114 protein-coding genes, 4 pseudogenes and 1 riboswitch are annotated in these 112932 nt (G+C 42.1%); of the genes and pseudogenes, 70 read left to right on the plus strand and 48 right to left on the minus strand.

The genetic code is table 11. The features are described 5' to 3' along the window. The first annotated feature begins 217 nt into the window (after positions 1-217). Positions 218-856 carry a rhomboid family intramembrane serine protease gene (locus ELQ35_RS06055; RefSeq protein WP_126863943.1) on the plus strand — a complete coding sequence of 213 codons (639 nt, stop codon included), beginning with the start codon at positions 218-220 and terminating at the stop codon, positions 854-856. 72 nt (positions 857-928) lie between these two features. Here ELQ35_RS06055 and metC read toward each other — a convergent pair whose 3' ends face one another. Further along, entirely contained in the window at positions 929-2104 is a 1176-nt protein-coding gene (metC, locus tag ELQ35_RS06060) for a cystathionine beta-lyase (RefSeq protein ID WP_126863944.1), read from the minus strand. Beyond that, positions 2101-3213 (minus strand): methionine biosynthesis PLP-dependent protein, encoded by a 1113-nt coding sequence (locus ELQ35_RS06065; protein ID WP_126863945.1) that lies wholly within the window; start codon positions 3211-3213, stop codon positions 2101-2103. Before ELQ35_RS06065 ends, metC begins: the two co-directional genes overlap by 4 nt. 86 nt (positions 3214-3299) lie before the next feature. Continuing rightward, a riboswitch (SAM riboswitch) is annotated at positions 3300-3417 on the minus strand. A gap of 315 nt (positions 3418-3732) precedes the next feature. On the opposite strand from ELQ35_RS06065, the gene ELQ35_RS06070 reads away from it, so the two are divergent. Beyond that, the gene (locus ELQ35_RS06070; RefSeq protein ID WP_370873389.1) at positions 3733-3849 is read left to right on the plus strand and encodes a DUF2292 domain-containing protein; all 117 of its coding nucleotides are present in this window, start codon (positions 3733-3735) and stop codon (positions 3847-3849) included. A 76-nt stretch (positions 3850-3925) separates the two neighbouring features. Here the strand turns inward: ELQ35_RS06070 and ELQ35_RS06075 are convergent, their stop codons facing one another. After that, a complete protein-coding gene (locus tag ELQ35_RS06075; RefSeq protein WP_126863946.1) occupies positions 3926-4495 on the minus strand; it encodes a nitroreductase family protein in 570 nt (189 codons plus the stop codon). Positions 4496-4742: 247 nt separating this feature from the next. On the opposite strand from ELQ35_RS06075, the gene pxpB reads away from it, so the two are divergent. From pxpB to ELQ35_RS06090, 3 genes are read left to right on the plus strand one after another with little or no spacing between them, the layout of a single operon-like run. After that, positions 4743-5456: a 5-oxoprolinase subunit PxpB gene (gene pxpB / locus ELQ35_RS06080; RefSeq protein ID WP_126863947.1), complete on the plus strand. Its 714-nt coding sequence runs from the start codon at positions 4743-4745 to the stop codon at positions 5454-5456. Continuing rightward, entirely contained in the window at positions 5453-6454 is a 1002-nt protein-coding gene (locus tag ELQ35_RS06085) for a 5-oxoprolinase subunit C family protein (RefSeq protein WP_126864614.1), read from the plus strand. Before pxpB ends, ELQ35_RS06085 begins: the two co-directional genes overlap by 4 nt. A gap of 13 nt (positions 6455-6467) precedes the next feature. Further along, positions 6468-7238 carry a LamB/YcsF family protein gene (locus tag ELQ35_RS06090; protein ID WP_126863948.1) on the plus strand — a complete coding sequence of 257 codons (771 nt, stop codon included), beginning with the start codon at positions 6468-6470 and terminating at the stop codon, positions 7236-7238. A 77-nt stretch (positions 7239-7315) separates the two neighbouring features. Here ELQ35_RS06090 and ELQ35_RS06095 read toward each other — a convergent pair whose 3' ends face one another. After that, positions 7316-7570: a sigma-G-dependent sporulation-specific acid-soluble spore protein CsgA gene (locus ELQ35_RS06095; protein ID WP_126863949.1), complete on the minus strand. Its 255-nt coding sequence runs from the start codon at positions 7568-7570 to the stop codon at positions 7316-7318. Between the two features lie 144 nt (positions 7571-7714). Between ELQ35_RS06095 and ELQ35_RS06100 the strand changes: the two genes are divergently transcribed. From ELQ35_RS06100 to ELQ35_RS06130, 7 genes are all read left to right on the plus strand, one after another. Further along, positions 7715-8350, plus strand: a complete 636-nt coding sequence (locus tag ELQ35_RS06100; protein ID WP_126863950.1) for a spore coat protein — start codon at positions 7715-7717, stop codon at positions 8348-8350. A gap of 203 nt (positions 8351-8553) precedes the next feature. After that, a complete protein-coding gene (fumC, locus tag ELQ35_RS06105) occupies positions 8554-9939 on the plus strand; it encodes a class II fumarate hydratase (RefSeq protein WP_126863951.1) in 1386 nt (461 codons plus the stop codon). 61 nt (positions 9940-10000) lie between these two features. Further along, positions 10001-10243, plus strand: coding sequence for a hypothetical protein (locus ELQ35_RS06110; RefSeq protein ID WP_126863952.1), 243 nt, complete (start codon positions 10001-10003; stop codon positions 10241-10243). 52 nt (positions 10244-10295) lie between these two features. After that, entirely contained in the window at positions 10296-10886 is a 591-nt protein-coding gene (locus ELQ35_RS06115; RefSeq protein ID WP_126863953.1) for a YiiX/YebB-like N1pC/P60 family cysteine hydrolase, read from the plus strand. A 119-nt stretch (positions 10887-11005) separates the two neighbouring features. Continuing rightward, positions 11006-11755 carry an SDR family oxidoreductase gene (locus ELQ35_RS06120; RefSeq protein ID WP_126863954.1) on the plus strand — a complete coding sequence of 250 codons (750 nt, stop codon included), beginning with the start codon at positions 11006-11008 and terminating at the stop codon, positions 11753-11755. A 414-nt stretch (positions 11756-12169) separates the two neighbouring features. Continuing rightward, on the plus strand, positions 12170-12916 hold the full coding sequence (locus ELQ35_RS06125; RefSeq protein WP_126863955.1) for a class I SAM-dependent methyltransferase: 747 nt from the start codon (positions 12170-12172) through the stop codon (positions 12914-12916). Between the two features lie 177 nt (positions 12917-13093). Then, positions 13094-13834, plus strand: a complete 741-nt coding sequence (locus ELQ35_RS06130) for an SDR family oxidoreductase (protein ID WP_281278109.1) — start codon at positions 13094-13096, stop codon at positions 13832-13834. Between the two features lie 125 nt (positions 13835-13959). On the opposite strand, the gene ELQ35_RS06135 is transcribed toward ELQ35_RS06130, so the two are convergent. Together ELQ35_RS06135 and ELQ35_RS06140 are read right to left on the minus strand one after the other, a co-directional pair. Continuing rightward, entirely contained in the window at positions 13960-15066 is a 1107-nt protein-coding gene (locus ELQ35_RS06135) for an ABC transporter ATP-binding protein (protein WP_126863956.1), read from the minus strand. A gap of 122 nt (positions 15067-15188) precedes the next feature. Further along, the gene (locus tag ELQ35_RS06140) at positions 15189-16082 is read right to left on the minus strand and encodes a PucR family transcriptional regulator (protein WP_126863957.1); all 894 of its coding nucleotides are present in this window, start codon (positions 16080-16082) and stop codon (positions 15189-15191) included. Positions 16083-16243: 161 nt separating this feature from the next. Here ELQ35_RS06140 and ELQ35_RS06145 point away from each other — a divergent pair, with 161 nt between their 5' ends. Beyond that, the gene (locus ELQ35_RS06145) at positions 16244-16366 is read left to right on the plus strand and encodes a lipid II flippase family protein (protein WP_246026005.1); all 123 of its coding nucleotides are present in this window, start codon (positions 16244-16246) and stop codon (positions 16364-16366) included. Between the two features lie 79 nt (positions 16367-16445). Here the strand turns inward: ELQ35_RS06145 and ELQ35_RS06150 are convergent, their stop codons facing one another. The 6 genes from ELQ35_RS06150 to ELQ35_RS06175 form a co-directional block, all read right to left on the minus strand. Next, the gene (locus tag ELQ35_RS06150; protein ID WP_126863958.1) at positions 16446-16634 is read right to left on the minus strand and encodes a hypothetical protein; all 189 of its coding nucleotides are present in this window, start codon (positions 16632-16634) and stop codon (positions 16446-16448) included. A 56-nt stretch (positions 16635-16690) separates the two neighbouring features. Then, positions 16691-16900 (minus strand): YheE family protein, encoded by a 210-nt coding sequence (locus ELQ35_RS06155; RefSeq protein ID WP_126863959.1) that lies wholly within the window; start codon positions 16898-16900, stop codon positions 16691-16693. An 85-nt stretch (positions 16901-16985) separates the two neighbouring features. Further along, a complete protein-coding gene (locus ELQ35_RS06160; protein ID WP_126863960.1) occupies positions 16986-18185 on the minus strand; it encodes a YheC/YheD family endospore coat-associated protein in 1200 nt (399 codons plus the stop codon). After that, positions 18182-19549, minus strand: a complete 1368-nt coding sequence (locus ELQ35_RS06165; RefSeq protein WP_126863961.1) for a YheC/YheD family endospore coat-associated protein — start codon at positions 19547-19549, stop codon at positions 18182-18184. Before ELQ35_RS06165 ends, ELQ35_RS06160 begins: the two co-directional genes overlap by 4 nt. Before the next feature lie 4 nt (positions 19550-19553). Further along, the gene (locus tag ELQ35_RS06170) at positions 19554-20624 is read right to left on the minus strand and encodes a YheC/YheD family endospore coat-associated protein (protein WP_126863962.1); all 1071 of its coding nucleotides are present in this window, start codon (positions 20622-20624) and stop codon (positions 19554-19556) included. Positions 20625-20650: 26 nt separating this feature from the next. Next, positions 20651-22027, minus strand: coding sequence for a YheC/YheD family endospore coat-associated protein (locus ELQ35_RS06175; protein ID WP_185861684.1), 1377 nt, complete (start codon positions 22025-22027; stop codon positions 20651-20653). A gap of 326 nt (positions 22028-22353) precedes the next feature. Here ELQ35_RS06175 and ELQ35_RS06180 point away from each other — a divergent pair, with 326 nt between their 5' ends. Then, positions 22354-22710: a YlbF/YmcA family competence regulator gene (locus tag ELQ35_RS06180; protein ID WP_126863964.1), complete on the plus strand. Its 357-nt coding sequence runs from the start codon at positions 22354-22356 to the stop codon at positions 22708-22710. Positions 22711-22958: 248 nt separating this feature from the next. Next, entirely contained in the window at positions 22959-23825 is an 867-nt protein-coding gene (locus ELQ35_RS06185; RefSeq protein ID WP_126863965.1) for an HAD family hydrolase, read from the plus strand. Positions 23826-23987: 162 nt separating this feature from the next. Here ELQ35_RS06185 and ELQ35_RS06190 read toward each other — a convergent pair whose 3' ends face one another. After that, positions 23988-24449 (minus strand): DinB family protein, encoded by a 462-nt coding sequence (locus ELQ35_RS06190; protein ID WP_126863966.1) that lies wholly within the window; start codon positions 24447-24449, stop codon positions 23988-23990. 76 nt (positions 24450-24525) lie between these two features. After that, positions 24526-25386 (minus strand): dimethylarginine dimethylaminohydrolase family protein, encoded by an 861-nt coding sequence (locus tag ELQ35_RS06195; RefSeq protein ID WP_126863967.1) that lies wholly within the window; start codon positions 25384-25386, stop codon positions 24526-24528. A gap of 216 nt (positions 25387-25602) precedes the next feature. Between ELQ35_RS06195 and ELQ35_RS06200 the strand changes: the two genes are divergently transcribed. Both ELQ35_RS06200 and ELQ35_RS06205 read left to right on the plus strand, forming a co-directional pair. After that, positions 25603-27219 carry a long-chain fatty acid--CoA ligase gene (locus tag ELQ35_RS06200; RefSeq protein ID WP_126863968.1) on the plus strand — a complete coding sequence of 539 codons (1617 nt, stop codon included), beginning with the start codon at positions 25603-25605 and terminating at the stop codon, positions 27217-27219. Between the two features lie 203 nt (positions 27220-27422). Then, on the plus strand, positions 27423-28223 hold the full coding sequence (locus ELQ35_RS06205) for an enoyl-CoA hydratase (RefSeq protein ID WP_370873388.1): 801 nt from the start codon (positions 27423-27425) through the stop codon (positions 28221-28223). A 203-nt stretch (positions 28224-28426) separates the two neighbouring features. Here ELQ35_RS06205 and ELQ35_RS06210 read toward each other — a convergent pair whose 3' ends face one another. Then, positions 28427-28615, minus strand: a complete 189-nt coding sequence (locus tag ELQ35_RS06210) for a YhzD family protein (RefSeq protein WP_126863970.1) — start codon at positions 28613-28615, stop codon at positions 28427-28429. Positions 28616-28834: 219 nt separating this feature from the next. Between ELQ35_RS06210 and ELQ35_RS06215 the strand changes: the two genes are divergently transcribed. The 6 genes from ELQ35_RS06215 (at position 28835) to ELQ35_RS06240 (ending at position 36835) form a co-directional block, all read left to right on the plus strand. Further along, on the plus strand, positions 28835-29734 hold the full coding sequence (locus ELQ35_RS06215; protein ID WP_126863971.1) for an ABC transporter ATP-binding protein: 900 nt from the start codon (positions 28835-28837) through the stop codon (positions 29732-29734). Continuing rightward, positions 29727-30974: an ABC transporter permease gene (locus ELQ35_RS06220; RefSeq protein ID WP_126863972.1), complete on the plus strand. Its 1248-nt coding sequence runs from the start codon at positions 29727-29729 to the stop codon at positions 30972-30974. The genes ELQ35_RS06215 and ELQ35_RS06220 overlap by 8 nt, the downstream gene beginning before the upstream one ends. A 289-nt stretch (positions 30975-31263) precedes the next feature. Continuing rightward, on the plus strand, positions 31264-32484 hold the full coding sequence (locus ELQ35_RS06225) for a metallophosphoesterase family protein (RefSeq protein ID WP_126863973.1): 1221 nt from the start codon (positions 31264-31266) through the stop codon (positions 32482-32484). A gap of 21 nt (positions 32485-32505) precedes the next feature. Then, positions 32506-35508: an ATP-binding protein gene (locus ELQ35_RS06230; protein ID WP_126863974.1), complete on the plus strand. Its 3003-nt coding sequence runs from the start codon at positions 32506-32508 to the stop codon at positions 35506-35508. 102 nt (positions 35509-35610) lie between these two features. After that, entirely contained in the window at positions 35611-36549 is a 939-nt protein-coding gene (gene yhaM, locus ELQ35_RS06235) for a 3'-5' exoribonuclease YhaM (RefSeq protein WP_126863975.1), read from the plus strand. A gap of 103 nt (positions 36550-36652) precedes the next feature. After that, on the plus strand, positions 36653-36835 hold the full coding sequence (locus ELQ35_RS06240) for a sporulation YhaL family protein (protein ID WP_126863976.1): 183 nt from the start codon (positions 36653-36655) through the stop codon (positions 36833-36835). A 76-nt stretch (positions 36836-36911) separates the two neighbouring features. Here ELQ35_RS06240 and ELQ35_RS06245 read toward each other — a convergent pair whose 3' ends face one another. After that, a complete protein-coding gene (locus ELQ35_RS06245; protein WP_126863977.1) occupies positions 36912-37796 on the minus strand; it encodes a peptidylprolyl isomerase in 885 nt (294 codons plus the stop codon). Positions 37797-37993: 197 nt separating this feature from the next. Here ELQ35_RS06245 and ELQ35_RS06250 point away from each other — a divergent pair, with 197 nt between their 5' ends. Both ELQ35_RS06250 and ELQ35_RS06255 read left to right on the plus strand, forming a co-directional pair. Continuing rightward, positions 37994-38077 (plus strand): YjcZ family sporulation protein, encoded by an 84-nt coding sequence (locus tag ELQ35_RS06250; protein ID WP_126864615.1) that lies wholly within the window; start codon positions 37994-37996, stop codon positions 38075-38077. Positions 38078-38261: 184 nt separating this feature from the next. After that, the gene (locus tag ELQ35_RS06255; protein ID WP_126863978.1) at positions 38262-38354 is read left to right on the plus strand and encodes a YjcZ family sporulation protein; all 93 of its coding nucleotides are present in this window, start codon (positions 38262-38264) and stop codon (positions 38352-38354) included. Positions 38355-38434: 80 nt separating this feature from the next. Here the strand turns inward: ELQ35_RS06255 and ELQ35_RS23035 are convergent, their stop codons facing one another. The 6 genes and pseudogenes from ELQ35_RS23035 to ELQ35_RS06285 form a co-directional block, all read right to left on the minus strand. After that, entirely contained in the window at positions 38435-38614 is a 180-nt protein-coding gene (locus ELQ35_RS23035; protein ID WP_307364095.1) for a hypothetical protein, read from the minus strand. Between the two features lie 635 nt (positions 38615-39249). After that, positions 39250-39620 (minus strand): annotated as a pseudogene (locus tag ELQ35_RS06265) (VOC family protein). Between the two features lie 204 nt (positions 39621-39824). Beyond that, the gene (locus tag ELQ35_RS06270) at positions 39825-40442 is read right to left on the minus strand and encodes a LysE/ArgO family amino acid transporter (protein WP_126863980.1); all 618 of its coding nucleotides are present in this window, start codon (positions 40440-40442) and stop codon (positions 39825-39827) included. Positions 40443-40466: 24 nt separating this feature from the next. Then, positions 40467-41003: pseudogene (locus tag ELQ35_RS06275) on the minus strand (fatty acid desaturase); the annotation flags it as partial. Positions 41004-41249: 246 nt separating this feature from the next. Continuing rightward, positions 41250-41828, minus strand: a complete 579-nt coding sequence (locus ELQ35_RS06280) for an HTH-type transcriptional regulator Hpr (protein ID WP_126863982.1) — start codon at positions 41826-41828, stop codon at positions 41250-41252. Positions 41829-42067: 239 nt separating this feature from the next. Beyond that, positions 42068-42454, minus strand: coding sequence for a YtxH domain-containing protein (locus ELQ35_RS06285; protein ID WP_126863983.1), 387 nt, complete (start codon positions 42452-42454; stop codon positions 42068-42070). Between the two features lie 340 nt (positions 42455-42794). On the opposite strand from ELQ35_RS06285, the gene yhzF reads away from it, so the two are divergent. Then, positions 42795-42974, plus strand: coding sequence for a membrane protein YhzF (gene yhzF / locus ELQ35_RS06290; protein ID WP_484237547.1), 180 nt, complete (start codon positions 42795-42797; stop codon positions 42972-42974). Between the two features lie 44 nt (positions 42975-43018). On the opposite strand, the gene ELQ35_RS06295 is transcribed toward yhzF, so the two are convergent. The 3 genes from ELQ35_RS06295 to ELQ35_RS06305 form a co-directional block, all read right to left on the minus strand. After that, entirely contained in the window at positions 43019-43537 is a 519-nt protein-coding gene (locus ELQ35_RS06295; protein WP_126863985.1) for a tryptophan transporter, read from the minus strand. 145 nt (positions 43538-43682) lie between these two features. Next, positions 43683-44789, minus strand: a complete 1107-nt coding sequence (gene serC / locus ELQ35_RS06300; RefSeq protein WP_126863986.1) for a 3-phosphoserine/phosphohydroxythreonine transaminase — start codon at positions 44787-44789, stop codon at positions 43683-43685. Positions 44790-44982: 193 nt separating this feature from the next. Next, positions 44983-45405 carry an HIT family protein gene (locus ELQ35_RS06305; protein ID WP_126863987.1) on the minus strand — a complete coding sequence of 141 codons (423 nt, stop codon included), beginning with the start codon at positions 45403-45405 and terminating at the stop codon, positions 44983-44985. Positions 45406-46005: 600 nt separating this feature from the next. On the opposite strand from ELQ35_RS06305, the gene ELQ35_RS06310 reads away from it, so the two are divergent. After that, positions 46006-46746, plus strand: coding sequence for an ABC transporter ATP-binding protein (locus tag ELQ35_RS06310; RefSeq protein WP_126863988.1), 741 nt, complete (start codon positions 46006-46008; stop codon positions 46744-46746). Continuing rightward, a complete protein-coding gene (locus ELQ35_RS06315; protein WP_126863989.1) occupies positions 46739-47947 on the plus strand; it encodes an ABC transporter permease in 1209 nt (402 codons plus the stop codon). Before ELQ35_RS06310 ends, ELQ35_RS06315 begins: the two co-directional genes overlap by 8 nt. Before the next feature lie 160 nt (positions 47948-48107). Here ELQ35_RS06315 and ELQ35_RS06320 read toward each other — a convergent pair whose 3' ends face one another. The 3 genes from ELQ35_RS06320 to ELQ35_RS06330 all read right to left on the minus strand — a co-directional run bounded on the left by ELQ35_RS06320 (position 48108) and on the right by ELQ35_RS06330 (position 51606). Continuing rightward, entirely contained in the window at positions 48108-49334 is a 1227-nt protein-coding gene (locus ELQ35_RS06320) for a M20 family metallopeptidase (RefSeq protein ID WP_126863990.1), read from the minus strand. Between the two features lie 201 nt (positions 49335-49535). Continuing rightward, positions 49536-50930, minus strand: coding sequence for a hypothetical protein (locus ELQ35_RS06325; RefSeq protein WP_126863991.1), 1395 nt, complete (start codon positions 50928-50930; stop codon positions 49536-49538). 169 nt (positions 50931-51099) lie between these two features. Continuing rightward, complete coding sequence (locus ELQ35_RS06330; RefSeq protein ID WP_126863992.1) at positions 51100-51606, minus strand: antibiotic biosynthesis monooxygenase family protein; 507 nt, start codon at positions 51604-51606, stop codon at positions 51100-51102. Positions 51607-51833: 227 nt separating this feature from the next. On the opposite strand from ELQ35_RS06330, the gene hemE reads away from it, so the two are divergent. From hemE to ELQ35_RS06350, 4 genes are all read left to right on the plus strand, one after another. Next, the gene (hemE, locus tag ELQ35_RS06335; protein ID WP_126863993.1) at positions 51834-52874 is read left to right on the plus strand and encodes a uroporphyrinogen decarboxylase; all 1041 of its coding nucleotides are present in this window, start codon (positions 51834-51836) and stop codon (positions 52872-52874) included. A gap of 96 nt (positions 52875-52970) precedes the next feature. Beyond that, entirely contained in the window at positions 52971-53903 is a 933-nt protein-coding gene (gene hemH / locus ELQ35_RS06340) for a ferrochelatase (protein WP_126863994.1), read from the plus strand. A 59-nt stretch (positions 53904-53962) separates the two neighbouring features. Further along, positions 53963-55414 carry a protoporphyrinogen oxidase gene (gene hemY / locus ELQ35_RS06345; RefSeq protein WP_126863995.1) on the plus strand — a complete coding sequence of 484 codons (1452 nt, stop codon included), beginning with the start codon at positions 53963-53965 and terminating at the stop codon, positions 55412-55414. Positions 55415-55776: 362 nt separating this feature from the next. Next, complete coding sequence (locus ELQ35_RS06350) at positions 55777-56172, plus strand: acyl-CoA thioesterase (RefSeq protein ID WP_126863996.1); 396 nt, start codon at positions 55777-55779, stop codon at positions 56170-56172. 69 nt (positions 56173-56241) lie between these two features. On the opposite strand, the gene ELQ35_RS23040 is transcribed toward ELQ35_RS06350, so the two are convergent. Both ELQ35_RS23040 and yhfH read right to left on the minus strand, forming a co-directional pair. Beyond that, positions 56242-56691, minus strand: coding sequence for a hypothetical protein (locus ELQ35_RS23040; RefSeq protein WP_246026006.1), 450 nt, complete (start codon positions 56689-56691; stop codon positions 56242-56244). A 302-nt stretch (positions 56692-56993) separates the two neighbouring features. Continuing rightward, complete coding sequence (gene yhfH / locus ELQ35_RS06360) at positions 56994-57128, minus strand: protein YhfH (protein WP_126863997.1); 135 nt, start codon at positions 57126-57128, stop codon at positions 56994-56996. A gap of 200 nt (positions 57129-57328) precedes the next feature. Here yhfH and ELQ35_RS06365 point away from each other — a divergent pair, with 200 nt between their 5' ends. From ELQ35_RS06365 to ELQ35_RS06380, 4 genes are all read left to right on the plus strand, one after another. After that, positions 57329-58063, plus strand: coding sequence for an MBL fold metallo-hydrolase (locus ELQ35_RS06365; RefSeq protein ID WP_126863998.1), 735 nt, complete (start codon positions 57329-57331; stop codon positions 58061-58063). Positions 58064-58113: 50 nt separating this feature from the next. Then, the gene (gene lplA / locus ELQ35_RS06370) at positions 58114-59103 is read left to right on the plus strand and encodes a lipoate--protein ligase (RefSeq protein ID WP_126863999.1); all 990 of its coding nucleotides are present in this window, start codon (positions 58114-58116) and stop codon (positions 59101-59103) included. A 121-nt stretch (positions 59104-59224) separates the two neighbouring features. Continuing rightward, positions 59225-60748, plus strand: a complete 1524-nt coding sequence (locus ELQ35_RS06375; protein WP_126864000.1) for a LysM peptidoglycan-binding domain-containing protein — start codon at positions 59225-59227, stop codon at positions 60746-60748. A gap of 409 nt (positions 60749-61157) precedes the next feature. Then, complete coding sequence (locus ELQ35_RS06380) at positions 61158-62708, plus strand: fatty acid--CoA ligase family protein (protein ID WP_126864001.1); 1551 nt, start codon at positions 61158-61160, stop codon at positions 62706-62708. Between the two features lie 130 nt (positions 62709-62838). Here ELQ35_RS06380 and ELQ35_RS06385 read toward each other — a convergent pair whose 3' ends face one another. After that, positions 62839-63027: a hypothetical protein gene (locus ELQ35_RS06385; protein ID WP_126864002.1), complete on the minus strand. Its 189-nt coding sequence runs from the start codon at positions 63025-63027 to the stop codon at positions 62839-62841. A gap of 169 nt (positions 63028-63196) precedes the next feature. Between ELQ35_RS06385 and ELQ35_RS06390 the strand changes: the two genes are divergently transcribed. From ELQ35_RS06390 to ELQ35_RS06415, 6 genes are all read left to right on the plus strand, one after another. Beyond that, positions 63197-63973 carry an enoyl-CoA hydratase-related protein gene (locus ELQ35_RS06390; protein WP_126864003.1) on the plus strand — a complete coding sequence of 259 codons (777 nt, stop codon included), beginning with the start codon at positions 63197-63199 and terminating at the stop codon, positions 63971-63973. 138 nt (positions 63974-64111) lie between these two features. Continuing rightward, positions 64112-64660 carry an HD domain-containing protein gene (locus ELQ35_RS06395; RefSeq protein ID WP_126864004.1) on the plus strand — a complete coding sequence of 183 codons (549 nt, stop codon included), beginning with the start codon at positions 64112-64114 and terminating at the stop codon, positions 64658-64660. 168 nt (positions 64661-64828) lie between these two features. Beyond that, positions 64829-65560 carry an AzlC family ABC transporter permease gene (locus ELQ35_RS06400; protein WP_126864617.1) on the plus strand — a complete coding sequence of 244 codons (732 nt, stop codon included), beginning with the start codon at positions 64829-64831 and terminating at the stop codon, positions 65558-65560. After that, positions 65553-65864, plus strand: a complete 312-nt coding sequence (locus tag ELQ35_RS06405; protein WP_126864005.1) for an AzlD domain-containing protein — start codon at positions 65553-65555, stop codon at positions 65862-65864. Before ELQ35_RS06400 ends, ELQ35_RS06405 begins: the two co-directional genes overlap by 8 nt. Before the next feature lie 233 nt (positions 65865-66097). Further along, positions 66098-67375: a M48 family metallopeptidase gene (locus tag ELQ35_RS06410; RefSeq protein WP_126864006.1), complete on the plus strand. Its 1278-nt coding sequence runs from the start codon at positions 66098-66100 to the stop codon at positions 67373-67375. A 72-nt stretch (positions 67376-67447) separates the two neighbouring features. Next, a complete protein-coding gene (locus ELQ35_RS06415; RefSeq protein WP_126864007.1) occupies positions 67448-68257 on the plus strand; it encodes a YitT family protein in 810 nt (269 codons plus the stop codon). Positions 68258-68362: 105 nt separating this feature from the next. Here ELQ35_RS06415 and ELQ35_RS06420 read toward each other — a convergent pair whose 3' ends face one another. After that, a complete protein-coding gene (locus ELQ35_RS06420; protein ID WP_246026007.1) occupies positions 68363-68599 on the minus strand; it encodes an IDEAL domain-containing protein in 237 nt (78 codons plus the stop codon). Positions 68600-68842: 243 nt separating this feature from the next. Here ELQ35_RS06420 and ELQ35_RS06425 point away from each other — a divergent pair, with 243 nt between their 5' ends. The 6 genes and pseudogenes from ELQ35_RS06425 to ELQ35_RS23045 all read left to right on the plus strand — a co-directional run. Then, positions 68843-69427, plus strand: coding sequence for a competence protein ComK (locus tag ELQ35_RS06425; protein WP_126864008.1), 585 nt, complete (start codon positions 68843-68845; stop codon positions 69425-69427). Positions 69428-69735: 308 nt separating this feature from the next. Further along, positions 69736-70347 (plus strand): TVP38/TMEM64 family protein, encoded by a 612-nt coding sequence (locus tag ELQ35_RS06430; protein ID WP_126864009.1) that lies wholly within the window; start codon positions 69736-69738, stop codon positions 70345-70347. Between the two features lie 45 nt (positions 70348-70392). Then, positions 70393-70956: a signal peptidase I gene (gene lepB, locus ELQ35_RS06435; protein ID WP_126864010.1), complete on the plus strand. Its 564-nt coding sequence runs from the start codon at positions 70393-70395 to the stop codon at positions 70954-70956. 425 nt (positions 70957-71381) lie between these two features. Next, positions 71382-74864 carry a helicase-exonuclease AddAB subunit AddB gene (gene addB, locus ELQ35_RS06440; protein ID WP_126864011.1) on the plus strand — a complete coding sequence of 1161 codons (3483 nt, stop codon included), beginning with the start codon at positions 71382-71384 and terminating at the stop codon, positions 74862-74864. Continuing rightward, positions 74861-78643 carry a helicase-exonuclease AddAB subunit AddA gene (addA, locus tag ELQ35_RS06445; protein ID WP_126864012.1) on the plus strand — a complete coding sequence of 1261 codons (3783 nt, stop codon included), beginning with the start codon at positions 74861-74863 and terminating at the stop codon, positions 78641-78643. Before addB ends, addA begins: the two co-directional genes overlap by 4 nt. 120 nt (positions 78644-78763) lie before the next feature. Next, positions 78764-78841: pseudogene (locus ELQ35_RS23045) on the plus strand (transposase); the annotation flags it as partial. Positions 78842-78965: 124 nt separating this feature from the next. Here ELQ35_RS23045 and ELQ35_RS06455 read toward each other — a convergent pair. From ELQ35_RS06455 to ELQ35_RS06480, 6 genes are all read right to left on the minus strand, one after another. Beyond that, the gene (locus tag ELQ35_RS06455; protein ID WP_126864013.1) at positions 78966-79184 is read right to left on the minus strand and encodes a spore germination protein; all 219 of its coding nucleotides are present in this window, start codon (positions 79182-79184) and stop codon (positions 78966-78968) included. A 69-nt stretch (positions 79185-79253) separates the two neighbouring features. Next, a complete protein-coding gene (locus ELQ35_RS06460; protein WP_126864014.1) occupies positions 79254-79670 on the minus strand; it encodes a spore germination protein GerPE in 417 nt (138 codons plus the stop codon). Between the two features lie 3 nt (positions 79671-79673). Continuing rightward, on the minus strand, positions 79674-79853 hold the full coding sequence (locus ELQ35_RS06465; RefSeq protein WP_126864015.1) for a spore gernimation protein GerPD: 180 nt from the start codon (positions 79851-79853) through the stop codon (positions 79674-79676). Continuing rightward, on the minus strand, positions 79843-80454 hold the full coding sequence (gene gerPC, locus ELQ35_RS06470) for a spore germination protein GerPC (RefSeq protein WP_126864016.1): 612 nt from the start codon (positions 80452-80454) through the stop codon (positions 79843-79845). Before gerPC ends, ELQ35_RS06465 begins: the two co-directional genes overlap by 11 nt. A 104-nt stretch (positions 80455-80558) precedes the next feature. Then, positions 80559-80765 (minus strand): spore germination protein GerPB, encoded by a 207-nt coding sequence (locus ELQ35_RS06475; RefSeq protein WP_126864017.1) that lies wholly within the window; start codon positions 80763-80765, stop codon positions 80559-80561. A 38-nt stretch (positions 80766-80803) separates the two neighbouring features. Further along, entirely contained in the window at positions 80804-81025 is a 222-nt protein-coding gene (locus ELQ35_RS06480) for a spore germination protein (RefSeq protein WP_126864018.1), read from the minus strand. A gap of 202 nt (positions 81026-81227) precedes the next feature. Between ELQ35_RS06480 and ELQ35_RS06485 the strand changes: the two genes are divergently transcribed. The 4 genes from ELQ35_RS06485 to ELQ35_RS06500 all read left to right on the plus strand — a co-directional run bounded on the left by ELQ35_RS06485 (position 81228) and on the right by ELQ35_RS06500 (position 85618). Continuing rightward, positions 81228-82820, plus strand: a complete 1593-nt coding sequence (locus tag ELQ35_RS06485; RefSeq protein ID WP_126864019.1) for a long-chain-fatty-acid--CoA ligase — start codon at positions 81228-81230, stop codon at positions 82818-82820. A gap of 178 nt (positions 82821-82998) precedes the next feature. Next, positions 82999-84171, plus strand: a complete 1173-nt coding sequence (locus tag ELQ35_RS06490) for a DUF418 domain-containing protein (protein ID WP_126864020.1) — start codon at positions 82999-83001, stop codon at positions 84169-84171. Positions 84172-84288: 117 nt separating this feature from the next. Continuing rightward, a complete protein-coding gene (locus ELQ35_RS06495) occupies positions 84289-85194 on the plus strand; it encodes a fumarylacetoacetate hydrolase family protein (protein WP_126864021.1) in 906 nt (301 codons plus the stop codon). Between the two features lie 79 nt (positions 85195-85273). Next, the gene (locus ELQ35_RS06500) at positions 85274-85618 is read left to right on the plus strand and encodes a YisL family protein (RefSeq protein WP_126864022.1); all 345 of its coding nucleotides are present in this window, start codon (positions 85274-85276) and stop codon (positions 85616-85618) included. Between the two features lie 87 nt (positions 85619-85705). Here ELQ35_RS06500 and ELQ35_RS06505 read toward each other — a convergent pair whose 3' ends face one another. Further along, positions 85706-86278, minus strand: a complete 573-nt coding sequence (locus tag ELQ35_RS06505; RefSeq protein WP_126864023.1) for a DUF2777 domain-containing protein — start codon at positions 86276-86278, stop codon at positions 85706-85708. A gap of 219 nt (positions 86279-86497) precedes the next feature. Between ELQ35_RS06505 and asnB the strand changes: the two genes are divergently transcribed. From asnB to ELQ35_RS06520, 3 genes are all read left to right on the plus strand, one after another. Next, positions 86498-88351: an asparagine synthase (glutamine-hydrolyzing) gene (gene asnB, locus ELQ35_RS06510; protein WP_126864024.1), complete on the plus strand. Its 1854-nt coding sequence runs from the start codon at positions 86498-86500 to the stop codon at positions 88349-88351. 153 nt (positions 88352-88504) lie between these two features. After that, positions 88505-89779 (plus strand): extracellular solute-binding protein, encoded by a 1275-nt coding sequence (locus ELQ35_RS06515; RefSeq protein ID WP_126864025.1) that lies wholly within the window; start codon positions 88505-88507, stop codon positions 89777-89779. 145 nt (positions 89780-89924) lie between these two features. Further along, positions 89925-91463 carry an alpha-amylase family glycosyl hydrolase gene (locus tag ELQ35_RS06520; protein ID WP_126864026.1) on the plus strand — a complete coding sequence of 513 codons (1539 nt, stop codon included), beginning with the start codon at positions 89925-89927 and terminating at the stop codon, positions 91461-91463. A 206-nt stretch (positions 91464-91669) separates the two neighbouring features. Here ELQ35_RS06520 and rsgA read toward each other — a convergent pair. From rsgA to ELQ35_RS06545, 5 genes and pseudogenes are all read right to left on the minus strand, one after another. Next, positions 91670-92286, minus strand: a pseudogene (gene rsgA, locus ELQ35_RS06525) (GTPase RsgA); the annotation flags it as partial. A 26-nt stretch (positions 92287-92312) separates the two neighbouring features. Next, complete coding sequence (locus ELQ35_RS06530) at positions 92313-93182, minus strand: SDR family oxidoreductase (RefSeq protein WP_126864027.1); 870 nt, start codon at positions 93180-93182, stop codon at positions 92313-92315. Positions 93183-93471: 289 nt separating this feature from the next. Next, on the minus strand, positions 93472-93963 hold the full coding sequence (locus ELQ35_RS06535; RefSeq protein ID WP_126864028.1) for a YajQ family cyclic di-GMP-binding protein: 492 nt from the start codon (positions 93961-93963) through the stop codon (positions 93472-93474). 93 nt (positions 93964-94056) lie between these two features. Next, a complete protein-coding gene (locus tag ELQ35_RS06540; RefSeq protein WP_126864029.1) occupies positions 94057-94188 on the minus strand; it encodes a DUF3941 domain-containing protein in 132 nt (43 codons plus the stop codon). A gap of 65 nt (positions 94189-94253) precedes the next feature. Further along, positions 94254-95120 carry a DegV family protein gene (locus tag ELQ35_RS06545; protein WP_126864030.1) on the minus strand — a complete coding sequence of 289 codons (867 nt, stop codon included), beginning with the start codon at positions 95118-95120 and terminating at the stop codon, positions 94254-94256. Positions 95121-95360: 240 nt separating this feature from the next. On the opposite strand from ELQ35_RS06545, the gene ELQ35_RS06550 reads away from it, so the two are divergent. Then, a complete protein-coding gene (locus tag ELQ35_RS06550; protein WP_126864031.1) occupies positions 95361-96203 on the plus strand; it encodes a YitT family protein in 843 nt (280 codons plus the stop codon). 133 nt (positions 96204-96336) lie between these two features. Then, positions 96337-96720, plus strand: a complete 384-nt coding sequence (locus ELQ35_RS06555; protein ID WP_126864032.1) for a con-10 family general stress protein — start codon at positions 96337-96339, stop codon at positions 96718-96720. A gap of 97 nt (positions 96721-96817) precedes the next feature. Here ELQ35_RS06555 and ELQ35_RS06560 read toward each other — a convergent pair whose 3' ends face one another. The 3 genes from ELQ35_RS06560 to ELQ35_RS06565 form a co-directional block, all read right to left on the minus strand. After that, a complete protein-coding gene (locus ELQ35_RS06560) occupies positions 96818-97021 on the minus strand; it encodes a DUF3813 domain-containing protein (RefSeq protein ID WP_126864033.1) in 204 nt (67 codons plus the stop codon). Next, positions 97021-97173, minus strand: coding sequence for a hypothetical protein (locus ELQ35_RS22530; RefSeq protein ID WP_185861685.1), 153 nt, complete (start codon positions 97171-97173; stop codon positions 97021-97023). Before ELQ35_RS22530 ends, ELQ35_RS06560 begins: the two co-directional genes overlap by 1 nt. 114 nt (positions 97174-97287) lie before the next feature. Then, a complete protein-coding gene (locus ELQ35_RS06565) occupies positions 97288-98106 on the minus strand; it encodes a Cof-type HAD-IIB family hydrolase (protein WP_126864034.1) in 819 nt (272 codons plus the stop codon). Positions 98107-98279: 173 nt separating this feature from the next. Between ELQ35_RS06565 and ELQ35_RS06570 the strand changes: the two genes are divergently transcribed. The 11 genes from ELQ35_RS06570 (at position 98280) to ELQ35_RS06620 (ending at position 110690) form a co-directional block, all read left to right on the plus strand. Then, complete coding sequence (locus ELQ35_RS06570) at positions 98280-99068, plus strand: prolyl oligopeptidase family serine peptidase (RefSeq protein ID WP_126864035.1); 789 nt, start codon at positions 98280-98282, stop codon at positions 99066-99068. 62 nt (positions 99069-99130) lie between these two features. Further along, positions 99131-99439: a metal-sulfur cluster assembly factor gene (locus ELQ35_RS06575; protein ID WP_126864036.1), complete on the plus strand. Its 309-nt coding sequence runs from the start codon at positions 99131-99133 to the stop codon at positions 99437-99439. 274 nt (positions 99440-99713) lie between these two features. Beyond that, positions 99714-100730 carry a GTP 3',8-cyclase MoaA gene (moaA, locus tag ELQ35_RS06580; RefSeq protein ID WP_126864037.1) on the plus strand — a complete coding sequence of 339 codons (1017 nt, stop codon included), beginning with the start codon at positions 99714-99716 and terminating at the stop codon, positions 100728-100730. A gap of 252 nt (positions 100731-100982) precedes the next feature. Further along, positions 100983-102017 (plus strand): N-acetyl-gamma-glutamyl-phosphate reductase, encoded by a 1035-nt coding sequence (gene argC / locus ELQ35_RS06585; protein ID WP_126864038.1) that lies wholly within the window; start codon positions 100983-100985, stop codon positions 102015-102017. Between the two features lie 18 nt (positions 102018-102035). Next, positions 102036-103268 carry a bifunctional ornithine acetyltransferase/N-acetylglutamate synthase gene (gene argJ, locus ELQ35_RS06590; RefSeq protein ID WP_126864039.1) on the plus strand — a complete coding sequence of 411 codons (1233 nt, stop codon included), beginning with the start codon at positions 102036-102038 and terminating at the stop codon, positions 103266-103268. 12 nt (positions 103269-103280) lie between these two features. Then, positions 103281-104054, plus strand: coding sequence for an acetylglutamate kinase (gene argB / locus ELQ35_RS06595; RefSeq protein WP_126864040.1), 774 nt, complete (start codon positions 103281-103283; stop codon positions 104052-104054). After that, positions 104051-105211, plus strand: a complete 1161-nt coding sequence (locus ELQ35_RS06600; RefSeq protein ID WP_126864041.1) for an acetylornithine transaminase — start codon at positions 104051-104053, stop codon at positions 105209-105211. Before argB ends, ELQ35_RS06600 begins: the two co-directional genes overlap by 4 nt. A 71-nt stretch (positions 105212-105282) precedes the next feature. Further along, positions 105283-106365, plus strand: a complete 1083-nt coding sequence (locus tag ELQ35_RS06605; RefSeq protein WP_126864042.1) for a carbamoyl phosphate synthase small subunit — start codon at positions 105283-105285, stop codon at positions 106363-106365. Further along, on the plus strand, positions 106358-109477 hold the full coding sequence (locus tag ELQ35_RS06610) for a carbamoyl-phosphate synthase (glutamine-hydrolyzing) large subunit (protein ID WP_126864043.1): 3120 nt from the start codon (positions 106358-106360) through the stop codon (positions 109475-109477). Before ELQ35_RS06605 ends, ELQ35_RS06610 begins: the two co-directional genes overlap by 8 nt. Beyond that, positions 109474-110430, plus strand: coding sequence for an ornithine carbamoyltransferase (gene argF, locus ELQ35_RS06615; RefSeq protein WP_126864044.1), 957 nt, complete (start codon positions 109474-109476; stop codon positions 110428-110430). The genes ELQ35_RS06610 and argF overlap by 4 nt, the downstream gene beginning before the upstream one ends. 80 nt (positions 110431-110510) lie before the next feature. Then, positions 110511-110690 (plus strand): YjzC family protein, encoded by a 180-nt coding sequence (locus ELQ35_RS06620; RefSeq protein ID WP_126864045.1) that lies wholly within the window; start codon positions 110511-110513, stop codon positions 110688-110690. A gap of 163 nt (positions 110691-110853) precedes the next feature. Here ELQ35_RS06620 and ELQ35_RS06625 read toward each other — a convergent pair whose 3' ends face one another. Next, complete coding sequence (locus ELQ35_RS06625; protein ID WP_126864046.1) at positions 110854-111042, minus strand: YjzD family protein; 189 nt, start codon at positions 111040-111042, stop codon at positions 110854-110856. Positions 111043-111295: 253 nt separating this feature from the next. Between ELQ35_RS06625 and ELQ35_RS06630 the strand changes: the two genes are divergently transcribed. Both ELQ35_RS06630 and ELQ35_RS06635 read left to right on the plus strand, forming a co-directional pair. Next, entirely contained in the window at positions 111296-112021 is a 726-nt protein-coding gene (locus tag ELQ35_RS06630; protein ID WP_126864047.1) for a hydrolase, read from the plus strand. Between the two features lie 72 nt (positions 112022-112093). Continuing rightward, positions 112094-112912 (plus strand): hypothetical protein, encoded by an 819-nt coding sequence (locus ELQ35_RS06635; protein ID WP_126864048.1) that lies wholly within the window; start codon positions 112094-112096, stop codon positions 112910-112912. The last annotated feature ends 20 nt before the right edge of the window (positions 112913-112932 follow it).

The raw sequence follows: 112932 nt of genomic DNA on the forward strand, positions 1-112932 counted from the left end.
TTAAACAAATACTATTTAGCGAGGAAGCCTTTTTCTTTTGCTCGTTTTATTAAGGTTATTAATATCTATTTAAGCAAACTTTATTTCAAAGCTACAATAAAAGAATAAGAGAAATCATACTTAAAGAACAAGAGTCCCAGGTTTAACATCAAGCAAAAGAGGAAAAAATGACCAATAGCGAGCAATTACTTAAAATATAAGAGGAGGGTGGCATTCCATGCTATTTGTGAGGAGAGAAACCTTCAGAGAATTCTTGTCTTTATATCCAATCACAAGCTTGATTGTTTTTCTAAACACCATCATGATGATTGTGACAATCCTGTTTGGGTGGTTTTCGAATGATGAATGGATTTATAGTTGGGGAGGATTAACCAAGGAGAGTGTAATCGATGGCGAACTCTATCGGCTGTTGACCTATTCTTTCTTGCACAGCGGTATGATGCATTTTCTGTCAAATATGGTATTTACAATCATTGCTGCACCGGCTATAGAAAAATTGATCGGTAAAATGAAATTCATTACACTGTTTTTCTTTTCCATATTCATGGCTGCACTTGCGGTCATTCTGATTCCAACTGCCCCTTACTATCTTAATGTCGGAGAATCTGGTTTTGGTTATAGCTTATTTGGTTTTTACTTTTACCTTGTGCTTTTTAAAAAGAACGTCATTGATAAGGAATCAAGTAAAACGATCATGGTGTTCATAGCGGTTAGCTGGATTACGACCCTTATCATTCCTAATATTAGCATCTCTGCACATATAGGCGGGTTTATCGCCGGTTGGTTATATGCTTTCTTTATCAACAAATCCCTGACACGCTTAAAGGCTATGAATAGTAATTCCTATTATCGCTGATGACGAAGGCACTTTTTTATTTGATTAATGAGAAAACCGCTTTAGACAAAGCGGTTTTCTTTTCAAGTGTGATTATAGCTGTACCTTAACTCTGCTTTTTTCAAGTGCTTGGGCAAAGTCATTGATCAAGTCATCCGGATTTTCCAGGCCGGCTGATAGACGGAGCAGACCGCCGCTGATTCCACGTTTTTCTCTCTCGTCTGCCGGCATGGCGGCGTGTGACATTTTTGCTGGATAGGATAAAATCGACTCCACGGCACCGAGGCTGACAGCGAAGACAGGCAGTTGTGCATTCGCAACAAACGAATTCAGTACCGTTTCGCTTTCCAGTTCAAAGGAAAGGACAGCACCTGCCCCGCGTGCTTGCTCCTGTTGGATGCTGTATTCAGGATGATCTTCCAGGCCTGGATAATGCACGGCTTTTACAAGAGGATGGGTTTGCAGATATTCCGCCATCTTTTGGGCCGATTTCATGGAATGCTCCATTCTGACATGCAAGGTTTTCAGGCCGCGCATTACAAGCCAGGCATCCTGGACCCCAAGCACAGCGCCGAAAGAATTCTGTAAAGTGTAAAGCCGTTCGCCAAGCTCCGGATCCTTCACGACAGCAAGGCCGGCGACTACATCACTATGGCCAGATAGAAACTTTGTAGCACTGTGAAGGACGATATCCGCTCCAAGGTTCAACGGTTTTTGCAGGGCAGGTGTCAGAAAGGTGTTGTCCACATAGGTTAAAGCACCGATTTCCTTTGCTATTGAGCAGACGGCTTTAATGTCGGTCACTTTGAGCAGTGGATTGGAAGGAGTCTCCATATATATGGCCTTCGTATTCGGGCGGATTGCAGCCCTTATACTGTCAAGATCAGTCATATCAACAAAGGTATGCTCGATTCCAAACCGGCTTAGCACACTTGTGACCATCCGGTACGTTCCGCCGTATACATCCTCTGTAATGATGATATGATCCCCGGAAGAAAGCAGCAGGAACGCGGTCGAAATCGCCGCCATTCCTGAGGAGAAAGCAAAGCCTCTTGTACCCTCCTCTAATTCAGCAATGATGTCCTCAAGCGCCTCCCGGGTCGGATTGGCGCTACGGCTGTAATCGTACTTGCCGAATTGTTCCGGATTGGCCTGGTGGAACGTTGAAGCATGCTGAATCGGAACACTTACTGCTCCATTGGAACTGTCAAACTTATGCTGATTATGCAAAAGAAGTGTTTCAAACGATAAATCTTTATTTTCACTCATACTCTTGCCTCCTTATTCAGGGCTGCCAATGCATGTCCTAAGTCTTCAATTAAATCTTCTCCATCCTCAATCCCTACAGAAAAGCGTAATAGACGGTTGCAGACACCGTTGGCAGTCCTAATCTCCTCAGGAATGTCAGCATGTGTCTGAGTTGCCGGATAGGTGATGAAGCTTTCGGTTCCGCCAAGGCTTTCAGCAAAAGTGATCAATGACAGCTTCTGTAAAAACGGATTGACCCATGCTTCTTCTTGTAACCGAAAGGACACCATTCCTCCGTTGCCGGGATAAAGTACATCCGTAATACATTCTTGATCTTGCAGATAATCGACAACTTTTTTTGCGTTTTTTTCATGCCTTTCCATGCGAAGGGAGAGGGTTTTCATGCCGCGCATCAGCAACCATGAATCGAACGGGCTGAGAACGGCCCCGGCACCGTTATGGTAGAGGGCGATCGATTCGCATAATTCAGTGCCTTTTGCGACTATCAACCCTGCGAGCACATCATTATGGCCGCCTAAATATTTTGTGGCGCTGTGAATTACGATATCTGCGCCAAGCTTGATCGGCTGTTGCAGGATCGGGGTATAAAACGTATTATCGACGATCAAAAGCACATCATGTTTCCTGGCGATTTCCGCCACGGCTGCAATATCAGTTTGTTCCATCAGGGGATTAGTCGGGGTTTCGATAAAAATCGCCTTCGTTTGCGGGGTGATGCCATCCTCGATTTCCTCCAGACTGCTTGTGTTTACGTATCGACAGCCTAATCCCCACTTTTTAAATCCCTGCTCTAACAAACGATAGGTTCCGCCGTATAAATCTTTCGAGATGATCCATTCATCACCTGATTGAAATAAGGAAAGTACAGTAAAGATGGCTGCCATGCCTGAACTGCAGGCAAAGCCCTGTTCACCCTCTTCAAGATCGGCAATTGCCTGCTCGAGGAGCTGGCGCGTCGGATTGCCGGTCCTTACATAATCGAATCCTGAGGATTGGCCAATGCCTTCGTGGCGGTAGGCTGTGGAAAAATAAACAGGGGGGTTCACGGTCCCTGTTGCTGAGTCGCTTCGGTTCCCGATTTGTGCTAAAAATGTGTCAATTTTATACATGGCTCACTGCTCCTTTAGCTATGATAGAAATAAAAAAAGCCTTCAAATAAGAAGAAGACTTTTAAAATACATGTATGAAGTCGTTCTTCCTATCTTTCAAGTTCAAAAATAACTTGATGGACTTAGCACCTTTCCAATGCCGATAACACATTGAAGGTTGCTGAGGCGTCTTAGGGCCATTCCCTCGACCTCTCAGGATAAGAAATATAGAATATTCAGCTTTCTATGAATTTACTATATAATCACACCAGTGTCAACAGCGAACCTCTCTCTACATATTTCGATGAAGCGTCTTTTAAAAAACTATCTTTACAAAAATGAGGAGATGAATTATTCTGTATATTAATTCTGACTAAATCAATGGAAAAACTTTATTGATCAGTGTAAGACGATTGAGTCGCTATGAAGAGTGGCCGAGAGGCGGACTGTTGATGTCAGGTACAACTTGCAAAGGCAGGCGCTTACGCTTTTCAAAAAAAGGGGGATGCTAATTTGGCGGAAATCGGTCAGATAGCAAAAATTGCCGATCAGCTTCAGGAAATGCTGGATTCCATTAAATTTGGTTCGATCACACTCGTTATCCAGGACGGCAAGATCATTCAAGTCGAAAAGCATGAAAAGGTAAGAATTAAATAGAGCAAACGGCGGTCCGCAAAAGATAAAATTCTTTCGGACCGCCGTTTGCATTTACACATGGATGGATGGATTTACTTCAATCTATCCAGGTTGTCAGCTCTTTGAAATTTGTTTTCTTCACTTTCGGGGCCTCCATATTAGCGTAGCCAATGTAAACAAAAGCGACTATTTCACCAGCTTCAGATAGGCCGAAAAAGTTCTTCACTTTTTCATGATAACAAATGTCACCTGTACGCCAGATTGCCCCTAACCCTAGTGAATGCGAGGCTAATAGCATATTTTGAATAGCACTATTGACAGCAGCATATTCCTCTTTTTTAATCACATTCTTTCTTTCGCTTGGTTCTACACCTACCGCAATGATAACGGGTGCCCTAAGCGGATTCTTTTTTGCTTTTTCGATCTTCTTTTGATTGTCCTCTGAGTTGGGATCTTCAAATTTAGCTGCAGTGATTTCTTCAAAAACATTCCCGAGCTTATTCCTGCCTTCACCGGTCAGTACAAAAAATCTCCAGGGTTCGGTTCGAAAATGATTTGGTGCATAAGTGCCTGCTTCTAAAATTTGCTCGATTAATTCCTGCGGTACTGGATCCGGTTTCACGAGCCCAATGCTTCTTCTTGTTTTTATTCCCTCAACGATTTCCATAAGATCACCCTTTTTTTAAAAAATTGAGCAGGTTTTGCATAACCTACATTTAATCCTTGTGAAAATATTGGTTCCTCTGTTCTGCCAACCTCTCCATAAAAAGAGATGGCTAAAGGTATCGTATCCTTCTCCGCAATTATCGTCAATTATTGCTTGTACTTATTTGCCTCCTGCAGATCCAACTGTATTATAATGGGGAATAATAAGTCGGAAGTTTCAAATTTTTCATCTAAACGGGGGTGTAAGAATGAGTTGCGATATGTACCCATTAGGGGATCATGCAGTCTTGATCGAACTCGGGGAAGGAATAAACAAGGAAACTCAAGCATGCGTTCAAGTAATCGCTGCTTTTTTGGAAGGACATCCCCCCATTTGGATGATCGAATATATACCCGCTTTTACAACGATAACTGTTTTTTACGATCCTGTAAGAGTACTGCAAAGTAACCAAAAAGCCATTTCCCCATATGATTATGTCTGTGCATTTCTTGCGGGATTGTTATCAGGACTGGTTACAGGTACCCCATCGGAATCCCGGGTAGTTGACATCCCCGTATGCTATGGAGGAAAGTTCGGTCCTGATTTAGAACATGTGGCAATGATCAATGGATTAACAATGGAAGAAGTAGTTCGCATCCATTCATCCGGCGGCTATTTGGTTTATATGATTGGATTTGCCCCGGGATTCCCTTATGTTGGTGGGATGTCTGAAAGAATTGCAGCTCCAAGAAGAGAATCGCCCCGCTTAAAAATCCCTGCAAGAACCGTCGGAATCGCAGGAAAACAAACAGGGATTTATCCCATCGAAACACCTGGAGGCTGGCAATTAATTGGCCGGACGCCTTTGGAGTTATTTCGTCCTGGGGATGAATCACCAAGTCTATTAAGAGCGGGAGACAGGATTCAATTTATACCGATCAGCGAGAAGGAGTACATCGAATGGGAGCAAGACAAACGATGATGACTATCACCAAGCCCGGCATGCTTACGACGATTCAAGATTTAGGAAGGAACGGCTATCAAAAATATGGTGTGATTACGAGCGGTGTCATGGATCCGTCTGCAAGTCGCATCGCCAATATCTTAGTAGGAAATCAAGAAAAAGAAGCTACCTTAGAAATCACTTTGCTTGGCCCTGTGATTGAATTCAGTGAAAATGCACTTATATCGATTTGCGGTGGGGACTTATCACCTTCTATTGATGGGAGGACGGCTCGATTATGGCGACCGCTTCTTGTTAAAAAAGGCAGCCGGCTCCAATTTGGTCAATGCAAGTCTGGATGCCGATGTTATCTTGCGGTTGCAGGCGGTTTTTCAGTACGGAGCGTGATGGGAAGTAAATCAACGTATTTGAGGGCGGGAATTGGAGGGGTTAACGGCAGGGCACTTAAATCGGGGGATAGAATTCCAATTGATACCCCCAGAGAGCTATCAACCAGACTTATTCAACATTTGGACAGAGGCAAAACTAACCGAACTTTTGTTGAAAGTGATTGGTCAGTGGTTTCATCTTTGTATCATACCAATGAAAAAGATGGCATTGTCCATGTTATCAAGGGGCGGCAATTCAATCTATTCTCAATAGAAAGCCAGAAACTACTCTTCACAGAGCCATTTGAAGTGACATCCCAATCAGACCGGATGGGTTATCGCTTAAAAGGACCAACTCTTGCCCTGGAAAAACCAAAAGAAATGATTTCAGAAGCTGTTGATTTTGGTACGATTCAGGTCCCATCGGAAGGAAACCCCATTGTCCTGTTAGCTGACAGGCAAACGACAGGCGGGTATCCAAAAATCGGGCAAATTGCAACAGTCGATTTGTCTTTATTAGCCCAGACAAAACCGGGTGATTCGCTTCGTTTTATCGAAATAACACATGCGGAGGCCGAGCATCTCTATCTTAAAAAAGAAAGCAATATACAGCTATTAAAAAATGGCGTTTTACTTAAATGCAGATAAGGGGCGGTAACCAGTGCATTTTGTGGACATTAATTGTGATATGGGGGAAAGCTTTGGAGCTTATCAGCTGGGCAGGGATGAAGAAATCCTTGATTTTGTCACCTCCGCAAATATTGCCTGTGGTTTTCATGCAGGTGATGCAGCGACAATGCGAAAAACGGTTACATTAGCGCTTGAAAAAAAAGTGGGAATCGGAGCTCACCCTGGGCTTCAAGATTTAGCCGGCTTTGGCAGAAGAAACATGCAAATATCAGCACAAGAGGCTTATGACCTTGTTATCTACCAAATTGGAGCTCTGTATGGTTTTGTCAAATCAGAAGGCGGTAAGCTTCAGCATGTCAAGCCGCACGGTGCCCTTTATAACATGGCTGCTAAAAGTGCACCTTTATCTGAAGCAATTGCTGAAGCCATTTATAAGGTGGACCCTGAATTGATTCTCTTCGGTTTGGCTGGAGGAGAACTAGTCAAAGCAGGAAAGAAAATCGGGCTTCGTTCTGCCAATGAAGTATTTGCGGACCGCACCTATCAAAAAAATGGTTCATTGACACCGAGACAAGAGGTTGATGCGCTTATCATAAATAATGAAACTGCAGTCAGCCAGGTTATCACGATGGTGAAGGAAGGAAAAGTAACTTCCCTGCAAGGAGCCGATGTATTGATTCAGGCAGACACTGTTTGCATTCATGGTGATGGAGAACATGCGCTTGATTTTGTGAAGTATATTTCTTCCGCTTTAAAAGATGCAGACATTACAATCGCTAAAATTAATGAGTTTTTAGATTGAAAACTTAAAGATAGAAAAGGCATATAGAAATTTTGAAGTCAGTTATAAGGAAGGAGTCCCGAGGGACTCCTTCAAAATTATATCGTCAATAATTCATAAACTTCATTCAGCTGCCGGACTCTTTCATAATCTTGTTCTTGATTCGAGTAGTCAATTGCTTCTGTTAATATCTTGTCGAGGTAATCCATCTCTTCGGCAGTTAAATTTCTAACAAACAAACCCTCAGTAGAATAATGTTTATTCGAAATTTTATCGTATAACTTTTTCCCAATTGCTTCATTGTCCGTATGAGCTGAAAGGATTTCCAGTAAATATCCTAAAGGCTGATTCATTTGCAGTCCCCTTCACCATTTTTTAAGCCCGGATTTATTATGTCCTTTAAAATATTTCTAAAACTCTTGCGATTACGTGCATAAATCTTGGTCTAAAAAGGATAATAAATGAGAATGCATTGAAACAAATAGGAGGGAAAATGAATGGAAAATCAACAAGGGCAAATGCACGAAAATATGCACACAGGTAATGTACCACCGCAGATGAATCACGGAGCGCATGAAATGCTTGATGTCCATGAAGTACTCAGCGGTTCGATAGGCGCAATGAATCAATATACATTAGGGCGGCAGTTTGTAAAGGATCCCGAGCTGCTTGACATCCTTGACAGACAATATAACTTCATGAAAGAAGAGTACAACATAACATTAGAGTGCTTTCAAACAGGGCAAAACCCTTCAAAACCAACACAAAGCTATAAAATGAAACAAGGCAACGACTTTGTTTATGGATTAACTCCTACCCAACCGAGTAAACCAATCCAGTCTCCAACAGAAATGAATGATCAAACAGTGTCCGGCTGTATGCTTGGGGCTGCAAAATCGAACGCGTCCATGAAAACGATGGCGGCTTTGGAAGTAACAAATCCGGTTGTCCGCCGTGTCTTGGCTGATTCTGTGCCAAACTGCATTGAAATGGCATATGAGATTTCTGTATATCAAAACAAACATCACTATTATCAGGTTCCTCAATTTGCCGAGCAGGATATGCAGCAAATGATGAATTGTTATGCACCGGCTCAGGGAATGCAAATGCCGAATAACGGTATGAGTCATTAATGCAAAGATAATGTTATCATCCTTAAAGCCAATTTTCTTGAAACAGAGAAAATTGGCTTTTTTGCGAGTGTATTGCCAATTACAAAATCATCATCTGATAATGCCCCAATGAAATTGAAAAATTATTTTTTTTGGATTGGCGAATAATGTTAGTAAAATGTTCAATAGGGAAAATATAATAAAAAAGGAGGAGAGACCAACCAATGAAATACAGAATCGAGAAAGATACAATGGGCGAAGTTCAGGTACCCTATGATAAATATTGGGGCGCCCAGACTGAAAGAAGCCGAATGAATTTCAAAATCGGAAAGGAAAAAATGCCGATCGAGCTGATCAGCGCGTTCGCCCATGTAAAACAGGCAGCGGCAAGGGTGAACAGCGAGTTGGGCAGCCTTCCGGAAATAAAAGTGAAAGCTATTGAAAAAATAACCGCTGAAATCCTTGAGGGAACCCTGGATGAGCATTTCCCGCTTGTTGTCTGGCAGACCGGGAGCGGAACCCAGAGCAATATGAATGTTAATGAAGTGATTGCGAACAAAGGAAACGAATGGCTGAAGGAACAGGGAAGCGAGGAGATACTGCATCCGAATGATGATGTGAATAAAGCGCAGAGCTCGAATGACTCATTTCCGACTGCGATGCATGTCGCAGCGTATATTGCCGTTTCGGAAACATTACAGCCTGCAATCAAAGCGCTGCGTGAGACATTTGCCGAGAAAGAAAAACAATTTGCGGATCTGGTGAAAATCGGGCGTACACACCTCCAGGATGCCACACCGTTAACGCTCGGGCAGGAAATCAGCGGCTGGAAGGCGATGCTTGCAAAAAGCCAGATTATGATCGAAGAAAGCAGCAAGCATTTATTGAATCTGGCCATCGGTGGTACAGCTGTGGGTACTGGGATTAACGCCCATAAGGAATTTGGCGAGAGAGCTGCGAAAGAAATCAGCCGTTCAACAGGCCATGACTTTGAGGCTTCGGATAATACATTCCATGCGCTGACAAGCCATGATGAAATCGTCCACGTGCATGGAGCACTGAAGGCACTCGCTGCCGATTTAATGAAGATCGCCAATGATGTTAGATGGCTGGCAAGCGGACCTCGAAGCGGGATCGGTGAAATAACCATCCCGGCAAATGAACCGGGAAGCAGTATCATGCCAGGTAAAGTGAATCCGACCCAAAGTGAAGCCTTAACCATGATTGCTGCACAGGTTTTTGGCAATGATGCTACCATTGCTTTCGCAGCAAGCCAGGGAAACTTTGAACTTAATGTATTTAAGCCAGTAATCATTTACAATTTCCTGCAATCCGCCAAAATACTCAGTGAAGGAATACAATCGTTCAATGAAAATTGTGCTAAAGGCATTGAAGCGAATGAAGAGAAAATTACAGAAAATGTTCAGCGTTCGTTAATGCTGGTAACAGCATTGAATCCTCATATTGGCTATGAAAAGGCAGCAGAAATTGCAAAATTAGCGTTTAAAGAAGACGCTACATTGAAGGAAACAGCCGTAAAACTTGGATATTTGAATGAACAACAGTTTGATGAATGGGTAAACCCGCAAAATATGGTAAATAAAAAGTAATCGTTTTTCCTCCTGAATTTATTGAGATGGTACACAACAAAAATGTGTAAGGATGGATGCTATGACTTTATGTCCACTTTGCAACGGGCTACACAACATCCACATAACATGCCCGAACTGCAACAATGAAATGGAAGACACCGGAAAAGTGATGGATTATTACGATGATTACAGCCCGTACGAAGACACTAATACTTTAAAGAAGGTTGATGGATTCCCTAATTCTTTGAAAAATGGCGGGTGTCCCCATTTATTGCGCTGTCCATCGTGTGGCCATGATGAAGTGGTGCTTATTAAGGAATGATAAAAATTTCTAATTTTGCTTCATGCTGTCTATTAATTAGGAGGGATAATATATGGGAACCGATAAATTTAACGGAATAGGCCGAATTCCTTTTGAGGATGCAAAAACAGAAATTTTGGAAGGGGACATGCTTTTTTGCAGTGGTAACTATCTGGTTAGTGAGCTGATAAAAAAAGCTTCCGGTTCTCTATTCAGCCATGTAGCTTTGTTATTTTATTGGAATGGGCATGTATTTGTTTTAGAAAGCGTAGAAGACGACGGAGTCAGGGCTGTCCCTCTTTCTCATTACCTTTATAATTATGAAAACAGCAAGGGCAAATATGACGGTGAAGTCTATATTGCCCGACACGAAGGAATTGCGAGCCCTGCTTTTGAGAAGGAGAAATTAAAGAGCATGTTTGGAAAGGCCATAGGATTGCTTAATCGCAACTATGATAAGGAAGAGATAGCCAGGATTGTCGCGCGGATAGGGTTAGGTATCGGGAAACATCAGGACGATGAAGCGTATACATGCTCCGAATTCATTGATGAATGCTTTAAGGAAATAGACATAAAACTTTCACGAGACCCGGGGGGATTTATCTATCCTGAACATATTGCTGCAGACCCAGATGTCAAACCATTATTTGAAATCTCTGGTTAAGGCTCGGAAAGATAATTTGTATTTTTTTATTATCTTTTGATTTAAAGATACATGTAAAGGGTAAATGATAATTTGTGGTAAATTAGCAGACGACATATTTGCAAAGGAGAAAAATTAAAATGAAATCATTAGAAGGAAAAGTAGCCATTGTTACAGGGGCAAGCAGTGGAATCGGTGAGGCTATCGCTTCAGATTTAGCTGGCAAAGGGGCTAATCTTGTGCTTGTAGCACGAAGAGAAGAACGATTAAAGGAATTGGCCGATAAAATTGGCGGAAGTTCATCTCAAAAGGTAGTAGTTGTACAAGGGGATGTGACGAAAAAAGAAGATCTGGAAACAGCGGTTCAAAAAGCAAAAGAGGAATTTGGCAAAGTAGACTTTTTAATTAATAATGCAGGCGTCATGCTTCTGTCTTTCTTGAAAAATGACAAAATCGAGGAATGGGAGCAAATGGTCGATGTGAATATCAAAGGAGTTCTTTTTGGCATCCATGCCGTCCTTCCCGAGATGCTGAAGCAGGGAAGCGGCCATATTGTTAACGTTTCTTCTGTGGCAGGCCATGAAGTATTCCCATCAAGTACTGTTTATAGCGCAACCAAATATGCCGTCCGTGCATTATCAATAGGGTTGGAAAAAGAATTGTCCAAAACAGGAGTAAGGGTGACAAATATTTCACCGGGTGCCGTTTCAACAGAGCTTACAGAGCATATATCAGATAAAGAAGTCTTGCAAATGTTCGAAAGCAGTGGAAGTACGACAGGTTTTCTCCAGGCAAACGACATTGCGCATGCTGTAACATATGCAGTATCCCAACCAGATTATGTGAATGTAAATGAAATGATTGTAAGACCTATGCAGAAAAAAGAATAATATTGAACTACCCCCACTTACCGGCTTTGCCGCTTGAAGTGGGGGATTCCACCCTGATTTCCTTTGGGTTGCAAGGTTTAGAACCCCATTCAACTAGCGAGGTCAGTAATCCAGCTCAAAAGAAGTAATTCCTTATGGAATGACCCATCTATACCCTAAACATGCTAGAAAAGTAGTTCTTCATCATTTGTTCCGGAATAACCATGAACACCTTGTTATGCATCCGACCTCTTAGAATCTCCATCTGTTCTGGCAAAGACAGTGAAAGACCGGCAAGGTGTTCTTTTATTTGATTGGAGTCATGTTCTACAAAACTGGAGGTGAAGTTATGGTAAGAAAGAAGATAGATAGCCTCCTAAATCGACGTGTTTTAATTTTAGGAGGCTATTTTAGAATATAGGAGATGTATATCTGATGAAACAAAACAAATATGATGATTCAAATTTCTTTTCTGCATATAAACAATTGCCACGTTCAATCAAAGGACTTGAAGGTGCGGGAGAATGGCATGTATTCAAATCATTAATACCAGAATTACGAAATAAAAATGTGCTTGATTTAGGATGCGGTTTCGGTTGGCATTGTCGATTTGCTCGTGAACAACAAGCAGTTTCAGTAGTAGGTGTAGATATATCTGAAAAAATGCTTCGACAGGCTCGTGAACAAACAGATGATCCTGCCATTTCATATTTACAAATGCCAATTGAAGACATCGAGTTTTCAAACTCACAATTTGATGTGGTTATCAGTTCGTTGTCTTTCCACTACATTAAATCATTTGAAGTCATTTGCAAAAAGGTGCATGATTGTCTAAAGCTAGGAGGTACTTTCATTTTTTCAGTTGAACATCCCATATTTACTGCTCGAAATGAACAAGATTGGTATCTTGATGATCAAGGAAATCGTTTGCATTGGCCAGTAGATAATTATCAGTCAGAGGGAGTACGTGAAACTACATTCTTAATAGAAAATGTTATTAAATATCATCGTACAATCTCAACATACATAAATGACTTAATTGGGGCTGGATTTAACTTAAAAGCCATTAAGGAACCCATGCCTTCAGATGAAATGTTGAAGAATGATTCACTGATGAAAGATGAGAAACGAAGACCTATGTTCTTGATTATTTCAGTAGAAAAAGAAAGTGCTTCAAACTGACAGAGATATAATGAATTCTTTAATAGACAAATTCGGCTTTATTTGATGATTGAATAGTTTGCACTTAAATAATTATACTATAATGAGAAATTAGTTAATGAACAGTTGTTTATTAAAATTACCTTGAAAACGCATTCGATAAAATTGGAGGAATATGAAATGAGACTTTAAAATAATGTGGCAGTAGTTACTGGAGCAGCGTCAGGAATGGGGAAAGCAATTGCTACTCTTTATGCGAAAGAAGGAGCTAAGGTAGTAGTTTCTGATATTAATGTAGATGCAGCTAATTCAACAGTAGAAGAAATCAAATCAAATGGCGGGGAAGCAATTGCTGTAATGGCAAATGTTGCACATGAGGAAGATATTCAGAATTTAATCGATACGGCTGTCAATACGTATGGCACTTTAGATATCTTAGTAAACAACGCTGGAGTTATGGATAATTTTGAGCCTGCTGGTGATATAGAAGATGGTAATTGGGAGCGAATCTTTGCTATAAATACAACGAGCGTTATGCGTGCTACACGTAAAGCATTACCAATCTTCCTGGAAAAACAAAAAGGAGTAATTATTAATGTTGCTTCAGCTGGAGGATTAAATGGAGCTCGTGCAGGTGCAACTTACACAGCTTCTAAGCACGCAGTTGTTGGTTTCACAAAAAATACAGGTTTTATGTATGCTCAAAATGGTATTCGTTGTAATGCAATTGCCCCTGGTGGGGTTGAGACGAATATTAGTTCTACTATGACAAACATTATTGCATTCGGTATAGGACGCACACAATCAGGAATGGGTCATAACCCACGTACGGGTAAGCCAGAAGAAATTGCAAAAGTTGCCCTGTTCTTGGCTTCAGATGAAGCAAGCTTTGTTAACGGAACAGTCATTACAGCAGATGCTGGTTGGACTGCATATTAAATTAACGACCAAATTTCTTTATAAAGAAATAAATTTAATGCTGCTGAAAATGTAAATTTATCACCGAAGTCTTACCGTAAATGTATTTGAAAAAAAGCAACAGCCCAAGACTGTTGCTTTCTAACTTATTCAGCAGGACGAACCCTCAATTCAGTTTCATTGTCAAAGAAGTGGGCTTTATCCATATCCAGTGCAAGCTGGATTGTTTCGCCAGGCTTTACGATTGTTTTTGCATCGACGCGTGCGATGAATTCCTGTCCGCCTATGGATGAGTAGAGCATGAATTCAGCGCCCATCAATTCAGCTACTTCAATATGGGCATCGAATTTTGTATCAGCTGAAGATTCGACGAAACCAGGTTCATCATGAAAATCTTCCGGACGAATGCCCAGGATCACTTCTTTGCCAACATAGCCTTGCTCACTAAGCATCTTCATTTTTCCTTCAGGAACGGCAATCGATTGTTGGCCGATCTTCACCGTGCCATTTTCAAGTGTCCCTGTCAGGAAGTTCATTGCCGGTGAGCCGATAAAGCCGCCGACGAAAACATTGTCAGGCTTCTCATAAACATCCTTTGGGGCACCGACCTGCTGGATGATCCCATCCTTCATGACAACAAGGCGTGTCGCCATCGTCATGGCTTCAGTCTGGTCGTGTGTTACATAGATGGTAGTAGTGTTTAAGCGTTTATGGAGCTTGGCAATTTCCGCACGCATTTGCACACGCAGTTTGGCATCAAGGTTGGATAAAGGTTCGTCCATTAAGAATACCTTTGCGTCACGAACGATCGCGCGGCCCAATGCAACCCGCTGGCGCTGTCCACCGGAAAGAGCTTTAGGTTTACGATCAAGATACGCTTCCAGGCCAAGGATTTTGGCAGCATCCTGGACACGGCGTTTGATTTCGTCTTTCGGCATTTTTCTAAGCTTAAGGCCAAATGCCATATTGTCATATACAGACATATGCGGATAAAGTGCGTAGTTTTGGAATACCATTGCGATATCGCGATCTTTCGGAGGGACATCATTTACGCGCCTGCCATCAATGTAGAAATCCCCATCAGAAATCTCTTCAAGTCCGGCAATCATCCGCAATGTCGTTGATTTTCCGCACCCGGAAGGACCGACGAAAACGACGAACTCTTTATCTTCAATTTTAAGGTTAAAATCTTCAACAGCCGTTACTTTGTTATCGTAAACTTTAAAAATGTGGTCTAACATCAGCTCTGCCATTTCTGAAAACCCCCGCTCAATAGGTTAATGTCTTATAAACCTATTTTATAAAAGAAGCCTCTTGAAAGGTATGTACATAGTGCACAAAAGTGAACGGTTGTCCTGTGCAGATTGCAAAAAAGCTAGTTATTCATAAGGATGGCGAGGTAAGTTGTAAAGCAATGCTGGAAAGAGCGGATGTCAAGCCCGGTTTTTTCGATGAATTTATCAATTCTATACTGCAGGCTGTTTCGATGGATAAATAGGCGCTTGGCTGCGAGGCTTGCATTCGAGCTGCACTCAATGTACATCTTCACTGAACTGATTAATTCATCATCATCTTTCGTATCTCGAAGTAATTGCTCGATGTACCAGCCTGAATCACTTTTTTCAAGTCCGGCCATTACAGCATGTGGGAACACCATCGGTAAATTGGCTGCTTTCATGTTGGAAAGATGCTCTTTTGATAGCTTAAAACCTTTTTGTTCCATAAGAAAATGATCTAGAATCTTATTATTTACTGAATGAAAACCACCCATGAAGGTCCTGATTTTTAAATAAAAGTCACTTTCCAGCGTGTTAAGAACGGCTGAAAAGCCATTTATATCGTAATTTTCACTATTTTCTCCCTCGATTAAGACACCTGACAGATCATTTTCCCAAATAATAAGTGCTCCGCCATCCATAAAGGCTAAAAATGCTTCTTCAAAATCCAGGTAGGAATGATCATTATTAGAAACCGTAAACTGTGTATACCTGACAGCATCCCAACTGGTCAGCGGCAGGATGCTGCTGTTTTTATACAGAAAATCACTCCACTGTTTCTTCGGTAGATTTGCATTTCGTTCAGTAACATCCATTGTCTTGAATGGGAAAAGAAGCCGCAGCAAGCCAACTTCTTCTTTTGACATATCTGATTTAGGAATGCCAAGCTGGTCTCCAGTTTCATCCTGAAACCATTCGTATCGTTCAGGTTCGCTGCATGAGCTGAAGTCTTTGATGGCACCTGGAAATTTCAGTTTTAATTTTTCAATCATTGTCTATTCCTTCTTACTTGAATATTTATCTTTTATGTGATCCTTGCCAATATTTTTATTGTATAGGTAAACCCAAATAATGTACATTTAATACAACCAAATATTAGCAAAGTAAGGGCTATGCACAAAGGAAACGTTCCGTATGGATAGGCGAGCTTATTTTGTTAACCACCGTCATACACAAAATTGATACCCTCACATATTCAGTAAGGCTGAATTCGGTGAAAAGCGGCAAATTTGCGCTGTCATTTCGTTATTCTGTTAGTAGCATTACTAAGCGATGAGTTTCAGTTGCCCTGTTCCTAATAAAGGCGGCGCGGATTCTAACATCTGAATCCGCGCCGGGCCGTTGCATATCATATATTACTCATTTTCCTGAGGTGGCGCTTCATCCGCGAATTCGTGTGCTTCCTCAATGTTTAGCCGGTCATTGGCTGCCTGATAGACATTACCGCCAGCCATTCCTTCATTTATGATCCGGTCAACATCAAGGAAGACCGAATCTTTGCCTTCATATACGGTATCCTTTAAAAACTTGTCTTTTTCTTTCATGAAATTTCCCTCCTTGCTTATTGCTTTTCTTAGTGTAAACAAGAAAGGGGAAATTATCATTCATACACATGATACAGCATTAACTCATGAATCATGCTTTTCACGCTTGTTTCATCATCGGCCTCTGGATGGATTCCAGTCCACTCAATTTCACCGTTTTTATGATAAATTGCCTGGAAAGACTGTTTTTTAAAGTAAAAAGAGATCCTCCATCCCGGCAGATTTCTGTCTTCAAATAATGGTTTCCATTGAAAGTGTGTGATCAAATCAAATACCCCCATTCACTCTATATCAGTAAGTATAAAGGAAAAGGGATCCTCTTTGAAAATGAAACATCCGAAAGCGAGGCTGTTACATATGCTTAGCCGGCATTGCTAACTCGATAAACAGGTTTTTTAAGTTCTGCCTTCTTTGTCTTTCAATAATTTCTTCGTCAAATTGCATCGGTTTTGAATTGATTTCAAATAAGTGGAGCATGCCGTTTTCATCTTCACCGAGGTCGATTGAAAATTCACCAAACAAACCAAATGTGTTTGATAATACAAGTCCGCTTTTTTCGGCAATCTTGTTTAATAAATCGTCCATTTCTTCAGTTTGGACTGTTTCATAGGGGATTAGTTTGCCGCCCCTTGGAATATGGGTGGTAATTTCCTGGTTCTGGGACATTCTGACGGCCTTCCCGCTTAATCTATAGCCTCCTTTTTTAAAGTGTACAAGAAGGCGGTAATCATAGCGATGTCCATCGATTTTTTTAGGAACGATCGCTTTTTGGATAATGTATCTATTACGGAGGAGCTTTTTTGATTCCTGTTCCCAAAAGCTGGTGAAGCTACTGAACTCTTTCTGTTTACCTGGAGTTATTGCTTCCAGCGTTTCATCTTCATTAAGCCTGAGAATATAAATGCCGCTCCCGCGGTTACCGGTTACCGGTTTTACATATACGGTCCTGTGCCTATCCAGAAAAGAATAAAGGACCGTACTGGATGACAGCAATATGGTTTTCGGCAATAGCTTTCTCAGGTAGTCGTCTTCTTTAAAGGCTTCATATATTTCATATTTATGAACGAACCGCGGATTAAAGAGAGGAATGCTATAACGGTTCAGAAGGCTTTTCAGCTGGCGGAATCCCGAGGATGCTTCATGGCTGCGGAAGGGAATCCGATTGTACACGACATCCGGAAACGGAACGGCTACCTTGATCCATTTGGCAAGCTCGGAAGAAAAAATAAATCCACTGAAATCTTCGTCTTTTGCATCCTCCAGGGTAAAAATATAAGAGAAGATCCCATGCTTTGCAAGATAAAGATGCAGTTCCTGAAATAATGAAAGATTTCCGCCTATTCCAAACTCATTTTTATCGGTACGGCAGGTAAGCATGCCGACCGCTATTCCTCTCGATTTTCGCCACTTTTTAATGTGAAACGAATGCTCTGGCATTGTTCGTGCTTGCTCGCAATAGGCAATTTCAGTTTGTTTGCCTCCGATATAAAGCTGCTTGGTTTTGGCTGTATGATACCAGGTCTGAAATACACTGTCATAATAAATATTCATTCATGTATCCCGCCGGAGCTCACGATCGATTGTTCGGCAAGGAAAACAGCATATTCCAGACAAAGCTTGCGTGTGAGTATTTCAAACTCTTTGAGTTTTGGGTGGGAAAATATGGATCTTCCCGGTTTGGAGTTGGCTTCGAACATCCACACATGTCCGTGTTTATCAATTCCTAAATCAAAGCCAATTTCGGCGATTACTCCATCCATCGTTCTTTCAATGCTTTCACTTAAGGTAAGTGCCGCTGAAGAAAGCTGTTCCTGTACATGGAAGGCAATGTCTTTATCTTCGAACAACTCATCGACCGTTCTGATGGCCCCTCCGCTTTTCACATGAGTTGTCACGCTTCCTTCGCCAGCGATTTTAGCGGCAATCGCTGTAACCTGCCATCTGCCATTTTGGTCTTTATTTGTATGGACTCTGAAATCAATCGGACGCTTATTGGTCTTAATTAAGGAAATACCCTGTTGAATTATCATATTTTGAAGCTTCTTATGCTTGAAAATATGGTTGAACATCGTTTCCAGGGAAGGAAACCTGGTTAATTTATTGAGCTTCTGGTCGTCCTTGTATCTACAATAATAAATATTCTCATTCTTATCATAGATGATCTGGTGGATCCCGAGGCCAAGGCTCCCGTGAATCGGTTTAATGTAAACCTGCCGGTACTGGGAAAGCAAAGTTTCGATGGCTGATAATGACTGGAAGGGATAGGTCTCGGGAAGGTAGGGAATGGCATTGATATCATCAGTCAAACGTTCATGAATGTCCCATTTATTAAAGAAACCGGGATTGTACCATGGGATTGCACATTCCTCTTGAAATTTCCGTTTCACTTCTTTCGGTCCTGCGCGGTTTTCCGTTTTCCGGTTTGGAAGCCGGTCATAGACAACATTGGGAAATGGGAAATCGCGGACGTCCCATTGATTGTTTCGATAAATATAGCCTCTTATTGTACTCGAATCCCAATTGATCTGATGCTCACTGAATATAAAAGGAATGCAGCCCGTTGTTTTATTAAGCGATAACAATTTGGAAAAAAACCCAGAGCGCTCGCCAACTGGTTTGTGCAGAAAGGGGGTGATCCCTGAAGTAAATATTCCGACAAGCGGGCCGATATGGATGCTGTCTTGATAGATAAACAGATGCATCGGGAGGTTGCTTTCTTTAAATGCAAGCGATTCGGCGAGCGCTTTTGAAATGATCGCTGTTTGGCTGCCAGAAGGATTTTTTTTAACAGAAGCGCTGCACGAACGGTGTCCATACCAAATATTATTGATATTTTCAAGTGGTCCAAGTTCAGAAGGGTAGTAGAAGATGTTATCCTTTATATCAGCAATTTCGACACGATAGACTTTTTTCATATACTCACCTGCTTTCGAGTAATTCTCCTGCGAGGCAGCGGCAGTATAAAGCCGGCGCTTTGTACAGCTGATGCATTTTGTCTGGGTGAAGCAGTTCGATTACTTTTCTTCCCGGTTTTGAATTGATATCAAGGATCCATACGCCACCTTTTTTATCAATCCCTAAGTCTAAGCCGATTTCGAAAAGCCGGTTAAACTTGTCTTCCAATTCTATAGGAAGCTGATGGATAATATCCTGGATTTCCATTTCTATTTTTGGCTGAAGGAGGGGTGGAAAAGTTTGCAATAGGCTTTCAAAGCGGACAGCGCGGGCGCCAGCTGCCAGGTTTGCTGTAATACAGTGCTTTCGGCCGACCCTAACCCCCCGGCCGCGCTCAATCCAGTTGTTTTTGCTGTCTTTTTGAAGCATAATACGCACATCATATGGCTCATCCTCACTATTGGAAAGCTCAATGTAAGGCTGTGATACGTAAGGGCATTCCTGAAGCAATTGCAGAAACCACCTTTCCAGTGCTGCCTTTTTATCAAAAAACCGTTCATATCCGTTCTCCCTTTTTGTCATTCGGACGAGCCATCCATCAGCTTCCATGCAAAGAAGATAAATTCCTATTCCCCTGGAGCCAAATTCAGGTTTCAGTATGATTTTTTTGTGGCTGGATAATTCCCTCCAGATATCGCCTGTTTTATTCATTCTTTTTACTGGAGGCAGAAAACGGCTCAGTCTATCCATTTGTGCAAGAGACTGAAATACTGTATGTTTTCCGGGCAGACCGAATCCAAGAAAAGCAGAATGATTTTTAAGCCATTCAATTTTAAAGCGTACCTTCTCAGATTGCCGGATTAAACCATGAAAACTCCGATCATAAATGAAATCAGGAATCGAAAACTGCGAAGCAATCCATTCCTTAGTTGGATAATCGTATTTTTCACCATGGATAGTTTCTGCACCGGTATCGATTTTTGCCGGACAAAATCGATAGACAAAAAGGTTTTCTTTTTCGGAAGCGAGCGCGACTTCAGTGAAATACATTTCCTCGCTTCGTAATTGGGAGGACATAATTCCTAATGAAAGCATTCGGTTCCCCTTTCCGGCCCAGAGAGTCAAGGCCTTGTCGGCTTTCCACCATCATAGAGGGAATGCATATATTCAATGATTGATTTTACGGATGGCCGAAATTTCTCATAACTGCCCTGAAAGGCTTTAGAAGGTTTGGAATTTACTTCAATGATCCAGGGTTGTTTATTTGTATCAAGGGCGATATCGATTCCAAGTTCACCGAATAAGTCGGCACGCTGCTCGATTACACAATTGGCTGTTTGCAGGGCAAGTTTGGAGATTTCTTTATACAATGTTAGAGCTTCATTTTCTGTAAATGCCGATTTTAAGAAGTCCGCAGCGTTTTTCATTTCTCCGCCTCTGGATAGATTGGAAACAATATGTCCGGCATTGCCAATCCTGGCAACAAGAGACGTTATTTTCCAGGATTGGTTTTTGCTTTTATTCAACAGTATTCGGAAATCGATTTTTTTATGGTCAAATTCCAATAACGGAATCCCTTTTTGAACAATAAACGATCGATGTTTTATCGTTCTTTTCAATACGGCAAAAAGCTCGGTAACCGTCGCAAACAAATAGGTATCCTTTATATCCTTTGAATGTTCCAGGACCCAGCCTTCTGCTGTTTCTGTGAGCTTGCAAATATTTTTCCCCTGGCTTCCGAAAGAAGGTTTGACGTATACTACATGATGCTTTTCGATGAATGCTGAGAAATCCTCTTCCTTGTTCAGGGGAATTGTATCAGGCAAAAAGGGGAGGAGTTCTTCCTTGTCAGCGAGGATTTCGTGTACTTCCTTCTTAGAAAGGAAGCCTCCATTAAAAATTGGGATATTCAGAGCATGCAATTCGTTAAGATAGTCCTGGAAAGCGGCCGACTTTTCTTGAGCCCGTGAATGAATCCTGTTATAAACAACATCCGGTAATGGGAGAGAGCGATGTTCCCAGCCTTCATTAACATTCCAATAGCCTTCTACATGCCCGGCATCTTTGGCTGCCTGCAGCTTATGCACATAGAAAGGAAATCCTTTTTGCTCACAAAGAGTCTTCATTTCCTGTAAGAAAGTCTCCATCGTACCAAAGGTTCCATTCATTTTCTCAATTGGATGATCGGTCAAGACAGACAAAAAGGGTCCGATCCTCAATTCTCTTTTTTCTTTGTTATAGGTGATTTGGACAGGAAAAGGCAAAATGGGCAGCGATAGTTGATGGCTTATATGCCGGGAAATTTGGATCATCGGTTTTTTTGCCGAAAAGGGACGGACAAGTAAAGAAGCTTGATTGGATCCCGCAATCAAGGTAATCCGTTCATTGATAGTTACATCCCATCTCGCAAACAGTGATTGTTCTATTTGAATAACATGAGTTTTTTCAGGGTCAAAGCCTTTAAAGGTGATCATTACCTTGTCATATAATACTTTCATCGTCATTCCCCGTTTGCACTGGTTTATCCTTCTCAAATTGAATAAGAAAGTATGATCTTCTAAAGCACGACTGGGTTCGCTTTTTCTTCATTATGAGATGGGCAAAAGCGGATATGTTATCTTATGTATGATAGGTTTGGAACGTGTCTCGGCCAATTAGAAATTCGGTAATTGGCGAAATATAATCAAGAATTTTCTGAAGGAGCAGGGAATACAGTGATTAATAAGGAAAGAATTTATCGCAAAGCCCCTAAACGAAGTTTTCATTTTGTGATTGGTTTTGTTATAGTTGAAAGGAAAATCGGAAAGAGTTAAGGAGGAGTATGATGAGCGCGAACCTATACGATGCTGCATATGAAATGGAAAGAACTATTCGCGGAAGCAGTGAATATACAGAACTAAAAAGTTTGTATGATCAGGTAAATGCAGATCAATCGGCACGGGGCATGTTTGAAAACTTTCGCCAAATCCAGATGATGCTTCAACAAAAACAAATGGCAGGCCAAGAAATAACTCCTGAAGAAGTTGAGCAGGCACAGAAAACGGTAGCTTTAGTACAACAGCACCCAACCATTTCAAAATTGATGGAAGCGGAACAGAGAATGAGCACGGTCATCGCGGATCTCAATAAAATCATCATGAAGCCGCTTGAGGAATTATACGGCTTGCCGGAACAGGGCTAATTTTTTTAGAGGGCGACTGCACAAAGTGCAGCGCCTTTTTTGCTAAAATAAGAAAATATTGCTTTTATCAACATGAAATGGTGTCTATCTCCTGCGCCTAGCCTCTCGAGCCCTACAGAAGGCGAACAGCGCCTTCTTTCGGGATCTGTCTTATGCTTGTCAAGTCTCTTCCGCTTTTTTTATCTGTTCTATCGAAAGTCTCTGATTCATAAAAATGGAATAGGACACTACAGATAGGGGAGATCAGCATGGTATATCGTTTACTTGCGGTTAATATTGACGGGACATTGCTTCAATCAAATGGCCGTTTAAATAAATCAACAAAAGAAGCGATAGAATATGTCCATCATAAAGGCGTGCATGTCACGCTAGTTACTTCACGGAACTTTCATTCAGCTAAAAAGGCAGCAAAGGCTTTAAAAATAAATCCAATGCTTGTAGCCCTTCAAGGAGCGTTTGTCGGCTCGACGGTTGAGAAGCCGCTTTTTGTAAGAAGGATTTCAGAAAAACTGACACTTGAAATTGTACAGCTGCTGGAAAAGGCAAACTGCCAAATTCAACTTGTAACCGAGAAATATATGCTTGGAAACAGAGTGAACGTTCCGGAAAATTTACTCGGCAAAGCGGTCATGTATATGAATGAGCAAAACGTCTACTCCCAGAACTATGTCGACTTGCTCAGTGAAGAATTGGCAAAGCAGCCGATAGCACCGCCGAAAATCGATGTCATATTCAATAATCACAGTGACAGAGAAGATATTTTCAAACTGATCACCGGCATGTACCCTGAGGTGCAAACGATACTGCAGCCAGGCAATAATCTCTCTATCGTTTCCAGGGGAGTCTCCAAATGGAACGGCGTGCTTCATCTTGCCGACCATTTAAAAATGAAACGCAGTGAAATTGTTGCGATCGGCGATGGTCTCGATGATATTGAAATGATCAAGGAATGCGGACTTGGAGTGGCAATGGGCAATGCCCCATTTGAAGTGAAAAAAGCTGCTAAGTGGATAACCCGTACAAACGATGATCATGGTGTCGCTTATATGCTAAAGGAATTTTTCCGAAAACAGCATCCAATCGAATTCTTGGAAAAAATGAATATTCTCAAATGATGAGAATTCTTTAGATATTCACCAAATCGGTAGGAAACTCAAACTAATCAGGAATAATTCAACCAAAACAAGAAAGAATTCAATCAAACTCTAACATAATTCAACCAGACTAAGCTGAAAATAAAAAAACAGGCCTAGGTATCCGGGCCTGTTTCGTTCATATTAATTCTTTTTACTAATAAACCGGTTCATTGCATGAATCTGGCCAAGGTGATAAGCCTCATGAAAGACGGTCATATTGGCAATTTCACCGAAAGTCGTCAGCCCTAAAAATGGCTCTTTTAATTCTACTTGTAAACGATCTGCATCGATTTGCTGCAGTCGGACAGCCTGCTCTTTTAACTGCTCAACCAACTGTTCCACAGCCGGTACCTCTCCCTGCCAGTCAGAGGGCTTCGTACCGTACCCAAATAAGCCAACATAATTTTCAGGCAAATTGTTTGACTCCTTAGGAAATCCAAACACTAACTGTTCCGCCATGGTCAGAACATGACCGATATGCCAGTGAATGGTATTATTAAATCCCTCCGGCTGAATATCAAAGATTGCTGGATTTAAGGCCGATACTTCGTCTAGTAAATTATTTCTGGTCAATTCAAATTGCTTAAATAAAAGTTCACTCATCGTTTTATCCCCTTTCAAATAATAACCGTATCTTTGTAAGCATACCAAAGAAGTAATTCGATGAAAACTGATAAGATTACATATTATTTCGGAAAACAGGCATTGTACAGCATCGGAACGAGCCGCCTGATTTGATGATTTCTGTTATATCGACTTCAATCACATCGTAGCCTCGGTCGCGCAGTTTTTCATTGACATTTTTATTTACTGGGAGACTGATTATCTTTTTATTGCCAATGGAAAGCACATTGGTGCCAAGCGTAAACTGTTCCTCCTCTGTCACTTCAATCAGATTATATCGCCCGGACAGAAATTCTCTCTCTTTTTCGCTAATAACCTCTGGAAAAATCAACGCATCCTCCGGGGACAAAATGTTAAAGACACAATCCAGATGCAGATATTTTGCTTCAAAGGGAACAGGAATGACCTCGAAATCCGGCAGCAACGTTTGCAGACGTTTAATCGAGTTAATATGAGTCCGGTTGCTGATGCCGACAAAAATCGTATTTCGATCGATGATAACATCTCCGCCCTCTATCTGGTCTTTAACGAGATTATGGAACGGAAGTCTGTTTTCCTTCAGCCACTTCTTCAGGATTTCTTCCTCCCCCTGACGGATACCACTTGCCATTTCAGCTACAAAGACAGTTTGTCCAAGGGTAAAACCGATATCGCGGGTGAAAACCTGCTCGGGATATTGGCTAAAGGAAGGAAGAAGGAATACCTCAACTCCATGCTGCCGCAGAACATTCACGAATTCTCCGTGCTGCTTCATAGCCGTTTTGATATCGATTCCTTCCTTCTTAAAATGCTTCTGGGTATCGTTGATTACTTCACGTATCGTCATATATTGAGGCTGGCACAATACGACACGTCTCAATTCATCGTATTCACTGTAGCAAAAAGCCTGGATTTCGTTTTCCTGATGCAATGACATGGGTTTCCTCCTGAATGATAACTTTACCTATACTATTTCCTTATTATTGAGAGAAAAAACTTCATTCATCGAAATTGCTGCTGGTTCAAACAGACTCATGTTGTTTTGGGGCATTTTTAAAAATTAAAAATAATAAAAAGGATAAATCGAAAATGAAGAGAATTTTACATGTATTCAGAAAAAATATGCAGGCGCTTGCTGTGAGGAGGAAAAAAAATGATGAATACCCCCTTGATTATGACGCAAATGATTGAAAGAGCCGAAAAGTACTATCCGAAAAAAAAGGTGATATCACGAACGGAAGGCGGCATCCGCCAGTTCACTTATCGTGAAATCGCTGAACGGACAAGGAGGCTGGCAAGCAGCCTTGAGAAACTGGGAATGAAAAAAGGGGACCGCATCGGAACCCTTGCCTGGAACCATCACCGGCATCTGGAAGCCTATTTTGCGATTCCTTGCTCTGGAGCGGTTTTGCATACAATCAATATGAGGCTTTCACCACAGCATGTTTCTTATATCGTGAATCATTCCGAGGATAAATTGTTATTGATCGATGCTGATGTTGTACCGCTTATCGAAAGCATCCATAAAGAGATAGGCCATGTGGAAGGATATATCATTATGACCGATTCTGAGGAGCTGCCGGAAACAACGCTGTCTCCCGTGTATCATTATGAAAAGCTGATCGCTGAGGGAAACCCATCCCATCCGTTCATTCAGGATCTCGATGAAAATGCGCCGGCAGGAATGTGCTATACATCAGCCACAACCGGTAATCCGAAAGGTGTGGTTTATTCGCATAGAGGAATCGTGCTTCACAGTTTAGCACTTGGCTTAGCAGATAATATGGGCGTCAAAGAAAGGGATATTGCCATGCCTGTTGTGCCGATGTTTCACGTCAATGCCTGGGGCTTTCCTTTTGCGGCGGTGTGGTTCGGCAGTGATCTGGTTTTGCCAGGACCCTATTTCACTCCGAAAATTCTTGCCGAGCTTATTCAATCTGAGAAAATAACAATCACAGCCGGCGTGCCGACAATTTGGCTTGGCCTTTTAAAGGAACTCGATGAAAATGAATACGATACAAGCAGCTTGAGGGCAGTGATTTGTGGAGGTTCCGCAGCTCCTAAAAGCATGATCAAGGCTTATGAACAAAAGCACAATATCCCTTTTATTCACGCATACGGCATGACGGAAACGAGTCCGATTGTTTTTGCCTCGACCATGAAAAGCTATCACGATGATTTGGATGAGGAAGAAAAGTACGAGCTAAAAGCTAAACAGGGAATGACGGTTCCTGGCATTGAAATTAAGGTAGTGGGTAGGGAAGGAGAAGTGGTAAACGATGGAAAAGAAATGGGCGAACTGCTCATTAGAGGGCCTTGGATTGCTGATGAGTACTACCGGGATGACAGAACAGAAGGTGCCTTTAAGGATGGCTGGCTGTACACAGGGGATGTTGTAACCGTAGATGAAGACGGATTCGTGAAAATTGTCGACAGGACAAAGGATTTAATCAAAAGCGGAGGTGAATGGATTTCTTCAGTGGACCTGGAAAACGCATTAATGGCCCACGAAGCCATATTCGAGGCAGCAGTCGTCGCAATTCCTCATGAAAGATGGCAGGAACGTCCTGTTGCGTGTGTGGTCCTTAAAGATCTCTATAAAGGAAAGGTTAGCAAGGAAGAGATCATCGAATTTTTACAGCCACAGTTTGCCAAATGGTGGCTTCCGGATGACGTCCTTTTTCTTGATGAAATTCCAAAAACAGGTGTCGGCAAATTTCTAAAAATGGCTCTTCGCGAACAGATTAAGGACAAATACGCTAAACAATAATTGTAAGGAGGGGATGAGACGCTCATCTCCTTTTTTGCATCGAATGCAAGCTCTTTCATTTATATCACACGAAAGGGAATAATAGCTTGTGGCAGAAGTGTGTCAAGATTATTAAAATATTCACTTTTTTCTTTTTATTTAATTAAAAGAAACGCTATAATATGTAAAGAACGAACTTTTTTGAGGAGGAAGACTAAGTGGGAATTGAATCGGCTTCTGCCCAAGCGAGCGTCATAGTTACCTATTCCGGGAGAACGGCTACTGTCGAAATGAACCGTCCTGAAGCAATGAATGCAATGAATGAAGAAATGCTTCGTGAATTGGTGAACGCACTTAAGGAAATAACAGACAATGAAGATGTTCATGCAGTTATTTTAAAAGGAAAAGGGAAAGCGTTTTCCGCAGGCGGAGACATCAAAATGATGCTATCATCAGAAGGTGAAGAGGGAGAAGCTGCCTTTAACTCGTTGATGGATTGCATCAGTGAATTGGTGACGACTCTTTACTTCATGCCGAAGCTCACAATTTGCGGCATCCATGGTGCTGCAGCAGGTCTTGGTTTGAGCGTAGCGCTGGCTGCGGATTACATTATTGCGGAACCTGAAAGTAAAATTGCGATGAATTTCATCGGGATTGGCCTGATACCCGATGGCGGCGGCCATTTCTTCCTCGAAAGAAAACTGGGTGAGGTCCGTGCGAAGGAACTCATTTGGGAAGGTAAAGTAATGAGGGCGCAGGAAGCATTCGAAAAAGGGCTGATTCATGAAGTTGCTGCGGAAACCCTTGAGCAATCGATTGAAACAAAACTTCAAAAATGGTTGAACAGCCCAATCCAGGCCATGATCAAGACGAAAAAGATCCTCGGGGAGAAAAATCGCCCGCTTTTATTGAAAATGCTTGAGCTTGAAAAAAATGCGCAAATGAAAATGCGCAAGACAAGCGATCACCAGGAAGGCGTCAAGGCGTTTGTCGAGAAAAGGAATCCAAATTTCACAGGGAACTAATAAAGGTAGCCGACACATAAAGTGTCGGCTCTTTTGAGTACGCTTAACATAAAAGTCCCGCTATTTATGAAATAGGCCAGACCAAGGCGCATCCGCTTTTCTGATTGTAAGCCCTTCGAGTCATAAGTCATCTCCCTGCAGAAGGCAAAGAGCGCCTCGTCTTATGCTTGTCAGGGCAGATCAAGGCGTGTCCGCTTCTCTGGTCAACGGTGAAAAAGGACCAATTTTCCCGCTGGTGAGGTGCAGCGGTGTGTTTTTTCTCCGTAATCTTTTTCCTTTAGCAGATTTCCTCCTAATTCTTTGGCCTGATCGTCATTTTCCGCCTCGAAGGACTCGTCCAAAAGCTTCTCCCCGGTCGGCTCGAATACAGTTAGCTTATATACTCTGCTCATGTTTATTTGCCCCTTTTTTTAAATGTTTTTTCATATTTTGATGTACTGCTATTTTTGCATAATATTCATTATGTTGCAAAGATTTTATATTCTCTGTATTGCTTTGTGGAATATGAATGTATGATTTTTACTAAAATAGAAGTATTTAAATAAAAAATTAATATATTGAAACCATTTGCTTGTTATACACGTATAGAGCTTAAGAAGGGGGAATACAAATTGGTGCTGCAACTTAACAATGTCACAAAAAAATTCGGCGATTTTACAGCGGTCGATTCTTTGAATTTTACTATTCCTGAGAGAGAAATGTTCGGTTTATTAGGGGCAAATGGTGCGGGGAAAACGACGACCTTCCGGATGATTCTTGGGCTTTTGGATCCGACGGCAGGAGAAATCAGTTGGAATGGGAAGCCTATCGATTATTCCACCAGTCCGATCATTGGCTATTTGCCAGAGGAACGCGGTCTTTATCCAAAATTGAAGGTGCGGGATCAAATTGTATATCTAGCTCGATTAAGAGGAATGAATAAAGCCTCCGCCATAAAGGAGCTCCAGGCTTGGCTGGAGCGATTCAAGGTGCCTGATTATTTGGATAAGCGTGTCGAAGAGCTTTCAAAAGGGAATCAACAGAAAATCCAGTTCATCGCGTCCATCATCCATAAGCCGAAGCTGTTAATTCTTGATGAACCGTTCAGCGGGCTTGATCCGGTGAATGTGGAGATCCTTAAGGATGCTGTCATCGATTTACGGGAAAATGGAACAACCATCGTCTTTTCCAGCCACCGGATGGAGCACGTCGAGGAGCTTTGCGAGCATTTGTGCATTATGCACAGGGGAAGTCCTGTAGTTGCTGGGAAATTGAAGGATATTAAACGCAGCTTTGGCAAGAAGAATGTAGTGGTTCATGCCGATTTTGATCTAGCCTTCCTGGACGAATTTCCGGGCGTTATGAAATCGAAAACGACGACTGAGGGTAAAGTTCTTCAGATAACCGGCGAGGATGTTGCCGAAAGTATCCTGCGTGAATTGGTACCCAAAGGCTTCGTTAGGAGATTCGAGCTGGAGGAGCCTTCCCTGAATGATATTTTCATAGAAAAAGTGGGTGCCGCATATGAATAAGTTTTTTATTGTATTATTTCATACATACCTTTCCAAGTTGAAAACGAAATCATTTATTGTATCAACGATCATTATGGTGCTGCTAGTCATTGGTTTAGCCAGCCTGCCGAAAGTCATCGATTATTTTGATAAGGATGAAAAAGTCACGATAGGCGTCCTTGATAAAACTGGATCCACCTATGAAACATTGAATGGCCGGATCAATACAATCAACAGGAATGTTAAATTAAAGACCATTGAGAATGAAGCCGCAGCTAAAAAGCTTATCAACTCTGAAAAGCTAACAGGCTATCTAATTATCGAAAAAGATTCAGGGAAAAGTTTAAAAGGTACATACAAAGCAAAGATAATCTCGGACTCTTCCATAAGTGATGACCTGCTGTTGGCATTGACCCAGGTTAAGAGCAGTCTTGCAGCAGGCGAATTAAAGCTCTCGCCCGAGCAGCTTGCCCAATTGAGCACACCTGCTGCTTTTGAAAAAGTCGCGCTTGAGAAAAATGCAAAAACAGAGGATGAACTGAATCAAGCCCGCGGGCTGGTTTATATCCTTTTGTTTGTCATCTATCTGAACGTCATCATGTACGCAAGCATGATCGCGATGGAGATAGCAACGGAAAAAACGTCAAGAGTGATGGAAATCCTCGTATCCAGCGTTTCACCCGTACAGCAAATGTTTGCAAAAATCTGTGGTATCGCTTTGTTAAGCATCACCCAAATACTATTATTCTTGAGTGCAGGCTATGTTTCTATAAAACCAAATCTGGATGAAATGAATGGCGGAATTTTTTCATTCCTGGGTTTTGACGGTATTAGCATCTCCACCATTATATACGCAATCATTTTTTGCTTGCTGGGATACTTCCTGTATGCAACCCTGGCCGCTTTCCTTGGATCATTGGTCAGCAGAGTAGAGGACGTGCAGCAGATGATTTTACCAGTGACCATGCTTATCATGATTGCCTTTTTCATTGCAATGTACGGTTTGACTAATCCGACCGCAGGCTTCATCACTGGAATTTCATTCATTCCATTTTTCAGCCCGATGATCATGTTCCTGCGGGTCGGGATGATTTCAGTACCGTTCTGGGAAGTCGCTCTCAGCATCGGTCTACTGGTCGTCACGATTGTCCTGCTGGGTATTTTCGGCGGAAAAGTGTACCGCGGCGGGGTGCTGATGTATGGAAGCTCTAAATCATACAAGGATATAAAAAAAGCTTTGCAGATTTCCAAAAATGGATAAGAACAAAAAATGGATGGTGCGCGGCATCATCCATTTTTTGTTGTATAGGATACTATAGATTGAATGTGGATCACTTAATTTTGGTTCTTTGCATCCAGCTCCGACGTACAAGGATGTACTAGTGCCGACGTCGCCACAGGACGTGCGGTTCTTAGCTGACGTTCCTTTGAACAAGGCGCTTGCGCATTTGGTCTTGAAGTCGCCTTCCATTTCAAAAGAATAAGAAAGTATGTTCTATTTGTGGTAAGATATATACGATCAAACCTTATTTTAGGGAGTGAAACGGAAAATGAGCAAAATTGTCTTTATACATGCGGCCGATTTGCATTTGGACAGTCCTTTTGCGGGATTGAAGAATCTTCCTGCCTTTTTAATCGAACGGCTGAGGGAAAGTTCATTTCTGGCATTTCAGAAAGTTATTGACACAGCGATTTTTCATCGCGTTGACTTTTTGCTGCTGGCCGGAGACCTTTATGATGGGGAAAACCGCAGCCTTCGTACCCAGGTGCGTTTTCGAAAAGAAATGGAGAGGTTAAGGGAACACAACATACCGGTTTATATCATCCATGGAAACCATGACCATCTGGACGGTTCATGGATACATGTCGATTTACCGGAAAATGTCCATGTTTTTCAAGCAAAACCCGAAGTGAAGCAATTCCAGAAGCAGGACGGGACCACCGTCAATATTTATGGCTATAGTTATCCGAAAAGGCATGTTTCCGAGCGGATCATTACCATGTTCACAAAGCAGGATGATGCTGATTATCATATCGGTATGCTGCATGGAAATCTGGAAGGCTATACAGATCACAGCCCCTATGCTCCATTTTCACAGAGGGAGCTAGTAGAAAAGAACTTTGACTATTGGGCACTGGGCCATATCCATAAAAGACAAATTGTTTTAAAGCAGCCGCCAGCGATTTATCCTGGAAATATCCAAGGAAGAAACAGAAAGGAAACCGGAGAAAAAGGCTGCTATTTAGTTGAGATCAATAACGGTGCAACAGATTATCAGTTTATCGAAACAGGATCGATTGGTTGGGATTCAATGCAAATCAAGCTAGCGGGTGATGGACAATTTGATGACATTCTGAAAAAATGCCGTAATTATTTGCAGGAAGTCCAAAACAATGAAAAGGAGTTATTGCTGGAGTTAGTTCTGGAGATAGCCGATCACGCTAATCCTTCTTTATTTACCGAAGAATTTATCGAGGGAATTCTCGAAAGCCTACAGGATGAAGAAGATGAAACAGAAGGTTTTGTTTGGCCGTACCGGGTGATAATTGAAAACGACTCGTTGCTGGATGAACCACTCATTTCAGAGAATCCTTTTTTTGGGGAATTATTCACTAACGCAGCTGACTCCAATGAGATAGACAGTGCATTGGGCCAGCTTTATAATCACCGGGAGGCGCGGAGGTTTCTTGATCCGCTTGATAAAGAGGAAAGAGCAGAGTTGGCCAGTCAATCGCAAACTGTTCTCATGCGATTATTTCAGCGAAATTAACAGGAAGGGAGGTATATAGCAATGAAAATCAAAGAATTGCATGTATATGGATATGGCAAGCTTGAAAACAAGACATTCAGTGATCTTGGGCAGCTGCAGATTTTCTTCGGAGAAAATGAATCAGGAAAGACCACTATCATGTCATTCATCCATAGTATCTTATTTGGTTTTCCGACCAAAAGCCAAAACGAGAGGCGTTATGAACCTAAACTGAATGCGAAATACGGCGGAAGTGTTTTACTGGTTTCGGAACGATTTGGTGAAGTGGGCATTGAAAGGGTCAAAGGAAAAGCAGTCGGGGATGTGAACGTAGCTTTTGAAAATGGAAAGGTTGGAAATGAAAACGACTTAAAGGAACTGCTGCAGGGGATCGATAAAAACTACTTTCAGTCCGTTTTCTCTTTTGATCTGCAAGGTCTTCATGGAGTGCAGGACATAAGTGAAGCAGCACTCGGAAAATATTTGCTGTCCGCAGGAATGATTGGCAGCGATAAGCTTCTGGAAGTCGAAACAAAACTGCAGAAGCAACTGGATGCCCGCTTTAAGCCTTCCGGACAGAAACCAGAATTAAATGTAAAGCTGAGACAGTTGAAGGACTTGCAGTCAGGGGTGAAAAAAGCCGATGAAGAACAACGTACATACATAGAGCTTCAATTAAAGCAAAAGCAAACGGAGGCGGAACTTCTCGCGTTAAAAGAAACAATCAACAGGAATGAAGGTACATTATTTTACTATCAGGAATTCCTGAGAGTTCAGCCGCTTTTCGAAGAAAAACAAACGGTGCAGAACGAGCTTGCTAAACTAGGGGACGTCCCTTTTCCAGTTGATGGATTAAAAAGGCTTGAACAGCTTGTTGCTCTAAAGATACCGAACAACGCTCAGCTTTCCGCAATGCAGCAGAAACAGCAGGAGAACGATACGAGTATAGAACAGCTGAATATTTCCCCGTATCTAACCGCCAACAAAGAGAAATGGACAGCCGTTCTTGACAATGCCCCTTTGCTTGAAAAATGGGAAGAGGAAAAAAGTCAGCTTGAACAAACCCTTCGTACAAAAGAAAGGGAGAAGGAGAACTATAAAAACAATTTATTGATTGAATTGCATGACGACGAAATCAGCAAACTGGACACGAGCATCTTTATGACAGAAAAGATAAAAGGGCTTGAACGAGAAAAGCATCGATTGGAAAGTGAAAGAACTCGGCTGGATGAAAAATATAAGCTGGAAAAAAATAGTCTCGAGGCCACTGAAGCAAGGATAGACGAACTAAAGCAAAACCAGCTTCCCAATGAAGAGAGACGACGGCTGGAACGTGTATATAGCCCTCACAGTAACGGAAACTATGCCACACTTAAAAAGGAAATCCTCGAAGAACAGATTGCTGAATTGACGCAAAAATATTCGCAGCTGTCGGCAAAAGCGAAAAGGAACCGGAAGCGGTCAGCCATTACGGCCACCCTGCTTGCGGTGATTTCTCTGGTTACTTCTGGTTATTTCCTCATTGGCGAACAGTTCCTTCTAGGTGGAATTACTGCTTTATTTGCGGCAATCGCGATTTCATTCCATTTCTTTATCAATCAAACTGATGTGCTGGCCGATCTGAAGCAACAATTAGCACATGCTGAAAAGAAGAAAAGAAATGATCAACAGCAAACAGAGGAGGAACCGTCGTTGGAGTCAGTTTCTATACGCCATCTGCTGCAAAAAGAGGAAGAAATCCAGCAGCAGCTGCGTGCCGAAGCTGTTAAACACAAAGAGAGAACAGCTGCCTTTCATTTGGTCATAGAGGAATCGGAAAGGTGGGAAGCAAGCTGGAATAAAACCAATGAAGAATTAGCTTCAATCATGCAAAAGTGGCAAATCCCTTTTAATTCAAAGGACTACCATGCCGGAGCGGCTCTGGAGCTACTGATGAACGTAAAGCATGCCATTGATGAATCTTTGGAGCTAAAGAAAAAACTTGCACGAATTGAAAGGAATTTCACACAAAAAAAACAAGAATTGTTTACTATCTGTGATGAATTGGGTATATTCGCCGCGAATTGGCGCGAAGCAGTGATAATAGTGAAGCGGGCCCTCAACCAGCATCTGGAACAATCCATGCTGCTAAACAAATATAAACAGGAAAAAAGACCATTGGAAATGGAAATCGAACGATTACAGTCAGAGTCCGCTTTCTTATCAGATGAGATGAACCAGCTTTTCAAAGCTGCCCTGGTGGAAGCTGAAGAAGAATTCAGAAAGCAAGCAAGACTTGCTGAGGAAAAAGAAAGGCTAACAACCAGCTTACAGATGATTTCCGTTCAGCTTGAAAAAACAACCTTCCATTCAGAAGACTTTGATGCTCTTTCCGTTTCAAAAGTAAGCAGATATAGTGTAGAGGCACTTGAAGCGGAAAGAAAGGACTTGTTTGGGCGGCAATCTGTATTGTTAGAACAATTATCAGATATGAAGCATAGAATCAGGCATCTGGAAGAAGGAGGGACATACAGCGATCTTCTGCACCAATATAATGAAACAAAAGCAGCCTTTAATACGGAGGCAAAAGAATGGGCTAAATATGCTCTTGCAAAAAGCATGTTGGATAAGACTATTACCACTTTTAAGCGCGAGCGGCTGCCAAAGGTCATCGTCCTGGCAGAAGAATATTTATCTTTTTTAACATCTGGGGAATATAAAAGAATCTTGCTTGGAGAAACTGTTGATGGTTTGTATCTGGAAAGATATGATGGGCTCCGTTTCGAGGCCGGGGAAGTCAGCCGCGGAACGGCAGAGCAGGTATATGTGTCGTTGAGACTTGCCCTCGCCCAGAATATCTTTGGGAGTGACGGCTTCCCCATTATTATCGATGACAGCTTTGTAAACTTCGACAGAAATCGTACCGCTAATATGATTCGGCTGATTCAAAAGATTTCAGAATCCCGGCAGGTTATTTTTTTCACCTGCCATGAACATTTACTGTCATATTTCGAGAACGCACCGATCATAAGATTAGGAAAAGAAAAAGCCGGCATACGTAAATAAAATCCAGAGCTAAAGGAGCTTTGGATTTTATTTCACAACGGACATGAACTGACAACATTGATATGGTATAATATTTTTACTTACGTAAACGGAGGTATCATCATGCAAAAAGGGATTGTTCATTATGGGATTGGCGATTCAATAGATACATATATGTACATAAAAAGCAGTACAAAGGCTGTCGCCAGCAATGGGAAGCCTTTTTTGACCTTGATTCTTTCCGATAAGACCGGTGAAATTGAAGCCAAGCTGTGGGATGTAACAGAAGCGGATGAAAGGAACTATGTTGGAGAAAAAGCGGTGAAAATTCAGGGAGAGATCCAGAATTATCGCGGCAGAAGCCAGCTGAAAATCCGAAATATCCGTCTAACTACAGATTTGGATTCTATTAGTATATCGGATTTAATCCAGACGGCCCCATTAAGTCAGGAAGAAATGCTTGGGAGTATTACCCAGTTCATCTTCGAAATGAGAAACCCGAATATCCAGCGGATTACCCGTCACTTGCTGAAGAAATATCAAGCTGATTTCCTGACCTTCCCGGCAGCAACGAAGAATCATCATGAATTTATGTCAGGCCTTGCCTATCACGTTGTTTCCATGCTTGACCTGGCAAAAGCGATTGGGGGTTTGTATCCTAAACTGGATAAAGATTTGCTGTATGCAGGGGTCATTCTTCATGATCTTGGAAAGGTAATGGAATTGTCAGGCCCGGTTTCCACAGTGTATACAGTAGAGGGGAATCTGATTGGACATATTTCGATCATGGTCAACGAAATCGGTAAAACAGCTGATGAACTCGGCATCAGCGGAGAAGAAAGCATGATCCTCCAGCATCTGGTGCTGTCCCATCACGGCAAAGCTGAGTGGGGCAGCCCCAAACCTCCGCTTGTCAGGGAAGCGGAGGTGCTTCATTATATTGATAACATCGACGCAAAGATTAACATGATGGACCGGGCCCTTGAGAAAGCAAAACCAGGGGAGTTCACAGAGCGGGTATTTGCTCTTGAAAACCGTTCATTCTACAAACCTCAATTCTAACAAACATGCTTCTTCTCTATACAAGAGAGGGAGCATATTTCTTTTGATTACGGCATATTCTCTACTAATGATACGGGACAAACTTCCCGAAAGGAGAGAGTATATGCCGATTTGGATTTGGTTTGTATTGGCCGGTATAATGATCAGTGCTATTATGACCGTACGAACAGCGAAGCAGGAAAGAAAAGAGGACACTCAATTTATCGAACAAGAGGGGCAGAAATATATGGATAGAATGAAGGAGGAAAAAGAAAGAAAAGAGAATAAGATAGAGCAAGGGGCATAATGGGAACGGAAGTACTCCTGCAGGAGCCAATAAGAAAAGGACTGTCATCAGACAGTCCTTTTTGCTAGCATAATTTTTATTGCTGAGGTGCCGGTGCCGCCGGAGGAGCTTCAGGCGGCTTCAACGCATCCTTTAAGTCTTTATCCTCAATTGTAACGTCAGCATTTTTTAATTCGTCATCCATTGCTTTTTGAACTTTTGCTTCATCAAGCTTGGAAGATTTTAAATCTTTTTCAATTTGTTTTTTCATATCATTATATGGTTTCTTTTCTTTCTTATCGAGAAGCTGGATAATGTGAAAGCCGTTTTCTGATTTAACAGGGCCGCTGATTTCATCTTTCTTCAATGCATAAGTGGCGTTTTCAAACTCCGGAACCATTTGTCCGGCACCAAACCAGCCCAAATCTCCACCTTTTTCAGCAGATCCAGGATCTTGGGAGTATTCTTTGGCAAGGTCTTCGAATTTTGCTCCCTGGTCGAGCTTTTGTTTAACTTCCTTCGCGGTCTTTTCATCATTCACCAGGATGTGTCTGGCCTGCACTTCAGGCTTAAGGGTATCATAATATTCTTTCATCTCATTCTCTGAAACCTTTACGTCCTTAAGCGCCGCTTGTTCTTGAAGCATGCCTACTTTCATCGACCGTTTAAGAGCAGCCTCGTCTTTATAGCCCGCTTGAGTAAGGGCAGAATTAAAGTTTTCACCCATCTGTGCTTTCAGCTCGTCCACTTGATCATTGACTTGTTTATCAGTTACCTTATATTTTTCCGAAAGAACTTCTTCATAGACAAGCTCTTGAACGACCTGGTTTCCGTACCTGTCTTTCATTGCGTTATAAAGTTCATCCTTTGTAACATCTCCAGCTTTCGTTTTTACAACAGCTGCTGAGTCCCCTCCTCCGCTGCAAGCAGTAAGTCCAATCAGACCGGCCGTTACCGCAATCGATAATGCCCATTTCTTCATTCAAAACAACTCCTGTATATATATTCGTGTACGTTACTGAATCTACAAGTTTTACTATAACATAAAGTGTTGCGTTTACAAAAAATATATTGTTGCATTACATTCGATGAAAATTGAAAAAAGTGGGTAAGTGACCTACCCAAATCGATGGCTCTTACATATGATGTAACGAAAATAACTAAGGAGGTATGAAAAAAATGGGTGATGGCTATAGCAACGGCTTCGCATTGTTAGTCGTACTTTTCATTTTATTGATAATTGTGGGAGCAGCTTACTGCTAATAAAAAAAGTTTTTTGTATGCAGTGGAGAAACCCACTCTCTTTAGCAGCATGGAGAATAGGATAAGGTAGCAGCAATTGTTTCTGCAAAGACTTTTCAACTAACATGAATACAGCTGCTTTATTACCCCCGATTTCTTAACAGAAGAATTGCTGTTCATTTTCGATAAGAAAGGAGGAAAATGAATGTCTGGAGGATACGGATACGGCGGAGGATTTGCCCTGATTGTGGTACTTTTCATCCTTTTAATCATCATTGGAGCTTCCTGGGGTTATTAATAAATAGGTTCTCCCTTGATAACAAAGAAAGAGAAGCGGTTCCGCTTCTCTTTTTGCTTGGTACGGTGCTGCCATTTTTCCTATGTAAAGGATATTTCGATGTAAGAAGATAAGAGCAGGATTGTAATTAAAATATTGATCGTACGGAACACCCTGGGCTGTCGGTCTTCAGGAATTTCTTTTTGAAGACATAAAGAGTTTGTCAGCTTATTTATATTGTATAAAATTACGGCGGAGAAGAGAATAAAAAACAATGAAATCACTTCCTGAATCCCTCCTTACAACATTCATGTATAATTACGATACCAAATATTATTAGAAAAAGATAGACTAAAAGTTTTAGTGATTTAGTGTCTATAGGGGTCCTACCAGCAAAACGCGTAAAACCCACGCTAATACATTTTAAAACACACCATGAATCCCTATAAGTAATTTACCTATTTTTACATTTATTTAAAATACTTGTTTTAGGCTTAGTCACAGGGTTGCTGCTCTAGTCCGTCAGATAATTTATATAAAATGTTAAAATACTCATTAAAGCAACCCTACTTTCCCTTGTCTATATACCTATACAGTGTGGTTTTGCGAGAAAAATACAATGTATTTTGTGCCAATCAGGAATAGCCCCATAAATGTCCGTTTATGGGGCTATTATTATTGACTTTTTGTTCCGCAATTGGGCCATATACTAGAATAAGTACTTTTGTAAATCATCACCATTTGTATCAATTGATATTAAGCTAACTTTAAAATTTACTTCCACATTAATAGGTGATAAATTCACTGAAATAAAACCATACGTAGTTATGCTTAAAAGTGTCATCGGATATAATGAGGTTTGAAAGGAAAAGAAGTTGTCAGGAGATAAAATGATTTAATTGGCGATCATTGGTGATTATTTACTCTGTTGTCGCAATCCAAAAGTGTGTCCATCTTCATCTGTAAATTGAGCAAAATAACCAAATTGCATCTTTTCAGGGCTCATTGGAAAGGAAACGCCTTTTTCGCTCATTTCTTTATACGTAGCTTGAATGTCTATGCAGTCAAAGACAATCGAAGGCTGTAATTCTGCCCAATTGCTCATCATAGTTTTGGGATAGATGACAAGCGCAGTTCCTGCATCAACAGGTCCGACTTCTAACCAGTGAGCGTTGGGACCATTTCATGTTCGGCTTTTATTTCAAATCCAACCTTTTTTGTCCAGAAATTTTTGGTTTGCTCTTGATTGTCTACGTAGAGTGCAACTGTAGCAAGATTCTTTATCATAATAATTACTCCTTTCCTTTAACTGATACTAACTCTAACTATTCTTTCCAAAGATGTATTGTAAAAATGCGACAGATTCATTTAACTTGTCATTATCTAAGGCACTTCCTACAGATTAATGCGTCCTACCAGCAAAAAGACGAAAAAATCTGCTAAGGCTGGAAATCCTGAGTTATCATATTTCCTTTAAAGCTTTTAGTATTTCTAGAACATATTGTACAACTCAATAGCTATGTATAAAGCTACTCCCCATATAATTATTGCTGATACTTTGTTTAGCACTTTTAATAGTTTTCCTTCTGTATCAAAGTTACCTACTACCTTTCCGGCTATTGCAAGACCTAGAAACCAAAGCCAAGAGATGACAATACAGGCGGCAGTAAATCCTACTTTTTCTGAACCCGTGTAGCTAAGTGAACTCGTTCCAATCACACCAATCGTATCAAGGATTGCATGAGGATTGAGGAGAGATACTGACATAGCAAACAAAATCTGTTTCTTAGGCGAAATGGCTGCTTCCTTTTGACTCAGGTTTGCAGGGTCGCTATTCCAAATAGACCACCCCATATAAAGAAGAAATAATAGTCCTATAGAAAAGATTACTGTTTGCAGCACAGGAACAGATAATACTATAACAGAAACCCCTAGTACTGCTAATAAAATAAGTAAAGTATCACAAAGTGAAGCTGTAATGACAACTGGGATTGCTCCCTTAAACTTTGGTTGTGAAGCTCCCTGATTAAAGACAAATACATTCTGTGCACCAAGGGGAAGGATTAACCCGAAGGCTAATACGATTCCGTGAAGTAGTGCTGCTAACATAATATTTCCCCCTTGCTTAAACTCTTAGCTTATTTTCTTTTTATGTCTATCTAGATAACGGCCGCATATATCTTCGACAACGCTATAAAATCCAGGTAAAAATGATTTAAAGAATCCTGTACAATGGTGAGCTCCCTTATATGCTGGATCCTCCATTAAGACTAAATGAGCTTTTTTCAAGTTATAATGTGGAATCGCTGGAAACAAATGATGGACCAGGTGGTAGTTGTCGTGATGTGGATGTAAAAAGAATTTTTCAACTGGATTACCGAAAGTATTTCTGCTAGCATATAATTCATTTTCATTTTTTAAACCTGAGTGCTCAGCCATTTCTGCCCAATATCTTATAATTTGAAATGTAGTAAGTAGGGGAACGAACCAGAATAAAATTAGTTCCTGCCAAAAATCGAAAGTAATACTTACTGTAATAATTGACAACCAAAAAAAAACTTTAGCAATTCTTTCAGACCAAGGCTCTTCTTTTGAAAAAATATTAACTTTAATTGTACCATAAATATACATTGGAACGTGTGTTAGTGTAAGTGGCTTTATAATATGTTTCCCTATAGGGAAAGAAGCTTTCAGTTATGGGAACAGTCAGTATCACAGCTCATTTCGGACCCGGATTATTTCCTCTGTTGAGAACAGCATGAATTCTAAAAGAATGTGAATATATGAGCAAAAGTATGGAACAAGGAAAAGCGGAAAGGGTTGTGCATATTTATCCGCTTTTTAATAAAGTGAAACCAAAGAGTACATAAAAAAGATGCATCGAGCCTGCAGGATTCAAGATATATTTGCTAATCGTTACACAGGCTCAGCTTCTATCTCTATCTTTTTTTTTAAAACCTTGCCGTCCTCGTCAACAAACAGGTTATCAATATTGACAAATGAACGTTCAAAAATCTCCATGAAATCTTCACCGTAAATATTTCTGATTATCGCCATCATCTCAACCATATCAGGGAATTTCCCATAAAGATCACGGAGAGGAAGCGCACCGGAGAACACAGCATTGTTGCCTGGATCATATGTTTCCATCATCCTAAGCAGGAGATTTTCTCCCTCAGCGGTAATTTCGATGTAGGTATTTCTTTTGTCGTTTTCTTTTTTGGAAAACTTCAAAAGACCTCTTTCCTCTAATTTTTTCGAGAAGTTAAATGCTGTGGAAACATGCATTACCCCGAACTTTGCGACATCGGAAATAGATGCTCCGTTTAAATGATAGGCTATCCATAAAATATGGTGTTCATTGATATTCAGGTCGAACGGTTTAATCCATTGCTGCCAATCCTTTTCAATGGATTTCCACAAGGCTTTACTTAATTGGGCGACTCTTTGGCTAAAAAGCATCGCTTCTTTCATAGAATAATTTTTTTCCTGCATGAAACAGCTCACCTACTTTTAAAAAGTCTATCTATTTATTATGACAATAAAATAAAAATTAATAAAGATAAAAATTTGCGAAATTTTTAGAAACTTCAAGAAATAATATCACTTTTTGGCTATTTTTTTAGAATCACTCTTAATATTAGTTTTTTAGGCATATTTCATGGATGCCATAAAATAAAAGGAAGAGAAATCCGGGCAGTTAGGTGGGAATCATCCGCCTGCACCGGATCTTGTTAATGGGAGTTTGCTTGTTTATTCAAGATCGGGGAAGAGGCCGCGACTGTTTCCAATTCGCCGATGGCTGTTTCGATGTCAGTAATGCTGCTTGTTAGTTCCTGTTTGTTGGGTTCTATGTCCAGCTTCCAACTTTCAATAAGATTCTTGACATCCGAAATAAACACATTAATCGATTCTTTGCTTACCGTTGTGGCACTCAGCGTTGCCTTTTTGATATCGACAAGACGTTCCTTTACTTCTGTGAGTGTTGCGGTTATTTCTTCTTTATTATCTTTCATTCTTGTTCTCAGCTGTTTTCCGGAAGCAGGTGTTGCGAGCATGGTTGCTGCGCCAGCGACGACTGTTCCGGTCAGGAATCCAATAATTAACGACTTTGCCTTCATCTTGATCACCTCAGGTTAAAGTTTTTTGGTTTGATTCGGGTATAAATAGGAAAAAATTGTTAAGTAGAGAAAACATCGATGCTATCTTAGAAATCCTATTTATTCATTGCTCCTTTTTCTAAAAGTACCATAATATTCTTGTGAAGGAAAGCAAATCATTCCTTATATCTTTATATCACAAAAACTTTTTCTTAAACGTAAAAATGACATATTTAGTATTCAACAATAGTGTGCCTGTAATACGGGTTTTTTTAAGCGAACTGGCTCATAAGTGAAGAAATAGAGCATATAATCTTAAGCATGAAGATCGTTTCTTAAGGAGGGGAACTTCTTGGTGAAAATGATGTATGTATGTTTTACATTAGGCGCCATCTGTCTGGGAGGAATGCTATACTATCTTGGACATTCACGGCAGCCAGGGATTTATCCTCCTAAAAAACAATTACAGCAGAGGGCTAGCATGTTTGGGCTTGCTGGGGCGGTTTTATTACTTATCGGGTTTATCATCTATCTATTCTAAAGATAAAAAAACACCGGAAAATCTCCGGTGTTTTTAGTGGTATATTAAACATGTGCAGCAGTATTCGATTTTTTCATTATTCTGGTGACGATTGGATATAGGATGATCACTGCAACTGTATTTAAAACCGTAGCTGGCAATACAGCTCCTGCAAACATGCCTACAAATGCTCCAGGCAAGCCTACAATGAAATAAGCGGATGTCAGGAAGACAACTCCGGAAATAAGGGTGCCGACCGCAGTTAAGATTCCAGCTGTTACAATGGATCCTGCATGCTTTTTGAATGCCATCACTAAGAAATAAAAAACAAATGCCGTCACAAATTTATCGATGATATTTGGGATGAATCCGCCTGGAAAGGAGGAAGTCAGTCCGGAAATAATTCCACTTGCTATTGCTACTAGGAAAACATTCTTTTTCTCGGGAAACAAAATAATCGCTAAAAACGCCATTGTAAGCATCATATCTGGTTTCATTCCAAGGATAAATCCTGGAATTGCCAGATGCAGTGCAGCTCCTATCCCCACCAAAAGGGACAGCGATACCAGTACTTTCGTATTCATTTCTCATCTCTCCTATTCTCATCTCGGTCTGAATGTTTGGCTTCCCCAGCAGTGCACTGATTGCCTGAAGCGAGAAGTTTAAATCAGTATATCATGCATTTTTGTTTTTTAGAAGGAATTTATTTAAAAATAGGTGATTAACAGACTATGACTTTACGACTGAAGCAGAGTAGGTTTCTTTGAATTTCTTCATGAATTCTGCAAGTTCAGCGCAATGTGATAAGGGTACGGCATTGTAAATCGAAGCACGGCATCCTCCGATAGAGCGATGGCCGTTCAGACCGACAAAGCCGGCTGCTTTTGCCTGTTCCAGGAACTGCTTTGTTGCATGATCGTCCGGCAGCGTGAAGGTCACATTCATATGTGAGCGGCTGTCAGGAACAGCGTGGCCTTTATAAAAACCTTCGCTGTTATCAATCGCATCATAAATGAGCTTTGCTTTGGCTGTGTTCATTTCTTCAAGTTTTTCCACCCCGCCCTGGTCTTGTACCCATTCCAAGACAAGGGAAAGAAGATAGATGGCCAGGGTAGGCGGTGTATTATAAAGGGAATTGCTTTTTGCATGTGTTTCATACTGTAGCATCGTTGGCAAGTTTGTCAGGGAGCTGTTGATTAAATCCTTGCGAATAATGACCACCGTCACGCCTGATGGACCCAGATTCTTTTGGGCGCCAGCATAAATTAGCCCAAACTTGCTTACATCTATTTTTTTGCTCAATATATCGCTGGACATGTCAGCAATGAGTGGTGCATTTTCTAACTGGGGATAGCCTTTCCATTGAGTGCCATAAATGGTATTATTAGTCGTAATATGCAGATAAGCTGCGTCAGCCGGGTTATAGGCTATCTCTTCCACAGCTGGAATATAAGTATAATTTGATTCCTTTGCAGAGGCTGCTATTTCTGTATTGCCGATTTTCTTTGCTTCCTTGAGGGCCTTTTCGGACCAGGAGCCTGTAAGGACATAATACGCTTTACGGTCCGACTGGAGTAAATTCATCGGCACCATGGTAAACTGTAAGCTGGCGCCTCCTTGGAGGAATAATACTTCATAATTGTCGGGTATATCCATGATTTCTTTCAACAGGGCAATCGATTTACTATGGATCGCATCGAACGTATTGCTGCGATGGCTTAATTCCATCACTGACATACCAGTATCCTCGATATTCAGCCATTCACCCTGGGCTTTTTGTAAAACAGCTTCCGGCAGTGCCGCCGGTCCGGCATTAAAGTTTAGTGCGCGTTTCATTTTGTGTTCCTCCTTCGCAGTAATACATTAAAGTGCAGAAATTTATTTCTATAGTAACAGAAATAGAAGCTGTAATGGAGGATAATTTCGAATTTTCATTACAGCCATGTTTTGGAATAGGGGAAAATAAGCATTTTTCAGGTGAAAAGTAAAATAAAACCAGGGCAGATGTATCCCTGGTTGACCGAATGGCTTACTTGAGATGATTTGAAATAGCGCCGGACATTTTTTGCAGGTCTTCGGAAGTATAGTCGCTTGTATGTGCTTTCCATACGGCGCCGAATCCGTCGCCTTCTCCGTAGCGCGGAAGAATATGCATGTGATAATGAAATACCGTTTGGCCGGCAGCTTCCCCGTTGTTGTTAACGATGTTTAGGCCAATCGGGTTACATTCCTGTTTGATGGCACGGGCGATTTCGGGAACGGCCGCGAATAGATTCTTTGCGATTTCCGGGGTTAATTCGTAGATGTTTTCTTTATGTACCTTTGGGATAACAAGAGTATGTCCTTTTGTCACCTGGCTAATATCAAGAAAAGCAAGGACATGTTCATTTTCAAATACTTTTGCTCCGGGGATATCTCCATTTACGATACTGCAGAAAATACATTCTCTCATGATAAACGTCCTTTCATAGCGTATATATATTGGGATGTTTTTACTATTGTATCATATCTGGCAATGGAACGTCGACTAATGCCAGCCATGTGCGGTAAGCAAAAAAAACAGGATGCAACCAATGTTGCATCCTGTTTCGAACAAAGGGTTCAGCTTCTTATTTTACGTTTATTACAGGTAGAATTTCTTTGATCAACACCTCATTTACAAATGTAAAATTGGGTTATGATATTCGAAATTTTCCATCCAACGCGACCATCCCCTATATCTTTAAAGTCTCATCAACTTAGAAAGCATATTCGACAGTGTTTCTGAATGAATGTTCTGACAAGTAACGTGCAAAGCGATCATCCCCTTGCATTCAAACGTTTTTTGAAGCTTCTAGGTTGTTTCAGCTAGTATGTCTTTAACTGACACCCCATTCACGTATGATGTTTTAAATCACTTGTAATGAAGAACCCCTTCTTCACTAATTATCATGACCAAGGTCATTTGATTTTATTAATGGTTATTATTGGTATGTACAATTAACTTTTAATGCATATCTAGGCTTATTTTTGTTAAAATGTAAGGAACGTATATAAAGAAAGGTTTGATGGCATGTCCTTGTTAGAAATAAACAAGCTTATAGGAGGATATACGAAGACTCCAGTTTTAAAAGGCATCAGTTTTGAGATACAGCCCCAGGAACTGGTGGGACTTATCGGGCTAAATGGTGCCGGGAAAAGTACAACCATTAAACATATCATTGGCCTGATGGAACCGAAATCCGGCACTATTGCCATTGACGGGAAGTCGTTTGCCGACCATCCGGATGAATACAGAAAACAATTTACATATATTCCTGAGACACCGATCTTGTATGATGAATTGACGCTTGAAGAGCATTTGAAGCTGACTGCTATGGCTTACGGTCTTGAAGAAAAGGCCTATAAGAATCGGATGGAACAGCTTCTTAAGGAGTTTCGGATGGAAAAGAGGCTGTCGTGGTTTCCGGCCCATTTTTCAAAAGGAATGAAGCAGAAGGTGATGATTATGTGTGCTTTTTTAGTGCAGCCTTCCTTATATATTATAGATGAACCGTTTCTTGGATTGGATCCTCTGGGAATCCAATCGCTGTTGGATTTAATGAACAAAATGAAAGACGGAGGCGCCGGCATCCTCATGTCTACGCACATCCTCGCAACAGCGGAACGATATTGTGATTCCTTCATCATTTTGCATAATGGTGAAATCCGTGCCAAAGGAAACCTTGAGCAGTTACGAGAGCAATTTTCCATGCCCGGGGCAACACTTGACGATTTATATATCCAGCTGACGAAGGAAGATCATAATGAATAGCCAGGAGCTGTGGATCGATCGGTTTAAAGGCTTTAGCAAGGAACTGCAAAAATATCTCCGCTATATCTTTAACGGGCATCTTTTGTTTGTACTGGTTTTTGCAGTTGGGGGGCTGTCTTTTTATTACAGCGAATGGGTAAAAACGGTAGATGGCGATTTTCCTGCAGAAATGATCATGGCGGTGGTGATAGGCTTCCTTGTCGCTAAAAGTCCGATTAATACATTTTTAAAAGAAGCAGATATAGTCTTTCTGCTTCCGCTTGAGACGAAGCTGAAAGACTATTTTTCCAGATCGATCGTTTTGAGCTTTGTGATTCAAGGCTACCTTCTGCTTATGGTATTTGCGGCTTCTATGCCGATGTTTTCGAAGGTAACCGGGGCGGGCCTGGGTGAATTTATCTGGATGTTCGTTGTAATTTTACTGACCAAATATATAAACCTGCAAATCCGCTGGAACGTATTGAAATTTCAAGAAAAATCCGCTCTCTGGATGGATGGACTTTTGCGGCTCATCATTGATATCCTCCTGCTCTATTTCGTCTTTATTTATTCAGCTGCGGTCTTTCCGATTGTAATGGGCATTTTGTTGGTCCTGTTATGGTTGTACTATCGTAACGCAACGCAGAAAAAGGGATTGAAATGGGAGCGGTTAGTCGAGTTAGAAGAAAAACGGCTAATGTCTTTCTACCGGCTTGCCAATTTATTCACGGATGTTCCTAGACTGAGGGATAAAGTCTCAAGAAGGAAATGGCTTGACCCGCTGCTGCGTTTTATTCCCTATCACCAACAGGCAACATATCAATTCCTGTATGCCCGTACAATGCTCCGGGCGAATGATTATATTGGCTTGTTAATCCGCTTGACGGTGATTGGTTCTTTCGTGCTGGCTGCTTTGCCGGGATTATGGGTGAAGCTGCTGGTTACCCTGCTGTTCTTATATATCACCGGCTTACAACTGCTTCCCGTCTGGAGGCAGCATGAAATGAAAATATGGGTATCATTATATCCGTTGCCTCTGGACCTGCGTAGAAAAGCAGTTATACAATTAATTTCGGTCTTTTTGCTGATTGAAAACATTGTGTTTTTTGTGGTTGCGCTTTTTTGGGGCGGCTTGCTTACCGGAGTCGCTTCCTTGGCTGTTGGTATTGTTTTTATCATTCTGTTTCAGATATACGCTAAGAATAGAATGGAGAAATTTTAATGAGTTCCTTGTTAATACACCGGCAAAAGAAATTATAAATCAAAAAAGCAGTGGATTTCGTCAGTCGAATATCGCTGCTTTTTGTTTTTGGTTGACGAAAATTATGTTTAAAACTGATCTGGATGATTGCGCTGCTTTATTTATTGTTATAGTGTGCGGATCAATTTATCGTCGGTTCATTTACCACTGTTGACGCCGCTGGTGATTCCGAGTCCTGTTTTTGGTAGGTAATTGCCGCTGTTCCTAATGTTTTTGCAGCAATCAGCATTGCTTTTTCGTCAATGTCAAATTTGGGGTGATGATGCGGATAGATAATTTCGGTACCTTCTGCCAGTGCCCCGGTAAAGAAAAAGGTTCCTTTGACATTCTGCAGATAATAAGCGAAATCTTCACCGCTCATATCAGGCACAGTTTCTTCAATGGCAGTAACTTCCTCGACCAATCTGGCGCTCTGGATTACCTGCTTCGTTTCATCGTCGTGGGGCACGACGGCAGGATAGCCACGGTGATATACATATTCGTAAGAACAACCGGCAGCCATGCAGATACCGTTGACTATTTTTTCAATTTCCGATTCAATAAAATCCTGTACATCTTCTTTGAAGGTCCGTACTGTACCGATTAATTTTGCTTTGTCTGCGATGATGTTAAAGGCATTGTCCGCCACAAGCGATCCCACCGTTACGACTGCAGAATCGATCGGGCTTACCCTCCGGCTGACAATTTGCTGGAGGGCGATTACCAGCTGTGATGCGGTTACAATGGCATCGTTCGTTTTATGAGGTTGCGCCCCGTGACCGCCGCGGCCCTGAATTTGTATTTCAAACCGGTCAGCTGCAGCCATGATTGGTCCAAAGCGGTATTGGATCGTGCCTGTCGGAACAGTTGCCCATAAATGGGTACCAAAGATTGCGTCAACTCCATCGAGGCATCCATCCTTAATCATCGGTTTAGCTCCGCCTGGCGCGTATTCCTCGGCATGCTGATGGATAAATACGTATTCACCCTCCAGCTCATCCTTTAACTCATGAAAGGCCCTTGCAAGCATGAGAAGGAGAGCCGTATGGCCATCATGTCCGCAGGCGTGCATGACCCCGGGAACTGCCGACTTATACGGTACATCCTTTTCATCCTGGATCGGCAGAGCATCAAAATCCGCTCTTAATGCAACGGTTTTCCCCGGCTTTAATCCGGATATTTTAGCCACGACACCATTCCCGCCTACCCCGGTGTGCACTTCGATCCCGAGTTGATGATAGAAATCGGCTATATAAGCAGCTGTCTTTGTTTCTTTAAAAGATAATTCCGGATGCTGATGAAGGTATCTGCGAATGGAAACCATTTCTCCAAATGATTCCTCAAGAAGCCGATGTAATTGATTAATCATGACAGAACATCCCCCTTACTATAATTGTAGAAATATTGAAACAATTATATCATATTAGATAAGTGAAATTTACTAGGCTAAACCGATTTCATTTAGCACGTTTATACTTACTTAAAGCCATCCGTATGAATGGACAGGAAAGATAAACCTGTACGAATCAATCTTGTCGAATGGCCAGTTATTTTTTTGTCATAAAATCAACTAGATGAGGAACATAGCCACGATGGTCGTGATAACTAATCCGATTGTCACAGGGAGGAGATTCCTTCTGGCCAGTTCAAACGGGTCGACATTACAGATGGCAGCAGCCGGAATGAGTGCCCAAGGAACGAGTGTGCCGCCGCCAATCCAAATCGCTGAAATCTGTCCTAATGCCGTTAACGTAGCTGCTCCGCCGTCAATGGCCGATGAGAACAGATGCGCTACAGAACCCGCAAGAGAAATTCCGGAAAAGCCAGACCCATCCAGTCCTGTAATCGCTCCAATCGAAGTCAGGGTAATTGCGGCGATTTCCTTTGTTAAAGGTACGGATTGGGCGAGAGCAATACCCAAGTCGTTAACGATACCTTGCGAAGCTTTTGGCAAATAATCACCGATTATTTTTGTAAAACCTGCATCCCCTAAATAAAAGAAAGCCGCAATCGGGATAACCGGCCCGAAAACTTTAAAGCCAAATTGAAATCCTTCGATCAAATAACTCGTGGTTTTCTCCAAGCCGTGATGGCCATGGGCTGTGAGTGAGAGAATCAACAAAATAAAGACAGAAGTGCCGCCGATCAGTGCCGTAGCATCTCCTCCCTGCAGATTGAGTGTGTACATTGCTACAACATCAAGCACAAAAGCGATTGGAATGAATAAGGCAAAGAATTTCCTTTTTCCTGCTGATAGGAGACTGTTATCAATCTCTAGTTCTGTTTCCTTTATCTCTGATAAATCTTGATTCTGTAATTTCCCGCGCTTCATGTCCCGTTTTAAGAAGAAGAAGGCTGTTACCGTAGTGACAAGTCCCATTGTGATAACAAGCGGAATACTCGCAGCTATTACATCACCCACCGGAAGGGAAGCAGCGTCTGCTGTTAACTTCGGTGCAGCTTGAATAATAAAATCCCCTGATAAGGCAATGCCATGGCCGAACAGGTTCATCGCCATCGCTACCCCCAAAGCCGGAAGGCCAACTCTCATCGCAACCGGGAGCAGCACGGCACCTATGAGAGCAACTGCGGGTGACGGCCAAAAAAACCACGAAATGACCATCATTAATATTCCGATGATCCAATAAGCAAGAGCTGGTGTTCGAATGAATGTAACGAAAGGAGAAATCATTGCATCATTGATCCCGGTTTTGGACAAAACCCGGCTCATCGCCACAATGATGGAGATGACCAGTATCGTAGGAAGCAGTTCGGTAGTCGCATAGATAAAACTGTTAAAGATGCCGCTGATTGAACCGGAAACACTGCCGGTAGCGGTCATTGCCAGGATGAAAATCCCGATAATACAGACCAGTGTCGTATCGCGGCGCTTCACCATGAACCCGATGATTAGCACTATAAACAATACATAAATCCAATGGAGAGCCAATAAATCGACGCCCATCTTACTTCCTCCTCTCAGGTGAAAGATAAGGCAAATGCCTAACCTTATTACAGAGTATGAAGGGCGTTGATTTTGGTGAAAGAAAGGAAGTGAAGAATGTTTCTTGCTCGAAGCTCAAATTCTAAAAAGGCCCATTCCGTTCAAAGTGAATGAGCCTTTCTAGATTAAGTTATTTCTTCGTAGTCAATGAATACTGAGTAACATAAGAAGACCCAGAAAAGATTTTTTTCGTCGTATCAACGGTTTCCATGTTCGGTTTTTTGTGGGCCTGCTGAAAGGAAGTGGACGTCTGCCAGTTTTTAAAGTCGGATTGGCTTTCCCATTCCGTGAAAATGACATAAGTGTCAGAGTTTACGGGGCGAAGTACGCGGATGGCAATGAAGCCCGGTTCCTTTTCAATCATGCCTGCCCTGTTTTTGAAACGGTATTCAAATAGGGGACGCCCTTCTTCCGTCACGGGAATGTTATTCATGACGACAAACCCGTCATTCTTTATCTCTCCTTTGGAATCAATCACTTCAAATGAACGCGGAGAATTAAAGACGGTTTTCCCGTTTGTCTCGTGAAGCAGAAGCGAATTCTCCGCATTTTGCATCAAAAACATATTTTCTTCCTGATGTTTTTCTTTTTTGGGTTTTAAAAATTCATATGTTCCGGTTGTCATATAAATATTCATAATTTTCACCTCTTGGTTCATTCTATAATTATATCTTACCCTAAATTGCCCTGAATTTTCCTGCGAAAAGCGACGATTTTTTGACAATTGACGCAGTTATCTATACTTACATAGCTGAAAGAGCTATAGTGAAGGGAAAATACATTTTAATAAATATTTCCCTCATGCTATTCTATGTAAGGATATAATTTAAATATAGGATTTTTTTGCCCGAAAGGTGGATATGAATGTCTAGGGGATTTAACGATACATTTATAAAGGCTGCGAGAGGAGAAAAAACAGACCATATTCCGGTTTGGTATATGCGCCAGGCAGGAAGATCACAGCCGGAATATCGCGCTTTAAAAGAAAAGTATTCTTTATTTGAAATCACACACCAGCCCGAATTATGTGCTTATGTTACACGGTTGCCGGTGGAACAATATGACGTGGATGCGGCGGTACTGTATAAGGATATCATGACTCCGCTGCCAGCGATCGGAGTTGATGTCGAAATTAAATCGGGAATCGGTCCTGTCATTTCCAATCCAATCCGTTCTCTAGGTGATGTGGAGAAATTAGGCGAACTATCCCCTGAAGAGGATGTTCCTTACGTACTTGAGACGATTAAATTGTTAACCACAGAACAATTATCTGTGCCTTTAATCGGTTTTTCCGGTGCCCCATTTACGATTGCTTCCTATATGATCGAAGGCGGCCCATCTAAAAACTACAATAAAACAAAAGCGTTTATGTATACAGAACCAAAGACATGGTTTGTGTTGGCGGACAAGCTTGGAGATATGATTATTACGTATGTGAAAGCGCAAATCAAAGCAGGTGCCAAAGCAATCCAGATCTTTGATTCCTGGGTGGGTGCCTTGAACGTGGAAGATTACCGTACCTTCATCAAGCCTGTGATGAATCGAATTTTTTCTTCCTTACGGGAAGAGAATGTTCCATTAATCATGTTCGGGGTAGGGGCAAGTCATCTGGCGCTTGAGTGGAATGACCTGCCGCTTGATGTCGTCGGCCTTGACTGGAGACTGCCGATTTCTGAAGCGCGCAAAATCGGAATCAATAAAACGGTCCAGGGAAATCTCGATCCCGCTATCCTGCTGTCTTCATGGGATGTCATTGAAGAAAGAACGAAAAAGATCCTTGATATGGGCATGGAACAACCGGGTTATATTTTCAATCTCGGCCACGGGGTATTTCCTCAGGTTAAACCAGAGACATTGAAGCAGTTGACAGCATTTATCCATGAATATTCAGCCGGCAGACATTGATTTTGTAGTTAAATCTTTGAGCGGACTGTTTGCAGTAAAACGGCTTTTTTTTTGCACAATAAGATAGAGGAATACGTTAAATGAGGTGCAGATTTCATGTCAAAAAAGAAAATGGGCTTACTTGTAATGGCTTATGGTACGCCCTATAAAGAAGAAGATATCGAACGTTATTATACACATATCCGCCATGGGAGAAGGCCTTCCGACGAGCTGATTCAAGATCTGAAAAACAGATATAAGGCGATTGGCGGCATTTCCCCTTTAGCTGAAATTACCAGGGCCCAGGCGCAAAGCCTGGAAAAGCACTTGAATGAAGTACAGGACGAGATTGAGTTCAAGGCCTATCTTGGCCTGAAACATATCGAACCGTTCGTCGAGGATGGAGTAAAACAAATGCACGATGATGGAATTACCGAAGCGGTAAGTATCGTTTTGGCGCCCCATTTCTCCACATTCAGTGTAAAGTCGTATAATGGACGGGCAAAGGAAGAAGCGGAGAAATTAGGCGGTCTGAAGATCACTTCCGTGGAGAGCTGGTATGATGAACCAAAGTTCATTCAATATTGGGTAGACGAGCTGAAGGAAACCTATGCAAAGATGCCGGAAACAGAACGGGAAGAATTCGTGTTAATTGTTTCTGCACACAGCCTTCCGGAAAAGATCCTGCAATCGGGGGATCCTTATCCGAACCAACTGAAGGAAACAGCCGAGTTGATTGTCGAAGGAGCCGGAGTGAAAGATTATGCAATTGGCTGGCAAAGTGCCGGGCAAACACCGGAGCCATGGCTCGGACCCGACGTCCAGGATTTAACGCGAGAGCTTCATAAGGAAAAGGGCTACAAGGCGTTTATATATATTCCGGCGGGTTTTGTTGCCGAGCATTTGGAAGTGCTTTACGATAATGATTATGAATGCAAAGTGGTAACAGAAGAGGTAGGTGCTTCCTATTACCGTCCTGACATGCCGAATGTACACCCGGCATTTATTGACGCGCTCTCCACGATTATTTTGAAAAAAATGAATCAATAATCAGTCGACATCTTTAATGGAGATGTCCGGAACTATTAAATAAAAGAAGGCGATGAACCGTGAATCAATCCAGACAGAAGATAGCCGTAATCGGAGGAGGAATTACCGGGTTAGCTACTGTTTTTTACCTCCAAAAAAAAGCAAAGGAAGAAAATCTGCCGTATGATGTATTGCTAATCGAAGCATCTACCCGTTTAGGGGGAAAAGTGCAGACAGCTGTCCGAGATGGTTTTGTGATTGAAAAGGGACCGGATTCTTTCGTTGCCCGAAAGGAAAGTGCATCCCGGCTTGCAAAGGAAGTCGGGATGGAAGACAAGCTGGTGTACAACACGGCCGGCAAATCATATGTTCTCGTTAAAGGCCGCCTTCATCCAATGCCGAGTGGTTCGATTATGGGGATTCCGACAGAAATTGGCCCCTTTGTCGCAACAGGCCTGTTTAGTCCGCTGGGAAAATTAAGGGCAGCTGCTGATTTCGTCCTTCCGCGGTCTGACAAAAAGGGAGACCAGTCCCTGGGAGAGTTTTTCCGCCGCCGCCTTGGTGATGAAGTGCTGGAAAATTTAATTGAACCACTGTTGTCAGGAATTTATGCTGGCGATATCGATCAATTAAGCCTGATGGCTACGTTCCCGCAATTTTATCATGTGGAACAGGAGCACCGCAGCTTGATTGTCGGCATGAAAAAGACAACTCCGGATGCTCAAAAAAACGCAGAGAAAAATGCGCCCAAAAAAGGCAAATTCCTGACGATGACAACCGGTCTGCAATCTTTCATAGATGCTATCGAAAACCACCTTACACCCCGTTCTGTCATAAAGGGAGTAAGGGTGGAAGATATCAGGCAAAAAGATAAACAGTATCAGCTAAACTTAAATAACCAGGAAGTCATCTTTGCAGATGCTGTCATCACCGCTGCCCCCCATCATGCACTCACCGCGATTTTCTCTAGCTACCCATTTTTTTCGCCGCTTAAAGAAATGCAGGCAACCAGCGTAGCTACTGTCGCGATGGCATTTGAAGAGTCAGCGATAAAGCAGGATATTGATGGTACAGGATTTGTCGTTTCGCGCAACAGCGACTATACGATTACAGCCTGTACATGGACCCATCGAAAATGGGCGCACTCGACACCTGATGGGAAAGTATTGATCCGCTGCTATGTTGGCCGCGCCGGTGATGAGGCGGTCGTTGATTTACCTGATGAAGAAATCATCAAAATTGTTCTTGAAGACTTAAATAAGACAATGTCGATTAGCGATAAGCCCGATTTCTCGATTGTGACCCGCTGGAAGGATGCGATGCCGCAATATACTGTGGGGCATAAGCAGCGAATCGAGAAGGTAAGAAATGAGGTAAGAGAAGAATTGCCAGGTGTATTCCTCGCCGGCAGTTCCTTTGAAGGGCTTGGTTTGCCGGACTGCATCGATCAAGCTGAGAAAGCTGTAGAAGATGTCGTTCAATATTTAAAGGAAAATCGGGGATCACCTGAAAAAAAAGCAGCTGTCCATTGAACTACCCCCACTTACCGGCTTGGTCCGCTTGAAGTGGGGGATTCCAACCTGAATTCCATTGGAATGCAAGGTCTTGCTGACCTCGCCAGTTGAACGACGTAAGGATTCTAATTGAATAGTAGGTTCTTCATCATTTGTTTTGGAATACCTAAGTAGAACACCTTGTAATGCACCCAGACCCTTAGAATCTTCATCTGCTCTGGCGAAGACAGTGAAAGACTGTACAAGGTGTTTTTTTATTTGATTTGAGTCCTTTGGCACTTTTCCTTTAATCCTCCCCCTGCGGCCAATGGTAAAGGCAGTAGAGGAAGCAGGCGGTTATTGTATAATTAGAGTGTTGCAAGCAAAACAGGGGGAATTAGATGTTTATCACTAAAATCGAACCGCGGATTTCGGAAACCGACGGCGCAGGACATATCAATAATACGACCATTCCTATCTGGTTTGAGGCGGGGCGAATTGGAATCTTTAAATTGTTTACTCCAAGTTCACTTTTTAAAGATTGGAAGCTTGTCATTGTGAATATGAATGTAGATTTCGTACATGAAATCTACTATGGCAGGGAAGTTATCATTAAAACGTGGATTGACCGACTTGGAAATTCAAGCTTTACGATCAAAGAAGAGATATATCAGGATGAGGTTTTATGTGCGAAAGGAACATCAGCCTATGTCAATTATAACTTTCAACAAAAAAAATCCGAACCCATTTCGGAGTCAATCCGTGAACAGTTGAAAGGGCACATGGAGTCACTTTGATACGCACGATAATGATTGTTAAAAAGAGGGCTTGAAATAACCAAGCTCTTTTTGCCGTATCCGATAAATTTATTGTTTGCTTAACCGTTGAAGGTCTGTTTCTACTTGGTAGACACGCTTGTTCAATGCTTCGGTTTTATCATCAACATAGTCGACAATTTTTTCTGTGTATTCACTGATACTGACGACAATATTTTTTTGTAATCGTTCAAGCCCAGCTTCTAATCGTTTTTGACCATGTTTTAGATCGTTGATATCAGAGCGCATTTTTTTTTGCCCCTGAGTCAGATCGGTGATATCAGAGCGCATTTCTTTTTGCCCCTGAGTCAGATCGGTGATATCAGAGCGCATTTCTTTTTGACTCTGAGCGAGGTCGATGATATCAGAGCGCATTTCCTTTTGTCCTTGAGTCAGATCGTTGATATCAGAACGCATTTCCTTTTGTCCTTGAGTCAACCCGTTGACATTTGACCGCACCTCTTTTAGCTCAACAAGGATTTGTTTTAATGTTTCTTCCATTTGTTCTACCCTCCCATCTTTTTTAATATTATACCATTAATTTATTTCACTTCTAGAAAAATGAACATGTATTTCTGAACGATTTTCTCTTAGAGAACAAACCCGAAAGTAGCAATCTAACTATTGCCGCAACAAAAAAACGCCCAGGATAGTAAAACCTGTACGTTTTCCTATTAGTTTTATAAAGGCCCCATTACTAGATACGGAGACTGGTTTTAAGGAGGATGCGCCAGTGAGATATGTGGCGCATCTTATGGAAGTAACCTGCTTTTAGAAAAAAGCAGAAGGTGAAACCTAAGGGATTAATTTACAGAAACATGAAGGCAATGATCGCACTTGCTACCATAACATTCGTGCTGTTCCTCGATCTTTTCGCCGCATTCTGAACATTGCTTGGCCGGCAGGTTCTTAAAAAACTCCACGCTGCTTTGAATCATGTTAATCACCCTCCATTAATTTTGAGTTCGCAAAATGTAGTAGACAATTTTCTGAATATTTAGCTTACCACTATTGTATTATAACAGACTAATCATGTCAACAAATGTTTTATAACAAAATTCAAAAACGTGTAAAAATGGGCATAATGATTTATATTATGAGAGGATACCAATTGAAACGTACGAGGAGAGTGCGAGGCATGAAGATAACTGTGATTGGATGCTGGGGAGGATATCCGGCAAAGAACGAGGCAAGCTCAGGTTATTTACTGGAATATGAGAATTATCGTATCTTGCTTGATTGTGGCAGCGGAGTGCTTTCACAGCTCCAAAACCATATGGAACCCGAGGAATTGGATGCAGTAGTACTGACTCATTATCATTCTGATCATGTAGCAGATATCGGAGTGCTGCAGCACGCTGTTTTAATACAGCAAATATTCGGCGTTGCCAAGAAAACAATTCCGATCTACGGGCATGCCTTAGATGAAGCTGAATTTAATCGGCTAACATATAAAGACATTACCAAGGGGATTGCTTATTCGGAAGACAAGCCGCTGCAAATTGGGCCGCTTACCTTCACTTTTTTACGCACGAACCATCCTGTTCCGTGTTTTGCGATGAGGATTGAAGCAAAGGGACAAGCTATTGTATATACCGGTGACAGTGCCTATATGGACCAGCTTGCGGAATTTGCCATGGATGCTAATGTCTTGCTGTGCGAGAGCAATCTTTATGGCGATACGGATGGCTCAGAACCGGGCCATATGACCGCAAGAGAAGCGGGAAAATTGGCGGATAAAGCAGACGTGCAGCTTTTGCTTTTGACCCATCTTCCTCACTTTGGCGACCTTAACCAGTTGAAGAAGGAAGCCGGGGAAAACTTCAAGCGGGAAATTGCGGTAGCAAGGAACGCACTGGAATTTCAGTTGTAATGCTTTAGCTTTATAAGACTGGAGCAGCGATTTTTAGGAGGACTTTATGTATGTTATTTATTGATAATAAAGGAATTACCGATGCGCAGATTAATTTGGCTATAGAGGAATATGCCTTGAAGAGCCTAGATATCAATGAAACCTTTCTATTATTTTATATAAATGAACCGTCGATTATCATCGGGAAAAACCAGAATACGATTGAAGAAATCAATACCGATTATGTAGATAAGAACGGCATCAAGGTGGTCCGCCGCTTGTCCGGAGGCGGAGCAGTATACCACGATCTCGAAAACTTGAATTTCAGCTTTATCACCAAGGATGATGGAGAAAGCTTTCATAACTTCCAAAAGTTCACCGAGCCGGTCATCAAGGCACTCAAAAAGCTAGATATCAACGCGGAACTGAGCGGCCGCAATGATATCCTTGCAGAAGGAAAGAAAATATCCGGCAATGCCCAGTTTTCGACAAGAGGCCGGATGTTCAGCCACGGTACGTTGCTGTTTAACTCAGAGATGGAACATGTGGTCTCGGCCTTAAAAGTCAAAAAGGATAAAATTGAATCCAAGGGGATTAAATCAATCAGAAGCCGTGTGACCAACATTTCTGATTTCCTCAAGGAACCACTGACAATCAAGCAGTTTAGAATGCTACTCTTGAAAAATATTTTTGAAGATAATGATGAAATTCCTGAGTATGTCTTGACATCGCAGGATTGGGAGAACATTCATAAGCTTTCAAAAGAAAGATATCAAAGTTGGGACTGGAACTACGGAAAATCGCCGAAGTTCAACCTTCAACACTCTCACCGCTTCCCTGTTGGCTCAATTGATATCCGTCTAGATGTAACCAAAGGAGTCATCGGAAACTGTAAAATCTACGGTGACTTTTTCGGCGTGGGAGACGTGGATGATATTGAAGAAAAGCTGAAGGGCTTGCGTTATGAGAAAGAAGTGATTGAAAAGGCCCTGGCCGATGTTGACGTAAAGCATTATTTTGGCAATGTAACGAAAGAAGAAATTATAGAATTGATTTATTAAGGTGCACTAATATATTTTTGCGCCTTTCTACACCTGTCGAAATTCCCACCATATTCCACTATTATTTTCATAATTTACAAGAGTAATATATATTATGTTGAAATAGAAAAAATAGGGGGAAATGGAGAGAGTGAAAAAGGCATTTAGCTTTTTTATTATTTTGTTACTATCTATAAGCATCGTTCCGGGGAAAGGGGAAGCAGTATCGAATTCACTTTCGATTGGTTCTGTTAAAGTGACGCAAGCCAATGTATACAGTTCACCGAAATTAAGTTCATCGGTGTTAACCGTACTGAAAAAGGGTGAAGAATATCCCATTATCTCTTCGGTAGTAGGGGATTCCGCCAGTATGATCACTCATACGGTTGTGGCCGGCAATACATTATGGATTATTGCCAATCAATACGGAACAACAGCAAGTGAAATACAAAAAGCAAACAAATTATCAACTAATACCATTAAAATTGGTCAAAAGTTAAAAATACCACAGAAATTTATTATTCATACCGTTATTTCGGGGGATACATTATGGAAAATCTCCAACAAATACGGAGTAACGGTAAATGAATTAACTAAAGTAAACTATTTGCCTACCACCCAGCTTAAAATTGGGCAAAAGCTGAATATTCCTATCTATTATTCCCAGGTTCAATTGCTTGGCGGACAAAAAGGATACATCAAAAAGTCCCACACCCAAGCTAAAACACAAAGTCGTATCGTGATGGGATGGAATTCGAATGGAACTACGGATACATACATCAAACAAATGAATGGCCAAAAGAGTCTGAATGTTGTATCACCTCGTTGGTTTACATTAAGTAATTCTGAAAATGTCGTAACGGTTCCAACTGACACAAAGTATGTTCTGGATGTACATACTTCTGGTAAACAAATATGGCCGCTTCTGGGAAACAAGTTTGATCCGGTCCTTACAGACTCAATCTTAAGCAACCCGCAAAAGCGCCAAAAACTTGTTACTACATTAAGCAACACCTTAATCAAAAGCGACAGCGACGGAATTAATGTCGATTTTGAAAATATCGATATGAAAAACAAACAGGATTTCGTATCATTCATCAGTGAATTAAAAACTGCTCTTAAACCTCATGGGATTTTAGTTTCTGTAGATGTTACCCGGACGAGCGCTGATCCGTTCTGGTCTGGAAGCTTAGACCGCAGAGAACTCGGAAAAATAGCGGATTACATTATTATGATGGGGTATGATGAGCACTGGGGCAATGGACCTACAGCAGGCTCAGTTGCTTCCCTGCCGTGGGTCCAGGAAGGCATTCAGCTCTTGATGAATGACGTACCATCCCACAAAATAATTCTCGCAGTTCCATTTTACACAAGAGAATGGGTTACCAATCTATCGACGAATAAGATGAAAACCATTGATCGCACTATGGCTGAAGTAAACCAAATTATTTCGACAAAAGGACTCCAAAAGGTTTGGGATGAAAAAGCATCGCAAAATTATGTGGAATACACTGCCAATGGAGAAAGACATCAAATATGGGTTGAAGATAAAAAATCAATGGAACTTCGCCTTAATGTTGTAAAACAGAACCATTTAGGTGGCGCTTCCGCCTGGTACATTGGCGCTGAAACCCCGGATATCTGGGACATTTACCATTTTAATTAATAGATAATCTTAGGTGAACAATCAAAAACACATGGCTTTTCAATGAAAATTGCCATGTGTTTTTTTAATATGAACTTTCAAATCAATATACTTAAGGTGATTTCAGCCTTTCGCTTAAATAAGAGCACTTTTCGCTTAATTACCAACTTTTTCGCTTAAATTAACGTTGTTTTCGCTCATTTATCTGTTTTTTCGCTTGATTATCCCGCTTGAATTCGAATTAGAAAAGTTATAGAAAGGGTGAAGATTCTAAAATGAGAAAACTATAAAAAACAAGGTAACAATTCCAAGAAGAAATAAAATTGTTGCTAGTTTTATTTTCTTTTAATATAATATATTTTGAATATTGTTAATCAAAAAAATGAATGACTGTTCATTCACCAAACTGCTAAGAGGGAGGCAGAAAGTTATGAATTTGACAGCACAGCTTCATGAAACAGCAGTAAAAATGGCTAGTAAACCTGCTTATTATTTCATGGACCAGGCAACAAGCTATGGGGAATTGGACGTGGCGGTAACGAAGTTTGCAGATGGATTACATAAGCTAGGTGTTTCTAAAGGGGATCATGTAGCATTGCTTTTGGGAAATTCACCGCATTTTATCATTGGAATGTACGGTGCTCTAGAAACAGGGGCTACAGTAATACCGGTCAACCCGATTTATACTCCTGACGAAATTGGCTATATCTTGAACAACGGGGATGTAAAGGTCGTTATTGCGCTGGACCTTTTAGTTCCACTTTTAGAAAAAATGAGTCCGCTTCTAACAAGTATCGAACATATGGTTATTTGTGAAACAGGGCAGGATAACAGTGAAGAGAACGCCAGCAGACTTTCTATTTATCCCAAAATGAAATCGTTTACAGAGCTAATGAAAATGGGAGATTCAAGCTTCGCGGGGCCGAACCTTGATGAGGATGATACTGCTTTAATCCTATATACTTCTGGAACAACCGGTAAACCAAAGGGTGCTGTGCTTACCCATAAGAATCTTTATTCCAACGCGAAAGATGTCGGCGATTACTTAAAGATCTCTGAAAATGACCGGGTGGTTACCGCACTTCCAATGTTCCATGTATTTTGTCTGACAGTTGTCCTAAATGCGCCTTTGATAAACGGCGGCACTCTCCTTATTGTTCCGAAGTTCAGTCCGAAAGAGGTTTTCAGGCTGGTGAAAAAATATGAAGCAACCGTATTTGCCGGTGTACCGACGATGTATAATTTCCTTCAGCAGTATCCGGATGGAAATCCAGAAGATTTTAAATCGCTCAGATTAAGTATTTCCGGGGGAGCAACGATGCCTGTTGCGCTTTTAAAAGAATTCGAGAAAAAGTTCAATGTATTCGTTTCCGAGGGTTACGGCTTATCTGAAGCTTCTCCTGTTACATGTTTTAATCCGCTTGATCGTCCAAGAAAACCTGGTTCAATCGGGACCAATATCAAGAATGTCGTAAATAAAGTCGTAAATGAACTAGGTGACGAGGTGCCCGTCGGCCAGGTTGGCGAGTTAATTGTCAGAGGGCCAAACGTGATGAAGGGTTACTACAAAATGCCGGAAGAGACGGCTGCCGTTTTGAAAGGCGGCTGGCTTTACACAGGGGATTTAGCGCGAATGGATGAAGAAGGCTATTTCTACATTGTCGACCGTAAGAAGGAAATGATTATCGTAGGCGGCTATAATGTATATCCGCGTGAAGTGGAGGAAGTATTATTTGCCCATCCTAATATAGTGGAAGCGGCTGTAATTGGGATTCCGGATCCTAACCAGGGAGAAGTGGTGCAAGCCTTTGTCGTGAAGAAAAACGATTCACTCACAGAAGAGGAATTACTCGCTTATTGCGCCGATCATCTTGCCAAATACAAAGTACCACAAGTGATCGAGTTCATCGGCGAACTACCGAAAAATACAACAGGAAAAATCTTAAGACGGTCATTAAAAGATCAAGTGCTGCAAAAATAAAGAAGCGGCGGTTGAAAGCAAAGATAAAATGAAGCGTTGACAAACACCTGACACATCCTTAAAAAAACTAACTCTTCATTCCTGGACGTGTCAGACTGATATTTCGTTATCATCTAGTTCGGGGCGGGAGTTATTTTTCTCTCGCCTTTTTTTCTTCCAACAGGTCTTCATCTTTTTGGGGTTTCCACTGCTTGACTCCATCATCTTCATCGAACTCAATCGATACTTCGGCAATGCCTTTTTCAGCTATAATTTTATCCTCTAGCCTTATATCATCAGCCTCGGCAATGGCCAACGAAGGTTCAATCTCAATTTCCAATCTTCGACAATCGTTTCATAGGACATAATTCCGATAATCAATGCGGCACTGAGGAGAACCAGAGGCACCAAACATAGTTAATTATCATTTTTCGGCTTACGCTTTACCGGAAAAGGGAATATAAAAACGAGTAGTGACAGCGTGAAAAAACTGAAGGAGGTATTATCCTATGCCCTCGATTTTGTATGAAGTACACTCGAAAATTGCCCATATTACATTAAATGGTGGGGGAACATTAAACTTACTGAACACCGCAACCGTTCAAAAACTGCATGACGTTATGAAGGATATTTCAAACAATCCACAAGTAAGTGTGGTAATTATAAGCGGAGCTGGTCATAGGGCGTTTTGTGCTGGTGCTGATGTAAAGGATGTGACTTTTCAATCACCCGCAACGCTTGTACAACTGACACAGCAGCTTGGTGAGCTGTTTGATGTTATTGAGGATCTGCCTCAGCCAACAATTGCAGCTATTAATGGGTTTGCGTTCGGAGCCGGGTTTGAACTTTCATTAGCTTGTGACCTTCGCATAGCCGTGGATCAAACGTTGCTCGGTCTCACTGAAACAAGGATAGGTTTAATACCAGGAGCGGGAGGGACCCAGAGGCTGCCTCGTCTGATCGGTGAGTCCAGGGCCCTTGAATTGATTTTAACAGCAAAAAGAATTACTTCATTAGAGGCATATCAATACGGTATTCTGACAAAAGTCGTTCCTAACAATAAGCTTGAGGAAGAAGCTTATGATCTTGCTCACTTGATTTTAAATAATGCTCCCATCGCTGTTCAACAAGCAAAGCTGGCTGTAAAAAATGGAATGAAAACAGACCTTGGTACAGGTTTGGAACTCGAAAAGGCTGGCTTTTTAAAAACCGTTTCTACGGAAGACAGGGACGAAGGATTAGCAGCATTCTTAGAAAAAAAACAGCCGGACTTTACTGGTAAATAACAAACGACTCTGAAAAACCACTTGATAAAACAAAACCACTAACAAAAAAACTCCTGGATAGGAGTCTTTTTGTTGAAATCGGAACACATTAAAGGTAAGATAATTGATAAAAAATTTTTAGAGATGAGGAGGGGGAGGATGAGAGATGTTAGCTTGACAGTTATTTTCGAACATCGCATCACTCAAAAGTATTTATACCGATCCGGAATCGCTCATGCCCTCGCCGTATCTTATCACGCTTTTAACCTGGCAAAGGAGAAGGGTGAGGACGTCGATATAGCCGCAAAAGCCGGACTGCTTCATGATATGGGGCATTTCACATGGTACCGGAATGGAAAATGGGATTATGAGCTTTATAAACAAAATGATATCCACGCCATCAAGGGGGCTGAACGAGCCCACAAGCTGCTGATCCGCCTTGGGGAAAATCCAATTAAAGCCAAAACCATTTCCCTTGCGATTTTATTCCATACCGATTCTTTTCTTCCGACCAACGATATTATCCGGAGCCCCTTGCAGCAAATTGTCAAATCAGCCGATGAGAAGGACGAAGAAAAAGGTGGTTTGCATCACTATCGCAAGATCAAGTTTGAAAGGGCTAAGCAAAGTATTATCCGCCTCGATCAAATGATCGAAAAGCATGAGCTATCATACATGAATGAGGAAAAAGTGAGGCCATCATCATAGAGTGATGGCTTCGTTTTTTGTTATCCTCACTTCATTCTGCTTATCTTGAACATACACATTCACCTCATTACTGCCTGTTAATATTTTTCGAGGTTCAAAAAATAGGGTTGAAAAAGTAACAGTATTTTAAGAAAATAAGAAGAACAAACATAAAGGGGGGAAGTAGTGGTGGCAGTCACAGCATTGGAGGGGGAGGCCCCGCAATTCAGGCAGGGCCTTCAGTCGGGAGTCAGCATTGCCATCGGGTATGCCCCTGTCGCCTTGACCTATGGGCTTCTAGCGAAAACAACCGGCCTGACGATGACGGAAACAGTATTGATGAGCCTCATCGTATTCGCCGGTGCTTCACAATATATAGCACTGAATCTATTGGCATTAGGAACAGGTGCGTTCGAAATAATCCTGACCACGTTTATTGTGAATATCCGCCATTTCTTAATGTCTACGGCTCTTAATGAAAAGAGTTATGAAGAAGACGGTCTTTTGAAAAAAGCTACATATTCATTCGGATTAACCGATGAAACGTTTTCGGTCGCCGCAACAAAGCCGGGAACTGTGACCGCAGGATACATGTTCGGCTTGATTTTAATGGCGTACTCGAGCTGGGTGATCTGCTCCGGACTAGGGCATCTTTTTGGGGCGAGTTTGCCGAAGACCTTGCAGGAAAGCATGTCCGTCGCCTTATATGCTATGTTTATCGGATTGCTGGCCCCGTCGATGAAGGGTGCGAAAAAAGTCATATATCTGGCTGTGGTCGCAGCTTGCTTTAACAGTGTTTTTACGGTTACAGAAGCGATGAGCAGCGGCTGGTCGATTGTACTGTCCACACTGATTTCATCATTCATCATTGAATTTATTGAATATACGAAGCGGAAGAAAGGCGGGAGCAGCGGTGAATAGTACAGTAATAGGGATGATTATCGGAATGGCTGTAGTTACCTATATTCCGCGGCTGCTGCCTTTTGTCTTGTTCAAAGGGAAGGAAATGCCTTTTTTTTTGCAGGGGGTGTTAAAGAACATCCCTTACGCAACTTTAGGTGCTTTGATTTTCCCCGGCGTTTTACTGATCCAGGATGATATCACTTATGGATTATTAGGAGCAGCCGCGGCAATCTTGATTGCCTATTTCGGTGCAAATGTAATCGTTGTTGTGCTTGGTGCCATAGCTGTTTTGAGCGTTTATTCGATTTTTATTCCGCTATAGGAGATAGTCCTGATACAAGAAAGCGTCTTATAAAATGGACGCTTTTTTATTTCGCTTCCTTCACGATTTTGCTGGCGTCACATGGTTAAAGGCGAATAAAAAATTCAACAGACCCTGATTATAAGTTGAATGCTTTTTTATAGTATCCCTTTTCATTTTTCCCTGATTGGGGTTCTAACTTGTCTCTTCCTAACTACAATAAATAAGGAAGGTTTGTCTAGAGGGGGATAGAAATGGCCAGAAAATGGGCAAGTGCTGCGGTTATGTTGTATCTGGTGATTGCTGCTTTCATGTATTGGTATATCTTTAACGGTGCAGATCCGCAGGTTCCAACCGTATTGAAGGGGACAGCGGCTGACCCGGCAACTTTTTTAAACGCGAGGGAATTGATGTTAAGCGAGAAATACTCGGGCATCCGCAACTTTTTATACTTTATCTCTACACCATATGAATGGTTGTTTTATTTTTTGATTTTGCTGGTCGGACTTTCGAGAGCGATTGAAAGATGGGCGAATTCTGTGTCAAGGTGGAGAGTGCTCCAAACGGCCGTTTATCTATTTTGGCTGTCTCTTCTTTCCTACATTGTCTTATTTCCGTTTAACTATATCGGCTATGCCCTTGGTAAAAGTTATAATATAACCACCCAGACATTCACTTCATGGATGAAGGACGAAGTGATCGCTTTTTGGATTAACTTCGGCACCATGGTTGTTATCGTCTCGGTTTTGTACTGGCTGATGAAAAAAAGTTCAAAGAACTGGTGGCTGCATGCGTGGCTGCTGTCAATCCCGTTTACCTTGTTCATGATGTTTGTTCAGCCGGTATTGATTGATCCGTTATATAACGATTTTTATCCGCTTAAAAACAAGGAGCTTGAAGCGAAAATCCTGGAGATGGCCAACAGGGCGGATATTTCTGCCGAACATGTCTATGAAGTGAATATGGCGGAAAAGACCAACTCGTTAAATGCGTACGTAACCGGAATTGGTTCCAATTCACGGATCGTGTTATGGGATACGACGCTGAACAGGCTGAAAGACAATGAAATCTTGTTCATTATGGCCCATGAAATGGCTCATTATGTTGAAAAGCATATTTACTTTGGCATGGCTGCATATCTGTTGTTGACCTTTATCGGCCTTTGGATTACGGCAAGGTCAATGGACTATATCGTCAGGTGCTGGGGGGATGTGCTGAAAATCCCATCCGTCAGCAGTATCGGCTCACTGCCGCTGTTCCTGCTAATAACCGCTGTACTTTTATTTGCCTCAGAACCGCTCTCCAACTCTCTATCGCGCTATCAGGAAACCCGCGCTGACAAATATGCGATTGAGATGACCGGAGACAGTAAGGCCGCAGTCAGAACATTCCAGGAGCTGACAAGATCCGGACTGAGCCAGGTGAATCCACCGTCATTGGTCAAGTGGTTCAGGTATTCCCATCCGACCATGCTGGAGCGGATTTCGATGGTCGAGAATTATAGACCTGGTACGATAGGAAAATCTGAATAAACTTTTTTATTTTAACTTCCATTATTCTCTACTATAATGAATGCAATCTAAGTAGTTTCGAGGAGTTAGGCAATGTACAGATTACTTACAATCTTCATAAGCTCTGTCATCGTAGGCGCGGCATACAACTTATTTCTTATCCCCCATCATATTCTAAGCAGCGGGTTAAGCGGGATAGCCATCATGCTCGGGATACTTACGCCGTTTAATACAGGTTTGTTGAATTTCCTGCTGAACCTGCCGCTATTAATTGTTGGTGTTCTTAAACTGGGAAAAAGATTTATCGGATACACGATCATGTCTGTCGTTGTACTTTCGATTAGTTTATATGTAATCCCGATCCATGCCATAAGTTCAGAGCCGATTTTGTCGTCTTTGTTTGGCGGTGTGATAACTGGTATTGGAATCGGCTTGATATTCCGGGCAGCGGGTTCATCGGGCGGCTTCGATATCATTGCCATGTTGCTGACCAAAAAAAAGGACTTTCCGCTCGGTTCACTCATTTCGGCGATGAACGCAGTCGTCGTCATTCTGTCAGGCTTTGTATTTAACTGGGATGCGGCTTTGAATACGCTTGTTGCCATTTATGCAACAGGAAAAGTCATTGATACCATCCATACAAACCACATTAAGCTGACATTGATGATTGTTACGAAAAATGGGGAAGATATGAAGGCGAAGCTGCTTGCGAATTTATACAGGGGAGTTACCGTGATCGACGGGGAAGGGGCTTATACAGGTGAAGGACAGAAAATATTGTTGACAGTCATCACACGTTATCAGCTGACCGAAGTAAAAACAATGATCAATGAAATTGATCCGAATGCATTTGTGAACATTACCGAAACGACTGAGGTAATGGGCTCGTTTCATAGAAATTAGCCTGCTATAAATTTTGCTAAGAAGGGCATCTTTTTAAAATAAAAAAGAAGAGCAGCCGTAAAGGCTGCTTTTAGTTGTTGTGGATTGCTATGCAGGAACCGTTTTTCATGTGCCGAACATTTTGTTCAGTTCTTTCCATTCGTTGCTTAAAAGGACGAATAGCTGTTTATTTTTCGTGTCCAAGGCCTCGTTAATCCGCTGTTGAAGCTGTCTTTTTTTATAGGTGAGAATCGACTCATGGATGATCATGTCAATAAGCAAGTCCTTCAGGTAGACATCCTTCTTTTTCTTGTTCATTGCGTAAGACTTAACCAGTTCTGAATATGATTTTTCATTGTTCATGAAGAACCACCCCTGTCGCCTTTTTATTAGTATATGGAATTTTCTTATAGAAAATCAATAGAAAATTCAAAATATTTTATAAACTAATTTTCAAGACACGAAATGACAAGCTTAGATAAGAAGTGACGAAATAGTATAAATTTACTATAAATTTTCAAAAATTATGTTTATTTGTGGATTCTTATGGTATAATGAGGAATAAATTGGAAGACATAATCAATTATTAGAAAGGAGAATCTGTTTATGAATGATGTAACAGAAAATTTAGTAGAGGAGTATGAAATTACTCCTTATACATTGATGGTTAAGCCTGTCACGTATGGAGGCAAAACCCATTCCCACATTTTTGAGATGGATGATGAATACATCTCTCCCTTCAGACCTATCGACATTATTAAAAAGAGCTGCAACTATTTTGGAACTAGTTATGAAGGCAGGAAGGAGGGAACCCGGCAGCTGATCGGAATTACCCATAAAGCGCCGATTGCGATTAACCCGACAAGCTCCATGTTTTTCTTTCCAACAACATCTCCTTTGCGTCCTCAATGTATATGGGTTTCGCTTGAACACATTGATACGTTTAACCGAGCGGATAATTCCCATACATCGGTTCTATTTAAAAACCATCTGCAAGAGCTGCTGCCCATTTCAACAAGTTCGTTTGAAAATCAGTATATGAGGACGGTTATCCTTAAAGATAAGCTGATTCAAAGGATTGAAGAAACAGATCGCAAATATTTTTATCTGCATTCCAGCACACGTCCATCAAAAGCGTCCGAAAGGCATTCCAATTACACAAGATACAAAAAGTTTAACAGTGAAGAGTAAGGGATTTGTAGGAGAAACAAAAGAGTTATATTTATATAGCGAAAATTAGAAAAAGCGTGAATGCCCTTCTCATCAGAGAGGGGCATTCTTAGGTGCAGGCCCGCTATAGCGGGGAAAAGAAGTTCCTTCGATAAAAAAGATTATCAATTCTTGTAAAAGGGAGAGGATTGCATATATATTATATGTAACAAACGGATAATACTTGCAATTTCAATATAGCGTGATAGTTCGTATGCGGGATAAATTCGATCAAGAGCACATACCGAATTGCTACGGAAGTTTAAGACGCTGTGCCTAAGGAGATTAATATGGATTTTGATGTAATTCGAGAATGGCTTACTCTTGAGAATATATTGGAGCTTATTCAGAAGTACCGGTCTTTCGGGCCGATCCCGGGTCTATTATTGCCCATGCTTGAAGCGTTTCTGCCTTTCTTGCCACTCGTGGTTTTTGTATTGGCGAATGCCAGTGCTTTTGGATTGTGGTTTGGTTTTCTATTCTCCTGGATTGGTTCTGTAACCGGTGCAATGCTGGTTTTCTTCATTTTTCGCAAATATGGACAAAAGCGCCTGTTGCGATTCCTGCAAAAATATAAGCAGGTTCAGAAGCTGATGAATTGGGTCGACCGTCATGGCTTTGGACCGATATTTCTATTGTTGTGCTTTCCATTCACTCCGTCGGCAATCGTTAATATTGTGGCCGGACTTTCGAAAATAAGTCCGTTCCAATATGGACTTGCTGTATTGGCAGGGAAAATGATCATGATCTTTTTCATCAGCTTTGTCGGGTATGACATTGTGTCTCTTATTCAACAACCTATTAGAACCGTAATCGTTTTAGTAATTATTTTTATTCTTTGGTATGTGGGAAAACGGATTGAGATAAGATTAAATAAGGGGATTAAAAGAGAGAATGGATAATGTGCAGTTAATCAAACAAGCTCTTTAGCTACTGGGGGCAATAGAATGGCAGCAAATCGCAAAGACTCGTTTATGGACTGGTTTAAAGCTGGTGTGATTGCTTTTGTGTTATTCCTCTTTATCCGGATTTTTTTCTTTTCCAGCTATGAAGTAGAAGGAGAATCGATGCAGCCCACACTGCAGGATGGAAATAGACTAGTGGTGAATAAGATCGGCTATCAGATTCAGGATATCCATCGTTTTGATGTAATCGTTTTTCATGCTAACGACAGAGATGATTATGTCAAAAGGGTGATAGGGCTGCCGGGGGATAAAATTACCTACAAAGATGATTGGCTTTATGTAAACGGCGTTAAATACCAGGAGCCTTATTTGCAGCAATTCAAGCATCCGTTTCCAGGACTGAATCTCACCGGGGATTTTACTCTCAATGAATTGACGAATTCTGAGAATGTGCCAAACGGCAAGCTGTTCGTCATGGGCGACAACCGGCTTGGAAGCATGGACAGCAGGCATTTTGGGTACGTTTCAATCGATAAAGTGGTAGGCAAGGTAGATGTACGATATTGGCCTTTGGATAAATTCAATATAAACTTTAGGGGCAATTGACACAGTTTGCCTGTTCCCTTTTCTCGTCCGTTCTAGAGGGAATTTTTTTGGCAGATAAGAAAGTATATACTTTCTTATCTGCATGAGTGCAACTACACCTCTGTCATCGCTTTTACAGGCTCGCCAATCGGCGAGTTTTCTTTATTAATGATTCATAATATTTTATGAAACGGGAACATACGATTGTACTTTATGCCAAAAAAACAGTAAAATAGGATGTGAGATATCAAAAGAAACATCAAACAATGCTATGTATAACTTGGATTAACTATTTGCAACGGTCTTCTATTTTTATTAAAACCTCTAAAGAATTCCATCAATTTAAGAACACGCTTCTGGTATGATTATATCTGGGAGATTCACCTGCTCGAATAGGCTTCATTACGGAAAACGCATGAAGAGAGCGGGTTGAAGGAGGGAAAAGTATGCCACTCCGTTTTTTACTTGGAAGATCCGGGACAGGAAAAACGACAACAATTCTTAATGAAATCCGCGGCAAGCTGCACGATAGCCCGGACGGAAATCCAATCATCTATCTTGTCCCTGAACAAATGACTTTTTTATCTGAATATAAATTGATTGCGACACCGGGCCTTGCGGGCATGATCCGTTCCCAGGTTTACAGCTTTACACGGCTTGCCTGGCGTGTTCTCCAGGAAACCGGCGGCATGAGCAGGATCCACCTGGACAGTGTGGGTGTAAACATGCTGATCCGCAAGATTATTGAAAATAAGAAAGATGACTTAAAAATGTTCAGCCGTTCTGCTGAGAAGCAGGGCTTTATTGTCCAACTTGAGGAAATGCTGGCGGAATTCAAAAGATATTGCGTCAATCCGGAGGAAATCAGAGACTTCATCGGAAAACAACCCGGAGATCAGGGGCTGGAAAATAAACTGCATGACCTTGAAGTCATTTATCAGGCCTTTGAAGATGAATTAATTGGGAAGTACTTGGATTCGGAAGATTACTTTAATCTGCTGCTTGAGAAAATGGCGAATTCACCATATATCTTGGCTGCAGAGATATATATCGATGGTTTTTACAGCTTAACGCCTCAGGAATTGCTGATTGTCGAAGAGCTGGTAAGCCTGAGCAAGGGTGTTACTGTGGGGTTGACACTGGATCAGCCATATAAACAGAATGAGCCTGATATTCTTAATCTTTTTCGGCAGACAGGTTCCCTTTATCACAGCATTTTTACAGCAGCTGAACGGCTTGGTGTTTCTTGTGAACAAGACGTTATTTTGTCTGAGCAGGAGCGTTTTGCCGGAAGCCCTGCTTTGCAGCACCTTGAAGCCAACTTTAACATCCGTCCAGCCCGGCCGTTTTTGCAGGAATCAGCTGTCACTGTCTCACCAGCAGTTAACCGCAGGGCAGAAGTGGAGGGAATCGCGCGTTCGATTTTACGGCTTGTCCGTGAAGAAAATTACCGCTGGAAAGACATTGCGGTTTTAGTCCGCAACGGCGATTCATACCATGATATGATCCAGACCGTTTTCCGTGATTACCAGATTCCGGTTTTCATTGATGCCAAGCGATCGATGCTGAACCATCCACTAATAGAACTCATTCGTTCAACACTTGAGACCCTGCTTACGAACTGGCGGTATGAACCAGTTTTCCGGTCGATTAAAACTGAACTGCTGTATCCGATCGACCGTAACGTGAGCAGGATGAGGGAACGAGTGGACAGCCTCGAAAACTTTGTGCTTTCGCGGGGGATCAAGGGTGGAAAATGGACTTCAAAGGAACGTTGGACATACCGTAGATTGCGCGGCCTTGAGCTTGAGGAGCGTGCGCAGACGGACAAGGAAAGGCGAATAGAGGACGAATTGAATGAGCTAAAGCAGATGTTTACTGAGCCGATTCTCGGCTTTTCCAGACGGTTGAAGCGGGCCGCAAGCGGAAGGGAATATTGTGAAGCTCTTTATCTGTATCTTGAGGAACTGCAAATTCCTGGAAAACTGGATAAATGGAAGCTTGAAGCGGAAGACGAAGGTGACTTGATTTCAGCCCGCGAATATGAGCAGGTTTGGAATGCGTTCGTCGGGCTGTTAGATCAATACGTTGAAATACTGGGCGATGAGAAAACCAGCTTAAAGCAGTTTTCTACAATAATCGAGACTGGTATGGAATCGATGAAATTCTCGCTTGTTCCTCCTGCCATTGATCAGGTGCTGGTTGCGAATCTCGATTTATCGCGATTAGATGATGTAAAGGCAGCATTTCTCATCGGGCTGACGGAAGGAGTACTGCCGGGAAAAGCAGGGGCAGATGGCATCTTTTCCGATAACGACAGGGACGCCTTATTACAAAGAGGCCTGGAGGTTGCTCCGGGATCGAAAATCCGCCTGATGGATGAGGAATTTACAGCCTACAAGGCGTTTATGACGCCATCAGAGAAACTTTACCTCTCTTATCCGCTCGCTGATGAGGAAGGAAAATCCCTTTTGCCATCTTCTTATATTAAGAGAATAAGAGAAGTGCTGCCAAACCTCACCGAAAATGCCTATATGAATGACCCATCAGATCTACCGGGATCCGGACAGGCTGAGTACGCTGCTAATTATGATGTGGCTTTATCCTATCTAACGGCTCAGCTGCAGCTGAGAAAAAGAAATTATCCAATCCATCCGCTCTGGTGGGATGTATACAATGCGTATATGGCTAACGAGATAGTTAAGCCGGAAGCTGTTCGTGTGCTCTCAAGTTTGTTTTATCAAAATAAGGCGAAGAAATTATCGGAAGACACGAGCCAAAAAATCTACGGGGAAAATATCACGGCCAGTGTTTCGCGCATGGAAATGTTCAACAGCTGTCATTTTTTACATTATGCAGCTCATGGATTAAAGCTCCGGGAACGGAAAATATTCCGGCTTGATGCGCCTGATATCGGAGAGATGTTCCATGGTGCGCTTAAACTGATTTCTGATTATTTAAGGGATCATAACATTTTATGGGCGTCACTGACGAAAAAGCAGTGCCAACTCCTGGCAAAAGAGGCAGTGGACAGTCTTGCCCCGAAGCTTCAAAATGAAATTCTGCTAAGCACAAACCGTCATCATTATCTGAGGAGCAAGCTTGAAAATATAATCAGCCGGGCTTCTATGGTATTAAGCGAGCATGCAAAAGTGAGCGGGTTTTCACCGATCGGACTTGAACTTGGCTTCGGGAAGGATGGACAGCTTCCACCACTTTCTTTTACTTTGAAAAACGGTACAAAAATGGAACTGGTCGGCCGGATCGACCGCGTCGATAAAGCAGAGGAAAACGACGGCGTTTACCTGAGGGTGCTTGATTATAAGTCCAGCGAGAAAGATTTAAACTTCAGTGAAGTTTATTACGGGCTTGCGTTGCAGATGCTCACCTATCTCGATATCGTCGTTACCCATTCCCGTTCGTTAATTGGGAAAGAAGCATTTCCGGCAGGCGTCCTTTATTTTCATGTCCATAATCCGGTCGTGAAGGCTGGCGGGATGCTTGGCCTTGATGAAATCGAACAGGCGCTATATAAGAGCTTCAAGATGAAGGGCCTTTTACTTGGGGATTCAGATGTTATCCAACTTATGGACCAATCCCTTGAAACAGGCCAGTCAGAGATCATTCCGGCCGGCTTTAAAAAGGACGGAACATTGCAATCGAAATCAAGAGTTGCCAGCAAAGAAGAATTCTCGCTTCTGAATAAACACGTCAGGAATATGTATCAGCAAGCTGGCGATTCAATCATCGATGGAAAGGTGGACATTGCACCTTATAAATTAAAAGATAAGACACCCTGCAAGTTTTGTTCTTTTAAATCGGTCTGCCAATTTGATCAATCACTCGAAGATAACGAGTTTAGAATTCTAACGCCAAAAATGCAGGAAGATGTTTTGGCGATGTTACGGAAGGAGGCTGCTGATCAATGAGTAAAACAATGATTCCGCCAAGGCCGGCAGATGTAACCTGGACAGATGACCAATGGAAAGCCATTTGGGCAAAGGACCAGGATATTCTCGTAGCAGCAGCTGCAGGATCCGGTAAGACAGCTGTACTGGTAAATCGGATTATCCAAAAAGTCGTTGCAGAAGAGGAACCGATTGATGTTGATGAATTGCTCGTCGTTACCTTTACCAATGCTTCGGCAGCAGAAATGAAACACCGTATTGGGGAAGCACTTGAAAAGTCCATCAATGAAAACCCGGGTTCCCAGCATTTGCGGAAACAAGTGAGTTTGATCAACCGGGCCTCGATTTCGACGCTTCACTCCTTTTGTCTTGAGGTTATCAGGAAGTATTATTATCTGAGTGAAATTGATCCGGGTTTTAGGATTGCTGATACGACTGAAGCGGAACTGATCCGGGATGAAGTGATGGAGGAGCTGTTTGAGGAACATTACGGCCAGGCTGATAATGAAAGCTTTTTTAAGCTTGTTGATGTGTTTACCAGCGACAGGAACGATGCGGCATTGCAAAGCATGGTCCGCTCGCTTCATGACTTTTCGAGATCTCATCCCAACCCGGAACAATGGCTCGATCAACTGCTTGAGATGTATGATGTGGACGAGGGCACGCAAATTGAGGATTTACCTTTTATCAGTACGTTAAGATTCGATATTGAACTGCAGCTTGAGACTGCTAAAGCTTTATTGCAGCAGGCAATGGATCTAACGAAAGTTCCAGGCGGGCCTGCGCCAAGGGCTGAAAACTTCCTTGATGACTTGGCGATTGTCGAGCGCCTTTTTCAAGCAAATCAGCAGTCTTGGTATCAAACGTACGAGGAAATGCAGTCATGGAAATTCTCCACTGCCAAACGATGCTCCGGCAATGATTATCATAAAGATCTGGTGGATTTGGCGACGAAATACCGCAACAAGGCAAAAAAAACACTTGAAACCCTAAGAAATGAGCTGTTCTCAAGAAAGCCGGAAAGCTATATCCGCGACATCGGCGAGCTCAAACGATATGCGGAAACGCTTGTCACTCTTGTGAAGCAGTTTGATCAACGTTTTTTTGCTGTTAAAGCTGAAAAGAACCTCGTCGACTTCTCAGATCTGGAACATTATTGCCTTGACATTCTCACCGGTGAAATGGATGGAACTGAAATGGTTCCGTCACAGGCTGCACAGGACTACCGAAAACAATTTAAAGAAGTGCTCGTCGATGAATATCAGGATACGAATCTTGTTCAGGAGTCGATCCTCAAACTGGTAACAGCAGATAGTGAACATAGCGGAAACTTGTTTATGGTTGGCGATGTGAAACAATCCATATACCGTTTTCGTCTCGCGGAACCTAATCTATTCCTTGGCAAATATACACGTTTTACCCATGATGGCAGTGAAATAGGTTTACGGATAGATCTGAACCAAAACTTCCGGAGCCGTAAGGAAGTTTTGGATGGCACGAACTATTTGTTTAAACAGCTTATGGGTGTTACTGTTGGCGAGATTGAATACGATGAGGATGCCGAACTGAAAAAAGGAGCACCGTATCCAGAGGACCGGCCTTACCCCATCGAACTGTACGTAATCGATAACAGCAGCAATGAGGAAGAGGAAACATCTATTTCCCCACCAGATCCAGAGACTGACTTAGCGGAAGTCGTGTTTGATGTTGAAGAATTGGAGAACGCCCAGTTGGAAGCAAGGATGATGGCAAAAATCATCAAACAAGCGATTTCTGAAAAACAGCCGATATACGATACCAAAATAGGAACATACCGTTCAATCACATACCGGGACATCGTGATCCTGCTTCGGTCGATGCCGTGGGCTCCGCAGATTATCGAAGAATTTAAGAAACAGGGTATCCCGGTTTATGCCAATCTATCGACAGGATATTTTGAAGCGACTGAAGTGGCGATCATGATTTCCTTGCTTAAAGTGATCGATAACCCGCAGCAGGATATTCCGCTCGTTTCCGTGCTGCGCTCGCCGATTGTCGGCCTGAATGAAGAGGAATTAGCACAAATTCGTTTATTTCATACTGGAAACTATTATGATGCCATGTCGGAGTTTTACAGGAAAGCAGATCGGGCGGAATATATTGACCTATCTGATAAAGTTTCATTGTTTACCAGAAAACTTGCCAAATGGAGGAAGCTGGCGACGCAAGAAGCACTTTCGGACTTGATCTGGCTGTTGTTCCGTGAGACTAAGATTTACGATTTTGCAGGCGGTATGCCGGGAGGAAAACAGCGCCAGGCAAACCTGAGGTCTTTATACGACCGGGCAAGGCAGTATGAATCCAGTTCCTTTCGCGGTTTGTTCCGCTTCTTGCGTTTCATTGAAAGAATGCAGGAACGTGGCGATGACCTGGGGACTGCAAGGGCTCTTGGCGAGCAGGAAGATGTCGTCCGGCTGATGACGATCCACTCGTCTAAGGGGCTGGAGTTTCCGATTGTTTTCATCGCCGGGCTTTCGAAGCAATTTAACATGATGGATCTCAGGAAATCATATCTGCTCGATAAAGACTTCGGCTTTGCATCGAAATATGTAAATCCTGAACTGCGTATCACCTATCCTTCGCTGCCGCAACTAGCGTTTAAAAAGAAAAAACAGCTGGAAATGATCGCAGAGGAAATGCGGGTACTCTATGTTGCCTTAACAAGGGCAAAGGAAAAGTTGTACTTAATCGGGACTGTGAAAGATGCTGAAAAAAGCCTCAAAGACTGGGCAGCCAATTCTTCGCATGGCGATTGGCTTTTAAAGGATTATGTTAGGGCAGGTGCCAAAAGCTATTTGGATTGGATTGGCCCGTCGATTATTCGGCACAGTGATGGAAAGTCAATGATCGATGAAATGGATACTAGAGGAAACAGCAATGAAGACATTGCCTTCCATCCGTCCAACTGGTATTTAGAAGTAGTACCGAATGACCAATTACAGGTGCTTGATGATGAAGAAGCAGTTGAGCAGGAAAAATCGCTGGACGCTGTAAGGGAATTCCGGAATGTGGATATTGAATCGGAGTATAAAGGGAAGATTCTCGACCAGTTAAGTTGGAACTACCCATTTTCTGATGCTTCCGTTCATCGTTCGAAACAGTCAGTGTCTGAATTAAAGCGGCAAGCGGAACTGAGGGATGAAGAAAGTTCGACTGAGCTGCTGCGAAAATTCAAGCGGCCGATCCTGACACGCCCTGCCTTTATGCAGGAAAAGTCATTAACCCCTGCCGAAAAAGGAACGATCACGCATTTGATTATGCAACATATCAATATGAAAAAGCCTGTTACGGAAGATACCGTAGATGATTTGGTTACAAGCTTGATAAATCACGAGCTTATGACAAAGGAACAAAAAGCAGCTGTTAATCCAGCAGTGGTTATAGAATTCTTTGACAGCGAAATCGGCCGGCGTCTGCAACAGGCTGCTTTGATTAGAAGAGAAGTACCGTTTTCAATGGCATTGCCTGCAAATGAAGCTTATAATGACTGGAAAAAAGGCGATGAGCTTATTTTGGTCCAGGGAATCATCGATTGTATTTTCGAAGATGAGCAGGGGGTTGTACTCTTGGATTATAAAACGGATGCCATCACTGAGCGATTTGCCAATGGATTCAAAGGAGCAAAGGATATATTGGCGGAAAGATACCGTATCCAGCTTCAGCTGTATACCCGTGCCATTGAAAGCATATGGAAGAAAAAAGTGAACGAGCGGTATTTATTTTTCTTCGATGGTGCCCATTTGCTTGATATGAATAATTAAGATACAAGAGCTGATGTGAACAAGACCTCTTACCAAAAGTGCCAAAACTAGAAATCCAAAAATAGTTGCGACTTCACCGTTGAAGTACCAGTAAAGTCAACTGCCAGCTATCCTAATTGGAGCGATGGTTATTTTGCTTGCTCTGTTGGAAATGCGTGCAAAGAAACAATCGAAAAATATATACAAAACCAAGGTTAAATACAAAGAGCTTACATCCACGAGCCTAAAGGCATCGTGGTTTTACGCTCTATTATATAAAAAAAACAGCTGCAAAATTGCAGCCCTTCTTCCAAGTAATTTGTCTCACTTTTTATATTAATATTTAATTATTTCCGGCAATTGGCTGGTCAACTCCATTTAGATCCAGCACGTTATTCCCGCTTACTCCGTTAGCTGTAAAAATGATTGCCCCGGTATTGCTTGCACCGCTGCCAAGGAACGTTTTTGAGGCACTTTTTGGTGATAGAGCGAGAGAATCACCAAATTGCACTACTCCTCCGCTGACTTGCATGACTTGAACCGGACCGACTATAGCTGGCATGTTAAAACATCCTTTAATATAGATTTAAAAGACTAATACTCCCGGAACTTTGAAGTTTGGCCTACGGTCTTATTCCCTTTTCCCGTTTGAAGATACGGTTTTAGAATTATTATCGACTTGTCTGTCCAGGAGCTGACGGATGTGCTTTACTCTTGAACGCATTCTTGCATGACGTATATTCCCAACTGCAATTACCGATGAAGCAGAGATACCTACGATATTTACATTTCCTGTTTCAATAAAAGGGTGGTTATTGATAAATGTAGTTTTTACATCTTCAGCAACCGGCAAAAAGACAGAAGGGGAGTAAAAGATTGGATACGGTAATACGTCCGCCTCATTTCCCCAAAAAAGCTCTGCCTCTCGCTGAACGGCAAATGTTTCTGAATGGCCGTCAATGTATGTGCAGTCGCCTATTTGCAGGGTGGAACTAAAGGATAATGTTTGGGAAGAGAAGGATTTAACTCTCGATATTCGAGAAAACATCATTTAACCTTGTGGTGTGAAAGGAACCAGAGCCCCGATAATCAAGGATTCAGCAGGAGTGTCAAAGGCAGATGAAAGTTGGATAGTATCTGCATCCCCGATTAAAAATAAGGATGCGCTTGCCACCCCGAGTACTTCTATATTGCCGACATGAAGGCCACAATTTGTTACATTAAATTCCATTACTTTTTTTCTCTCCTTTCTGTTTATGTGAATAAGCGATAAAGTTATCAATGGCAAGCCGGATATCCGTTTTGATTTTTTCGATGGTTTTTTCTTTAAGGCTGTCATGCCGCCCTGACGTGCGTTCTGCATGTGAAGTATCGTTAAGGTACATCTCAATTCTTTGCTGAAGCTGTCTGGCAACGTCGCTTTTGATAAATTCCTGGTAGGATGGGTCCAGGCGGTTTCCTGAATTTCTTTCAGATTCGGCTATCATTTCATCCATATTTTCATGAATAGTAGACGATATTTCCTTGATCATGATATCCCTCTCCGGGAATAGATATGGTCCGCCTGGTGAGGCTCCATTTACGGTGAATTCATCCAGTTGCCCGAGATCATTTGGATTCAGTCCAATATTTAATGTGCCATCCAATGTTTCTACCTTCAACTGGTCAAATTTATATTCAATTTTTTCTACATTTACTGCTCGCCTATTCTTCAGTTCTTCCATTTCCTTGAGCAAATCTTGAATTGCACTTTCCAACTGGGCAATCCGGTTATCCTGGGCAGCTAAATACCTCTGCATTTGGTAAGTGTAGGAATAAAATTCATTTTGCATCGATTCATTCACCTCACCTTTGTGATCATCGAGCGGCCTCCTATTCTGATACGTAAATAGTATATGCAGCTATTTTCAGTGGGTGAATGCCTATGCGCAGTTGATTATTGCCCGGTTGATCCCCTAAATGGGGTAGAAGTGCCTGCATCCGCGCCTATTTGCGGTGCAGATTCTGTAAATTGTCCTGTATTTGCCTGTGTAGAAAGCGGCTTGATTACACCGGCACTGCCGATTTGGAAGACTGAGGAATTTGATATGTTGGTTATCTTGATCATATTGATTTGAATGGACTGCTGTATATGGAAAACCATGTGGGGTCCTTCCTTTCCTTGATGTACATAAAATGGATTTATAGGTTCAACAAAGTTGGCTGATCCGATACATCACTATCAAACGTATTGGTAGAGCTTTGGTTGTTATAAAGTGAAATTTGTTCTCCAGTATTGAATGATCCGGCTCCTGCAAAGGTTTTCGAAGTGGAAGCAGGGGAGATTTTAAATACATCCCCAATATTAAAAACGCCGCTGCTGCCAATGCTCATTACTTGAACGGCTCCGACTATTGCGGGCATATACGAAATCCCCCTTATTGTCATTAAGTTCTATATCCTATGTAACTTCTCGGTTATGTGATACCCCGGCATGATACATAAAACAAAACAGAAGGGCCCCTTCTGAAATGTTATATAACAATGATAAGTTACTGTTTATTTAGATACAGTCGTGTTATATAATTAATTTAGAGTATTCCAATTTCTATTTGAGGTGAGGATGATGAATGTACCTTTAGTGTTAACGGAGTTTTTGGACAGGGCTGTTTCCTTATACGGAGATAAGCAAGCAGTTTATTGTGATAGCCGAGTTTTTACATACCGCGAATTAAACGGAAGGGTCAATCAGCTTTCACATGGTTTAAGCGACTTGGGGGTTGTAAAAGGGGACCGGGTAGCTTATTTGGCACCAAATACTGTTGAAATGCTCGAAGGGTTTTATGGGGTTTTTCAACTTGGGGCAATCATGGTGCCGATCAATATTCGTTTAACGCCTCAAGATTACTTGTTTATCCTGAACCATAGTGAATCAAAGGTGCTTTTCGTTGACCAGGATTTTTATCACTTGATCCAGCCCATTAAAGACAAACTGGAAACCGTCGAGCATATTATCGTCCATTACAAAGAGGCTGAAACAAATGAAACCGTTTACGATGAATGGCTGGCAAGGCATTCCACAGCATCCTTTGACCGTGCCGGGCTGGATGAAAATGATGTTTGCAGCCTGCTTTACACAAGCGGTACGACGGGCAATCCAAAGGGAGTCATGCTTACACACAGAAATAACTATCTGCATGCCTTAAGTACGATGCATCATTTACGAGTTAGCGACAGTGATGTGTACTTGCATGTCCTGCCAATGTTCCATGTGAATGGATGGGGAGCCCCTTTTTACTATACGGCGAATGGTGCGACTCATATTTGTTTAAGAAAAGCTACACCTGAATCTATTTTTAAAGCGTTGGAAGTCCATAAAGTATCAGTTCTGGCTATGGCTCCAACCGTTTTGAATTCTCTGCTGCAGTTTTACGAGAAAAATGTGCCTGTCATCGACCAGGATGTACGTGTGGTGATTGCGGGCTCTGCACCACCGCCGGCTTTCGTGACAAGAGTGGAAAAAGAATTAGGCTGGGAATTCATCCAGGTGTATGGAATGACTGAAGCTACCCCGCTTAGCCTGATTTCCAGGATCCGCTCACAGCTATCCCACCTTTCTCTTAAGGAGCAGTACGGATTGAAAGCGAAAGCTGGAAACCCAATGATTGGCAGTGATGTAAGAGTTATCAATGAGAATGGAATAGAAGTTACCCATGACGGAAAAGAGATTGGTGAAGTTGTTGTAAGAAGCCATGGTGTTATGAAGGGATATTGGAAAAATGAAGCAGCGACAATGGAAGCAATTAGAAACGGCTGGCTTCACACAGGAGACATGGGGACAGTGAATGAACATGAATATATCGATATTGTTGACCGCAAAAAGGATATTATTATTAGCGGCGGAGAAAACATATCTTCCATTGAAGTGGAAGGGGCATTATACGAACATCCGGGCATCATGGAAGCAGCTGTCATCGCAGTTCCTCACGAAAAGTGGGGAGAAACGCCGCACGCATTCGTCGTTTTAAGAGAAAACCAAAAAGTTAGCGAAGAGGAAATCATTGCATTTTCAAGAGAAAAATTAGCACATTTTAAAGCGGTCACGAGTGTGACATTTGTTAATGAACTACCAAAAACAGGATCAGGAAAAATCCAAAAAGTTCATCTCCGCAATGAATACTGGAACGCTCGGGGGAATTCAGAGCGATTTGTAAATTAAAAGCAACATCAACTAACACACTGACCTGCCCTTTTCCATAAAGGGCAGGTTTTTCGAAAAAAAAAGTGATATTATCAAGTAACTAGAAAGGAATTGCCGATTATTATGTCGAAATAGGGAAATAGCTATACTCTAAGATTAATACCAGCAAAACTGAAAAAGACCGGGAGTTATTACAATGAATGATGTGAACCAGCCGTTGCAGGAGCATGTTAGGATTGCCAGCATTGATATACTAAGAGGATTTTCAATCCTTGGGATACTTCTTGTTAATATGCCATCCTTCCATACGCCTTTGCTGTATATTAATCCATTAACTTGGTGGGATCAAAATCCCGATCATTTCATGTACATCCTAATCGATGTCCTGGCCCAGGCAAGCTTTTACCCTTTATTCGCATTTCTCTTTGGCTTTGGGGCGATTCTGCTGGCGAACAGGATAAACGACCGGGGCCAATCTTTTCCACTTATCTTTTCGAGAAGGTTACTTGCTTTGTTGTTATTTGGCTGTATTCATGCCTATTTGATCTGGCATGGAGATATCTTGATAAATTATGCGCTTTTTGGTTTTGTTTTTATCCTGTTTTATAAAATGAGCGGCAGACTTTTGCTCGTTTTAGGGACCCTTTTGTATTTTGTTCCCTACCTTTTGTTAGCTTTGCTTTTGGGCACTGCAGAGGATCTGATGATTCCCGCAGACATGGAGGCAGTCCGGCAGTCGATAGCAGTATATCGAAATGGTACCTTCACGGAAATTATGCATCAGAGATTCCTTGATTGGTATGCAGTCAATAACCTGTCAAATGGCATTCTATTGTTTTTATCTATTTTTCCGTTGTTTTTGGTCGGAGCAGGTTTTGCGAAATTAGGTTTTCTTGAGCGGCCGGACACTTATAGAACCCAGTTACGGTTTGTTATGGCTGTATCTCTTACTATGGGTTTGTTGTTTAAATTACTTCCTTACTATACAGTTTCTAATTACCTGGCCGGTTTTTTACAGGACACATTCGGGGGGCCATTGCTGTCTTTATTTTATATAACCTTGATTGCCCTGCTGCTTCAAAAGAAATCGGTTTATTCCATGTTGATGCCGCTTTCTTATGTGGGCAGGCTTTCTCTAAGTAATTATTTGTTCCAATCTCTGCTGGGTACATGCCTTTTTTACTCCTACGGTTTCGGATTCTATGGTCAAATATCTTTTGCTGCGGGGGTGCTGCTGGTATTTGTCATTTGTATTATTCAAGTACTGACAAGCCGTATTTGGCTCAGATTCTACCGAATGGGACCTGTTGAATACATATGGAGACTGTTGACGTATTGGAGGTGCCCTTCCATGAAAAGAAATAAGTAAGTGAAAGGGGACAAGCGGTGAAGAAAGTTTATTTTTTCTGAAAAAGTAAGATTTTAAGCAAGAAGGCAGACTGAAACGTTTTGGCATCGATACAAACATCAAAGGAGTGAAGATACTATGAAATTTGCGACAGTTAAAGTAAACAATGAAAGCAAATTCGTAATGACAGATGAAAAGGGGGCGGCCTTTTTATTGCTCGAAGAAGCTGCCAAAAAAATGAATGATTCAGCTGTTTCCATTCCGACAACGCTTATGGAATGCATTCAGGAAGGGGAAAGCTTCGTCGAAAAGGCAGAAAAACTATACCAATGGAGCCTTTCCATCGATGATGCTTCTCTTTTTATCGCGGAGGAAGATTTACAATGGGAGGCGCCAATCCCGCGTCCTGCGAAAAACATTTTCTGTGTAGGGAAAAATTACGCCGAGCATGCGATTGAACTGGGGAGCGAAGCGGATATTCCGGAGAACATCATGCTTTTTTCGAAAGCGCCGACTACAGTGATTGCGCATAAATCGACTATCCCAAACCATCAGGATGTAACCGATGAACTGGATTACGAGGGTGAGCTTGCCGTCGTGATCGGGAAAAAGGGGCGTGTCATCAAGCGTGAAGAAGCACTTGATTATGTGTTTGGCTATACGATTATCAATGATGTGACAGCCCGCGACCTGCAGGCAAGGCACAAGCAATACCTTCTCGGGAAAAGTCTCGATGGCACTTGTCCAATGGGACCTTATATTGTCCATAAATCCGTGGTAGCAAATCCTAACCAACTACAGATCCAAACAAAGGTGAATGATGAGGTCCGCCAAAAGTCCAGTACGGAACAGTTCATTTTTCCTGTGGAAGAAATCATCGCTGTCATTTCGAAAGGGATGACCCTCGAGCCTGGCGATATTATCGCCACCGGAACACCTGCAGGAGTTGGAAAGGGATTTAATCCGCCTAAATTCCTCCATCCAGGAGACACGGTTGAAATAACCGTTGAAAAGGTTGGGACTCTTGTAAACGTCATAGAATAGTCACATTTTAAACTTTGTGATTGCGCAATTGTCTGTGATATGATGTAGGAGATTATTGATAAGGGGAGGATTTCTTTACATGACTCATATGCATATCACGACCTGGGTAGTCGCCCTCATTCTCTTTTTTATAGCGATGTCTATGGATAAGAGTTCAAGGGGCTTTAAAATCTTACATATGATCGTACGCGTTTTTTATGTGCTGATCATCCTTACCGGTTTCGCCTTAATTGGCAGCGCCTTTGATGTATACTGGCTCAAGGCTATTGTTGGGATTATCGTCATCGGCATGATGGAAATGATTTTGGTTCGCGCAAAAAAAGGAAAAAGTACAGGCGCTTTATGGATAGTGTTTATCATTGCCTTTTTAGTAGTTCTTTATATGGGCTTAGCCCTGCCACAAGGGTTCCAACCATTTGGTTAAGTAATAGAGGCACCGCCAATTTATTGTTGGCAGTGCCTTTATTGTTTTCGTAAGGGCTTTCGCTAGTGCTGGTATAGTCGACGTTCCTTAAGGCTGCTGTGAATTTATTTTTTCAATGACAATCCTTTTGCCCGTATTAAGGGTGAACTCGAACCGGTCATGTTCATTTTCCGAATAATAAAAGTGATGCTGGACAGAACAAAGCACCGTCCCGTTATCGAAAATAAAAAAGTTGACTCCCGATTGTGTCTTTGCTTCCCTGAGAAAGGTAAGCTGGTTATAGCTGTATAGGCAATCATATACGGAAAAGTCGAGCGAGTTTAAGGTCGTTACAAATTGGAAAAAAGAATCATCATTCAATTCGTCGAGCAGTCTTTCAAACGAATAAATCAGCCGCTTCCGGATTCGGATCTGTTCGCTGTCCTGCAGATGGAAAATTTGATTGTTGTGTTTCACGGCACCGTTTTCCTCCACGCATCCTTTGCGCCAACGATTGCCTCTGAAAATTTCGACATTCTGGTGTAAATATTCCTCAAGGGATGAGGCCTCATCCGTTTCTTCATCAAAGAAAACCCATTGATGATTAATCGATTCCACCGTTCCTTCTGAAAATGCCCTGGTTTGGCGGTTAAACAGTTTCTCTCTTTGCTGCCTGCTCATATCATAACACCCCTCCAAAAAGTGGAATACCTCTACGTTTTTGACAAATTCCAAGGAAAATATAACTTTTTATTTTATTACCGGGACAAATAACCATCTATTTGTTTTCGCATAGGTTATTTTATATATTCTTGTTCTTATATAGGTAATTTGCTTAACTGGCGTGTAAGCTACAATTATTTGGTTCAATAACATCAGATTCAGAAAGGGCGATAATGCATGTGTGGAATTACAGGATGGGTCCATTTCCGGAAAGATGTCGGAAAAGAAACGGAAATACTGGGACAAATGACTGAAACGTTAGCCAAACGCGGTCCCGATCAGTCAAATGTATGGGCGGACACCCATGCAGCCTTTGGCCATAAACGTCTGACTGTCGTGGATCCTGAGGGCGGCTGCCAGCCAATGCTCAAAGAACATGAAAACCGCAAATATATACTCTGTTATAATGGCGAACTTTATAACACAGAAGATATCCGAAAAGAATTGCTATTAAAAGGATATTCCTTTAAAGGCCATAGTGATACAGATGTTTTGCTAACTTCTTATATAGAATGGAAAGAAAAATGCGTGGAATTTTTTAATGGCATTTTTGCCTTTGCAGTTTGGGATGTGAATGAGCAAAAGCTATTTATCGCAAGAGACAGATTAGGGGTAAAACCGTTATTTTATACAGAAAAAGACGGTGGTTTTCTATTTGGCTCAGAAATAAAGGCGATTTTGGCCCACCCAGACGTAAAGACGGAAATAAGCAGGGAGGGACTTGCTGAAATTTTTGGCTTAGGGCCTTCACGCACCCCGGGGTCAGGGGTGTTCCGCGGCGTTCAGGAATTGCGTCCCGCGCATGCTTTAACGCTCTCGGCACAGCAAGGATTGCGGATCTGGCGTTACTGGAATGTCAGAAGTGAGGAGCATACAGATTCGTTGGATGAAACCGCGGAAAAAGTCAGGTTCCTCGTGAATGATGCTGTCACAAGGCAGCTTGTTTCGGATGTGCCGCTCTGCACATTTTTATCCGGCGGGGTAGATTCCAGTGCGATAACGGCAATTGCCGCCAATGCTTATGAGTCCGAGGGAAAAGGCAAGCTCCATACGTATTCGATTGATTATCAAGATAACGACTTGTTTTTCCAGGAGAATGAATTTCAGCCAGATTCAGATGGCCCATGGATAAAAATGATGTCAGATGCCTTTGATACCGTCCATCACCGTTCCGTAATATCCCAGGAATCACTTGCAGACTATTTAACAGAAGCCGTCCATGTAAGGGATCTGCCTGGAATGGCTGACATCGATTCCTCCCTGCTCTGGTTTTGCAAGGAAATCAAACGCGATTTCACCGTTGGACTGTCAGGTGAATGTGCCGATGAAATCTTTGGGGGCTATCCATGGTTCCACAGAAAAGATGATTTAAGCCGGAAAGGGTTTCCGTGGATGCGTTCGACAGAAGCACGCGCGTCCCTTTTGAAAGAAAGCTGGCAGCATAAATTAAAGCTTGGGGAATACGTGCAGGATAAATACGCGCAGACAGTTACAGAAACACCGAGGCTTGCAGGGGAAACAGCAGAAGCTGCCAATCGCAGAGAACTATTTTATTTAAATATCCTCTGGTTTATGACGACGCTGTTAGACCGGAAAGACCGGATGAGCATGGGCGCAAGCCTGGAGGTCAGGGTTCCGTTTGCCGATCATCGCTTGGTTGAATATGTTTGGAATGTTCCATGGGAAATGAAAATGGTTGGAAACAGGGAAAAGGGGATCCTGCGAAAAGCATTGGAAGGGACATTGCCGGAAGAGGTCCTTTACCGTAAGAAAAGCCCGTATCCGAAAACGCATAACCCGGCCTATACCGATAAAATTCAATCCTGGTTGAAAGACATCCTTACTGACCGCAATTCGATGCTCCATGAATTTTTTGAAAAGGAGCAACTGCGGAATATCATTGAATCAAAAGGGGAGTCCTTCCAGATTCCGTGGTTTGGCCAGCTTATGTCAGGTCCGCAGCTTCTGGCACACCTTGGACAGATCCATGTCTGGTTTAAAGATTACGACATCCAAATCATCGAATCATAGCAAACCGGGACTGGCCGCCAGTCCCGGTTTTTCATTCATTTGGATAAAGAAAAGTTTTTCTGTGAAAAATACTATGGAACATCCAAAAATGGTATATATTAAATCATTTCCAGATTTCAAGCTACAAAACATCACCCCGGGAGGGTCTTCATCATGAAAAAATCATTCTATGTTTTACAGCTGCTTGTTTTGATGACAGGGGTGCTGATTGGCTGCAATAATGAGCGGGAAGCTAAGACTGAAAATGCTCCGATTAGCAAGAAAACGATAGAAAATAAAACAGAAGAGCCAAAACCGGAGAAGCTTGTGGTTTGGGAAGACGTCGATAATCAGAATGCGCTTATACCAGCGATTGAATCCTTTGAGAAGGAATATGGGATTAAGGTTGAATGGAAAGAAATGCATATGGCTGAAAAGATTCGCCGCCAATTGCGTATCGATGGCCCTTCCGGCAATGCACCGGATGTAGTGACACTTCCGAATGACCAAATCGGACAAGCCGTAACAGAAGGACTAATTCAAGAAATAAATGTAGAAAACAACGTGCTTAATATGTACATAGATCCTTCGATCCATGCAGAGAAATATGATGGAAAACTCTTTGGCCTTCCAAAAGCGATCGAGACTCCGGTATTTGTCTACAACAAAAAGCTAATGCCAAAGGCTCCCAGAAAAATGGATGAGGTTTATGCTCAAGCAAGGGAGTATCGTAAAAGCGACAAATACGGCTTTATCGCTTTATGGGATCATCTTTATTTTGCCCAGGGGGTACTTGGCGGTTTTGGCGGCTATCTATTTAAGGATAACGGCAAAGCTTTTGACCGAAACGATATCGGATTAAACAACAAAGGTACCATCCAGGGTGCCAGGTACATTCAAAAGTGGTATAAAGAAGGTCTTTTTCCTCATGAAATAATCGGAGCAAACGGTAAAACCGGAATGGATCAATTATTCAGTGAAGGCAAAGCTGTTTCTGTAATGACTGATTCTTCAGCATTGAAGGAACTTAAAAAAACTGGCATCGATATAGGCGTTTCTGCCATGCCCAAATTGCCTAATGGCGAACATATGAAACCCTTTTTGGCGGTAAAAGGCTGGCATGTAACTGCCTTCACGAAAAGTCCTGACTGGTCAACGATATTAGTTCAGTATCTTGCCAATGAGGAAAACGCAAAGATCCGTTTTGAAAAAACACAGCAAATTCCGGCGGTAAAATCGTTGCTACAAGATCCGATTCTTACAAAAGATGAAGCGGCCAAAGCTGTCGCTGTTCAATCACGGTATGCTGTTCCATTACCAACTATACCCGAAAAGAAAGCTGTATGGAAACCCGCTGATTTTGCTCTTCATAACATTGCAACCGGAAAAGCAGAGCCGGAAGCCGCCCTGGATGTCGCCGTAAAAGAGATCACAGGTAAGCTGGATTAAAGATGATCGTGCATGCGGAGTGCATGACCAGAAATGATAATGAACCTGAAAGAAGTCGCGAAATTTCACTTTTTGGGTTTGACGATCGAGGGACAAAAGGCTAATCTTAAAGGCGTAGAGAAGTAAGTATAGTAGGAGGACGGACATGAAAACAAGAGTGCTGCCACTCGTTTTGATTCCCTTTCTTCTTTTTTACGCCCTTCCCGCAGGAGCTGTCGAAAAAGAAGAGCGAAAATGGCAAGACGAAGTTATCTATTCTTTAATGGTGGACCGATTTAATGACGGGGATATAAAAAACAATAAAGATGTCGATGTTAATGATCCCGCCGCATATAACGGCGGTGATTTCAAAGGAATTACCGATAAGCTTGATTACATTAAGGATATGGGTTTCACAGCCATCTCGCTGACTCCTGTATTCGATAATGAAGATAAAGGCTATCATGGGTACTGGATCAAGGATTATTACAAGACTGATGAACATTTCGGGACGATTGCCGACTTTAAGAAACTCGTGAAAGAGGCTCACAAACGGGACTTGAAAGTCATCACAGAGTTTGCCGCGAATCAAGTAGGACCGCATCATCCATGGCTGAAGGACCCTGAAAAAAAGGATTGGTTCCATGAGGAAAAAACCATTTCAGATAACAAGAATTCCGGGAATATAGAAACAGGCTGGATAAATGGCTTACCGGACCTGAACCAGGAGAACCCGGAAACAAAAGCCTATTTGCTAGATGCAGCAAAATGGTGGATAAAAGAGACTAATATTGATGGTTACAGCCTTGATATGGTGAACTATGTCCCGAAAGCCTTTTGGGCTGATTTTTCTAAAGCTGTAAATTCAGAGAAACCGGACTTTTATTTACTCGGGGAGGTAGTGGGCGATAATACGGAAGCAATCGCAGACTATAAAAAGACCGGCATAGACGGATTCCTGGATGTTCCTCTGAATGAGGACTTGCGAACCGCTTTTAAAGATACTGATCAAAGCATGGATCCTCTGTTTTCAGATTTTACTAGAAACAAAGACCAGTTCGAAAACCCAGAATTGATGGGGAACTTTATTGACAACCATCAGATGACACGTTTTACGAACGAGGCTGTTTTGCTGAAACATCATCCGGGTACGCGCTGGAAAATGGCGCTTTCATACATATATACAGTTCCCGGGATCCCGATTGTGTATTATGGTTCTGAAATCGCCATGAATGGCGGCAAAGAGCCGGAAAACCGTAAACTAATGGCCTTTAAAGCGGAGAAAGAGTTAATCGATTATATCACCAAGCTTGCGGAACTAAGGCAGCAGCTGCCTTCCCTGACAAGAGGAGACTTCAAGCTTCTTTATGAAAATGGCGGCATGGCAGTCTTTAAACGGACATATAAGGATGAAACGGTGATCGTGGCCATCAATAATACCTCGAAGTCCCAGACGGTTACCCTTAAAAAGGGAGAGATCGAAGAAAACCAAGAGTTAAGAGGACTCCTTACGGATGATCTTGTCCGTAGCAAGGAAGACAAATATACGATCATTCTTGACCGGGAAAAGACAGAAATATATGCTTTAGCTGACAAATCCGGCCTAAATGTCACGTATATGAGTATTATGGGGGTTGTTTATGCAGCATTTATCGCTTTCATAATTTTGATATTTAAGAGAGCAAGACGGAAAAAAACGGATTGATACGATTTCATTTGTACACAGCATGAAATGGCCATTTTGTAAAAAAAACGTTGCAGGAGCGGTCGTCTAACCCGACCATCGCTTGCATGAAACCTTAAAGGTCTCGGGATAAAATCAGCAACCTCCAACAAAATCATGGAAACCCTGCAACAAAAAATTGATATAAAAAACAGTGGATTTCATTGATGAATCCACTGTTTTTGCGTTTATTTCCGATTGATTCTGGTCCGGTCACCGGCAATCTTTTTCCAGCGGGCTTTTTCTGCAAATGCGGCGCGCTGGTCTTCCTTTCTTGCAAGGTAAGCCAGTTCACGCTGGAGTTTCACATAATTGTTGTAACGAGCCTCATCAAGTATGCCTTCGGACAGAACTTGTTGTACGGTGCAGCCAGGCTCTGTCGAATGCTGACAGTCCCTGAATCTGCACTAAGGTCGGCCTTATTTAGAATCACGACCGGATTGGCGCCGCTTTCCCAGACCATGAGCAAATACCGCTCCATTCGGCGCAGATTAAAGTCAGTGTTTACGGCGTTGACAAGGAATACCGTGTCGACGTTGGCGGCGACAATTTGCTCTTCAGTCGCATGTCCCGCCTGCTTTCTAGAGAATTTACTTTTGCGCGGCAGAATGGCATGGATCGTTGCTTTTTGTTCCGCAGGCCTTGCTGTAATTACAACCCAGTCACCTATCGCGGGAAAGTCCTGCCTTTCTGCAGCAAAATGACGCAGCTTGCCAGTAATCTCGGCGAACAGATCGCCATATTCCGTAAATAAACGATACATTCCTTTATGCTCAAGGGCAACTCTGCCAACTGTATAGCTCTTAGGTTACTTGAAAATCCTTTAATGGATTAGCCATTTACAACTTTTCCGCCGTTTATATGGATCATCTGGCCGCTAATGTAAGAAGAATCGTCGCTGCCAAGGAAGACATAAGCCGGTGCGAGTTCTTCTGGCTGTCCAGCCCGTCCCATCGGTGTGTCCTTACCGAAAGTGGATACCTTTTCCTCAGGGAATGTAGACGTTATGAGAGGTGTCCAGATTGGCCCCGGAGCTACACCATTAACGCGGATGCCTTCCTTGGCAATGTTATTAGACAGAGCTCTTGTAAATGAGACAATGGCTCCTTTGGTTGAAGAGTAATCAATAAGCTGCGGGTTGCCCTCGTAAGCTGTAACGGAGGCTGTATTGATTATGCTGCTTCCTTGTTTCATATGCGGAATTGCCGCTTTCGTCAAATAGAACATGCCAAAGATGTTTGTCGAGAACGTCCTTTCAAGCTGCTCTTTTGTGATGTCCAAAATGCTCTTTTGCGGGTGCTGTTCACCAGCATTGTTGACAAGAACATCAACCGTACCGAATTCGCCCACAGTTTTTTCCACTACATTCTTACAGAAGTCTTCATCTCCAATATCGCCGGCCATAAGGAGGCATCTCTGTCCTTCTTGTTCAATCAATTCTTTTGTAGTTTTAGCATCTTCATCTTCATTCAGATAAACGATCGTCACATTGGCCCCTTCTTTGGCATAATAAATGGCAACAGACTTGCCGATCCCACTGTCGCCTCCTGTGATAATCGCTGTTTTGCCTTTTAATTTCTCGCTTCCTTTGTATTCGGATTTAACCGATTTGGGGTTTGGCTGCATTTCCGTTTCAACTCCCGGCTGATCGTCCTGGTGTTGCTTTGGAAATGCTTGTTTATTATTCTCAGGGCTGTTCATAATCAATCCCTCCAATTTTATGATTCTCCCTATTCTTATTCCATTGATTGGGCAGGGGAAAACATGGAAAATATTTCATTGAACTAAAAGCTCGGAGGCATTATCTTTTTAAGAGTGCACATATTCCTGTATCTATAAAAAAGGATCAGCTGCATCGGTAAGAATGCAGCTGATCCTTTTTTTTCAATAAATCAACATGTAGTGTATCCAGCCCCAGCGTACAAGGACGTGCTGGTGATCGACTGTTGGGTGATGTCGAAGATCTTTGAACAGGGAACTGACCCTTTTTTTATCGATAGTTGATATATTGTACGTCTATGGTCAAATCAGCGTCCCGGATTGCTGCGATAATGCCCTGCAGATCATCTCTGTTCTTTCCGGTTACGCGGATTTGATCGTCCTGAATTTGGCTTTTTACCTTCAAGCCGGTGTTTTTAATGATCGTGTTTATTTTCTTTGCTTGTTCTTTATCAATTCCCTGAATAAGCTTGGCACGCTGGCGGATCGTGCCGCCTGAAGCTCCTTCTATTTTCCCATATTCAAGGTTCTTGATCGGAACATCCCGTTTCGCAAGTTTACCGATCAGTACATCCTTTAACTGCTCCAGCTTATATTCATCATCAGAAACTAAAACCAGTTCTTCTTTATCAAGGGAGATGTTACTCTTGCTGCCTTTAAAATCATAGCGGTTTTGGATCTCCTTCAATGCCATGGTCACCGCATTGGTAACCTCTGGGAACTCAACCTTTGAAACGATATCAAATGAACTTTCCTTTGCCATACAATCCCTCCAGCTGCGCTTATTTTTATCTTTATTATAGATAATTGCCGGAGGGATGACAACATTGGCATGGTTTCCTTCAGAGCCGCTTATCTATTTATGGTCAGTTTTCTTGGAAAATGAATGTTTGCCAGCCTGTCTGTTTTTTTCACGGACCATATTCCTTTGTTCATTGATTGACTGATTATCTTTAGGCTTTTTATCGTCATCTGTTGTTTTGGTCATGTTCATGACTCCCTTCTTCAATAGTCTTTATATTGTTCGTCATTTGAAAAGGGAGTATGTATATCTTATTCGTTTGGCGGGAGTTCGTTTAAGAAATAGACGGACATCGTTCCCGGGCCAACGTGTGCGCCGATTGCAGAACCGATGGTATTGATGACAAAATTGGTCACACCAAATTCATCCTGGATTGCCTGCTTCCATTCGAGGGCTGTTTCTTCATCATCTCCGTGGCTTATAGCTAATGTTTGGTTTTTAACATGGACACCGCGTTCGTGCATCAGCTCAATCACGCGTTTAAGCAATTTCTTTTTGCCGCGGATTTTTTCGATTGGAATCAATTTTCCGTCCTCTACATGAAGGAGCGGTTTAATATTTAACAGGCCGCCTACGAAAGCTGAAGCTTTAGAAATCCGTCCTCCTCTAGCAAGATACTCAAGATTATCAACAGTAAACAGATGTTCCATATGCACAGCACGGAAAGCGATATCTTCAAGGATCGATTGCTTCGAAGCACCGGTAGTTGCTAATTCAGCCGCTTTTACGACAACGAGGCCGTATCCAAGGGAAGCGCATTTGGAGTCTATCACTTCTATATCGGAAGTCGGATATTCTTCCTTAACCTGGTTTCGTGCCATGACAGCGGTTTGATATGTACCTGACAATTCAGACGAGAAGGCAATATAAATCGCCTGTTGATTTTGCTGAGCTAATTTTGTGAATAATTCCAGGAAATATTCCGGGGAAACCTGAGAGGTTTTCGGAGCCTTGCCTTCCCTCATTGCACTATATACTTCTTTTGGATCAATTGTTTGCAAATCCTCGTAATTTTTGCCATCCAAAAGTACCTGTAAGGGCATAAAGGAAACATTATTCTCTTTATAAAATGACAACGGAAGATCGCATGCGCTGTCTGCAATGATCTGTACAGTCATTTATCCACCAGCTTTCTTTCATTAAATTTTCTGGTTATTTATCAAAGGGTAAAGTATAAATTTCTGAACTTTGAATGGTGTTTAGCGCAAGCAGCCCAGCCGCTCGATGTATCGCGGCTGACAAGGGTGCTTCCGCTTTATATAAGTAGTGTAGCACTTCATTGGAAAAATACAATCGATTCATGTATAGAATAACATTTTGAGGGTATTACGATACTAGTAGTATTGGGAGGGACAGCCATGTATGTAGCAGAGGTTAAGAAAGTGATCGTTGTCATTATCGGTGCATTTTTAAATGCGATCGCGATGAATTTGTTTTTGATTCCTGCTGACGTCTATGCAAGCGGATTTACAGGCGCAGCACAATTACTTTCTAGATTGATTGGCTCTTATGCACCATTTAATGTTTCTACAGGGGTTCTCTTGTTCTTATTAAACGTTCCTGTAACGATAATCGCCTGGAAACGGGTCGGTAAATCATTTACAATGTACAGTTTTTTGAGTGTTACGCTAATGTCGCTATTTCTGGGAATCATCCCGATCAAGCATATTTCACCGGACATTTTGCTCAATGCGGTTTTTGGCGGGGTCATTGCTGCTGTAGGTGTGGGCATAACGCTTAAGTACGGTGCATCCACAGGCGGGATGGATATTATCGCAATGTTGCTTTCGAGGATGAAGGATAAGCCGGTCGGCACATACTTTTTCATGTTGAATGCTGTCATCATCGTGTCAGCAGGCATTCTATATGGTTGGGAAAAAGCACTCTACACCCTGGTGACGTTGTATACTTCGACGCGGGTCATTGATGCCATCCATACCCGTCATGAAAAGCTTACAGCGATGATTATCACGAAGAGGAGTGAAGAGCTGAAAATAGCAATCCATGCTAAATTAGTACGCGGAATCACGGTGTTGCCCGGGAAAGGTGCATTTACCAACGAAAATAAAGATGTAATGATGATCGTGATCACTAGGTACGAGCTGTATGATTTAGAGCGTACCATTCGCGAGGTAGATCCGAACGCTTTCACAAATATTATCGAAACGGCCGGGATTTTTGGCTCTTTCAGGAAAGATTAAGTTAACATAAAAAAGTATTACAAGATAGTTACACTTTATGGAAACTTGGGTTTTATTGTTTAATTGCCATCAAAAACGGCTAATTCCCTAGTGTACATCATCGTACAAAAATCTTTAAAAGGAGTGATTTTCTATGGCTACCAATAACGATAACAAAATGAGCAGAGAAGAAGCAGGGCGTAAAGGCGGCAAAGCTACTTCAAGAAATCACGACAAGGATTTTTATCAGGAAATTGGTCAAAAAGGCGGCGTAGCAACATCCGCAAACCATGATAAGGATTTCTACCAGGAAATCGGCCAAAAGGGCGGCGAAGCCACTTCAGAGAATCATGACAAAGACTTTTATCAGGAAATCGGCCAAAAGGGCGGCGAAACCACTTCTGAAAACCATGGCAAAGATTTTTACCAGGAAATCGGCAAAAAAGGCGGCGAAACTACTTCTGAAAACCATAATCGCGAGTTTTATGAGGAAATCGGTGAAAAAGGCGGAAAAGCCCGCTCAGAAAATAACGATTAATTAGCTGGGAATGGTCTGAGCCTTCTTTTCCAGATGGCGATATGTTTCCTAACAATGAAGAAAAACCAGATCTCTTTATAGATCTGGTTTTTCTTCTTTAGCTCTTTGATTCCAAAGATGCATCCTCAAGCTGCTGCTGAAATTCAGCCAGTTGGGCTTTCTCAGCAGTTGTTGAATTGGCGTAGGCTGAGGAAAGTGCATTTTTGGCAACTTCCAGCTTTTCCTGCTGATCTGCAGTATCGCCGGCTTGTATAGCTTGTTCGACAAATTCTCTTGCGTGTTGAAATAATTGGTTGCCCATCAAAAGCCACCATAGCTTGCTTCAGACATCGATTGAAGCTTTTGGGCCTCTGCTTCAGCGTACGTTGTGTGATAAGGGATTCTTTCAGCATGCTTTGATACAGTATCTTTTCCCTGCTGTACAAAACGTTTAGACTTATTGCTTTTACCCATTCTTATCCCCTCCGCAATTATGAGCATTGGACACATGTACAATGTGTCATTACATAGTATTACTCATTAAACAGGATTTAAAAGCTTAAAAAAATGGGAAATATATAAACGACTTTAAGCAGTCTTAGTATTGAACTTTTCTTCGAGGAAGGCGGCAATGCCATCCTCTTGATTGCTCAATGTTGTCATATTGGCGACATTTTTCAATTGGGAAATTGCATTTCCCATGGCAACCCCTGTTCCTGCATAATCAAGCATTTCAAGATCATTGTCCTCATCGCCGAATGCAATAATTCTTTCCCGGGGGATCCCGAGGGATTTAGCAACTTTTTGAATGCCTACAGCCTTGTTTAAGCCGGCTTTGATGATTTCAATTACATGAAATGGTGCAGCCCAGCGGCGATGATCGATCACTTCTGCATGGACATCTGATAAATGCTTACGGATATCTGCTACATGCTGCTCTTCCGTGTGAATCAACATGCTTGTAGGGGAATCCTCAAGGAAATTCCGCAAATCACCTGTTGTTATCTTTGGATTTCCCATTTTAAAAATATCGATTAGCTTTTCATCATGATAATGGAAGTAAATGTCGTCACGGACCTCGGCAATGATATTGTGATATTGAAAATGATCACAAGCTTCGACGATTTCTTTCGCGACAGATATATCCAATGGCGAATGAAACGTTTCCCAGCCTATATTAAGGGGGTGATGCACAAACGCCCCATTGAAATTCACGATAGGCGTTTTTAGATCAAGATCATGATAATACATCACGCTGGAACGGTAAGGACGCCCGGTAGCGATCATCACTTCGTGTCCGTCATTTTTCAACTTTGTTAATATCGCTTTGGAGCGCGGCGAGATTTCTTTTTCATCTGTTAGCAATGTTCCATCAAGATCGAGGCAAATCAAATGTTTCTCTGTCATATAGTCACCTTCAGTTAATTATTTAAGTGCGCTTCCGCTTTTCTTAATTATATGTCCTTAATATTACTCTGATTTTAAGATAAAGTTAAATCTTTTTCATTCTTTTCGCTTTAGCGGTATAGTACATCTATAAGGATTATACTACAGTTGGTAAATAATCAGGAGGGTTAGCATTGGTCATTATTGAAAAGGAGCACATTCAAGATATTCCCGTCCTGCATCTCGCAAAACAGGATATTTTCAATGATAAACTTCCGTTAATCATTTTTATTCACGGTTTCACAAGTGCAAAAGAGCACAATTTACATTATGCCTTTTTAATGGCTGAAAAGGGTTTCCGTGTTGTCCTTCCGGATGCCATCTATCATGGGGAAAGGGAGGAAGGCTACAAGGAGCAAAAACTGATGGGGTACTTTTGGAATATCGTTATCTCGCTCATCGAAGAATTGGCAGTGATAAAAGAAAACTTATCAGAACGGGGTCTAATTGATCCGGAAAAGATTGGCGTGGCGGGTACTTCAATGGGTGGGATTGTCACACTTGGTGCGTTAGCTTCTTATGATTGGATTCATACAGGTGTCAGCCTGATGGGAAACCCGGCATACGTGTCATATGCAAAATTGCAAATCGAGACACTTAAAAAGCAAGGTATGGCCATCAATCTGTCCGAAGAAGAAATCCAGAAAACGCTTGAGCTATTGGCAGAGTATGATTTAAGCCTGCAAAGGGAAAAGGTAGCGGGACGGCCGTTACTGTTCTGGCACGGAGCAAAGGATCCGGTTGTCCCTTATCAAAATACTTATGAATTATATGAATTATTGCTTCCTGTTTATGAACATGCTAACGATAGATTATCTTTCATTTTAGATGAGCGGGCAGAACATAAAGTAAGCAGAGAGGGGGTTTTGCTAACTGCCGAGTGGTTTGAAAAGCACTTGAAGCCTGTCGTGCAAAATGCTTAATCGGACAATGGGATTCTGGTATGATGTCAATAAGCCACAAAACAAATAAAGGGGTGTTAGAATTGGATCAGGAACTAAAAGATAATATTATGGGTGCCCTTGAGCAGGTAATTGACCCGGAACTAGGGATTGATATCGTGAACCTGGGTTTGGTATATGATGCAGACATGGATGACGAAGGCCTTACGACAATTACAATGACATTGACGGCAATGGGCTGCCCGCTCGCTGGAACAATTGTTGACCAGGTTAAATCTGTCCTTGAAGACATACCAGAAGTTAAAGATACTGAAGTGAATATTGTTTGGAATCCGCCGTGGTCCAAAGACCGTATGTCACGATATGCGAAGATTGCCCTCGGTATTAAATAAGAGGCGTTGTTGCTATTTTAACGACTTGGCTATTCAAAATATGCTAACTAAATGAAAGAAGAGCTAACCAATTTGTCGGTTAGCTTTTTCATTTTGTCAATCGATTTTAAACAATTTCCTTTCAGTTAAAAGTTGCCACATAAAGTTAAACAGCATCAAAACAGGGTAAAAAGTATATGAATCACGATTCAATCATTGGTGTGGATACTTATCTATGTTATTATTTAAGAATTGATTCAAAAATTTTTTGACCGTTTTCTAAGGGAGTGAAGCAATGAGCATCATCAAAGTCAAAGATACTTTAGACAGGCCCTTGAGAGATTTACGGATTTCTGTTATTGATCGTTGTAATTTCAGGTGTCAATATTGCATGCCTGCGGAAATTTTCAATGAAAGCTTCAAGTTTCTTCCCCGCAGCGAACTTTTATCCTATGAAGAGATTGAGAGGGTTGCGAAAATATTTGCAAGTCTTGGCGTAGAAAAATTGCGGATAACCGGCGGCGAACCGTTGCTTAGAAAAAATCTTCCCCATTTAATTAAGAACCTTTCAAAGATAGAAGGAATACATGACATTGGCTTGACGACAAACGGAGTATTCCTGAAAAGATACGCCTCTGAATTGAAGGAAGCCGGCTTGCACCGTGTAAATGTCAGTCTTGATAGCATGAATGATGAACTTTTTAAAAAAATTAACGATAGAAATGTCGGCACCGGACCTGTAATCGAAGGAATACTAGCTGCAAGGGACGCAGGTCTTGGCGTCAAAGTCAATATGGTTGTTAAAAAAGGGCTGAATGAATCAGAAATTCTGCCGATGGCCATGTTTTGCAAGAAGGAGGGATTACAGCTGAGGTATATTGAATTCATGGATGTCGGCAGCACGAACGGCTGGCAGATGGATAATGTGATCACCAAAAAACAAATTGTGGAAATGCTCGCAGCAGAATTTGAGCTGGAACCGGTAGATCCTGATTATTACGGCGAGGTGGCCAAAAGATACCGTTATAAAGGAACGGACACAGAGGTCGGTTTCATTACTTCAGTATCTGAATCCTTCTGCGGAAGCTGTACTCGCGCGCGCATATCCGCCAAAGGGGATATTTATACCTGTTTATTCAATGGAAATGGGCACGATATTAAATCTCTGCTTCGTTCCGGAATGACTGACGAAGAACTCACACGGCATATCGCTTCCATCTGGAACCATCGCAGCGACCGCTACTCGGATGAAAGGGCGGAAGGCAAAAACAAAGGACAGGAAAAAATCGAGATGTCTTATATAGGCGGCTAAACCTCTGCTTACGGCAGAGGTTTTTTCGATTCAGTATCTCTCCGTATCGTAAGAAAAAAGGTTTTAATGGATGCATAGTTCTCGAAAAGACACGCCAAAACAAAAAAAGAGACGACAAATGTCATATGTTTGCCAGATTCATTGATAAACTGGATGATAATTTAATAAAAATGCATTTGCATTTATTTTTATTCAGTATATAATAAGAGAAATAAAGATTGACAGTGAACTTTTTGAAATGGAGTTGATGACTTGAAAGTTTCTATTGTCGGTGCGACTGGCTATGGAGGATTGGAGCTGATAAGGCTGCTAAAGAACCATCCCCATTTCGAGATTGCATCCCTGCATACTTCTTCAAAATTTGGACGTCAAATCCATGAAGATAATCCTCACTTACGGCATTTAGAATATGCACTAGAGGAAATCGATCCGGAAAAGATTTCGAAAAAGTCAGAAATTGTCTTTCTCGCTACACCCTCTGGAGTCTCTGCTAAGCTTGCCCGAGCGTTTTATCAACTGGGAGTTAAGATAATCGACCTTTCCGGTGACCTGAGGCTTAAGAATCCAGAAGAATATGAAGAATGGTATAAGCATTCCGCCGCACCTGTCGAAGTCTTAGATGAAGCCGTATATGGATTGTCCGAGTGGAATGCCAAACATATAAAACAAGCGAAGATCGTGGCAAATCCAGGCTGTTACCCTACAGCCACCCTGCTTGGCCTCGCTCCTTTATACACGGAACAATGGGCAGAAGGCAAAGATGTGATTGTCGATGCTAAATCAGGCGTTTCCGGAGCGGGAAAATCACCATCTGCGGGAACCCATTATAGCGAAATCAATGAAAATCTCAAGATTTACAAGGTCCATCAACACCAGCACATCCCTGAAATTGAACAACAGCTTGCAAACTGGCTTCAGGATTCAGGGCCTATTTCTTTCAGTACGCATCTGGTGCCGATGACCAGAGGGATCATGTCGACGATGTATGTGAAGCTGCGAAAGCGGACAACCACGAAAGAATTACTAGATTTATATAAGACCGTTTATGAAGGCCATCCTTTTGTGCGAATACAGCCGCAGGATGCATTTCCGTGCACGAAACAGGTATATGGATCTAATTTTTGCGATATTGGTGTAGCCTTCGATGAAAGAACAAATAAAGCTACCATCGTATCGGTTATAGATAATTTAATGAAAGGCGCTGCCGGTCAGGCAGTTCAAAACGCGAATATCTTGCTTGGCGCTGAAGAAACGGCAGGCCTTTTGAATATTCCGTTGTATCCTTAACATACTTGGAGGTTAGTCATGAATACGATAAATCCTGTTGAAGTCATTCAACAAGTTAATGAAGGAAATATCTTATCGCCACAAGGCTTTAAAGCAGCAGGAGTTCACGCAGGATTACGCTACTCAAAAAAAGATATTGGAGTCATATTATCAGATCATCCTGCTGCCTGTGCAGCTGTTTATACACAAAGTGCCGTTCAAGCAGCACCCCTTGATATAACCCGTGAAAGTATTGCCGCTGAACAAAAGCTTCAAGGCGTGATCGTAAACAGTGCATGCGCCAATGCATGCACCGGCGAACAGGGACAGAAGGATGCCTATGAAATGAGGAACCATGCAGCCAGAGAGTTTGGTGTGCCGGATCATTATTTCGCGGTTGCCTCTACAGGCGTTATCGGTGAGTATATGGAAATGGATAAAGTCAAAAATGGCATTTCAACACTAAAGCCTGCGGGATCCGCGCAAGCGGCTGAAGACTTTGGTGCAGCGATATTAACGACTGATATCGTAACGAAGCATTGCGGCTATGAAGCAGTAATCGACGGCAAAAAGGTGACGATGGGCGGTTCCGCGAAAGGATCAGGAATGATTCATCCCAATATGGCCACGATGCTCGGTTTCATCACGACAGACGCCGCGATTGAATCAGCAGAACTGCAAAAGGCACTTTCGGCTGTAACAGATGATACGTTCAATCAGATTACAGTTGATGGAGATACTTCAACCAATGATATGGTCCTTATTCTTGCAAACGGCGAGGCAGGAAATGAAAAGCTTTCGCCTGCCCATCCCGAGTGGAATGTCTTCCTCGAACTATTAAAAAAGACATCTGAAGACATGGCGAAACAGATTGCGAGAGACGGGGAAGGTGCCACAAAACTGATCGAAGTAAATGTTCAGGGCATGGGGACCAAACAAGAAGCACAGGCCATGGCGAAAACGATCATTGGTTCAAGCCTGGTAAAAACGGCAGCATACGGCGCCGATGCCAACTGGGGAAGAGTCATCGCGGCGATGGGCCGAAGCAATCTTGTTTTCAATCCTGAAAAGGTAAGCATTTCATTTGGCGATATCAAACTATTGCATCAAGGCGTGCCGGTCGACTTTTCTGAAGAAGATGCGAAAGCTTACCTGGAACAAAAAAATATTGCCATACATGTTTTTTTGGAGGAAGGCAGTGAACAAGGCACGGCATGGGGCTGTGATTTGACATATGACTACGTCAAAATAAATGCCAGTTACCGAACGTAAGGAGGCTCGTGAATGAAGATATTGGTCATTAAATGTGGCGGTAGTATAATCGAAGAATTGTCACCATCCTTTTTCACAAGCATAAAAGAGCTGCAAAGCCAGGGGTATCAGCTTGTTTTCGTCCATGGCGGCGGCCCGGATATCAATGCCATGCTCAACAAATACGAAATTGAACCAGTGTTTGTAAATGGGCTGCGTAAAACAACGGCTGAGGTTTTGAATATCGTTGAATTAATGCTGTCGGGCAAGTCAAATCGTGACCTTGTGCACAAACTTGAGGGAAACGGGATAAAGGCAGTTGGCTTAAATGGGTCTGATGGGAAGCTGTTGACAGGGGTATTCATTGATGAAGAAGCGCTCGGCGCAGTGGGGGAAATCAAAGAAGTGAATACCGAGCTTCTTAAACTGCTCCTCGAGAATGGGGTTTGCCCGGTGCTGACGCCAATTTCCATTACCGAGTCCGGCAGGAAATTAAATGTAAACGCCGATATGGCGGCAGGGGCAGTCGCTAAGGCACTGAATGCCGAAATGTGTTTATTTGCCACTGACGTAAACGGTGTCCTTAAGGATGGTCAAATCCTTGAGGAACTTACTGAAACACAAATTCAGCATTTGATCAGTGAAGGCAGCATTTATGGCGGGATGATTCCTAAAGTAAATACTGCGCTATCCGTCCTGAATAAAGGCATAAATGAAGTAATGATAGTCAGCGGAAAAGAACGCTTTTTCAACAACGGGCAATTTATCGGAACTAAGTTGGTATCTGAAGAGGAGGTATTGCAATGAGTGCATTATTCCCTACTTATCAAAGATGGGAAATCGAGCCTGAATCTGCAAAAGGGTCCTGGCTGACTGATAAAAATGGAAAAAAGTATCTCGATTTCACCTCGGGAATCGGTGTCTTGAATCTCGGCCATTGCCATGACCTGGTAAAGCAGGCTGTGCAGGAGCAGATGGAGAAGTTCTGGCATACATCCAATATGTTTCAAAATAGCTCCCAGGAAAATACGGCTCAGGCTTTGGCAGATGCATCTGGATTACAGCATGCCTTTTTCTGCAACAGCGGCGCAGAAGCGAATGAAGCGGCTATTAAGCTGGCCAGGAAAGCCACCGGAAAAAGTAAGATCGTTACTTTTAACAAGTCCTTTCATGGCCGGACATTTGCAACGATGGCGGCGACAGGACAGGAGAAAGTAAGAGTCGGATTCGGGCCAATGCTTGAGGCTTTTGAGTATGTAACGTATAACGACAACAAGGAACTGGCTGAAGCAGTCGACGAAAATACAGCTGCAGTCATGCTGGAAATGGTCCAGGGTGAGGGCGGAATTCATGTAGCAAATCAAGAGTTCCTGAATACGATAAAAGAGGTTTGTACGAATTCAGGAGCGTTGATTATCGTCGACGAAATCCAGACCGGGTTAGGCAGAACCGGAAAGCCATTCGCGTTTCAGCATTTTGATTTTCAACCGGATATCGTCACGATTGCCAAAGCGCTCGGAAACGGGCTGCCGATTGGAGCGATGATCGGAAAAGGTGAATTGGCTGCGCATTTTGGGCCGGGAAGCCATGGCTCAACTTTTGGAGGAAATCCTATCAGTATTGCAGCAGCAGAAGCGGTGCTCAAGCAAATCCTCAACGAAGCCTTTTTAGCAGATGTGACTGAAAAAGGGCAGTACTTGCTTAACCAGCTGAAAAAAGAGCTGCAGAATGAGGATACTGTCAAAGAAGTTCGTGGCCTGGGCCTGATGATCGGCATTGAGTTGAAAGAAGAAGCACAATCCGTCCTCGAAACGCTCCAGGAAAAAGGGATGCTGATACTGACTGCAGGTTCGAACATCTTACGTCTGCTTCCGCCGTTGACAGCAGATATTCAGGAAATTGACCTGGCGGTTGAAAAGATCAGTAAAGTAATTCGTACAACCACAACCGTTACAAAAAGTTGAATTCTTATCGAAAGAAATGCATAAAAATACTATTATTTAGTTAAATATTCGTCATCTACAGAGGTGAAATCATGAAGACCTATATACATTTATCAAATGGCGCTTCGTTTGAAGGAAAAATAACTACGAAGCCCCTCAATGGGGAAATCAAAGGAGAAGTCGTTTTTTTTACAGGCATGACAGGGTATCAGGAAGTTCTGACTGATCCTTCATACAAAGACCAAATCATTGTCTTTACCTATCCGCTCGTCGGCAATTACGGAATCAATGAATATGATTTTGAAAGCAAGAAGCCGCATGTCGCAGGAGTGATTGTATACGAAGGAAACATGAGCCATTCCCATTATCAGGCTGACTATTCCTTGAAGGATTACCTCGATAAATGGGATATTCCGCTTCTCTCTGGCATTGACACACGGGCGCTTGTGAAAAATATCCGTAAGGAAGGGTCGATGGAGGCTGCGATTTCAAAGGAAAGATTCTATGACACAACCCTATTGATCCAAAAACCAAACAATGTCGTACAGGAAGTATCTTCACAGAATATCCAAAGTTTTGGAAAAGGGGCCACCCATATCGTACTGCTGGATTTTGGATTTAAAAAATCCATTCTCGATTCCCTGCTTCTGCATAAATGCAGGGTGACCGTCGTCCCATTTAATACAACTTTGGAAAAAGTAAAATCACTAAACCCGGACGGGGTTGTGCTTTCCAACGGACCCGGTGATCCCAAGCAGCTAGATCGCCTGTTGGACAATATAAAAGCCATCCTTTCCGCTTATCCAGCGATGGCAATTTGTCTCGGCCACCAGCTTACCGCACTCGCTTTTGGCGGAAATACAAAGAAAATGCTTTATGGCCACAGAGGGGCGAATCAGCCTGTTGTAGATTTGCTGGACAAAAGCGTTTATATGAGTTCTCAAAACCACAGCTATGAAGTTGATGAAACAAGCTTGAAAAACACATCTTTACGGGTTCGTTTCCGTAACGTCAATGATGGAACAGTAGAGGGATTGATCCATGATACATTACCGATTCTGACAACACAATACCATCCGGAAGCCAATCCCGGGCCAGCCGAAAGCGGCAAGCTGTTCGAGGAATTTTTGCGGATGGTAAATGAACATTGCGGGAGCGTAAAAGCATATGCCTAAGGACATGACCATCCAAACCATCTTAGTTATCGGATCAGGGCCGATTGTAATCGGCCAGGCAGCCGAATTTGATTACGCAGGCACTCAAGCCTGTCTGGCGTTGAAGGAAGAAGGCTATAAAGTTATATTGGTCAATAATAATCCCGCAACGATCATGACGGACACTATGAATGCCGATGTTGTTTATTTTGAGCCGCTTACGAGTGATTTTTTGGCCCGTATCATCGAAAAGGAGCGTCCCGATGGGCTTCTTGCTACATTAGGCGGCCAAACAGGGCTAAACCTCGCCTATCAACTCCATGAGCAGGAAATCCTTCAGAAAAACGGAGTAAAGCTGCTTGGAACCCCAATAGATTCTATCAAGAAAGGGGAAGACCGGGAGCTTTTCCGTGAATTGATGTTTGAAATCAATGAACCAGTACCTGAAAGCCAAATCGTCCATACGATGGAAGAGGCTATTACCTTCGCCGAGAAAATCGGCTTTCCCATTATTATCAGACCCGCCTACACACTCGGCGGCACAGGGGGAGGAATTGCTGAAACAATGGAAAGCTTCAAGGAGCTTGTCCGGGGCGGACTTCAGGAAAGCCCGATCACGCAGTGCTTGATCGAGAAAAGCATTGCCGGCTATAAAGAAATTGAGTACGAAGTGATGCGGGACGGGAATAATACATGCATTACGATTTGTAATATGGAAAACATCGATCCGGTAGGGATCCATACCGGCGACTCCGTGGTAGTCGCTCCGTCACAGACACTTACCGATGAAGAATTCCATATGCTTCGTTCAGCTTCGATTAAAATCATCTCGTCGCTCGGGATCATCGGCGGCTGTAATATCCAATTTGCACTTGATCCAAACAGTAAAAATTATTATTTAATCGAGGTCAACCCGCGTGTCAGCCGTTCTTCTGCACTTGCATCGAAAGCGACTGGCTACCCGATTGCGAGAATTGCCGCTAAACTGTCGGTTGGCTATCAATTAACCGAGCTCATTAATCCCGTTACAAAGAGCACGTATGCAAGCTTCGAGCCGGCCCTTGATTATGTAGCGGTTAAATTCCCGCGCTGGCCATTTGATAAATTCAAAACGGCCAATCGCAAACTGGGTACGCAAATGAAGGCGACCGGCGAAGTCATGGCGCTCCACAGAAATTTAGAAGGGGCCGTACAAAAAGCGGTAGATTCCCTCGAATTAAAAACGATAGGGCTGCAGCTTACCGCTTTAAAAGTACAGTCTGTTCCGGAATTAACGAAGATGCTTTCCGAGTGTTCGGATGAAAGGATTTTCGTCATTTTTGAATTGCTGCGCAAAGGGGTCGCTGCTGAAGAAATTCATGAGGCTACCGGGATTGATTATTTCTTCCTGCATTCATTTGCTTCCATTATTGAAATTGAAAAACACGCTGCTGGAAAAGAGCCGCTTTCCTTTTCAGAAGAGGAGCTGCTATCGATAAAGGAAAAAGGGGTCTCTGACCGATATCTTGCGTCTGTTTGGAAGTTGAAGGAACTCGAGGTGCGAAATTGGCGGAAATCTCTTGGCGTGCTTGCTTCCTATAAAACAGTGGATACATGCGCTGCAGAGTTTGAGTCACACACGAATTATTATTACTCGACGTATTTTGGCGAAAATGAGCAAGAAAAGTCGGATAAGTCAAAAGTGTTGATGATCGGAAGCGGGCCAATCCGAATCGGCCAGGGCATTGAGTTTGATTATTGCTCGGTCCATGGGGTATATGCACTGCAACAAGAGAATGTGGAAACGATCATGATCAACAACAATCCTGAAACTGTCAGTACCGATTTCGCTACGGCAGACCGATTATATTTTGAACCGTTAACTTTAGAATATGTATTGAATGTGATTGAAGCGGAAGACATTTCCGATGTAATTGTCCAATTTGGCGGCCAGACGGCGATAAATCTTGCACAGGGGTTAGAGGATTATGGAGTCAATTTACTCGGCACATCTTTTGATATTGTGGATCAATTGGAAGACAGAGACCGTTTTTATCAATTGCTGCAAAAACTTAATATTCCCCGAGTACCGGGGACAATGGCCAATAATGAAACGGAACTTATCCAAAATGCCGCAGAAATTGGTTTCCCTGTTTTAGTAAGACCATCATACGTTATCGGTGGTCAGGGGATGGAAATTTTTCATGATAAAAACCGCTTAATGAAGCGTCTTGCAAATGGTATTTCCCTGGACTATCCTGTACTAATCGATTCCTATATTCCAGGCAGGGAAGCGGAAATTGATTTGATTGCTGATGGAAAGGAAGTTTTTATTCCAATTATCGCCGAACATATCGAAAAAGCAGGGGTACATTCGGGCGATAGTATGGCGATGCTTCCCGCACAAAACCTGACAGCCCTCGAGAAAGAAACAATGGCCGGCTATGCAAAAGCGATTGTAACGGAACTAGGTTATAAAGGGTTGATGAACATTCAGTTTGTCCTAAGTGACAATAAAATATATGTACTCGAAGTTAATCCGCGGGCAAGCCGAACCATTCCAATCATCAGCAAAATTACCGATGTTCCGCTGGTACATGCTGCGACAAAAGTATTGCTTGGGAAATATACACTAGCGAATTTGTTCGAAAAAACAGGTCTTATGGAAGACATTCCATACAGCGTAGTCAAATACCCAGTATTTTCGACGTTTGCGCTTAACGGGTTGGATTCAAAAGTTGGACCGGAAATGAAATCGACAGGTGAAGGCATTGCAATCGGCGAAGATACTTCAGAAGCTCTTACAAAGGTTTTTCATACCCAAAGGGCAAAGCATGCAAAAGAAGTATACAAGGCTGAGTCTGTTCTTTTGAAAGACAGTATCCTACGGGAAATGGAGCAATTGGGCTATAAGGCTGTAAATACTGACTTTGACTCATGGTTGAAAACCGGAAATGGTGCTGCAGTGCTGGCGTACGGTGTAAGTGAAGAAGATAAGCATCTGAGATTGATGGCCGCCAAATATCGTCTTCAGGTATTTACAGAGGAAGAAAGCTTTAAGGCATATTTGCAGGGTGCATCGAATAAGGAGCCGGGGATTTCCTCCTTGCAGGAGTGGCTGCTAAGACGTTCAGAAGGAGTGACTCATTTATGAGAGCGACACAAATACAAAAGAAAAATGTGCTGCAGCAAAAAGACTTCCTGGCACTTGCAGACATTCCAGGAGAGAGAATTTTGCGGCTTCTTGAACTGGCAAAGAATATTAAAACAAAGCATGCCATGGGCGAAGAATATAAACCCTTAACAGGTAAAACGCTGGGGATGATTTTTGAGAAATCCTCGACACGCACCCGTATTTCTTTTGAAGTTGGGATGCTGCAGCTTGGCGGCCATGCACTGTTTTTGAACAGCAATGATCTTCAATTAGGAAGAGGAGAAACCGTTTCTGACACAGCAAAGGTGATGTCTCAGTATGTAGACGGAATCATGATCCGTACATTTGAACATGATAAGGTGAAAGAACTGGCTTCTGCTGCTTTGATCCCAGTCATTAATGGACTGACCGATACAGCCCATCCGTGCCAGGCCCTTGCAGACTTGTTAACGATCCAAGAAGTGAAGGGACAGCTAAAAGGCTTGAAATTGGCTTATTTAGGAGACGGCAATAATATGGCCCATTCGCTAATGATGGCCTGTGCCAAAACTGGAATTCACTTCTCGATTGCCTGCCCCAAAGAATTTGCACCTGATCAAAAGATTGTCGAGCTTGCCCAAAAGGAAGCGGCTATACATGGTTGTACGATTGAAGTCCATATAGCTCCGGAGGCAGCCATACTCGATGCAGACATTGTTTATTCCGATGTTTGGACATCGATGGGGCAGGAGGAAGAAAATGGGCTGCGCCTCCAGGTTTTCAAGGAATACCAAATAAATGCTGATATTATCAAGCATGCAAAAAAAGATTATACGTTTATGCACTGTCTGCCGGCACACCGCGGGGAAGAGGTCACAGCAGAAATTATTGATGGACCGCAATCGGTCGTTTTCCACCAGGCCGGTAATCGCCTTCACGCGCAAAAGGCGGTTCTTGTGGATCTGATGTCTTAAATATGGTTTAAAAATAGCATTCATGTTAAGAGCTAAAAAGGTAACAATAAGGGAGTAGCCATACAAAAGGAGAGATGACGATGGGACAGAATCATCAATTCAGACCAGGGCAAAAAGCTCCCAATAACGGTTCTTATGTCGAGATTGGCGAAACAGGAAGCACGGTTTTACATCCGAAAAAAATCAAATTGAGTGCAGGAGACCATTTTCCTGAAACAGCTAATCATAATCGTCTTTGGACTTATCAGCGGAAACCTTGACAATCAAGTTTTCCTTTACTGTCAGACCTTTAAAAGGGTCTGGCTTTTTATTTTACATTTTAGAAAATGAAAAGTAGGCATCCAGGTTGAAAACAAAAGCAAATAGGGCACAAAAAAGGACATCCCTGTCGAGGATGTCCTTTTACCTATAAATGTAAAGATGTTAATGATCTGTTTTTTCAACTGGACCATTAGGGAGCAAGGCAGGTACAATCAGAATTAAGATAGTTACTGCAATCCCTAAAATATTGGCTGTTGAAAAATCGTATCCTACTCCGATCATCGAGGAAACGACATATGTGACCATATGAATTAAAATAAAGGTCCAGAAAAACGTCCAAAAGTATCGCATTGAAAATCACCTCGTTCCACTACAATCAACCTTTATTTTAACATAATTCGGATGATTGTAAAATCAATTTTTTATAGATGATTGAAAAAAATCAGACTTTACCCAGTAAGTATAGCTTATTAGGAAGCAAAGAAAGTGTTTTTTTTAATAGAATGAAATGAATTAGGCGTTATATGATAGGCATATAAGCGTTCGGGATTTATCGACAGACATATAGTAATAAAGGCAATTTTCGAAAAAGGAGTAAGCATTGATGGAACAGCGAACATTTCAAAGTGATGGGCAATGGAATATCATCTATTACCCAGTGCAGCCAAGTGGTTTTTCTGTACTGCTTATTGGGGATCGTAACCATTTTGTTGAAGAAGAAAACAGTTACTGGCTGCAGCATCCAGGAAGGTTTGAGATTTTAGAGCATCTTAAGGAATATGGGTATACAGTATTTTCTTCTAACTTTTATGAAAGCGGCTGGGGAAGCGTTAAGACCGCAGAGTTAGCTAAAAAGCTGTATTTTATTATGATGAAGAGCGAGATATTAAACGGCAGGATCCATGTTTTGGCAGAAGGAACAGGGGCCCTTACCGCAATAAGGTTGATGGATGAAATGAGCGAGCAGATCAGATCAGCCGTTTTCATAAATCCTTGCCTGTCCTTGTCAGCATATCTGAAAAAAGAAAAAGAGAATAAACTTTTCTATAAAAGGCAGCTGAAAGAAATCTCGGCAGCTCTTGAATTGGAAGAAAGTAAGTGTGAACAGTTCATTTTATCCTCTCAAGAACGCTTGCCCAATAAAGAAATCCCCCTGAAGATCATCCATATTCTCGAAAGTGTTACTAGAGGGCAAACAGATTTATACCGAAAACTCGAGCAGCAATCTGAACGGGCAAAAACAGATATAACATTTTTGCTTCCGGAAAAGAGATATAAAATTCCTATACAAGTTCAGCAGTTTTTTAAAAAACATGAATTTCCACTATAAAAACCGATATATTTCGATGATTGCCCGCATACGATACAGCAGTCAATATCATAAAGCCGGGGAGGCTGTATCATGGAATTATCGATTGTGATCGGTGCCTATCAATTTATCGGGTTTCACTTGTGTAAATATTTGCTTGAACTGGGGGATGAAGTGCTTGGTGTCGATTGGCTTGAGGATACGGCCCCCGGTAATATGATGGAGGAAAAGCAGCTTGAGATCGGACGCAATTCCAATTTCCAATTTAAACCGCTGGATGGACTTCAGGATTTCAAGCTGTCCAATAAGGCAACCATTTATGTAAGCTGGTATGATGCTGTAAAAGGCAGTACCGGTAAAAGGGATCATCTAAACCGCCGCATTCAAGAAATCATCCGTACGTTTTTTGCTTTCGATCCTCAGGAAAGGCCAAGGATCGTTTTGCTTTATCCCCTGGGCATCAAAGGGGAAGAGATCCTGCAGGATAATCAAAAAGCAGATAAGGTCATTTTTCTGCCAACCATATATGGACCCTGGCAGCATGAGAGCATGGCATTCGAGCAGGGAGTGCGAAACAGGGGAGAAGCAGAAATAAAGGCAGCCCTTGAAAAGGAATATAGGCTTGATGCGATTTATATAACAGACCTACTCGATTATTTTGTAGATATTCTCGATACTTCTGAAAAAAACATAGTTGTAATTAGCTCCAAGAAAAATCAATGGTCCATGGCCGCCAGAGTGTTATTTGGCGACAGTATCACAAACGGGGATGTTCCTGAAAAGATGGTGATAAAAGATGAAGCAGACCATGCATATCATCTGAATAATGCTGTCGCTCCCGAGCAGGGAATCAACCTTCAAAGACAGCATTATAAGCGCCTGAAGCTCCTCGGGAAATGGAAGATACGCTAAAATGTTTTGCGGAAAATGAT

Origin of the sequence: Peribacillus cavernae, from assembly GCF_003989135.1 — a bacterium.
In the GTDB taxonomy this organism is placed as follows: domain Bacteria; phylum Bacillota; class Bacilli; order Bacillales; family DSM-1321; genus Peribacillus; species Peribacillus cavernae.

What these genes read in the sequence shown, in the direction of transcription:
- ELQ35_RS06055 (WP_126863943.1), top strand. Translation starts at nt 218, where the DNA reads ATGCTATTTGTGAGGAGAGAAACCTTCAGAGAATTCTTGTCTTTATAT.
- metC (WP_126863944.1), bottom strand. Translation starts at nt 2,104, where the DNA reads ATGAGTGAAAATAAAGATTTATCGTTTGAAACACTTCTTTTGCATAAT.
- ELQ35_RS06065 (WP_126863945.1), bottom strand. Translation starts at nt 3,213, where the DNA reads ATGTATAAAATTGACACATTTTTAGCACAAATCGGGAACCGAAGCGAC.
- ELQ35_RS06075 (WP_126863946.1), bottom strand. Translation starts at nt 4,495, where the DNA reads ATGGAAATCGTTGAGGGAATAAAAACAAGAAGAAGCATTGGGCTCGTG.
- pxpB (WP_126863947.1), top strand. Translation starts at nt 4,743, where the DNA reads ATGAGTTGCGATATGTACCCATTAGGGGATCATGCAGTCTTGATCGAA.
- ELQ35_RS06085 (WP_126864614.1), top strand. Translation starts at nt 5,453, where the DNA reads ATGATGACTATCACCAAGCCCGGCATGCTTACGACGATTCAAGATTTA.
- ELQ35_RS06095 (WP_126863949.1), bottom strand. Translation starts at nt 7,570, where the DNA reads ATGAATCAGCCTTTAGGATATTTACTGGAAATCCTTTCAGCTCATACG.
- ELQ35_RS06100 (WP_126863950.1), top strand. Translation starts at nt 7,715, where the DNA reads ATGGAAAATCAACAAGGGCAAATGCACGAAAATATGCACACAGGTAAT.
- fumC (WP_126863951.1), top strand. Translation starts at nt 8,554, where the DNA reads ATGAAATACAGAATCGAGAAAGATACAATGGGCGAAGTTCAGGTACCC.
- ELQ35_RS06110 (WP_126863952.1), top strand. Translation starts at nt 10,001, where the DNA reads ATGACTTTATGTCCACTTTGCAACGGGCTACACAACATCCACATAACA.
- ELQ35_RS06115 (WP_126863953.1), top strand. Translation starts at nt 10,296, where the DNA reads ATGGGAACCGATAAATTTAACGGAATAGGCCGAATTCCTTTTGAGGAT.
- ELQ35_RS06120 (WP_126863954.1), top strand. Translation starts at nt 11,006, where the DNA reads ATGAAATCATTAGAAGGAAAAGTAGCCATTGTTACAGGGGCAAGCAGT.
- ELQ35_RS06125 (WP_126863955.1), top strand. Translation starts at nt 12,170, where the DNA reads ATGAAACAAAACAAATATGATGATTCAAATTTCTTTTCTGCATATAAA.
- ELQ35_RS06135 (WP_126863956.1), bottom strand. Translation starts at nt 15,066, where the DNA reads ATGGCAGAGCTGATGTTAGACCACATTTTTAAAGTTTACGATAACAAA.
- ELQ35_RS06140 (WP_126863957.1), bottom strand. Translation starts at nt 16,082, where the DNA reads ATGATTGAAAAATTAAAACTGAAATTTCCAGGTGCCATCAAAGACTTC.
- ELQ35_RS06150 (WP_126863958.1), bottom strand. Translation starts at nt 16,634, where the DNA reads ATGAAAGAAAAAGACAAGTTTTTAAAGGATACCGTATATGAAGGCAAA.
- ELQ35_RS06160 (WP_126863960.1), bottom strand. Translation starts at nt 18,185, where the DNA reads ATGAATATTTATTATGACAGTGTATTTCAGACCTGGTATCATACAGCC.
- ELQ35_RS06165 (WP_126863961.1), bottom strand. Translation starts at nt 19,549, where the DNA reads ATGAAAAAAGTCTATCGTGTCGAAATTGCTGATATAAAGGATAACATC.
- ELQ35_RS06170 (WP_126863962.1), bottom strand. Translation starts at nt 20,624, where the DNA reads ATGCTTTCATTAGGAATTATGTCCTCCCAATTACGAAGCGAGGAAATG.
- ELQ35_RS06175 (WP_185861684.1), bottom strand. Translation starts at nt 22,027, where the DNA reads ATGAAAGTATTATATGACAAGGTAATGATCACCTTTAAAGGCTTTGAC.
- ELQ35_RS06180 (WP_126863964.1), top strand. Translation starts at nt 22,354, where the DNA reads ATGAGCGCGAACCTATACGATGCTGCATATGAAATGGAAAGAACTATT.
- ELQ35_RS06185 (WP_126863965.1), top strand. Translation starts at nt 22,959, where the DNA reads ATGGTATATCGTTTACTTGCGGTTAATATTGACGGGACATTGCTTCAA.
- ELQ35_RS06190 (WP_126863966.1), bottom strand. Translation starts at nt 24,449, where the DNA reads ATGAGTGAACTTTTATTTAAGCAATTTGAATTGACCAGAAATAATTTA.
- ELQ35_RS06195 (WP_126863967.1), bottom strand. Translation starts at nt 25,386, where the DNA reads ATGTCATTGCATCAGGAAAACGAAATCCAGGCTTTTTGCTACAGTGAA.
- ELQ35_RS06200 (WP_126863968.1), top strand. Translation starts at nt 25,603, where the DNA reads ATGATGAATACCCCCTTGATTATGACGCAAATGATTGAAAGAGCCGAA.
- ELQ35_RS06210 (WP_126863970.1), bottom strand. Translation starts at nt 28,615, where the DNA reads ATGAGCAGAGTATATAAGCTAACTGTATTCGAGCCGACCGGGGAGAAG.
- ELQ35_RS06220 (WP_126863972.1), top strand. Translation starts at nt 29,727, where the DNA reads ATGAATAAGTTTTTTATTGTATTATTTCATACATACCTTTCCAAGTTG.
- ELQ35_RS06225 (WP_126863973.1), top strand. Translation starts at nt 31,264, where the DNA reads ATGAGCAAAATTGTCTTTATACATGCGGCCGATTTGCATTTGGACAGT.
- ELQ35_RS06230 (WP_126863974.1), top strand. Translation starts at nt 32,506, where the DNA reads ATGAAAATCAAAGAATTGCATGTATATGGATATGGCAAGCTTGAAAAC.
- yhaM (WP_126863975.1), top strand. Translation starts at nt 35,611, where the DNA reads ATGCAAAAAGGGATTGTTCATTATGGGATTGGCGATTCAATAGATACA.
- ELQ35_RS06240 (WP_126863976.1), top strand. Translation starts at nt 36,653, where the DNA reads ATGCCGATTTGGATTTGGTTTGTATTGGCCGGTATAATGATCAGTGCT.
- ELQ35_RS06245 (WP_126863977.1), bottom strand. Translation starts at nt 37,796, where the DNA reads ATGAAGAAATGGGCATTATCGATTGCGGTAACGGCCGGTCTGATTGGA.
- ELQ35_RS06250 (WP_126864615.1), top strand. Translation starts at nt 37,994, where the DNA reads ATGGGTGATGGCTATAGCAACGGCTTCGCATTGTTAGTCGTACTTTTC.
- ELQ35_RS06255 (WP_126863978.1), top strand. Translation starts at nt 38,262, where the DNA reads ATGTCTGGAGGATACGGATACGGCGGAGGATTTGCCCTGATTGTGGTA.
- ELQ35_RS06270 (WP_126863980.1), bottom strand. Translation starts at nt 40,442, where the DNA reads ATGTTAGCAGCACTACTTCACGGAATCGTATTAGCCTTCGGGTTAATC.
- ELQ35_RS06280 (WP_126863982.1), bottom strand. Translation starts at nt 41,828, where the DNA reads ATGCAGGAAAAAAATTATTCTATGAAAGAAGCGATGCTTTTTAGCCAA.
- ELQ35_RS06285 (WP_126863983.1), bottom strand. Translation starts at nt 42,454, where the DNA reads ATGAAGGCAAAGTCGTTAATTATTGGATTCCTGACCGGAACAGTCGTC.
- yhzF (WP_484237547.1), top strand. Translation starts at nt 42,795, where the DNA reads ATGATGTATGTATGTTTTACATTAGGCGCCATCTGTCTGGGAGGAATG.
- ELQ35_RS06295 (WP_126863985.1), bottom strand. Translation starts at nt 43,537, where the DNA reads ATGAATACGAAAGTACTGGTATCGCTGTCCCTTTTGGTGGGGATAGGA.
- serC (WP_126863986.1), bottom strand. Translation starts at nt 44,789, where the DNA reads ATGAAACGCGCACTAAACTTTAATGCCGGACCGGCGGCACTGCCGGAA.
- ELQ35_RS06305 (WP_126863987.1), bottom strand. Translation starts at nt 45,405, where the DNA reads ATGAGAGAATGTATTTTCTGCAGTATCGTAAATGGAGATATCCCCGGA.
- ELQ35_RS06310 (WP_126863988.1), top strand. Translation starts at nt 46,006, where the DNA reads ATGTCCTTGTTAGAAATAAACAAGCTTATAGGAGGATATACGAAGACT.
- ELQ35_RS06315 (WP_126863989.1), top strand. Translation starts at nt 46,739, where the DNA reads ATGAATAGCCAGGAGCTGTGGATCGATCGGTTTAAAGGCTTTAGCAAG.
- ELQ35_RS06320 (WP_126863990.1), bottom strand. Translation starts at nt 49,334, where the DNA reads ATGATTAATCAATTACATCGGCTTCTTGAGGAATCATTTGGAGAAATG.
- ELQ35_RS06325 (WP_126863991.1), bottom strand. Translation starts at nt 50,930, where the DNA reads ATGGGCGTCGATTTATTGGCTCTCCATTGGATTTATGTATTGTTTATA.
- ELQ35_RS06330 (WP_126863992.1), bottom strand. Translation starts at nt 51,606, where the DNA reads ATGAATATTTATATGACAACCGGAACATATGAATTTTTAAAACCCAAA.
- hemE (WP_126863993.1), top strand. Translation starts at nt 51,834, where the DNA reads ATGTCTAGGGGATTTAACGATACATTTATAAAGGCTGCGAGAGGAGAA.
- hemH (WP_126863994.1), top strand. Translation starts at nt 52,971, where the DNA reads ATGTCAAAAAAGAAAATGGGCTTACTTGTAATGGCTTATGGTACGCCC.
- ELQ35_RS06350 (WP_126863996.1), top strand. Translation starts at nt 55,777, where the DNA reads ATGTTTATCACTAAAATCGAACCGCGGATTTCGGAAACCGACGGCGCA.
- ELQ35_RS23040 (WP_246026006.1), bottom strand. Translation starts at nt 56,691, where the DNA reads ATGGAAGAAACATTAAAACAAATCCTTGTTGAGCTAAAAGAGGTGCGG.
- yhfH (WP_126863997.1), bottom strand. Translation starts at nt 57,128, where the DNA reads ATGATTCAAAGCAGCGTGGAGTTTTTTAAGAACCTGCCGGCCAAGCAA.
- ELQ35_RS06365 (WP_126863998.1), top strand. Translation starts at nt 57,329, where the DNA reads ATGAAGATAACTGTGATTGGATGCTGGGGAGGATATCCGGCAAAGAAC.
- lplA (WP_126863999.1), top strand. Translation starts at nt 58,114, where the DNA reads ATGTTATTTATTGATAATAAAGGAATTACCGATGCGCAGATTAATTTG.
- ELQ35_RS06375 (WP_126864000.1), top strand. Translation starts at nt 59,225, where the DNA reads ATGGAGAGAGTGAAAAAGGCATTTAGCTTTTTTATTATTTTGTTACTA.
- ELQ35_RS06380 (WP_126864001.1), top strand. Translation starts at nt 61,158, where the DNA reads ATGAATTTGACAGCACAGCTTCATGAAACAGCAGTAAAAATGGCTAGT.
- ELQ35_RS06390 (WP_126864003.1), top strand. Translation starts at nt 63,197, where the DNA reads ATGCCCTCGATTTTGTATGAAGTACACTCGAAAATTGCCCATATTACA.
- ELQ35_RS06395 (WP_126864004.1), top strand. Translation starts at nt 64,112, where the DNA reads ATGAGAGATGTTAGCTTGACAGTTATTTTCGAACATCGCATCACTCAA.
- ELQ35_RS06410 (WP_126864006.1), top strand. Translation starts at nt 66,098, where the DNA reads ATGGCCAGAAAATGGGCAAGTGCTGCGGTTATGTTGTATCTGGTGATT.
- ELQ35_RS06415 (WP_126864007.1), top strand. Translation starts at nt 67,448, where the DNA reads ATGTACAGATTACTTACAATCTTCATAAGCTCTGTCATCGTAGGCGCG.
- ELQ35_RS06420 (WP_246026007.1), bottom strand. Translation starts at nt 68,599, where the DNA reads ATGAACAATGAAAAATCATATTCAGAACTGGTTAAGTCTTACGCAATG.
- ELQ35_RS06425 (WP_126864008.1), top strand. Translation starts at nt 68,843, where the DNA reads ATGAATGATGTAACAGAAAATTTAGTAGAGGAGTATGAAATTACTCCT.
- ELQ35_RS06430 (WP_126864009.1), top strand. Translation starts at nt 69,736, where the DNA reads ATGGATTTTGATGTAATTCGAGAATGGCTTACTCTTGAGAATATATTG.
- lepB (WP_126864010.1), top strand. Translation starts at nt 70,393, where the DNA reads ATGGCAGCAAATCGCAAAGACTCGTTTATGGACTGGTTTAAAGCTGGT.
- addB (WP_126864011.1), top strand. Translation starts at nt 71,382, where the DNA reads ATGCCACTCCGTTTTTTACTTGGAAGATCCGGGACAGGAAAAACGACA.
- addA (WP_126864012.1), top strand. Translation starts at nt 74,861, where the DNA reads ATGAGTAAAACAATGATTCCGCCAAGGCCGGCAGATGTAACCTGGACA.
- ELQ35_RS06455 (WP_126864013.1), bottom strand. Translation starts at nt 79,184, where the DNA reads ATGCCAGCTATAGTCGGTCCGGTTCAAGTCATGCAAGTCAGCGGAGGA.
- ELQ35_RS06460 (WP_126864014.1), bottom strand. Translation starts at nt 79,670, where the DNA reads ATGTTTTCTCGAATATCGAGAGTTAAATCCTTCTCTTCCCAAACATTA.
- ELQ35_RS06465 (WP_126864015.1), bottom strand. Translation starts at nt 79,853, where the DNA reads ATGGAATTTAATGTAACAAATTGTGGCCTTCATGTCGGCAATATAGAA.
- gerPC (WP_126864016.1), bottom strand. Translation starts at nt 80,454, where the DNA reads ATGCAAAATGAATTTTATTCCTACACTTACCAAATGCAGAGGTATTTA.
- ELQ35_RS06475 (WP_126864017.1), bottom strand. Translation starts at nt 80,765, where the DNA reads ATGGTTTTCCATATACAGCAGTCCATTCAAATCAATATGATCAAGATA.
- ELQ35_RS06480 (WP_126864018.1), bottom strand. Translation starts at nt 81,025, where the DNA reads ATGCCCGCAATAGTCGGAGCCGTTCAAGTAATGAGCATTGGCAGCAGC.
- ELQ35_RS06485 (WP_126864019.1), top strand. Translation starts at nt 81,228, where the DNA reads ATGAATGTACCTTTAGTGTTAACGGAGTTTTTGGACAGGGCTGTTTCC.
- ELQ35_RS06490 (WP_126864020.1), top strand. Translation starts at nt 82,999, where the DNA reads ATGAATGATGTGAACCAGCCGTTGCAGGAGCATGTTAGGATTGCCAGC.
- ELQ35_RS06495 (WP_126864021.1), top strand. Translation starts at nt 84,289, where the DNA reads ATGAAATTTGCGACAGTTAAAGTAAACAATGAAAGCAAATTCGTAATG.
- ELQ35_RS06500 (WP_126864022.1), top strand. Translation starts at nt 85,274, where the DNA reads ATGACTCATATGCATATCACGACCTGGGTAGTCGCCCTCATTCTCTTT.
- ELQ35_RS06505 (WP_126864023.1), bottom strand. Translation starts at nt 86,278, where the DNA reads ATGAGCAGGCAGCAAAGAGAGAAACTGTTTAACCGCCAAACCAGGGCA.
- asnB (WP_126864024.1), top strand. Translation starts at nt 86,498, where the DNA reads ATGTGTGGAATTACAGGATGGGTCCATTTCCGGAAAGATGTCGGAAAA.
- ELQ35_RS06515 (WP_126864025.1), top strand. Translation starts at nt 88,505, where the DNA reads ATGAAAAAATCATTCTATGTTTTACAGCTGCTTGTTTTGATGACAGGG.
- ELQ35_RS06520 (WP_126864026.1), top strand. Translation starts at nt 89,925, where the DNA reads ATGAAAACAAGAGTGCTGCCACTCGTTTTGATTCCCTTTCTTCTTTTT.
- ELQ35_RS06530 (WP_126864027.1), bottom strand. Translation starts at nt 93,182, where the DNA reads ATGAACAGCCCTGAGAATAATAAACAAGCATTTCCAAAGCAACACCAG.
- ELQ35_RS06535 (WP_126864028.1), bottom strand. Translation starts at nt 93,963, where the DNA reads ATGGCAAAGGAAAGTTCATTTGATATCGTTTCAAAGGTTGAGTTCCCA.
- ELQ35_RS06540 (WP_126864029.1), bottom strand. Translation starts at nt 94,188, where the DNA reads ATGACCAAAACAACAGATGACGATAAAAAGCCTAAAGATAATCAGTCA.
- ELQ35_RS06545 (WP_126864030.1), bottom strand. Translation starts at nt 95,120, where the DNA reads ATGACTGTACAGATCATTGCAGACAGCGCATGCGATCTTCCGTTGTCA.
- ELQ35_RS06550 (WP_126864031.1), top strand. Translation starts at nt 95,361, where the DNA reads ATGTATGTAGCAGAGGTTAAGAAAGTGATCGTTGTCATTATCGGTGCA.
- ELQ35_RS06555 (WP_126864032.1), top strand. Translation starts at nt 96,337, where the DNA reads ATGGCTACCAATAACGATAACAAAATGAGCAGAGAAGAAGCAGGGCGT.
- ELQ35_RS06560 (WP_126864033.1), bottom strand. Translation starts at nt 97,021, where the DNA reads ATGGGCAACCAATTATTTCAACACGCAAGAGAATTTGTCGAACAAGCT.
- ELQ35_RS22530 (WP_185861685.1), bottom strand. Translation starts at nt 97,173, where the DNA reads ATGGGTAAAAGCAATAAGTCTAAACGTTTTGTACAGCAGGGAAAAGAT.
- ELQ35_RS06565 (WP_126864034.1), bottom strand. Translation starts at nt 98,106, where the DNA reads ATGACAGAGAAACATTTGATTTGCCTCGATCTTGATGGAACATTGCTA.
- moaA (WP_126864037.1), top strand. Translation starts at nt 99,714, where the DNA reads ATGAGCATCATCAAAGTCAAAGATACTTTAGACAGGCCCTTGAGAGAT.
- argJ (WP_126864039.1), top strand. Translation starts at nt 102,036, where the DNA reads ATGAATACGATAAATCCTGTTGAAGTCATTCAACAAGTTAATGAAGGA.
- argB (WP_126864040.1), top strand. Translation starts at nt 103,281, where the DNA reads ATGAAGATATTGGTCATTAAATGTGGCGGTAGTATAATCGAAGAATTG.
- ELQ35_RS06600 (WP_126864041.1), top strand. Translation starts at nt 104,051, where the DNA reads ATGAGTGCATTATTCCCTACTTATCAAAGATGGGAAATCGAGCCTGAA.
- ELQ35_RS06605 (WP_126864042.1), top strand. Translation starts at nt 105,283, where the DNA reads ATGAAGACCTATATACATTTATCAAATGGCGCTTCGTTTGAAGGAAAA.
- ELQ35_RS06610 (WP_126864043.1), top strand. Translation starts at nt 106,358, where the DNA reads ATGCCTAAGGACATGACCATCCAAACCATCTTAGTTATCGGATCAGGG.
- argF (WP_126864044.1), top strand. Translation starts at nt 109,474, where the DNA reads ATGAGAGCGACACAAATACAAAAGAAAAATGTGCTGCAGCAAAAAGAC.
- ELQ35_RS06620 (WP_126864045.1), top strand. Translation starts at nt 110,511, where the DNA reads ATGGGACAGAATCATCAATTCAGACCAGGGCAAAAAGCTCCCAATAAC.
- ELQ35_RS06625 (WP_126864046.1), bottom strand. Translation starts at nt 111,042, where the DNA reads ATGCGATACTTTTGGACGTTTTTCTGGACCTTTATTTTAATTCATATG.
- ELQ35_RS06630 (WP_126864047.1), top strand. Translation starts at nt 111,296, where the DNA reads ATGGAACAGCGAACATTTCAAAGTGATGGGCAATGGAATATCATCTAT.
- ELQ35_RS06635 (WP_126864048.1), top strand. Translation starts at nt 112,094, where the DNA reads ATGGAATTATCGATTGTGATCGGTGCCTATCAATTTATCGGGTTTCAC.